The sequence below is a fragment of the Acidovorax cavernicola genome (genome assembly GCF_003581445.1).
This window is the reverse complement of sequence record NZ_QXMN01000013.1, coordinates 1-115,343: the sequence shown is the minus strand read 5'-3', so window position 1 is coordinate 115,343 and position 115,343 is coordinate 1. Positions and strand designations below refer to the sequence as shown.

The 115,343-nt window shown below is 69.4% G+C and carries 88 protein-coding genes and 3 pseudogenes (1 of these 91 running past the window's edge); 48 read left to right on the top strand and 43 right to left on the bottom strand.

What is annotated here, in order from left to right; all coding sequences use genetic code 11:
- A protein-coding gene (locus D3H34_RS13115) for a glycosyltransferase (protein WP_167481187.1) crosses the window boundary here: on the bottom strand, positions 1–819 show its 5' portion. It extends 609 nt beyond the left edge of the window; the window shows 819 of its 1,428 coding nt (coding positions 1–819); its start codon is at positions 817–819; its stop codon lies beyond the left edge, outside the window.
- A 620-nt stretch (positions 820–1,439) separates the two neighbouring features.
- On the opposite strand from D3H34_RS13115, the gene D3H34_RS13110 reads away from it, so the two are divergent.
- The 4 genes from D3H34_RS13110 to D3H34_RS13095 all read left to right on the top strand — a co-directional run bounded on the left by D3H34_RS13110 (position 1,440) and on the right by D3H34_RS13095 (position 5,249).
- Positions 1,440–1,829 (top strand): hypothetical protein, encoded by a 390-nt coding sequence (locus tag D3H34_RS13110; protein WP_286185675.1) that lies wholly within the window; start codon positions 1,440–1,442, stop codon positions 1,827–1,829.
- 221 nt (positions 1,830–2,050) lie between these two features.
- Positions 2,051–2,542 carry a cupredoxin domain-containing protein gene (locus D3H34_RS13105; protein WP_119553893.1) on the top strand — a complete coding sequence of 164 codons (492 nt, stop codon included), beginning with the start codon at positions 2,051–2,053 and terminating at the stop codon, positions 2,540–2,542.
- 78 nt (positions 2,543–2,620) lie between these two features.
- Complete coding sequence (locus tag D3H34_RS13100; protein ID WP_119553892.1) at positions 2,621–2,812, top strand: heavy-metal-associated domain-containing protein; 192 nt, start codon at positions 2,621–2,623, stop codon at positions 2,810–2,812.
- A 49-nt stretch (positions 2,813–2,861) separates the two neighbouring features.
- Positions 2,862–5,249: a heavy metal translocating P-type ATPase gene (locus tag D3H34_RS13095; RefSeq protein ID WP_119553891.1), complete on the top strand. Its 2,388-nt coding sequence runs from the start codon at positions 2,862–2,864 to the stop codon at positions 5,247–5,249.
- Here D3H34_RS13095 and D3H34_RS34940 read toward each other — a convergent pair.
- From D3H34_RS34940 to D3H34_RS13085, 4 genes and pseudogenes are all read right to left on the bottom strand, one after another.
- Positions 5,246–5,761 carry a hypothetical protein gene (locus D3H34_RS34940; RefSeq protein ID WP_350308480.1) on the bottom strand — a complete coding sequence of 172 codons (516 nt, stop codon included), beginning with the start codon at positions 5,759–5,761 and terminating at the stop codon, positions 5,246–5,248. The two genes, D3H34_RS13095 and D3H34_RS34940, sit on opposite strands and share 4 nt — an antisense overlap.
- Complete coding sequence (locus D3H34_RS34990) at positions 5,751–5,915, bottom strand: hypothetical protein (protein WP_434057685.1); 165 nt, start codon at positions 5,913–5,915, stop codon at positions 5,751–5,753. Before D3H34_RS34990 ends, D3H34_RS34940 begins: the two co-directional genes overlap by 11 nt.
- 359 nt (positions 5,916–6,274) lie before the next feature.
- A pseudogene (locus tag D3H34_RS34930) lies at positions 6,275–6,709 on the bottom strand (universal stress protein); the annotation flags it as partial.
- Between the two features lie 401 nt (positions 6,710–7,110).
- Positions 7,111–7,758 (bottom strand): TetR/AcrR family transcriptional regulator, encoded by a 648-nt coding sequence (locus D3H34_RS13085; protein WP_205736719.1) that lies wholly within the window; start codon positions 7,756–7,758, stop codon positions 7,111–7,113.
- 150 nt (positions 7,759–7,908) lie between these two features.
- Between D3H34_RS13085 and D3H34_RS13080 the strand changes: the two genes are divergently transcribed.
- Positions 7,909–8,682: a siderophore-interacting protein gene (locus tag D3H34_RS13080; protein WP_434057684.1), complete on the top strand. Its 774-nt coding sequence runs from the start codon at positions 7,909–7,911 to the stop codon at positions 8,680–8,682.
- 10 nt (positions 8,683–8,692) lie between these two features.
- Here the strand turns inward: D3H34_RS13080 and D3H34_RS13075 are convergent, their stop codons facing one another.
- Entirely contained in the window at positions 8,693–9,703 is a 1,011-nt protein-coding gene (locus D3H34_RS13075; RefSeq protein WP_119553888.1) for an AraC family transcriptional regulator, read from the bottom strand.
- 182 nt (positions 9,704–9,885) lie between these two features.
- Between D3H34_RS13075 and D3H34_RS13070 the strand changes: the two genes are divergently transcribed.
- The 5 genes and pseudogenes from D3H34_RS13070 (at position 9,886) to D3H34_RS13055 (ending at position 15,021) form a co-directional block, all read left to right on the top strand.
- Complete coding sequence (locus D3H34_RS13070) at positions 9,886–10,680, top strand: SDR family oxidoreductase (RefSeq protein ID WP_119553887.1); 795 nt, start codon at positions 9,886–9,888, stop codon at positions 10,678–10,680.
- A 55-nt stretch (positions 10,681–10,735) separates the two neighbouring features.
- Entirely contained in the window at positions 10,736–11,977 is a 1,242-nt protein-coding gene (locus tag D3H34_RS13065; protein ID WP_119553886.1) for a styrene monooxygenase/indole monooxygenase family protein, read from the top strand.
- Between the two features lie 13 nt (positions 11,978–11,990).
- Positions 11,991–12,740 (top strand): annotated as a pseudogene (locus tag D3H34_RS34985) (styrene monooxygenase/indole monooxygenase family protein); the annotation flags it as partial.
- 456 nt (positions 12,741–13,196) lie between these two features.
- Positions 13,197–13,724: a flavin reductase family protein gene (locus D3H34_RS34665; RefSeq protein WP_286185678.1), complete on the top strand. Its 528-nt coding sequence runs from the start codon at positions 13,197–13,199 to the stop codon at positions 13,722–13,724.
- Positions 13,725–13,776: 52 nt separating this feature from the next.
- Positions 13,777–15,021: a dienelactone hydrolase family protein gene (locus D3H34_RS13055; protein WP_119553884.1), complete on the top strand. Its 1,245-nt coding sequence runs from the start codon at positions 13,777–13,779 to the stop codon at positions 15,019–15,021.
- Positions 15,022–15,049: 28 nt separating this feature from the next.
- On the opposite strand, the gene D3H34_RS13050 is transcribed toward D3H34_RS13055, so the two are convergent.
- Positions 15,050–16,126, bottom strand: coding sequence for a helix-turn-helix transcriptional regulator (locus D3H34_RS13050; protein ID WP_119553883.1), 1,077 nt, complete (start codon positions 16,124–16,126; stop codon positions 15,050–15,052).
- A 59-nt stretch (positions 16,127–16,185) separates the two neighbouring features.
- Here D3H34_RS13050 and D3H34_RS13045 point away from each other — a divergent pair, with 59 nt between their 5' ends.
- Genes D3H34_RS13045 through D3H34_RS13030 form a run of 4 tightly spaced genes read left to right on the top strand, consistent with a single transcriptional unit; the run spans position 16,186 to position 20,654 of the window.
- The gene (locus D3H34_RS13045) at positions 16,186–17,181 is read left to right on the top strand and encodes a Bug family tripartite tricarboxylate transporter substrate binding protein (protein WP_119553882.1); all 996 of its coding nucleotides are present in this window, start codon (positions 16,186–16,188) and stop codon (positions 17,179–17,181) included.
- 13 nt (positions 17,182–17,194) lie between these two features.
- Positions 17,195–17,896, top strand: a complete 702-nt coding sequence (locus tag D3H34_RS13040) for an aspartate/glutamate racemase family protein (protein WP_119553881.1) — start codon at positions 17,195–17,197, stop codon at positions 17,894–17,896.
- A 32-nt stretch (positions 17,897–17,928) separates the two neighbouring features.
- A complete protein-coding gene (locus tag D3H34_RS13035; RefSeq protein WP_119553880.1) occupies positions 17,929–18,321 on the top strand; it encodes a Rid family hydrolase in 393 nt (130 codons plus the stop codon).
- A complete protein-coding gene (locus tag D3H34_RS13030) occupies positions 18,318–20,654 on the top strand; it encodes a penicillin acylase family protein (protein WP_119553879.1) in 2,337 nt (778 codons plus the stop codon). The genes D3H34_RS13035 and D3H34_RS13030 overlap by 4 nt, the downstream gene beginning before the upstream one ends.
- Positions 20,655–20,672: 18 nt before the next feature.
- Here the strand turns inward: D3H34_RS13030 and D3H34_RS13025 are convergent, their stop codons facing one another.
- The 5 genes from D3H34_RS13025 to D3H34_RS13005 form a co-directional block, all read right to left on the bottom strand.
- Entirely contained in the window at positions 20,673–21,032 is a 360-nt protein-coding gene (locus tag D3H34_RS13025; RefSeq protein WP_119553878.1) for a hypothetical protein, read from the bottom strand.
- A gap of 91 nt (positions 21,033–21,123) precedes the next feature.
- Positions 21,124–21,507 (bottom strand): roadblock/LC7 domain-containing protein, encoded by a 384-nt coding sequence (locus tag D3H34_RS13020; RefSeq protein WP_119553877.1) that lies wholly within the window; start codon positions 21,505–21,507, stop codon positions 21,124–21,126.
- A gap of 48 nt (positions 21,508–21,555) precedes the next feature.
- Positions 21,556–22,080, bottom strand: coding sequence for a GTP-binding protein (locus D3H34_RS13015; RefSeq protein WP_062469903.1), 525 nt, complete (start codon positions 22,078–22,080; stop codon positions 21,556–21,558).
- The gene (locus D3H34_RS13010; RefSeq protein WP_119553876.1) at positions 22,077–22,823 is read right to left on the bottom strand and encodes a hypothetical protein; all 747 of its coding nucleotides are present in this window, start codon (positions 22,821–22,823) and stop codon (positions 22,077–22,079) included. The genes D3H34_RS13015 and D3H34_RS13010 overlap by 4 nt, the downstream gene beginning before the upstream one ends.
- A 352-nt stretch (positions 22,824–23,175) precedes the next feature.
- Positions 23,176–24,012, bottom strand: coding sequence for a plasmid replication/partition related protein (locus D3H34_RS13005; RefSeq protein ID WP_119553875.1), 837 nt, complete (start codon positions 24,010–24,012; stop codon positions 23,176–23,178).
- Between the two features lie 174 nt (positions 24,013–24,186).
- Here D3H34_RS13005 and D3H34_RS13000 point away from each other — a divergent pair, with 174 nt between their 5' ends.
- The 10 genes from D3H34_RS13000 (at position 24,187) to D3H34_RS12955 (ending at position 57,469) form a co-directional block, all read left to right on the top strand.
- Positions 24,187–24,720 carry a sigma-70 family RNA polymerase sigma factor gene (locus D3H34_RS13000; protein WP_119553874.1) on the top strand — a complete coding sequence of 178 codons (534 nt, stop codon included), beginning with the start codon at positions 24,187–24,189 and terminating at the stop codon, positions 24,718–24,720.
- Positions 24,721–24,758: 38 nt separating this feature from the next.
- Positions 24,759–25,007: a FecR/PupR family sigma factor regulator gene (locus D3H34_RS12995; protein ID WP_119553873.1), complete on the top strand. Its 249-nt coding sequence runs from the start codon at positions 24,759–24,761 to the stop codon at positions 25,005–25,007.
- A gap of 150 nt (positions 25,008–25,157) precedes the next feature.
- Positions 25,158–25,406, top strand: coding sequence for an MbtH family protein (locus D3H34_RS12990; protein ID WP_119553872.1), 249 nt, complete (start codon positions 25,158–25,160; stop codon positions 25,404–25,406).
- Between the two features lie 5 nt (positions 25,407–25,411).
- On the top strand, positions 25,412–26,164 hold the full coding sequence (locus D3H34_RS12985; protein WP_119553871.1) for a thioesterase II family protein: 753 nt from the start codon (positions 25,412–25,414) through the stop codon (positions 26,162–26,164).
- Positions 26,142–26,843 (top strand): 4'-phosphopantetheinyl transferase family protein, encoded by a 702-nt coding sequence (locus D3H34_RS12980; RefSeq protein WP_119553870.1) that lies wholly within the window; start codon positions 26,142–26,144, stop codon positions 26,841–26,843. The genes D3H34_RS12985 and D3H34_RS12980 overlap by 23 nt, the downstream gene beginning before the upstream one ends.
- A gap of 5 nt (positions 26,844–26,848) precedes the next feature.
- The gene (locus tag D3H34_RS12975; protein WP_119553915.1) at positions 26,849–32,116 is read left to right on the top strand and encodes a non-ribosomal peptide synthetase; all 5,268 of its coding nucleotides are present in this window, start codon (positions 26,849–26,851) and stop codon (positions 32,114–32,116) included.
- Complete coding sequence (locus tag D3H34_RS34920; RefSeq protein ID WP_119553869.1) at positions 32,116–39,180, top strand: type I polyketide synthase; 7,065 nt, start codon at positions 32,116–32,118, stop codon at positions 39,178–39,180. The genes D3H34_RS12975 and D3H34_RS34920 overlap by 1 nt, the downstream gene beginning before the upstream one ends.
- A 14-nt stretch (positions 39,181–39,194) precedes the next feature.
- A complete protein-coding gene (locus D3H34_RS12965) occupies positions 39,195–42,299 on the top strand; it encodes a non-ribosomal peptide synthetase (RefSeq protein ID WP_205736718.1) in 3,105 nt (1,034 codons plus the stop codon).
- An 8-nt stretch (positions 42,300–42,307) separates the two neighbouring features.
- Positions 42,308–50,071, top strand: coding sequence for a non-ribosomal peptide synthetase (locus D3H34_RS12960; RefSeq protein ID WP_167481186.1), 7,764 nt, complete (start codon positions 42,308–42,310; stop codon positions 50,069–50,071).
- Positions 50,072–57,469: a non-ribosomal peptide synthetase gene (locus tag D3H34_RS12955; RefSeq protein ID WP_119553866.1), complete on the top strand. Its 7,398-nt coding sequence runs from the start codon at positions 50,072–50,074 to the stop codon at positions 57,467–57,469.
- 103 nt (positions 57,470–57,572) lie between these two features.
- Here D3H34_RS12955 and D3H34_RS12950 read toward each other — a convergent pair whose 3' ends face one another.
- The 6 genes from D3H34_RS12950 to fhuF form a co-directional block, all read right to left on the bottom strand.
- Positions 57,573–60,020 (bottom strand): TonB-dependent siderophore receptor, encoded by a 2,448-nt coding sequence (locus tag D3H34_RS12950; RefSeq protein ID WP_119553865.1) that lies wholly within the window; start codon positions 60,018–60,020, stop codon positions 57,573–57,575.
- 224 nt (positions 60,021–60,244) lie between these two features.
- A complete protein-coding gene (locus D3H34_RS12945; RefSeq protein ID WP_119553864.1) occupies positions 60,245–61,282 on the bottom strand; it encodes a FecR family protein in 1,038 nt (345 codons plus the stop codon).
- Entirely contained in the window at positions 61,279–61,857 is a 579-nt protein-coding gene (locus tag D3H34_RS12940) for an RNA polymerase sigma factor (RefSeq protein ID WP_119553863.1), read from the bottom strand. Before D3H34_RS12940 ends, D3H34_RS12945 begins: the two co-directional genes overlap by 4 nt.
- A gap of 160 nt (positions 61,858–62,017) precedes the next feature.
- The gene (locus D3H34_RS12935; protein ID WP_119553862.1) at positions 62,018–63,346 is read right to left on the bottom strand and encodes a lysine N(6)-hydroxylase/L-ornithine N(5)-oxygenase family protein; all 1,329 of its coding nucleotides are present in this window, start codon (positions 63,344–63,346) and stop codon (positions 62,018–62,020) included.
- A complete protein-coding gene (locus D3H34_RS12930) occupies positions 63,333–64,439 on the bottom strand; it encodes a GNAT family N-acetyltransferase (protein WP_119553861.1) in 1,107 nt (368 codons plus the stop codon). The genes D3H34_RS12935 and D3H34_RS12930 overlap by 14 nt, the downstream gene beginning before the upstream one ends.
- Positions 64,440–64,505: 66 nt before the next feature.
- Positions 64,506–65,294 carry a siderophore-iron reductase FhuF gene (fhuF, locus tag D3H34_RS12925; protein ID WP_119553860.1) on the bottom strand — a complete coding sequence of 263 codons (789 nt, stop codon included), beginning with the start codon at positions 65,292–65,294 and terminating at the stop codon, positions 64,506–64,508.
- Positions 65,295–65,473: 179 nt separating this feature from the next.
- Here fhuF and D3H34_RS12920 point away from each other — a divergent pair, with 179 nt between their 5' ends.
- From D3H34_RS12920 to D3H34_RS12910, 3 genes are all read left to right on the top strand, one after another.
- Positions 65,474–65,713: a hypothetical protein gene (locus D3H34_RS12920; RefSeq protein WP_119553859.1), complete on the top strand. Its 240-nt coding sequence runs from the start codon at positions 65,474–65,476 to the stop codon at positions 65,711–65,713.
- Between the two features lie 97 nt (positions 65,714–65,810).
- Complete coding sequence (locus D3H34_RS12915; RefSeq protein ID WP_119553913.1) at positions 65,811–67,484, top strand: cyclic peptide export ABC transporter; 1,674 nt, start codon at positions 65,811–65,813, stop codon at positions 67,482–67,484.
- A gap of 55 nt (positions 67,485–67,539) precedes the next feature.
- Positions 67,540–68,793 (top strand): glutamate carboxypeptidase, encoded by a 1,254-nt coding sequence (locus D3H34_RS12910; protein WP_119553858.1) that lies wholly within the window; start codon positions 67,540–67,542, stop codon positions 68,791–68,793.
- Positions 68,794–68,818: 25 nt separating this feature from the next.
- On the opposite strand, the gene D3H34_RS12905 is transcribed toward D3H34_RS12910, so the two are convergent.
- The 3 genes from D3H34_RS12905 to D3H34_RS12895 form a co-directional block, all read right to left on the bottom strand.
- On the bottom strand, positions 68,819–69,523 hold the full coding sequence (locus D3H34_RS12905; RefSeq protein WP_119553857.1) for a glutathione S-transferase N-terminal domain-containing protein: 705 nt from the start codon (positions 69,521–69,523) through the stop codon (positions 68,819–68,821).
- A 63-nt stretch (positions 69,524–69,586) separates the two neighbouring features.
- Positions 69,587–70,549, bottom strand: a complete 963-nt coding sequence (locus D3H34_RS12900; protein WP_119553856.1) for a TIGR03571 family LLM class oxidoreductase — start codon at positions 70,547–70,549, stop codon at positions 69,587–69,589.
- A gap of 7 nt (positions 70,550–70,556) precedes the next feature.
- Positions 70,557–71,240, bottom strand: a complete 684-nt coding sequence (locus D3H34_RS12895) for a TetR/AcrR family transcriptional regulator (RefSeq protein ID WP_119553855.1) — start codon at positions 71,238–71,240, stop codon at positions 70,557–70,559.
- A gap of 200 nt (positions 71,241–71,440) precedes the next feature.
- Here D3H34_RS12895 and D3H34_RS12890 point away from each other — a divergent pair, with 200 nt between their 5' ends.
- Genes D3H34_RS12890 through D3H34_RS12880 form a run of 3 tightly spaced genes read left to right on the top strand, consistent with a single transcriptional unit; the run spans position 71,441 to position 74,966 of the window.
- Positions 71,441–72,244 carry an SDR family NAD(P)-dependent oxidoreductase gene (locus D3H34_RS12890; RefSeq protein ID WP_119553854.1) on the top strand — a complete coding sequence of 268 codons (804 nt, stop codon included), beginning with the start codon at positions 71,441–71,443 and terminating at the stop codon, positions 72,242–72,244.
- 29 nt (positions 72,245–72,273) lie between these two features.
- Positions 72,274–73,407, top strand: a complete 1,134-nt coding sequence (locus D3H34_RS12885; RefSeq protein ID WP_119553853.1) for a DUF5938 domain-containing protein — start codon at positions 72,274–72,276, stop codon at positions 73,405–73,407.
- Positions 73,408–73,412: 5 nt separating this feature from the next.
- On the top strand, positions 73,413–74,966 hold the full coding sequence (locus tag D3H34_RS12880) for an acyl-CoA synthetase (protein WP_119553852.1): 1,554 nt from the start codon (positions 73,413–73,415) through the stop codon (positions 74,964–74,966).
- Position 74,967: 1 nt separating this feature from the next.
- Here D3H34_RS12880 and D3H34_RS12875 read toward each other — a convergent pair whose 3' ends face one another.
- Positions 74,968–76,575, bottom strand: coding sequence for a class I adenylate-forming enzyme family protein (locus D3H34_RS12875; protein ID WP_119553851.1), 1,608 nt, complete (start codon positions 76,573–76,575; stop codon positions 74,968–74,970).
- 117 nt (positions 76,576–76,692) lie between these two features.
- A complete protein-coding gene (locus tag D3H34_RS12870) occupies positions 76,693–77,541 on the bottom strand; it encodes a hypothetical protein (RefSeq protein WP_119553850.1) in 849 nt (282 codons plus the stop codon).
- A 175-nt stretch (positions 77,542–77,716) separates the two neighbouring features.
- Between D3H34_RS12870 and D3H34_RS12865 the strand changes: the two genes are divergently transcribed.
- Positions 77,717–78,370 carry a DUF1345 domain-containing protein gene (locus D3H34_RS12865; protein WP_119553849.1) on the top strand — a complete coding sequence of 218 codons (654 nt, stop codon included), beginning with the start codon at positions 77,717–77,719 and terminating at the stop codon, positions 78,368–78,370.
- A gap of 7 nt (positions 78,371–78,377) precedes the next feature.
- On the opposite strand, the gene D3H34_RS12860 is transcribed toward D3H34_RS12865, so the two are convergent.
- From D3H34_RS12860 to D3H34_RS12850, 3 genes are read right to left on the bottom strand one after another with little or no spacing between them, the layout of a single operon-like run.
- Positions 78,378–79,334 carry a DMT family transporter gene (locus D3H34_RS12860; protein WP_119553848.1) on the bottom strand — a complete coding sequence of 319 codons (957 nt, stop codon included), beginning with the start codon at positions 79,332–79,334 and terminating at the stop codon, positions 78,378–78,380.
- A 59-nt stretch (positions 79,335–79,393) separates the two neighbouring features.
- Positions 79,394–79,891 carry a methylated-DNA--[protein]-cysteine S-methyltransferase gene (locus tag D3H34_RS12855; protein WP_119553847.1) on the bottom strand — a complete coding sequence of 166 codons (498 nt, stop codon included), beginning with the start codon at positions 79,889–79,891 and terminating at the stop codon, positions 79,394–79,396.
- Positions 79,888–81,483 (bottom strand): DNA-3-methyladenine glycosylase 2 family protein, encoded by a 1,596-nt coding sequence (locus D3H34_RS12850; RefSeq protein WP_119553846.1) that lies wholly within the window; start codon positions 81,481–81,483, stop codon positions 79,888–79,890. Before D3H34_RS12850 ends, D3H34_RS12855 begins: the two co-directional genes overlap by 4 nt.
- Positions 81,484–81,596: 113 nt before the next feature.
- Here D3H34_RS12850 and D3H34_RS12845 point away from each other — a divergent pair, with 113 nt between their 5' ends.
- On the top strand, positions 81,597–82,979 hold the full coding sequence (locus D3H34_RS12845; protein WP_119553845.1) for a phosphomannomutase/phosphoglucomutase: 1,383 nt from the start codon (positions 81,597–81,599) through the stop codon (positions 82,977–82,979).
- Positions 82,980–82,986: 7 nt separating this feature from the next.
- Positions 82,987–84,381 carry a 3-deoxy-D-manno-octulosonic acid transferase gene (locus D3H34_RS12840; protein WP_119553912.1) on the top strand — a complete coding sequence of 465 codons (1,395 nt, stop codon included), beginning with the start codon at positions 82,987–82,989 and terminating at the stop codon, positions 84,379–84,381.
- Between the two features lie 138 nt (positions 84,382–84,519).
- Here the strand turns inward: D3H34_RS12840 and D3H34_RS12835 are convergent, their stop codons facing one another.
- The 4 genes from D3H34_RS12835 to D3H34_RS12820 all read right to left on the bottom strand — a co-directional run bounded on the left by D3H34_RS12835 (position 84,520) and on the right by D3H34_RS12820 (position 87,899).
- Positions 84,520–86,055, bottom strand: a complete 1,536-nt coding sequence (locus tag D3H34_RS12835; RefSeq protein ID WP_119553844.1) for a TolC family outer membrane protein — start codon at positions 86,053–86,055, stop codon at positions 84,520–84,522.
- 24 nt (positions 86,056–86,079) lie between these two features.
- Complete coding sequence (locus D3H34_RS12830; RefSeq protein WP_119553843.1) at positions 86,080–86,433, bottom strand: rhodanese-like domain-containing protein; 354 nt, start codon at positions 86,431–86,433, stop codon at positions 86,080–86,082.
- Between the two features lie 16 nt (positions 86,434–86,449).
- A complete protein-coding gene (locus D3H34_RS12825) occupies positions 86,450–87,127 on the bottom strand; it encodes a protein-L-isoaspartate O-methyltransferase family protein (RefSeq protein ID WP_119553842.1) in 678 nt (225 codons plus the stop codon).
- Between the two features lie 94 nt (positions 87,128–87,221).
- Complete coding sequence (locus D3H34_RS12820) at positions 87,222–87,899, bottom strand: TetR/AcrR family transcriptional regulator (protein ID WP_119553841.1); 678 nt, start codon at positions 87,897–87,899, stop codon at positions 87,222–87,224.
- Positions 87,900–88,000: 101 nt separating this feature from the next.
- Between D3H34_RS12820 and msrA the strand changes: the two genes are divergently transcribed.
- From msrA to D3H34_RS12790, 6 genes are all read left to right on the top strand, one after another.
- Positions 88,001–88,552 carry a peptide-methionine (S)-S-oxide reductase MsrA gene (msrA, locus tag D3H34_RS12815; RefSeq protein WP_119553840.1) on the top strand — a complete coding sequence of 184 codons (552 nt, stop codon included), beginning with the start codon at positions 88,001–88,003 and terminating at the stop codon, positions 88,550–88,552.
- A 28-nt stretch (positions 88,553–88,580) separates the two neighbouring features.
- Positions 88,581–88,976: a hypothetical protein gene (locus tag D3H34_RS12810; protein WP_119553839.1), complete on the top strand. Its 396-nt coding sequence runs from the start codon at positions 88,581–88,583 to the stop codon at positions 88,974–88,976.
- Positions 88,977–89,057: 81 nt separating this feature from the next.
- Positions 89,058–91,142 carry a TonB-dependent receptor gene (locus tag D3H34_RS12805; RefSeq protein ID WP_119553838.1) on the top strand — a complete coding sequence of 695 codons (2,085 nt, stop codon included), beginning with the start codon at positions 89,058–89,060 and terminating at the stop codon, positions 91,140–91,142.
- Between the two features lie 64 nt (positions 91,143–91,206).
- Positions 91,207–92,157 (top strand): AEC family transporter, encoded by a 951-nt coding sequence (locus D3H34_RS12800; protein WP_119553837.1) that lies wholly within the window; start codon positions 91,207–91,209, stop codon positions 92,155–92,157.
- 129 nt (positions 92,158–92,286) lie between these two features.
- On the top strand, positions 92,287–92,676 hold the full coding sequence (locus tag D3H34_RS34260; protein WP_167481185.1) for a hypothetical protein: 390 nt from the start codon (positions 92,287–92,289) through the stop codon (positions 92,674–92,676).
- Positions 92,676–93,887 (top strand): OmpA family protein, encoded by a 1,212-nt coding sequence (locus D3H34_RS12790; protein ID WP_119553835.1) that lies wholly within the window; start codon positions 92,676–92,678, stop codon positions 93,885–93,887. Before D3H34_RS34260 ends, D3H34_RS12790 begins: the two co-directional genes overlap by 1 nt.
- A gap of 7 nt (positions 93,888–93,894) precedes the next feature.
- Here D3H34_RS12790 and pdxH read toward each other — a convergent pair whose 3' ends face one another.
- Positions 93,895–94,548, bottom strand: coding sequence for a pyridoxamine 5'-phosphate oxidase (pdxH, locus tag D3H34_RS12785; RefSeq protein ID WP_119553834.1), 654 nt, complete (start codon positions 94,546–94,548; stop codon positions 93,895–93,897).
- 29 nt (positions 94,549–94,577) lie between these two features.
- Between pdxH and D3H34_RS12780 the strand changes: the two genes are divergently transcribed.
- Complete coding sequence (locus tag D3H34_RS12780; protein WP_119553833.1) at positions 94,578–95,150, top strand: nucleotidyltransferase family protein; 573 nt, start codon at positions 94,578–94,580, stop codon at positions 95,148–95,150.
- Between the two features lie 6 nt (positions 95,151–95,156).
- On the opposite strand, the gene D3H34_RS12775 is transcribed toward D3H34_RS12780, so the two are convergent.
- The gene (locus tag D3H34_RS12775) at positions 95,157–95,696 is read right to left on the bottom strand and encodes a superoxide dismutase family protein (protein WP_119553832.1); all 540 of its coding nucleotides are present in this window, start codon (positions 95,694–95,696) and stop codon (positions 95,157–95,159) included.
- The gene (locus D3H34_RS12770; protein WP_119553831.1) at positions 95,693–96,400 is read right to left on the bottom strand and encodes a gamma-glutamylcyclotransferase; all 708 of its coding nucleotides are present in this window, start codon (positions 96,398–96,400) and stop codon (positions 95,693–95,695) included. Before D3H34_RS12770 ends, D3H34_RS12775 begins: the two co-directional genes overlap by 4 nt.
- A gap of 135 nt (positions 96,401–96,535) precedes the next feature.
- Here D3H34_RS12770 and D3H34_RS12765 point away from each other — a divergent pair, with 135 nt between their 5' ends.
- The 4 genes from D3H34_RS12765 to D3H34_RS12750 all read left to right on the top strand — a co-directional run bounded on the left by D3H34_RS12765 (position 96,536) and on the right by D3H34_RS12750 (position 100,676).
- Positions 96,536–97,084 carry an OmpA family protein gene (locus tag D3H34_RS12765; protein WP_119553830.1) on the top strand — a complete coding sequence of 183 codons (549 nt, stop codon included), beginning with the start codon at positions 96,536–96,538 and terminating at the stop codon, positions 97,082–97,084.
- Between the two features lie 190 nt (positions 97,085–97,274).
- Complete coding sequence (gene edd, locus D3H34_RS12760; RefSeq protein WP_119553829.1) at positions 97,275–99,104, top strand: phosphogluconate dehydratase; 1,830 nt, start codon at positions 97,275–97,277, stop codon at positions 99,102–99,104.
- A 43-nt stretch (positions 99,105–99,147) separates the two neighbouring features.
- Positions 99,148–99,783: a bifunctional 4-hydroxy-2-oxoglutarate aldolase/2-dehydro-3-deoxy-phosphogluconate aldolase gene (gene eda / locus D3H34_RS12755; RefSeq protein WP_119553828.1), complete on the top strand. Its 636-nt coding sequence runs from the start codon at positions 99,148–99,150 to the stop codon at positions 99,781–99,783.
- A gap of 164 nt (positions 99,784–99,947) precedes the next feature.
- On the top strand, positions 99,948–100,676 hold the full coding sequence (locus tag D3H34_RS12750; protein WP_119553827.1) for a haloacid dehalogenase type II: 729 nt from the start codon (positions 99,948–99,950) through the stop codon (positions 100,674–100,676).
- Positions 100,677–100,692: 16 nt separating this feature from the next.
- Here the strand turns inward: D3H34_RS12750 and D3H34_RS12745 are convergent, their stop codons facing one another.
- The 9 genes from D3H34_RS12745 to D3H34_RS12705 all read right to left on the bottom strand — a co-directional run bounded on the left by D3H34_RS12745 (position 100,693) and on the right by D3H34_RS12705 (position 111,016).
- Positions 100,693–101,259, bottom strand: coding sequence for a DUF1697 domain-containing protein (locus tag D3H34_RS12745; RefSeq protein WP_119553826.1), 567 nt, complete (start codon positions 101,257–101,259; stop codon positions 100,693–100,695).
- Between the two features lie 28 nt (positions 101,260–101,287).
- Positions 101,288–101,701 carry a lactoylglutathione lyase gene (gene gloA / locus D3H34_RS12740; protein WP_119553825.1) on the bottom strand — a complete coding sequence of 138 codons (414 nt, stop codon included), beginning with the start codon at positions 101,699–101,701 and terminating at the stop codon, positions 101,288–101,290.
- Positions 101,702–101,757: 56 nt separating this feature from the next.
- The gene (locus D3H34_RS12735) at positions 101,758–102,438 is read right to left on the bottom strand and encodes a glutathione S-transferase family protein (protein ID WP_119553824.1); all 681 of its coding nucleotides are present in this window, start codon (positions 102,436–102,438) and stop codon (positions 101,758–101,760) included.
- A 99-nt stretch (positions 102,439–102,537) separates the two neighbouring features.
- Positions 102,538–103,818: a hypothetical protein gene (locus D3H34_RS12730; protein WP_147400419.1), complete on the bottom strand. Its 1,281-nt coding sequence runs from the start codon at positions 103,816–103,818 to the stop codon at positions 102,538–102,540.
- 41 nt (positions 103,819–103,859) lie between these two features.
- Entirely contained in the window at positions 103,860–104,543 is a 684-nt protein-coding gene (locus tag D3H34_RS12725) for an ABC transporter ATP-binding protein (protein ID WP_119553822.1), read from the bottom strand.
- A gap of 61 nt (positions 104,544–104,604) precedes the next feature.
- Positions 104,605–106,290 (bottom strand): ABC transporter permease, encoded by a 1,686-nt coding sequence (locus D3H34_RS12720; protein ID WP_119553821.1) that lies wholly within the window; start codon positions 106,288–106,290, stop codon positions 104,605–104,607.
- Positions 106,291–106,324: 34 nt separating this feature from the next.
- Positions 106,325–107,386, bottom strand: a complete 1,062-nt coding sequence (locus D3H34_RS12715; RefSeq protein ID WP_119553820.1) for a Fe(3+) ABC transporter substrate-binding protein — start codon at positions 107,384–107,386, stop codon at positions 106,325–106,327.
- A gap of 211 nt (positions 107,387–107,597) precedes the next feature.
- A complete protein-coding gene (locus D3H34_RS12710; RefSeq protein ID WP_119553819.1) occupies positions 107,598–110,150 on the bottom strand; it encodes a phage head spike fiber domain-containing protein in 2,553 nt (850 codons plus the stop codon).
- Between the two features lie 308 nt (positions 110,151–110,458).
- Positions 110,459–111,016 (bottom strand): PaaI family thioesterase, encoded by a 558-nt coding sequence (locus tag D3H34_RS12705; protein ID WP_119553818.1) that lies wholly within the window; start codon positions 111,014–111,016, stop codon positions 110,459–110,461.
- 75 nt (positions 111,017–111,091) lie between these two features.
- On the opposite strand from D3H34_RS12705, the gene D3H34_RS12700 reads away from it, so the two are divergent.
- The 4 genes from D3H34_RS12700 (at position 111,092) to D3H34_RS12685 (ending at position 115,145) form a co-directional block, all read left to right on the top strand.
- On the top strand, positions 111,092–111,547 hold the full coding sequence (locus D3H34_RS12700) for a MarR family winged helix-turn-helix transcriptional regulator (protein WP_119553817.1): 456 nt from the start codon (positions 111,092–111,094) through the stop codon (positions 111,545–111,547).
- 109 nt (positions 111,548–111,656) lie between these two features.
- Complete coding sequence (locus D3H34_RS12695) at positions 111,657–112,964, top strand: MFS transporter (protein ID WP_119553816.1); 1,308 nt, start codon at positions 111,657–111,659, stop codon at positions 112,962–112,964.
- Positions 112,965–112,979: 15 nt separating this feature from the next.
- Positions 112,980–114,401, top strand: a complete 1,422-nt coding sequence (locus tag D3H34_RS12690; RefSeq protein WP_119553815.1) for an MATE family efflux transporter — start codon at positions 112,980–112,982, stop codon at positions 114,399–114,401.
- Positions 114,402–114,437: 36 nt separating this feature from the next.
- Entirely contained in the window at positions 114,438–115,145 is a 708-nt protein-coding gene (locus tag D3H34_RS12685) for an SDR family oxidoreductase (protein ID WP_119553814.1), read from the top strand.
- A gap of 9 nt (positions 115,146–115,154) precedes the next feature.
- On the opposite strand, the pseudogene D3H34_RS12680 reads toward D3H34_RS12685, so the two are convergent.
- Positions 115,155–115,343 (bottom strand): annotated as a pseudogene (locus tag D3H34_RS12680) (hypothetical protein); the annotation flags it as partial.

Sequence of the window (115,343 nt, the reverse complement as noted above, 5' to 3'; positions counted from 1 at the left end):
GGGCACACCGGGCAACGCATGCGGAATCACATTCAGTTTTGCGGCCGGCACACCGGTCTCGAGCAGGTCCCGATGCTGCTCCTCGGTGGCAACGATCAGGCTGTCGCAGGAGTCCGCGTCTTCGAACAGATGCCGATAGCTGGTTTTCAGTTGCCCGTTGGGAAGCCGATGGGTGCTGTGCAGGAAGGCACTGACCGTGCAGTGAAGCCGGCGGCTGGTGACGCTGCGCCGGAGCTGGCGATACATCTTGTTCTTGTCGACGAGGAAGTGCCAGGTTACGTCCTTTTCAAGATTGGCGGCCATCATCGCGCAGACAAAATCGCTCTCGGTCGCGTAGGTGGTCGTGCGGCCCTGCGCATCGCGCATCTCGATGGCTTGGAGATCCGCGCCGCCTCGGCCCGGCTTGAACGTCTTTCGCATCAGGACCTGGCCGTTCGCCAATCCGAATTCCTCGCAACCGGTCTGAGTCGAATCCCAGGCTGCGGGGTGGCTCACCTTTCGCAGCGCAGGCTTGGCCGCAGTCGGCCTGGCCTTGGCAGCAGGCGAACTGCCTGCCGGACGCGATGAAGCGAGCGGGGTCAGCAAGCCCTCGTCGCTCATGTCGACCAGCCATTCGTAGACATTGAGCACCTTGGTGTCCGAAGGCAGCACCCCCTTGTCCTTCAGGCTCGCCTCGTTTTCACGCAGGCGAGGAGAGAAGTTGCTGGTCAGGATCCACGGGGTGATGCCGAGCTGACCATGAAAGAGGTGGGCGCGGCGGATGCCCGCGACCTCGATGCCGTTGCCGATCTGACGCAGGTTCTCCTGCAGGAACAGCACGCGCTCCGTGGCGGAAGGCCTCTGAACCCCCGTGGTCCCATGCGCGGGCGTTGTCGAGGCCTGGAGCGGCGCTTGCCCCGCATGGCGCGTCAACCCCCATTTCCTCCACGCGCGTGCTGCGGGGTGGGGGAGGAGGGCACCCTCCCGGGTGAGGTCTTGTTTCTCGCGGCTGTGTCCGTGCCCGGGCGCCAGTTCCTCAGGCGCCGGCCTGGCCTGCTGGGAGAGAGAGTCAGCGTGAGTCGATTTTTTTGCCTTGCCCGGGGATGAACTGGGTGCGGCCGACATGTCGACATGTTTCATCCCGGTGCTTCCTTCTCCGTTGGCAACGGTTTTGAAGATAGCTGACCAGAACCTGACTTACAACAGAATTAGGATGTGGCTGTGGTTACTCCCTAATTCAAAAGTGCTCGTTCATGAGCGAACGAGATGGCGTGCGGCGGTGATGCCGCAACCAGTGCACTCAGGGACGCAGCCGCACGGGCATGCGACGGTCCGGGGTCGCGCGTGCGCATTACTTCTTTGTAATGAAAGTGAAGGGCAATTGGCGAACTCGCGTCCTAGAGTGCCGCCACGCACAGGCGAGTCGGGCCTGGCACATCGCTTCACTTGAAATTTCTTGCATGCACCAGGTTCGCCTGTTCGTTCTGTGGATCGTGATGTTCGCCGTGCCCTTCCAGGGGTACGCAGCGGCAGCCATGGTCTTTTGCGGACCGGGACATGCGGGACCGACGGCAGCAGTTGCCGTCAAGGTGCCGGGTCATGCCCAGCATCCGCATGCGGACGGCCATGGCGATCCTTCGTATGAAGGGGCGCAGGAAGCCAAGCCGCCGGCGAAGACCGACGACGCGATGCACAAGTGCAGCATCTGCAGTGCCTGCCATGCCACGGCCCTGACCACCACGCTGGCGTGGGCCCTCTTCCACGATCTTCCCCAAGCCGACCTGGCGGAGCCCGTCATCCCGATGGCCACGCTCCCGCCGCGCGTTCTCGACAAGCCGCCTCGCACCTGACGCGTTCGTGCGCCTGTGACCCTGCGTCACGCCCTTCGGGCGGCCATGACGTGCGCCGTTCATGACTGGGCTTTCCACCGCCACAAGAGGCTCGCACGCTGAATGCGATGGGGCACGACGTGCCCACGTCGATCGGCCTTGCGCCCAAGGGCGGGCATCGATCCCTTGTCGTTCTCTCTCCCTGACTCCTCCCTATCCTCATCCACCCCAAAAGGAAACTCATGAAAGCAGCAACTCGCAACACCACCCTCGCAGCGCTGATCGTGCTGGCATCCGCGGGCGCCCTCGCGTCCGGCACGCACGCCGGCGGCCACGGCCACGATGCGAACGAAGCGGTCGGCAAGCCCGGCGTCGCCGCCAAGGTCACGCGCACGATCCACGTCGACATGACCGACACCATGCGCTTCTCGCCGGCCGACATCAGCGTCAGGCAGGGCGAGACCGTGCGCTTCGTCGTCAAGAACTCCGGTGTGCTGAGGCATGAACTCGTGCTCGGTACCGAAAAGGAGCTCAAGGCGCACTACGAAGCCATGAAGAAGAACCCCGAGATGGAGCACGCCGATCCGAACATGGTCACGCTGGCCGCAGGCAAGACCGGCGAGATCGTCTGGCAGTTCACCAAGGCCGGCAAGGTCGACTTCGGTTGCCTGCAACCGGGCCACTACGACGCGGGCATGAAAGGCGCCGTGAAGGTCTCGAAGGCCGGAAAGTAGGCGCGGCCCGCCCGCCGCTTGACCTTGACATGGTGTCAAGCCTGAAACTGGAGGCACTTTCAAGACAAGGAGCTTTCCATGGAAGAGTTTGTCATCGAGTCGATGTCCTGCGGGGGCTGCGCCGGGCGGATCGCGCGGGCGGTCAAGCAACTGGATGGCCAGGCCAGGATCGAAGTGGACCTCGCGGCCCGCACCGTGCGCATCGACAGCACCGAAGACCGCGCGGCCGTGGCTGACGCGCTGACGGAAGCGGGCTACCCGCCGAAGTGATCCGTCCCGCACGACGGGGCACCTGGCCATCTTTCGTTGGAGAAGCTGAATGAACACCACGCCTTCCAGCCCGCACGCGCACCATGCCGGGCACCACGGAGCGCATGCGCCCGAGGCGAGCCTAAAGGACCCCGTGTGCGGGATGGCCGTGACCGCCCAGTCGCCGCACGTCCTGCAGCATGCCGGCGCGCCGGTCCATTTCTGCAGCGCGGGTTGCAAGGCCAAATTCGAGGCCGACCCCGCCAGATACATCAAGCCTGATTCGCACGCACCGGAAGCGCCCACGCAGCCCGGCCCCGTGGGCACGATGTACACCTGCCCCATGCACCCGGAGATCCGGCAGGCGCACCCGGGAAACTGCCCCAAGTGCGGCATGGCGCTGGAGCCCGAGATGCCGTCCCTCGAGGAGGGCGAGGACCCCGAGCTCAAGGACTTCAAGCGGCGCTTCTTCTGGACCTTGCCGCTCACCCTCGTCGTCACGGTGCTCGCCATGGCCGGCCATCGCCTGCAGTGGTTCGCGATGGACACGCAGAGCTGGATCGAACTCGTGCTTACCGTGCCGATCGTGCTGTGGGCCGGCTGGCCGTTCTTCGAGCGCGCGGTGCAATCGGTCGCGAACCGCAGCCCGAACATGTGGACCCTGATCGGCCTGGGCACGGGCGCTGCCTTTGTCTACAGCCTCGTGGCCACGGTGGCGCCAGGCGTCTTTCCGGCATCGTTCGTTTCGATGGGGCGTGTCTCGGTCTACTTCGAGGCCGCCGCGGTGATCATTTCGCTCACGCTGCTGGGACAGATCCTCGAACTCAAGGCGCGCTCGCAAACCTCCGCCGCCATCAAGTCGCTGCTGAGCCTTGCGCCCAAGACCGCCCGCCGGATCGGCGCCGACGGCACCGAGGAAGATGTGCCGATCGGCCACGTGCACGTCGGCGACAGGCTGCGCGTGCGCCCTGGCGAGAACGTGCCCGTCGATGGCGTGGTGATCGAAGGCGTCAGCGCCGTCGACGAGTCGATGCTTACCGGAGAGCCGTTGCCCGTCACCAAACGGATCGGCGACAAGCTCATCGGCGCCACGATGAACACCAACGGTGCGCTGGTCATGCAGTCCGAGAAGGTCGGCTCCCAGACCGTGCTCGCGAGCATCGTCCAGATGGTCGCGCAGGCCCAGCGCTCCAGGGCGCCGATGCAGCGAATGGCCGATCACGTCGCCGGCTACTTCGTCATGGCGGTCATCGCCATCGCAGTGCTGACCTTCTTCGCCTGGGGTCTGTTCGGGCCTGAGCCGAGCTGGACGCACGGCCTCATCAACGCAGTGGCGGTGCTCATCATTGCCTGCCCCTGTGCGCTCGGCCTGGCCACGCCCATGTCGATCATGGTGGCCACGGGCAAGGCCGCGACGCAGGGCGTGCTGTTCCGCGATGCCGCGGCGATCGAGAACTTCCGCAAGGTCGATGCGCTCATCGTCGACAAGACCGGCACCTTGACGGAAGGCCGGCCGCAGTTCGAACGCGCGGTGCCTTCGCCGGGCTTCACGGAAGACGAGGTGCTGCGGCTCGCAGCCAGTCTGGACCAGGGCAGCGAACACCCGCTGGCCGACGCCATCGTGCGCGCGGCACGCGAGCGCAACCTTGCGCTGGCGACGCCCGACGATTTCGAATCCAGCAGCGGCATCGGCGTGAGCGGCGGCGTCGAGGGCCGGAAGCTGGCACTCGGCAACACCGCGCTCATGGATCAGTTGCGCGTCCCGGTCAACGACCTGAAGCCGAAGGCCGAGGCCCTGCGGGCGGAGGGCGCCAGCGTCATGTTCCTGGCGGTCGACGGCCGGCCCGCCGGCCTGCTCGCGGTCTCGGACCCGATCAAGGCCACCACCATGGAAGCGCTGGCCGCGCTCAAGGCCTCAGGCATGCGGGTGATCATGGCCACCGGCGACGGGCTCACCACGGCCCGGGCCGTGGCGGCGAGGCTGGGCATCGACGAGGTCCACGGCGAGGTCAAGCCCGCCGACAAGCTCGCGCTGGTCGACAGGCTGCAGCGCGAAGGCCGCGTCGTCGCGATGGCGGGCGACGGCATCAACGACGCCCCCGCGCTGGCCAAGGCCGATGTGGGCGTGGCCATGGGCACCGGCACCGACGTCGCGATGAACAGCGCCCAGGTGACGCTGGTCAAGGGCGACCTGCGTGGCATTGCACAGGCGCGCGTCATCTCCGAGCAGACCATCGCCAACATGAAGCAGAACCTGGGCTTCGCGTTCCTCTACAACGCCCTGGGCGTGCCGCTGGCCGCGGGCGTGCTGTTCCCGTTCACCGGATGGCTGTTGTCGCCGATGATCGCGGCGTTGGCGATGAGCCTGAGTTCGGCGTCGGTCATCACCAATGCCTTGCGCTTGCGGGGCGTCAAGGGCGACGCGCATGCGTCGCACGCCGGAGGGAAATCGGGCTAGGCCATCCCGTACCGCAGCAACCAGTTCCAGATCACCACCGACCCGTTGGACATGGCCAGTGCTTCCTTCGCATAGCCCATGAGGTCGGCCAGCCGCACCTCGGCGCGGATGACGACATCGTGGCGCTGCAGGTCTTCCTCCTTCACATCCGCGCGGCGCCGGTCGAGTTCGTCGCGCAGCACCGTGGCGTAGGCCCGGGGGCTCTTCAGCCGGAGGAACATGATCGGCTCGACCACCGCGTCGAGTTCGGGGTCGACGAAGGTGTGGATCTCGGGTTCGCGCGAGACGATCTGGTCGCCGTGCGCGTCCCTGATGAGCTGCTGGGCTTCTTCGAGCGAGGCCTCGTTCGACGCGTAGATCTGGCCGCCGCGTCCTTCGCAGATGAAGAGGTACTGGTCGGGGCGCGAGAGCCAGTCGACCGGTCCGCGCTGGGCAAAGACGGCCAGGCCTTCGGCGCCGGGCAGCAGCGACTGGCGCAGCGGGTACTTGATGAGCGGGTCTTCAGCGAACATCTTGCAGCTTCCTTGAAATGACCGGCGACGAACGTTCGGCGCGCCGGTCGCCGGGCACCACCAGCACGTCGCCCGTGGCCCAGCACAGCACGCGTTGCGCGACGCTGCCGAACAGGAAGTCGGCCAGCGGATGGGCGCGGCGCTTGCCGACCACCAGCAGCTCGGCGCGTGCGTGCTGCTGCTGCACCGTGGCCTGCCGTGCCGTGCCGGGTCGCCGCGGCCGATGGCCGACAGCACGCGATTGCGCCGCGCGTTCGACGAGTCGGTCAGCGAGAACAGCCGCTCGCGTGCCTGCCGCATGCTGTCGTGGCGGTAGGCCTTGATGGCATGGTCCGACACCTCGGCATAGCGCAGCTTGCTTTCGTGCATCGTGTTGAGCGCATGGAACAGCTCCAGCGAGGCGTTCGGGTCCAGCCCGTGGGCCAGGCTCACGAGTTCGCGCGATGCCGGTGTGAAGTCGACGGCCACCAGGATGCGGCCGTAGCGTAGGCGCGTGTCCAGCCGCGTCACGAGCACCGGGCAGCGCAGCTGCCGCAGCAGGCGCTCCACGGGCTGGCCGGTGAAGAAGGCGCCGGGCGAGCGGTCGCGTTCATAGCTGACCACCACGAGGTCGACGTGGCATGCCTCGTCGACGATCTGCGCGAAACCCCCGCTGGGGCCTGCGACCTGCTTGACCAGCACGTCGAAGCGCGAGGCAATGGAGCGTGCCAGCGCGGCGAGGGCGGTCGCCGCTTCGGCGTGCGCCAGCGGCGCGAGGTCCGCGGGTGCGTACACGATCTTCAGCAGCGCGCCATGTTCGGCGGCGAGCAGGGCGGCGCGTTCGGCGGCCCGGTTGCCGCGTGCCGAGAGGTCGGTGACGGCGAGGATGGATCGAAAAGACGGCGTATCGGATGCGACGCCATCGCTGCGGGGAAGGGCGTGCTCCCGCGGGCCCAGTTGATGTTGCATGACGCACTCCAGTCGAACGCGACCCCGGAGCCCGGGGGCGCAGCCGCGCGGGGCAGGTGCCCGGCGGTCGATGGTTTGCGCTGAAAGGGAAGAGAAAGAGGCGGACCGCCGGGCTCAGGAATGTGCGGGCGTCTGCTGAGCCGCCGCTGTCACCCACGCAAGCGAGGGCGTGCAACCGCCGAGGCGGGACGTCCGGGTGTGGAGGAGGAAGGGCTGGGCGGTCATGGCGGGGAGTCTAGGCCACGGGCCGCTGAATCGGGTCAGTACCCGCACGACCTTTGCCAGATTGAAAGGCCCGTGAAAGGCCGGTTCACGGGCGGCTTCCCATTTTTCCTTCTCGTTTGTCATGCAGTCATGGGAGAAAGGAGACGTGTGTCTGCGTCCCCTGCGTTCCCGGAGGTTCATGCATGAGATTCAACCTGGCGACCAGAGGGAGACGGGCCGCAGAGATAGCCCATGAGCGCATCGACGATCGAAGCTTCGAGCGCCGCGGGTGCGAACTGCGCGGGCGGCTCGATGACGGCCGCATGCACCAGCGTCTCCATGATCTGCAGCACCACCCAGGTGGCCAGGTCGAGGTTGCGCGGCGTCAGCTCGGGGCGGTGCTCGTCCAGCAGCTGGCGCACGCGGCGGAAGATGTCGTGGTCGGCGGCGCTTTCTTCGCGCGGCGCGTCGAAGAAGGGGAACTCCTTTTCGAGCACGCGGTGCAGTTCGGGGCACACCGCGTGCGCCGCGAGCAGCGCTCGCACCATCGCCTGCACGCGCCCGCGCAGGCTGCGCGCGCGCGACGCGGCCAGCACTTCGTCGATGGCCGCGTACATCTGCGTCGCATGCCGCTCGTGCAGTGCCGTGATCAGCGAGTCCTTGTTCGGGAAGTACTGGTAGACCGAGCCCACGCTCACACCGGCGCGTTCGGCCACCACGTTGGTGTTGGTGCCGGCATAGCCGCGCTCGCCCAGAACGCGAGCCGTGGCTTCCAGAATGACCTCGACCATCTGCTGGGAACGCGCCTGGCGCGGCGTCTTTCTTGGCTGGGGCGGGGATTTCATCGGATGTCTCGAATGCGAGTTTTCAATGCGAGTGATGGCTCGTATTCTAAAAGAGAGCGAGCAAATGCTCGCATTCTGGAATCCGCAAGTTCGAAGTAGATACACCACACCATGACAGCCAATGCCTTCGAGGCCCACGCGCCGCGTGCGTTGCCTCCCGCCTTTCCACTCCCCCTGCCATCGACCGCCGAGGCCCCGCCAGCACGAGGACTGCGGCGGGAAGCCTGTGTCCTGCGGTGCAGTCTCGTGACGCCGCACATGCGTCGCATCACCCTCGGTGGCCCGGACGTCGCGGCCTTCCTGCGCCATGCGGCGACCGATCAGCCCGGCGCCTGGGTGAAGGTGTTCGTGCCCGGCGGCGAAGGGCGGGCCTACACGATCCGCCGCGTCGACCGCGTTGCTGCCACGCTCGAGCTGGACTTCGTGCTGCACGGCGACAGCGGCCATGAAGGCCCGGCCTCGGCCTGGGCGGCCCGGGTGCAACCGGGCGAAAGCGTCGGCTTCGCCGGCCCGCGTGACGGCGGTTTCGCGCTCCCGCCGGACGCACGTTGGGTGATGCTGGCCGGCGACGCGACGGCGCTGCCCGCGATCCAGGCGATCGCCGCCAGCCTCGGGCCGGAGATCCGCCTCAAGACCTACGTCGAGGTGCCCACGGCCGCCGATGTGCAGGAGATCCGCTCACGGGCCGTGCTGCGCACCTGCTGGCTCACGGGCGATCCGTCGGAGCCGGGGCTGGCGCTGCAGCAGCAGCTGATGCACCGCCCGCAGCCGGCGGGGCCGGGTTACATCTGGCTGGCGGGCGAATCGGGCGTAGTGCGCACGCTGCGCGCGCATTTCCTGAACGATCAGGGTCTGGCGCGCGAGCGCCTGAGCGCCAAGGGCTACTGGAAGCACGGCGAGGCCGATCACCGCGACCGGGCCTGAACGCAGAGCGTCAGTGCTCGGCCGGTGCGTGGCGTGAGCGCGTGTCCGACGGCCGTTCGCCGAAGCGCGCGCGGTACTGCGCGGCGAAATGGCCCAGGTGGAGAAACCCGTACTTCTCGGCCACGTCGCGCACACCGGTGCGCACGGACGCGGATTGCAGCTCGGCGCGCACGCGGTCCAGCCGCAGCTCGCGCAGGAACTCCATCGGCCCCTGGCCCGCATGCTGGCGGAACGCGAGCTGCAGGGCGCGTGCGCTGCAGCCGGCCTCGCGGCACACGTCGGCCAACGACAGCGGCTGCTCGGCATGCGCGGCCATGAACTCCTGCGCCTTGCGCACCGCGCGCGGCAGCAGGTGGCGCTGGTTGTCGCCCGCGAGCGCGCGCGAGTGGTTGTGGCCCGCCGACATCAGCAGGCTCGACATCAGGTATTCCTCGGCGTGCTCCGCCAGGCGCCCGCCGGCCTGCAGGGCGTTGCCGGCGTCCAGCGTGAGCCGCAGGTAGTCGATGTAGTGCACCACCGGCGCAAGCGCCGGGTTGTCCAGCGGCACGCCGAGGTCGAACACCAGGTGCTGGCGCACGGGTGCCTGCAGCAGCGCCTCGAGCCGCGACAGCAGCGCCGCGCGCGCAATGCGCACGATCAGGTGCGGGCTGTCGTCGGCCCAGCGCATCGACAACTGCTCGGTGGGCGAGGGCAGCGAGGCCATCCGGGGCGTGGCCTCGACCTGCTGACCGCCGCAGCGGATGTCGGCGCCGCCGCGCAACGGAATCTGCAACAGGAAGAAATCCTGCAGGTAGCCGGGGTCGATCTGAACCCCGGGGCCGTACTGCACGTAGTTCAGGCTCACGTCGCGGTGCAGGCGGGCGCTGTGGTGGCAGGCGTCCAGTTCGGTGCGCGGGCGCAGCATCGTGAGGCCGTGCGGGCAGAACACGCGGGCCACGCTCTCGCGCGCCTCGTCCATGTCGTGGCTTTCGAACAAACGGTAACGCTGCAGCGGCAGCCGTGGGGCGGTGGCGGTTTCCATGGGAAGCGGGTGGACCGTAGCAAAAAGCCTTCCAGCCCACAATTCGGGCCGTCCCTTGGAACCCCCGAAAAAACCTGCGCGGCAGGGACAGCGCCTGCGTTTTCGGGATCGGCCGGCGAGGCCTTGCGTTCTACCTTTGGCCCATTCGCCAGACCGGCGATTCAACCGAGGAGACACGCTTCATGTTCAAGGGACTCGAAGGCAAGAGCGCCATCGTCACGGGTGGTTCGACATTGATAGGCGCCGGTTTGGTGCGCGCCTTCCACGCGGCGGGCGTGAAGGTGGTCATCGCCGACATCGACGCCGACAAGGGCCAGCCGCTGGCCGACTCGCTGGGTGCCGGCGTGCGTTTCGTGCGCACCGACATCACCGACGACGCGCAGGTGAAGGCCTGCGTCGACGAGGCCGCTTCCCGCCACGGCGGCGTGCACTTTCTCGTGAACCTGGCGTGCTCCTATGTGGACGACGGCTTCAAGTCGCCGCGCGCCGACTGGCTCACGTCCTTCAACGTCAACGTGGCCAGTGCGGTCGCGATGCTGCAGGCCGTGCATCCGCACATGCTGGCGGCCGGCGGCGGGGCGGTGGTGAACTTCACCAGCATCTCCTCGCGCGTGGCCCAGACCGGGCGCTGGCTCTATCCGGTCAGCAAGGCCGCGATGGCGCAACTCACGCGCAACATGGCGATGGACCTCGCGCCCGACCGCATCCGCGTCAACAGCGTCTCGCCGGGCTGGACCTGGTCGGCCGTGATGGACCAGCTCACCGGCGGCGACCGCGCGCGCACCGACCGCGTGGCCGCGCCGTACCACCTGCTCGGGCGCGTGGGCGACCCGGACGAGGTGGCGCAGGTGGTGCTGTTCCTGTGCTCCGAGCACGCGAGTTTCGTCACGGGCGCCGACTATGCGGTGGACGGTGGCTACAGCGCCATGGGCCCCGAACAGGCGGTGCCGGCCATCCCCCGACTGATGGAACCCTGATCCATTCGAGCGCAACGACAACACCACCACGAGACAACCAAAGAAGGAGACAGCCATGAAGCGAATCGCCATCGTCGGCGCAGGCCAGTCGGGCCTGCAACTGGGACTGGGCCTGCTGGATGCGGGCTACGAGGTCACGATGTACAGCAACCGCAGTGCGGACGACATCCGGCAGGGCAAGGTCATGTCCAGCCAGTGCATGTTCCACACCTCGCTGCAGGTCGAGCGTGACCTGGGGCTGGACCAGTGGGCGAAAGACTGTCCCACGGTGGACGGCATCGGTTTCGCCGTGCCGCATCCCGAGCAGAAGGGCGCCAAGGCCATCGAATGGGCGGCGCGGCTGAATTCGAGCGCGCAGTCGGTCGACCAGCGCGTGAAGGTGCCCGCGTGGATGGCGCTGTTCCAGAAAAAGGGCGGCGAGCTGGTCTTCAAGGACGCGGGCATCGACGACCTCGAAGCCTGCACCCGCAGCCACGACCTCACGCTGGTGGCCAGCGGCAAGGGCGAGATATCCAAGCTCTTCGAGCGCGACGCCGCCAAGTCGACCTACGACCAGCCGCAGCGCGCATTGGCACTCACCTACGTGAAGGGCATGCGCCCGCGCGCCGATTTCTCGGCCGTGTGCTTCAACCTGATCCCCGGCGTGGGCGAGTATTTCGTCTTCCCGGCGCTGACCACCACGGGCCCGTGCGAGATCATGGTGTTCGAAGGCGTGCCGGGCGGTCCGATGGACTGCTGGGCCGACGTGAAATCGCCGCAGGAACACCTCGCGCGCAGCCAATGGATCCTGGACACCTTCACGCCCTGGGAGGCCGAGCGCTGCAAGGACATCGAGCTCACCGACGACAACGGCATCCTCGCGGGCCGCTTCGCGCCCACCGTGCGCAAGCCGATCGCCACTCTGCCCTCGGGGCGCAAGGTGCTCGGCATGGCCGACGTGGTGGTGCTCAACGACCCGATCACGGGGCAGGGCTCGAACAACGCGGCCAAGTGCGCCGATGCGTACCTGAAGAGCATCCTGGCGCGCGGCGAAGGCGCGGCCGATGCACCGTGGATGCAGCAGACCTTCGACCGCTACTGGTTCGGCTATGCGCAATGGGTCACGCGCTGGACCAACATGCTGCTCGCACCGCCGCCGCCCCATGTGCTGAACCTGCTCGGCGGCGCCGGTGCCGTTCCGCCGCTGGCCAGCGCCATCGCCAACGGCTTCGACGATCCGCGCACCTTCTTCCCGTGGTTCGCCGAGCCCGAGGAGGCCGAGCGCTACCTGGCCACCTGCGCAGCAGTGGCGGCATAGACGGAGCGCGCACATGACACGACGCGTGGCCATCATCGGCGCGGGCCAGTCCGGCATGCAGCTCGCGCTGGGCCTGCTGGGCGGCGGGTGCGAGGTGACGGTGTATTCCAACCGCACCGCGCAGGAGATCGAGAGCGGCCCGGTGATGTCCAGCCAGTGCATGTTCGAGACCGCGCTGCAGACCGAGCGCGCGCTCGGCCTGGACTACTGGGCCGACACCTGCCCGGTGGTGGAAGGCATCGGCATGGCGGTGCGCAGCCCCGAGGGTGCGCGCGCCATCGCATGGAGCGCGCGGCTCGACGGCCCCGCGCAGTCGGTCGACCAGCGGCTGAAGATCCCGGCATGGATGCACGCCTTCGAGGCGCGCGGCGGCCGGCTCGTGCATCAGGACGCGGGCATCGACACGCTGGAAGACTGCGCCCGCACGCACGACCTCGTGGTGGTGGCCAGCGGCAAGGGCGAGATCTCTGCGCTGTTCCCGCGCGACGCGGCGCGCTCGCCGTTCGAGAGCCCGCAGCGCGCGCTGGCACTGACCTACGTCAAGGGCATGCGCCCGCGCGAAGACTTCGCGGCCGTGTGCTTCAACCTGATCCCGGGCGTGGGCGAGTACTTCGTGTTCCCCGCGCTGACCACGTCGGGCCCCTGCGAGATCATGGTGTTCGAGGGCGTGCCCGGCGGTCCGATGGACTGCTGGGACGACGTGAAGACGCCGCAGGAACACCTGGCGCGCAGCAAGCAGATCCTCGCGGACTTCCTGCCGTGGGAAGCCGAGCGTTGCGCGCACATCGAACTGACCGACGACCACGGCGTGCTGCGCGGGCGCGTCACGCCCGTGGTGCGCCAGCCGGTGGCCACGCTGCCCTCGGGCCGCTGCGTGCTGGGCCTGGCCGACGCCGTGGTGCTCAACGACCCGATCACGGGCCAGGGCTCGAACAACGCGGCCAAGGCGGCCGACATCTACCTGCAGCGCATCCTGGAGCACGGCGACGCGCCCTTCGATGCCGAGTGGATGCAGCAGACCTTCGACCGCTACTGGGAAGGCTACGCCCGCTGGGCCACCGACTGGACGAACAGCCTGCTCGCGCCCCCGAAGCCGCACCTGCAGAAACTGCTGCAAAGCGCCACGCACATGCCCGCGGTGGCGAGCGCGGTGGTCAACGGCTTCGACGACCCGCGCGATTTCGCGCCCTGGTGGTTCGACGCGGCTGAGACCGATCGGCTGCTCGAAGCCAAGGCGCGCGAAGCGGCCGTCGACCGCTTCGACCGGCGCGATTTCCGCCGCGCGCTCGGCCAGTTCAGCACCGGCGTCACGGTCATCACCACGCGCGCGCTCGACGGCCGCCGCGTGGGCATGACGGCGAACTCGTTCTCGTCGGTTTCGCTCGATCCGCCGTTGGTGCTGTGGAGCCTCGCGCGCCAGGCCCCGAGCGTGGCCGACTTCACCGGTGCCAGCCATTTCGCGATCAACATCCTGGCGTCGCAGCAGCATCACCTGTCGCGGCAGTTCTCGACACCGCAGGCCGACAAGTTCGGCGGTGTCGACTGCTGCGAGGGCACGGCCGGTGTGCCGTTGCTCAACGGCGTGCTCGCGCGCTTCGTGTGCCGCAACGTGCGGCAGTACGACGGCGGCGATCACCTGATCTTCATCGGCGAGGTCGAGGGCTACGAGCGCTTCGACGGCGAGCCGCTGGTCTTTCACTCGGGCTACTACCAGATCACGACCCGCCATCCAGAATGCGTACAGTGAGCCCCTGGTTCCCCACGTCCACCTTCCAGTTTTGAGAACGGAGTCAACCCCCATGCAGAACAACGCCCCCGCTTCCTCGTCGCAAGACATCCGCATCCAGGCCTCCGATGGCAGCGGCAGCTTCGGCGCCTACCTGGCCGTGCCGCGCAGCGGCACTGGCCCGGGTCTGGTGCTCGCGCAGGAGATCTTCGGCGTCAACAAGACCATGCGCGACGTCGCCGACTACTACGCCGAGGAAGGCTACGTGGTGCTCGTGCCCGACCTGTTCTGGCGCCAGGAGCCCGGCGTGCAGCTCGGCTATGCCCCCGACGACTGGCAGCGCGCCTTCGCGCTCTACCAGGGCTTTGACGAGGCGCTGGGCATGCAGGACATGCAGGCCGCGATCACCGCGCTGCGCCAGCGCCCCGAGGTGACCGGCGGCAAGGTCGGCGTGCTGGGCTTCTGCCTGGGCGGCAAGCTCGCCTACCTCGCGGCCTGCCGCACCGACGTCGATGTGGCGGTGGGTTACTACGGCGTGGGCATCGACGCCGCGCTGGACGAAGCCGACCGCATCCGCTGCCGGCTGGCGCTGCACGTGGCCGAGCTCGACGGCTTCTGTCCGCCCGAGGCGCGCGACCGCATCGTGCAGACACTGCGCGGCCGCCCGAACGTGGAGGTGCATGTGTACTCCGGCGTCGACCACGCCTTCGCGCGCATCGGCGGCGACCACTACCACCGCGCCTCGGCGCTGATGGCGCACGAGCGCAGCATCGCGGCGCTGAAGTCGGTCATGGGTCCGCACTACGACCTCGCGGCGCTGTGGGACAAGCATTGCGAGTACGAGTTCGGCACCCGCAACGTCGACGACACCATGGGCACGATGGTGGCCGAGCCTTACGTGAATCACATCCCGACCATGACCGGCGGCGTGGGCTACAAGAACCTGCACGCGTTCTATACGAACCACTTCGTCAACAGCAACCCGCCCGACACCTCGCTGGTGCCGATCTCGCGCACCATCGGCGCGACGCAGGTGGTGGACGAGATGCTGTTCTGCTTCACCCACACCACCGAGATCCCGTGGATGCTGCCGGGCGTGAAGCCTACGGGCAAGCGCGTGGAGATTCCTCTGCTGGCGGTCATCAAGTTCCGCGGCGACAAGCTCTACCACGAGCACATCTACTGGGACCAGGCGAGCGTGCTGGTGCAGGTGGGCCTGCTCGATCCGGCGCTGCTGCCGGTGGCGGGCGTGGAAACCGGGCGCAAGCTGCTCGACGAGACGCTGCCGTCGAACACGCTGATGGCACCGCGCGGCTGAGCCGCCGCCCGATCGTTCTTCAGACGCTTCAGGCGCCGCGGTTGGCCGGCGGCGCCTGCTGCAGGCGGTAGGCGCGCGGCGCCACGCCGTGCTGCTTGCGGAATGCCGCGGTGAAGCGGCCGTGGCACTCCCATCCCGCCTCGGCCGCGATGGCCTGCACGCTGAGCTGCGTGTCGCGCAGCAGCCGGGCGGCCAGCGCCAGCCGCTCGGCCACGAGCAGGCCGTAGACCGTCGTGCCCTCGGCCTCCTTCACGTGCGCCTGCAGCCGCGCGACGCGCAGGTCGAGCCGCTGTGCAAGCGCATCGACCGTCCAGGCCTGCGCTGGTGCTTCGCCGAGCAGTGCACGCAGCCTGCGCACCGTCTGCGCCGCCGCACCGCCATGGCTCTCTTCGGAACGCGCCGGGCGCAGCAGTTGACCCAGGTCGAGCAGCACGCAGGTCAGCAGCTCGGTCGCGCGCGCATGGAACAGCGGCACGAAGGCCGGGCGATCGGAGGGTTCGTCGCCGATGCGCGCCAGGCAGTCGCGCACGCGCGGTGTGAGCGCTGCGTTGCACAGCACCCGCCCATCGTCGCGCTCGACCAGCTCGCTCATCTGCCGCGCGGGCAGCCGCACGCCGAGCGCCTGCAGCCAGCGCGGCAGCAGGTCGCGCCGCAGACGAAACTGGACGAAGTTGTTGCGGCAGGCGCCGGGAATGTGGATGAGGTAGCCGCCGTCGCGGTTCGGCGTGCGCAGCAGCGCGCGGTCGACGCGGAAATCCAGCGGCCGTCCCTGCGCGCTGCCGATCTCGCCCGTGACGTGGCCCGAGAGAAAGAAGGTCAGCAGCAGTTCGTTGCCGGGCGCCAGCTGCACGTGCAGGTCGTCGTTGAGCCTGAAATCGAAGTACAGCGCGCTCGCGCCTTCCCAGGGCGTGGTTCGCAGGCGCAGGATGCGGCCACCGTCGTCGGGCCAGCGCACCTCGCGGCTGGCGCCGTCGTGCAGCGCCGGCAGCGCGAGCGGTCGGTCGGCGGGCAGGCGGATCAGCGCGGCATTGAAATCGTCCTCGCGCAGCGCGGCGGACGCGAACGGCGACGGCTGGATCGGCACAGTCTGCGATGGGATCGGCATAGAAAACCCTGCCCTGCGGCGTTAGCGTTGGAACACTTTGGTTCGAACGGAGTTTATGGATGAATGCTCGACGTGTCTGCCGGTTTCTGGGGCTCCTGGCGGCCTTCGCCGCGGGGCTGGTGCCGGCGCTTGCCAGCGCGCAGGGCGCCGCTTCGGCGTGGCCCGCGCGGCCGATCCGGCTGGTCGTTCCCTTCGTGGCGGGCGGCGGCGCCGACGTGGCGGCGCGGCTCATCGCGGCCAAGCTGCAGATGCAGCTGGGCCAGCAGGTGGTGGTCGACAACAAGCCCGGCGGCAACACGCTGATCGGCGCGCAGGAGCTCATGAAGGCCCCGCCCGACGGCTACACGCTGCTGTGGTCCATCGACCAGACCTTCGTGCTCAACCCCTCGCTGTACAACCGGCTGCCCTACGACCCGCGCAAGGACTTCACGCCGGTGGCGCTGGCCATTACCTCGCCCACGGCCGTCATCGCGCGCACCCAGGCAGGCAGCGTGGGCGACGTGCATGAGCTGGTGAAGCGCGCCAGGGCCGAGCCCGGCAAGATCAACATCGGCGCGGCCGCGATCTTGTCGCAGATGGCGCTGGAGGAGTTCAACCGCAGCGCCGGCATCGAGATCACGCGCGTGCCCTACAAGGGCAGCGCCGAAGTAGCACAGGCCACCATCGCGGGCGACATCGACGCGGCCTTCGACGGCATGGCGCCCTATGTGCAGTTCGTGAAGGCGGGGCGCGCGAAGATCCTGGCCGTCACCTCGGCCAGGCGCTTCTCGGGCCTGCCCGACGTGCCCACGCTCGACGAACTGGGCTACAAGGGCGTCGACTTCTCCGTGTGGTTTGGCGTCGTCGGCCCGGCCGGCCTGCCGCCCGAGATCGCCAAGCGCGTGAGCGACGGCGTCGACTGGGCCATCCGCCAGCCCGACGTGGTCGAGAAGTTGCTCGTGTTCGGCTTCGAGCCGGCCGCACAGACCAGCGTGAGCGCACTCAAGGGCCGCATCGACAGCGACCTGGTGCGCTACAGCCCGGTGATCAAGAAGCTCGGCTTCAAGCTCGACTGAGAGGGAATGCGTCATGAAAACCGCGGGCCTGATCGGAGGCGTCGCGTGGCCTTCCACGCTCAGCTACTACCGCTTGTTGAACGAGCACATCCAGCGCGAACTCGGCGGCCTGCACTCGGCCCGCTGCGTGATCGTGAGCCTGGACTTCGCCGATGTCATCGCCGCCATGACGGCCGGACGCCCGGACGACGCGCGCGCCCAGATGGAAACCGCCGCGCGACAGGTTCGCGCAAGCGGCGCGGACCTCGTCGCGATCCTGGCGAACACCGGGCACTTCGCGGCCGATGCCGTGCAGGCCGCGGCGGGCGTGCCGCTGGTGCATGTGGCGCGGGAAACTGGCGACCACGTGGCCGCCCTGTACCCGTCGATGCGCCGCCTCGGCCTGCTGGCCACCAGCTTCGCGCTCGACGCGCCGTTCTTCGGCCAGATGCTGGGGGAGGGCGCGGGCTTCGAGCTGGTGCTGCCCGACGCGGCGCAGCGACGCACGCTGGACGCGGCGATCTTCGGCCCGCTGGCGCTTGGAGAAGCCGGCGAGGCCGACGCGGCAGTCATCTCGACGCTGTGCGACGACCTCGTGGCGCGTGGCGCCCAGGGCATCGTGCTGGGCTGCACCGAGCTGAGCGTCGTCAAGCCCTGGATCGCGTGCTCCGTGCCGCTGTTCGATTCCACCGACATCCACGCCCGCGCCATCGCGCGCGAGATGACACGGGCCTGAACCCACTTCATCAACGAAAGAGAGACCACCGCATGCAGACCGCCGACTTCCCCTTGCCCTTCGTCAACGCGCCCTACAGCCGCGCGATGTTCGACGACGAATGGATCTTCGTCTCCGGCACCATCGGCATGGACTACGACACGCAGACGCTCGCGGTCAGCGCCGAGGACCAGACGCGGCTCATGGTGCGCAACATCGAAAAATACCTGGCGGCCTGCGGCGGCCGGCTGGAGCAGGTCGTCAACTACACGCTGATCGTGGCCGGGGCCGAGCACCTGGGCGCGGTGGTGCAGACGCTGTCCGAGGTGCTGCCCTGCAAGCCGACCGGCACCGCGATGCTGGCCGGCATCGCCGTGCCCAAGGCGTGGGTGGAGATGCAGGTGATTGCGCGCAAGAGCCAGCCGGTGGGCGGGAGCAGGACATGACGCGCGGCGGCATCGGTGCCCTGCGCGCGGGTTTGTGCGCGGTCGCGTGCATCGCGGCGGGCTGTGGCGGGAGCAACGGCGGCGGCGGGATCGGATGGCCGTCGCCCGCCACACCTGCGCCCACGCCCACCCCCACGTCGAAATACGAGGCCCAGGTGCGTTGGACCGAATACGGCGTGCCGCACATCTCGGCCAAGGATTACGCCGGCCTGGGCTACGGCTACGGTTACAGCATGGGGCGCGACCACCTGTGCCTGCTGGCCGACCGCATGGTCACGCTGCGCGGCCTTCGCGCCGGGCTGTTCGGCGCGGAGGGCAAGGCGCTGGTGGGCTTCCAGCAGCTGCCGAACCTCGCCAGCGATGTCTTCTATCGCGTGCAGCTCTCCGACGAGATCCTGGACGGCGCGTGGCGTGAGCTGTCAGCCAATGCGCGCGGGCTTGCCGAGGGCTATGCCGCCGGTTTCAACCGCCATCTGCGCGACATGACGCCCGAGGCACGCGCCACCGCCTGCGGCGGCGTGGCCCCGCCGCAGATGACCGCGCACGATGTGCTGCGCGCCACGCTGCAGATCGGCCTGATCTGGAGCGGGAGGAAGGTCGCCGCTGCTGCCGCCGACTCCTCGTGGGAACAGATCGGCGTGAGCAGTGCGCCGGCCGCCCAGGTAGCGCCGACCAGCCAGATGGCCAGCAACATGTGGGCCTTCGGCGCCGACGCCACCGGGAGCGATGGCGCCCTCATGATTGCCAACCCGCACACCAACTGGGACAGGCACTGGCTGCTGATGCACCAGATGCACCTCACGATCCCCGGCGAGATCGACGTGATGGGCGCCGACTTCCTGGGCATTCCACTGCCGCTCGCGGGCTACACGCGCGACATGGCCTGGAGCATCAAGTCGCCCGCGGGCATCACCTTTCCGCTGCTGCTCGCGCTCGACGTGCGCGCGACGCCCAAGCCTGCGCACGTGGTCGACGGCGTGGCACACGAACTCATGGAGAAGAAGGTCGTGGTCGACGTGCGCCAGAGCGACGGGCGCGTCGTCTCGCGCACCTTCCGCGTGCCCTATTCGAAGTTCGGTCCGCTCTACCGGTTGCCGGCGGAGCCGGGCCAACCGGCGGGCCGGTACGCGGTGGCGGACCCGAACGCAGGCAATGCGCGCGCGCTTGACCAGATGCTGGCGGTTGCGAAGGCGCGCAACGCCGAGGAGTTCAAGGCCGCCGTGGCGGCCAACCGCGGCATCACGGCGCACCTGATCGCGGGCGATCGCCATGGACAGGCGGTGTACACCGAGTCGGGGCCGTTGCTCGACATCGACGATGCGACCCTGCTGGCCTGCGCGGTCGTGAAACCGCCCGAAGGCGTGGTGCCCGCCGCGCTCGATGGCAGCCGCAGCGCATGCACGCTGCGCGCCGGCGATGGCACGCTCAGGAAGGCCGGCGCCGACAGCTTCCCGATGCTGTCCACGCGCGGCATTGTCCAGAGCACGGCGGACAGCTACACCAATGCGGTCTTCGGCCGGCAGTTGGGGGGCTATTCGTTGTTGCTGGGCAGCAGGTTGAGCGAGCCGAGCATGCGGATGCGCATGTCGCAGCGGCAGATCGCGCAAAGCATGAAGGACGGAAACTTCAGCCTGGACGAGGCCGGCGACCTGATCTTTTCCAACCGCAGCTACGTGGCCGAGACGCTGATGGACGGCATCGCCTTCGCGTGCGACAGCCCGGACGGCAAGGCGAGCGTCGCGTCGGCCTGCGCAATGCTCGAGGCATGGGACCGTCACTACAACGCCGACAGCCGCGGCGCGTTGCTCTTCAATGTGCTGTGGCCCGAGATCAGGTCCATTCCCGGCCTGTACGCGCAGCCCTTCGAGCCGGCGGAGCCGTTTCGCGTGCGCGAGGTCGCACGCACCCCGCAGGTGTCGACGGCCGTCGTCGCGGCAATCGGCAAGGCGGTCCGGCAGCTGGATGCCGTGGGCCTGCGCGGCGACGAGCCCTGGGGCGCGATGCTGGCGCGCAAGACCGACAAGGGCCGCGTGCCGCTGCACGGCGGGGCCGACGCCCAGGGCGTGCTCAATACCGTGGAAGGCACCGTGCTGACCGGGCAGGGCTACGACGACATCTTCTACGGCTCGTCGTACATCCAGATCGTGCGCTGGGACAAGGGCCGCCCCGACGCGCGCGTGCTGCTGGCGCCGGGTCAATCGTCGGACCCCGCGTCGCCGCATCGCAACGATCAACTGGCGCTCTTCGCGCGCAAGCAGCTGACGAAGCCGCCGTTCACCGACGCGGAGATCGCCGCCGACCCGAAGCTCACGCAGCGCATGCTGCGCGAGTGACGGGCGCGGCCGGCAGGCTCAGACCACCAGGTTCTGCTCGACGTCCAGCGTCTTGCGGCGGGCCAGCGCCAGGTTCGACTTGGCCTTGTCCAGCACCAGGTAGACGAACAGGCCTTCCTGCTTCTGCATCGGGCGGATGATGTGGTACTGCTTGCCCAGCGTGATCAGGATGTCCTCGATGACGTCGTTCAGGCCCAGGTCGCGCATGGTGCGCATCTTGGCGCGCACGACTTCGGTGTTGCCCGCGGCGGCCACTTCGAGGTCCACGCCGGAGCCGATCTGGCCGAGGATCATGCCGCTGCCCGAATCGACCAGCGCCGCGCACAGAGCGCCGTCGCAGGTCATCAGGTCGTCCATGGATTGCTTGATATTTGCCATCGAAATCTTTCCTAGTCCTCGCCCCTGAAAGTCGGCCAGCGCCCGGGCGAAGGGGTGGGCGGCGGCCGGAGTGGATCGGTGCGCGCCTTCTTCAGGCGTGCTGCAGCAGCTGCGTCGCCTGCTTCGCGTAGTAGAGGACCTGGCCGATGATGGCTTCGCGGCCCGTGACCACGCTCACGATCAGCGTCATCTCCGGGTGGCGCGCCTGCAGCATCAGGATGTGGCCGTTCGCGGCCTCGATGGTCACGTTGTCGCAGTGGCCGAGCTGGCTTTCCTCGCCCGCCACGGCGCCCAGCGCGGCCAGCGAACTGGCGATGGCCGACAGGCGCGCGACCTGTGCGGTGTTCTCGACGCGCGCGGCCAGCTCCAGGCCATCCTCGGTCGAGATCACCACGGCCTTCACGCCCTTGATTTCCCGCATCAGGGTGTCGATGGCCGATTCCGCTGCAAGCCTGATTCTTGGTGTGATGTTCATTGCTGCCTGAATGGAATGAGAAGAAGAGAAAGAGAGAGCGGTGTGCCGTCAGACCTCGAGCTGGAGCAGGAGCAGTTCCAGCAACTGCACGACCTGCTGCGCATCGGTGACGTTGGCCGGCAGCACCGGGCACACGACGCCCTTGGCCTCCATGCGCCGGGCGTAGGCGTCGATGCCGGGGCTCGGATGCGTTTCCATGCGCCCCACGGCCACCACGCAGGCGGTCTGCGCGATCAGTTCGGCAAAGCCGTCGAGGTAGATGTCCAGGTCGGCCAGCGGATCGGGGCGGCTGTTGTCCACCAGGATCACCACGCCGAGCGCGCCGCGCCCCAGGATGCGCCACATGAAATCGAAGCGCATCTGCCCGGGCGTGCCGTACAGGCGCAGCTTCTCACCGTTGTCGAGCGTGAGTTCGCCGTAGTCCAGGCCGACCGTGGTGGTGGCCTTGGCGACCGAGGTGTCGCTGTTGCGCACGTCGGTGCTGACGGGCGGGATCTCGCTCACGCCGGCGATGGCCGTGGTTTTGCCGGCGCCCATGGTGCCGGTGAAGAGGATCTTGTGTTCTACGGTCATTGAGGGCCTGACGGCTGCAAGCCGAGTCGGTTCCGGATGCGTGCAAGCAGGCCGGGTTGCACGTTGTCGCGTGTCGTTGCCGGGAAGCGGCTGTCGGGAAAGACGCTGTCGGGGGCCGAGGCGGCCACCAAGGCGCCGGGGACACCGGGAGCACCCGGGCTGGCCGGCGCGGCGCCGGGGCGTTCGAGCAGGCCCGCGCGCCGCAGGTCGGCCAGGAAGTCCGCGCACTCCTGGCGCGTGGCGGGCGAGCGCTGCTGCAGCGACAGCACCGACGCCGGCCGGTTGGACATCAGCGTGGCCAGCCGCAGGCGGATCGGCGCTTCGAGCACGGCGGCCGGCGGCCAGCGCAGCATGCGGAATTCCTCGTGCTCGCCGATCGGGATTTCGGTCGCGGCCAGCCCCAGGCCGCGCGCGTGGACCACCATCGCGCCGAGACGGTTGAGCACCACTTCCAGTGCATCGGTGTGCAGCGGCAGCGCCAGAAAAGGGCCGCGCTGCGGATCGGCATGGGCGACCGTGAGCGTGGGCACCGGCGGCTGCAGCGGGGCGGCCGCGATGGCGACCTGCTCGCCGACGACCCGCAGGTCGGCCTGTTCGGCCTTCCACGACCAGTTCTGGTGCGTCCGGTGGTCGAGCAGCCGGATCAGCGACTTGAGCAGCACTTCTTCCCGGTGAGGCAGCCCCTCGACGCTGTAGCTCAGCAAGGCGCGTTGACCTTTGGGAACAGTGTTAGTGCCGGTCATGGTCCCTCCGGACGGGACAACCCGGCAGCAGGTCGCGGGAGCGAAGCGTGCTCAACCGCGTCGAAAGCACCAGTATGAATCGGCATCGCCGTTCTTTTTGCAACTTGAGAACTCACTGTAAGAAGTTGGACGGTGATGCCGATCGCAACGCTGGCTTGGAGAACTAAAGTGTTTGTTTGAGGGTGGTGCTAAAAATATAACACTTGTTGCAAATAAAAACACAAGATTACGAACAACTGTTTTCAGTGGGTCGCGGACGCGACAAAACCTCGCGTGCCGGAGCGCGGCGCGCGAGGTTTCTGGGCGATTGTTGAAAGAGGCGGGCGCGAGAGAAAAGGCGCCCGCTGGGGCGTTAGTGCCCCAGTTGTGCCTGAAGTTTGGCCACTTGCAGGCGCAGATTCGCGTTCTCGGCCGTGAGTTCGGCCACGCGCCGTTCCAGTTGCTGGACAGCGTCGAGTGCCGGTTCGGCGCCGTCTTCGGTCTCGGGCGCGGCCTCGCGCGGCTTGCGCTTGGCTTCGCGCACGCGCTTGGCGGCCTGCTTGAGCTCGTCCTTGCCGGCGTTGGCCGCCGACACCTGCTCTTCGGCGGGCAGGGTGGCGACGGCCGCGGCCGTGTTGATCGAGATCACGCCCGACTTCACGGCCGCCACCAGCTCGGGTGCGGCCTGCTTCTGGATCTTCTCGATCATCACGACCTGGCTGCTGCTCAGGCGCGCGGCGCGGGCGATGGCCTCGCGGCTGTTCAGCGGCACGGGCGGGGGCAGGGCTTCTTCAGGTGCGGCGGAAGCGGTCGAGGCGGGCGCGTCGTCGACGTCGAAGGGCGGGTCGTCTGCTGTCGTCGGGGTGGTGGCGATGCTGCGGGCGCGGCGCTCGTCCACGATGTCCTTCTTGCGCAGCGCCAGCACGCCGCGCAGGTAGTCCGAGATGCTGCGGCGGCCCAGGTGCTGGTCGATCATCCACAGGTGCACGTCCTGCAGCGTCTTGAAGCGCGTGTTCTGCACGGTCTGGAAGGGCAGTCCGTGCTTCTGGCAGATGCCGTAGCGGTTGTGGCCGTCCACCAGCACGTCGCCCCACAGCACCAGCGCGTCGCGGCAGCCTTCGGTGAGGATGCTGCGTTCGAGGGCTTCGTACTCCTCCGGCGTCAAGGGATCGATATAGGCTTTGAGTTCTTCGTTGACGACGATATTCATGGGTACGGGTGCGATGTAAGGGGCGGAATTTTAGGTGTCTCGGTTTCGGCGGCTCGAACGTCTAGACAGGGAGAGCCACGCTGAGGCGGCACTGGGAAAACCGGGCCGTTTCACGTCATCAAATGGTAATAATTCTCATTTGCAACTTAGCGCTTGAATACTTCAGGAGTACCCATGGATCTGTCGCTTTCCCCGTCCGCGCCCACGCTGGGGGAGGTCTTCATCGCGAACCGTGCCCAGCTCCAGCGCGTCGCGCAAAAGATTGTCCGAACCGCCGACCTGGCCGATGAAGTCTTGCAGGACGCTTATCTGAAGCTCGCCGACGGCGCTTCGGTGCGCGATGTCCGCAAGCCGCTCGGCTATTGTTGCCAGGTGGTGCGCAACGTGGCGGTCGACTATCACCGCCACCATTCCGTCGAAGCCAGCTATCGCACCTACTGCGAAGACGTCGAACTCGTGAGCCCGCCCAGCAGCAGCGAGGCGCCCGATCGCGTGCTCGGCGGCCGGCAGGCACTGGTGGCGATCGACCGCGTGCTCGAAGCGCTGCCGCCGCGCACCCGCCTGGCCTTCGAACTCAACCGCCTCGGCGGCCTGACCCAGCGCGAGATCGCCACGCGCCTGGGCTGCTCCGCCACCCTCGTGAACTTCATGATCAAGGACGCCGACGCCGCGCTGGAAAGCTGCCGCTACCTCGTTCAAGGCAACTGAGCTTGCCGCAGCCGCCATCGGCGCTACGATGGCCGCCGATGAGCAGCAGCAGCAACGACACGCAAAGCGACCCCGCCTGGCAGACCGCCTGGACCTGGGTCCGCCGCCAGCACGCCGGCGAGGGCGCCCTGGACGCCGCCGCGAGCGCCGAACTCGCGCAATGGCTCGCCGCCGATCCCGCACATCGCCAGACCTACGCCGAGGCGGCCCGCCTCTGGCTGCTCGTGGGCCTGGTGCCGTCGGCGCACGACGTCCCCTCGCCGGACGCCGAAGACGCGGCGCGTTAGCCAGCCTCCTCTTTTTCGCAGTTCTTGGCGCAATCGCGCCGCGGCGCAGCCGTGCGCGGCTTTCATGCATGTGTGACTAAACAGCCGGCCTCGCGGCGCGTCTTGTATCGCAAGGGCAAACCCTGCCCGCACCTACAAGGAGGACCGCTCATGTCTACCAGCTGTTTCGATCGCGAAGACGAGACCTTCGTCGTGCTCGTCAACCACGAAGCGCAATATTCCATCTGGCCGCACTGGAAGGCCGTGCCCGGCGGCTGGACTGCCGTCGACGGCGTCAAGGGCGACAAGAAGACCGTGCTTGCGTACGTCGAGGCGCAGTGGACCGACATGCGCCCGAAGTCGTTGCGCGACTGGATGGCCGCGCAGCCCTCGCAGCAACCCGACAACGCCGCCGCCTGACGCGCATGCAGGCGTCGCTGCCCCTGCTGTGCCTGCCGTGCGCGGGCGCCAGCGCCACCATGTACCTGCGTTGGCGGCGTGCGCTGCCGCGCTGGATCGAGGTCGTGCCGGTCGAGCTGCCGGGCCGCGGCGGGCGCCTGGGTGAGAGCTTCGTCGACCACTTCGATCGCATGGTCGCGCAGCTGTGCGCCGAGCACGAAGGCGTGCTGCGCGGCCGCTACGCGCTCTTCGGCCACAGCATGGGCGCCCTGCTGGCCTGGGGCATGGCGCAGCGCCAGCAGCAACTGGGGCGGCCGTTGCCGGGCGCGCTGATCGTCTCCGGCAGCGCAGCACCTTCACAGCGCGACCCCGACCGCTTTCTCGACAAGACGGACGACGCGGCCCTCATCGCCGACCTGCGCAAGCAGGGCGGCACGCCCGACGAACTGTTCGACAGCCCCGAGCTGCTGCGCATGACGCTCGACACCCTCGGCGCCGACTACCGCCTGTGCCGCAGTTTCGTGCCCGGCCACGCCGCGCCATTGCCCGTGCCGCTGCATGTGCTGGCCGGCCGCCAGGACGACATCGCCCCGTGGCGCATGCAGGCCTGGGCCGAAGAGACCGCGCACGCGCGCTTCACGCTCGACTGGTTCGAGGGCGGCCATTTCTTCATCCGTCAGCACGAGACCCAGGTGCTGGCCGCACTGGCGCGGCACCTCGCGCCGGCGATGGTGGCGGAAGTGGCGGGAGGTGTCGATGCGGCTCGTGCCCTGGCATGACCCGTTGCCGCCGGGCATCGCGTTGCACCGCCTGGACCTGGACCTTGCGGCGGATGACGGCGACGCGTGGGCCGACCTCACATCCGACGAGCATGCACGTGCTCAACGTTTCGCCCGCCGCGCCGACCGCGTGCGCTTCGCCCACACGCGCGCCGTCGTGCGCCGCCTGATTGCGCGGCACCTCGCCTGCCGTCCGGCGGACGTGCCGCTGCGCACCGACGTGCACGGCAAGCCTTTCGTCGAAGCGCGGGGTGACAACACCGCGCCGCTCTTCAACATCTCGCACGCCGGCGATCACGCGCTCATCGCGCTGGCCGATCCGGCACGCGTGCATTGCGTGGGCGTCGACATCGAAGCCTGCGCGCGCGATGTCATGACCGACACCGACGCGCTGCTCGCCATGGCCTTCACCGCGCGCGAGCAGCGCGAAATCCGCAGCGACGCCGACCTGCCGCGCGCCTTCTACCGACGCTGGGTCGGCAAGGAAGCCGTGCTCAAGGCCGCCGGTGTCGGCGTGGCCGAGCACCTGCAAAGCGTCGGCATCCACCCGAGCGCCCACGGCGCGCTCGCCGTCGACTGCGCCGTGCCCGCGTGGGCCGGCATCGAAGCGATGGCGCTGTCCGCGCCGCCGGGCTACGCCGCCGCGCTGGCCTGGCACACCAAGGAAGAACTTCTGTGAACCCGATGCATCCCGTGGACTTCGTGACCCATCTGCGTGGCCTCGCCGCGCAGCGACCCGACGACATTGCGCTGATCGCCATCACTGATCGTGAAGGCAGCGCGCTCGACACCCCCATCAGCTACCGCACGCTCGATGCGCGCGTGCGCGGCCTCGCGGCGCATCTGCAGCAAGCCTTCGCGCCGGGCGGCCGCGCGCTCATCATGCTGGACAACAGCGACGACTACGTCGTGAGCTTCTTCGCCTGCCTTTATGCAGGCCTCGTCGCCGTGCCGGTGTTCCCGCCCGAGTCCACGCGCAAGCGCCACCTGGGCAAGCTCGAAGGCATCGCCGCCGATGCGGGCGCCTGCTGCGTATTGACCCATGCCGCCATCCGCGACGCGATGGCGAGTGTGGCTGACGCTTTCGCGCAGACAGTGCTCATCGCCGTGGACGAGATCGACGCCACCGGCGCCGACGCCTGGCGCCCGCACACGCCGGCCGCCACCGACATCGCCTTCCTGCAATACACCTCCGGCTCCACCTCGGCGCCCAAGGGCGTCATGGTCACGCATGCCAACCTGATGGCCAACATGCGCGCCATCGAGGAAGGCCTCTCGGTCAGCACGAGCGACACCTTCGTCACCTGGCTGCCGCTGAACCACGACATGGGCCTCATTGGCGGCCTGCTGCAGCCGATGCACCGCGGCGCCGTGGTGGCGCTCATGTCGCCGCGCTTCTTCCTCGAGCGGCCCGTGCGCTGGCTCGAGGCCGTGTCGCGGCTGCGCGCCACGGTCAGCGGCGGGCCCGACTTTGCCTACCGCCTGTGCCTGGACCGTGTGTCCGATGCGCAGCTGGCCAGGCTCGACCTGTCGTGCTGGCGCCTCGCGTTCTCGGGCGCCGAGCCGGTGCGCGCCGACACGCTGCGTTCGTTTCAGCAACGCTTTGCGCCCGCGGGCTTTCCGGCCGAAGCGGTCTACCCCTGCTATGGCCTGGCCGAATCGACGCTGTTCGTCACGGGCGGGCATCGCGGCACCGGCATGGTCGCGCACGCTTTCGACAAGGCGCGCCTGGCGCAAGGCTCGGTGGTACGCGACGACGACGGTGTCATGCTCGTCGGCTGCGGCCGCAGCGTCACGCACCACGCGGTGCGCATCGTCGATCCGGCCACGCTGGCCGCGTGCGCGGACGGCAACGTCGGCGAAATCTGGGCCTCGGGCCCGAGCCTGGGCAGCGGCTACTGGAACAAGCCCGAGGTGTCGCAGAAGACCTTCGTCGTGCAGGACGGCACCCGCTGGCTGCGCACCGGCGACCTGGGCTTCGTGCACGACGGGCAGCTGTATGTGGCGGGCCGCATCAAGGACATGATCATCGTGCGCGGCCACAACCTGTACCCGCAGGACATCGAGCGCGAAGTGGAGCGCGAGGTCGAGGCTGTGCGCAAGGGCCGCGTCGCGGCCTTCGCCGTCGAGGGACCGGAAGGCGAGGGCATCGGCCTGGCGGCCGAGGTGTCGCGCAGCATCCAGAAGATGGTGCGGCCCGAGGTGCTGGTCGAGGCGCTGAGCGCGGCCGTGAGCGAACAGTGCGGCGAGCCGCTGTCGGTCGTCATGCTGCTCAACCCGGGCGGCATGCCCAAGACCACGAGCGGCAAGCTGCAGCGCGGCGCCTGCCGCCAGGGCTGGATCGATCGCAGGGCGGATGCCTATGCCATCTACGCACACGGCGCGTTCGTGCTCGGCGGCAGCGCGCCTGCAGTCGACACATCCGACACCGCACTCGATGACGTCGAGCAGGTCCTCGCCACGATCTGGCACGAGGTGCTGCGCCGTCCCGCCGAGCGGCCGTTGGTGCGCGACGCGCACTTCTTCACGCACGGCGGCAACTCGCTCGCCGCCACGCAGGTGGCCGCGCGCATCGGCGAGCGCTGGGACATCGACTTCCCGCTGCGCGCGCTGTTCGAGCAGCCGCGCCTGGGCGATCTGGCCCGCGAGTTGCGGCGCGTGCTGGCGCTCGGCCAGCGCCGCGTGCACCAGCCGATTCCGGCGCTGCCGGTCGAACGCCGCATGGGTCTGCTCGCGCTGTCGCATGCGCAGGCGCGCCAGTGGTTCCTGTGGCAGCTCGATCCGAAGAACAGCGCCTACCACGTGGGCGTGGCGCTGCGCCTGTCGGGTGCGTTGAATGCCGACGCATTGAAGGCGGCCCTCGAAGGTCTGCTGGTGCGCCACGAGAGCCTGCGCACCGTGTTCCGCACGGCGGCCGATGGCACTGTGGGCCAGCAGGTGCTGCCGGCCGCGTCGCTGGCGCTGTCGCACATCGATCTGCGCGCGCTGCCGGCGGATGACCGCGAAGGCGCAGCCGCTGCCCAGGCGCGCAAGCTGCAGGCCGAGCCCTTCGATCTCGTGGCTGGCCCCGTGCTGCGCGCCGCGTGGCTCCAGCTCGGCGATGAGCGCCACATCCTCGCGATCGTCACGCACCACATCGTGTCCGATGGCGCGTCACTGCAGGTGCTGCTTGACGAGTTCGGTGCCGCCTACGCCGCGCATGCGAAGGGCGAGACGCTGTCGCTCGCCGCACCGGCCATCCAATACGCCGACTACGCCGCCTGGCAGCGCGACTGGCTCGCGGCGGGCGAGGCCGAGCGCCAATTGGCCTACTGGCGCACCCAGCTCGGCGACACGCATCCGGTGCTGGCCTTGCCCACGGACCGGCTCCGCCACGCGGTCGCCAACTACCGAGCCGCTTCGCATGCCTTCGATCTTGACGCAGCCCTCGTTGCCCGCCTGCACACGACCGCGCAGGCGCACGGCGCCACGCTGTTCATGGTGCTGCTCGCAGGCTTCCAGGCGCTGCTCCACCGCTACACGGGCCAGCGTGATGTGCGCGTGGGCGTGCCGGTCGCCAACCGCCACCGCCCCGAGACTGCGGGCCTGATCGGCTTCTTCGTCAACACGCAGGTGCTGCGCGCCACGCTGCACGGTCGCACCTCGTTCACGCAGCTGCTCGCGCAGACCCGCGAGGCCGCGCTCGGCGCGCAGGCCCACCAGGACCTGCCGTTCGAACAGCTCGTGGACGCCCTGCAGCCGCAACGCAGCCTGAGCCACAACCCGCTGTTCCAGGTGATGTTCAACCTGCTGCGCGAAGACACGGCGGTGCTGAGCGGCCTGCCGGGCCTGGCGGTCGACGAATACCGCATCGACGACAGCGCCGCGCAGTGCGAACTCGCGCTCGACATCCGCGAGCGTGCCGACGGCCAGGTGCACGCGGTCTTCACGACGGCGGTCGAGCTGTTCGATGGCGCGACTGTCGGACGCATGGCCGCGCACTACCGCGCGCTGCTCGAAGCACTGACGACCGACCCAGAGCGTGCCGTGGGTGATGCACCATGGCTCGCCGCCGATGAGCAGGCGCAACTGCGCGCCTGGGGTACGGGCACGTCGCACGCATTCGCGGCGACACCCGCCCACCGCCTGTTCGAAGCGCACGTCCGCCGCGCGCCCGAGGCCGTTGCGTTGATCGCAGGCGACACCGAAATTTCCTACGCCGCGCTCGATCGCCGCGCCAACCGCCTCGCGCACCGCCTGCTGCGCCACGGCGTGCGGCCCGACACGCCGGTCGCCGTGGCCGTCGAGGCCCCGATCGACCGCGTCGTCAGCCTGCTCGCTGTGATGAAAGCCGGCGGCACTTATCTGCCGATGGACCCGTCGCACCCGCCGCAGCGGCTGTCGCAGCTGCTGGCCGACAGCGGCGCTGCGCTGCTGCTGACCGGCAGCGGCAGTACGGTGGGCGAGGGAGGCACCGTCGCCCGCGTTGCGGTCGATGACGCATCGCTCGACGACGAACCGGCCGAGGCGCCGCAGCTCGCGCTGCACGACAGCCACCTGGCCTACGTGATCCACACCTCGGGCACCACCGGCCGCCCCAAGGGTGTGGCGGTGGCGCACGGCGCGCTGTCGATGCACCTGCAGGCCATGGCCGAAGCCTGCAGCTTCACGGCGGACGATCGTTCGCTGCAGTTCGCGCTGCCGCATGTCGATGCGGCCATCGAACAGTGCCTGCTGCCGCTGACCACCGGCGCCGCGCTGGTGCTGCAGTCGCAGTGGTGCTCGCTCGCCGGCGAGCTCGATGCCATGCTGCAGCGCCACCGCGTCAGCGTGGTCGACCTGCCGCCGGCCTACGCGCGCCAGCTGCTGCAAGACCAGCCGCCGCTGCATCACGCCGTGCGCCTCGCGCTCTTCGGCGGCGAGGCCTGGACCGGCGAAGACCTCGCGTTGATCCGCCGCGTGCTGCGGCCCGTACAGGTCGTGAACGCCTACGGCCCGACCGAAGCGGTGATCACGCCGACGCTCTGGTCCGCGCAGGCCGATGCCTCGATGCAGGGCTACGCCCCCATCGGCTGTCCGGTCGGGCGCCGCACCGCGCATGTGCTCGATGCCGACTTGCAGCCGGTGCCGCAAGGCGTGCCCGGCGAGCTGTACCTCGGCGGCGACGGCCTTGCGCGCGGCTACCTCGGCCGCGCGGCGCTGACCGCCGATCGCTTCGTCGCCGACCCTTTCGACGCCCCGGGCGGTCGCCTGTACCGCACCGGCGACCTGGTGCGCTGGCGCGCCGACGGCCAGCTCGAATACCTGGAGCGGCTCGACCACCAGGTGAAGGTGCGGGGCTTCCGCATCGAGTTGGGCGAGGTCGAGGCGCGGCTGCGCGAGCAGCCCGGCGTGCGCGAGGCGCTGGTGTGCCTGCACGACGGCGCGACCGGCCCGTCGCTCGTCGGCTATGTCGCACCGGCCGCGGGCGCATCGCTCGACGCGACCACGCTCAAGACACAACTGGCGCAGGCGCTGCCCGACTACATGGTGCCGTCCGCGCTCATGGTGCTCGACAGCTTCCCGCTCGGCGCCAACGGCAAGGTCGATCGCCGCGCACTGCCCGCGCCCGCCGCTGCGGGTGCGCAGGGCTACGAGGCGCCGAGCGGCGACGTCGCGCAGACGCTGGCCGCAATCTGGGCCGAGCTGCTCAAGGTCGCGCAGGTCGGCCTGCACGACAACTTCTTCGACCTCGGCGGCAACTCGCTGCTCGTGATCCGCATGCACCGGCTGGTGGAAGACCGCCTGCAGCCGGGCCTCGCGGTGGTCGATCTCTTCAAGTACCCGACCGTCGGCGCGCTCGCCCGGCATATCGAGCAGCTGGGGCGCGGCTCCGCCGCTGCGACCGATGACGCCCAGCTGGCGAAGCAGCGCGCGCAGCAACAGCGCGCGGCCCTGCTGCAACGCCGCCGGCCCACGGAAAGAACCCTCTGATGCACGCGCAAGACGACACCCAGCCTTCCCCCGACACCACGGGCCTCGAGATCGCCATCGTCGGCATGGCCGGCCGCTTTCCCGGCGCGCCAGATGTCGACGCCTTCTGGCGCAACATCCGCGACGGCGTTGAGTCCGTCACCGCCTTCAGCGACGACGAGCTGCGCGCGCGCGGCGTGCCCGAGCGCGCGTTGGCCGACCCCGACTACGTGAAGGCCGGCGTGCTGTTCGACGGTTTCGACCGCTTCGACGCCGGCTTCTTCGGCTACTCGCCGCGCGAGGCCGAGCACCTCGATCCGCAGCAGCGCATCTTTCTCGAATGCGCCTGGGAAGCGATGGACCACGCCGGCTGGCCGACGGGGCCGAAGGGCGGGGCGCCCGTGGGCGTCTACGCGGGCGACGGGCCCAACCTCTATCTCATGAAGCACCTGCTGCCCGCCTTCGGCGTGGACGCCGGCACCGGCATCGCCGACATGCTGGGCCTCATGAGCGGCAATTCCGCCGGGTCGCTGTGCACCCGCGTGTCGTACAAGCTCGACCTGCGCGGTCCGGCCGTGAGCGTGCAGACCGAATGCTCGACCTCGCTGGTGGCCGTGCACATGGCCTGCCAGGGGCTGCTGAGCCACGACTGCGACATGGCGCTGGCCGGCGGCGTGTGGCTCAACCTGCTGCAGGAGGGCGGCTACCGCTACCAGAACGGCGCCATCCTCTCGCCCGACGGCCACTGCCGCGCCTTCGACGCCAAGGCCGCGGGCACCGTGATCGGCAGCGGCGCGGGCATCGTCGTGCTGCGGCGGCTGGCCGACGCGCTGCGCGACGGCGACACCATCCACGCCGTGATCAAGGGCACGGCCGCCAACAACGACGGCGCCGACAAGATCGGCTTCACTGCACCGAGCGTGCAGGGCCAGGCCGGCGCGATCCGCGCGGCACAGCTGATGGCCGACGTGCCCGCGCACACGGTCGGCTACGTCGAGGCGCACGGCACCGGCACCACGCTGGGCGACCCGATCGAGCTGGCCGCGCTCACGCAGGCCTTCCGTGCGGATGGCGATGACGGCGGGCGCTGCGGCTACTGCGCCATCGGCTCGGTCAAGACCAACATCGGCCACCTCGATGCGGCAGCCGGCGTGGCCGGGCTCATCAAGGCGACGCTGGCGCTGCGGCACCGCACGCTGCCGCCGAGCCTGCACTTCGAGCAACCGAACCCGCAGATCGATTTCGCGAACAGCCCGTTCCGTGTGAACACCGAGGCGCAGCCCTGGCCCGAGGGCGACACGCCGCGCCGCGCGGGCGTCAGTTCCTTCGGCATCGGCGGGACCAATGTGCATGTGGTGCTGGAAGAAGCACCGCCTGTGGCCGCGGTCACCGCGGCGACCGGCTGGCAGGTGCTGCCGCTGTCGACCCGCAGCGCGCCCGCGACGCGCCAGGCCGCGCAACAACTGGCCGACCACCTGCGTGCGAATCCGGCGCTGCCGCTCACCGATGTCGCGCACACCCTGCAATCGGGCCGTCGCGCCTTCGAGCACCGCAGCGCGGTCGTGGCCGACCATGCCGACGGCGCGGTGCAGATGCTGTCGGCCGGCGAAGGCCTGGCTGTGCGCGCAGCGCCCGCGCACGCGCCCGAAGTGGCTTTCCTCTTTCCCGGCGGCGGCACGCAGCACGCCCAGATGGGCCGCGCGCTGTACCAGGACGATGCGGCCTTCCGCGACGACATCGACCGCTGCTGCGCGCTGCTGGAGCCCGAGCTGGGCTTCGACCTGCGCACCGTGCTGTTCCCCGCGCCCGGCAGCGAAGCCGAAGCCGATGCGCGACTGTTCGACATCGCGCTCGCGCAACCCGCGCTCTTCGTCGTCGAGTACGCGATGGCGCAGTGGTGGATGCGCCGCGGCGTGCGCCCTGCGGTGATGATGGGCCACAGCCTCGGCGAGTACGTCGCGGCCTGCCTCGCGGGCGTGTTCCGCCTCGAGGACGCGCTGCGCGTCGCGGCCCTGCGCGGGCGCCTGCTGCAGTCGATGCCGCCGGGTGCGATGACCGCCGTGCCGCTGTCGCAAGCCGCGCTCTCGCCATTCCTGGCGCCGGGCTGCGACCTGGCCGCGGCCAATGCCGAGCAGCTGTGCGTGATCTCCGGTCCTCTCGAAGCGGTCGAGGCCGCCGAGGCGCGGCTGCGCGCGGCGGGCCACCTGCCGCGCCGGCTGCATGTGTCGATCGCCTCGCATTCGGCGATGACCGAACCGCTGTGCGCGCCGCTCGAAGGGCTCATCGCCTCGGTGCCGCGTCGGCCGCCGACGATTCCCTTCGTCTCGAACGTCACGGGCCAGCTCATCACGCCCGAAGAAGCCATGAGCCCCGCCTACTGGGCGCGGCATTTGCGCGGCACCGTGCAGTACGTCGATGGCGTGCGCACGCTGCTGCAGACACCGGGCCGCGTGCTGCTCGAAGTCGGTCCCGGCGAAACGCTGGCGGGCCTGGCGCGCCAGCATCCGCTGGCCGACACGGCGGCCGGCGTGTTCGCCAGCCAGGCGCATCCGCAGCAACAGGCGCGCAACGCGCAGCAGATCGCGCAGACGCTGGCGCAGCTGTGGGTCGCGGGCGTGGACATCGACTGGACCGCCTGCCGCGCCGGCGCCGCGCGTCGGCGCGTGCCGCTGCCGGCGTATCCGTTCCAGCGCCGCCGCTACTGGGTCGAAGCACCCGGTGCGGTGAAGGCGGTGCAACGCCCCGCCGGCGACGCGTTCTACGTGCCGTCCTGGCAGCGCACGGAGCCGCTGGCCGCTGTGGCTTTGTCCAAAGCGGAAGGCTGCCTGCTCGTGCTGGGCGATAGTCGCAGCCTCACGGGCCACCTCGTGCGGCAGCTGCGTGCGCAAGGCCGCACCGTGGTGCTCGGCGAGCGCGGCGGTGCCTTCGCTCGCGTGGGCCACGGCCACTGGACGCTGCGCCCCGGCGCGCGCGACGACCATGCCCGCCTGCAGGCGGAGGTCGCGGCCGACTTCGGCGCCGTGGCCGGCATCTACCACCTCTGGAGCCTCGACGAGGCGCCGTCCGCGCAGCAGCCGCAGGCCGACCTGCTCGAACGCAGTTTCTTCAGCGTGCTCGCGCTGGTGCAGTCGCTGGACGCCGGCAATCACACGCTGCCGCTGGCCGTTGTCGCGAACCAGCTCGAAGACGTCACCGGCACCGAACCGCTGTGCCCCGAGAAGGCCACGCTGCGCGGCATCGGCAAGGTGATCGGCCAGGAATACCCGCGCGTGCATTGCCGCGTGATCGACGTGGTGCTGCCCGCGCCCGAGAGCGATGCCGAGGGCCGGCTGGTCGCGCAGATCGTGGCCGAGGCCACGGCGCTGCAGGTCGAGCCCGGCGAGCCGCTGGTGGCCTGCCGTGGCCCGCACCGCTGGGTGAAGACCTACGAACCCGCCACGCTCCCTGCGGCCGCGCAGCCCCGGCTGCGTCGCGAGGGGGTCTACCTTGTCACCGGTGGCCTCGGTGGTGTCGGCCTGGCGCTGGCGAAGCATCTGGCCGCGCAGTGGCAGGCGCGGCTGGTGCTGCTCGGCCGCACGGCGCTGCCGGCGCGCGCGGAGTGGCCCGCGCTGGTCGCGGCCGAGGGCACGCCCGCCGATCTGAAGATGCGGCTGCATCAGCTGCTCGAACTCGAAGCGCTGGGCGCGCAGGTGCTCACCGTGTCGGCCGACGTGTCCGACGCGGACGCGATGCGCGCCGCCTTCGCGCAGGCGCAGGAGCGCTTCGGCGCGCTGCACGGCGTCGTGCATGCGGCGGGCGATGCGGGCGGCGGCATGATGGCCAGCCGCACGCGCGCGCAGGTCGACACCGTCTTCGCGACCAAGGTGCGCGGCACCCGCGTGCTGTTCGACGCGCTGCGCGGCCAGCCGCTGGATTTCGTGCTGCTGTGCTCTTCCATCTCCAGCGTGGCTGGCGGCCTGGGCATGAGCGACTACGCCGCGGCCAACGCCTACCTCGACGCCGTGGCCGTCACACACGAACGGCTCGGCGCGTTCCCGGTGTTCTCGGTCAACTGGGACGCCTGGCGCGGCCTGGGCATGGCCGCGCACATGGACGTGCCCGACGACATCGGCATGGACGGCCCCGAGGGCGCGCGCGTGTTCGAGCGCATCGTCAATGGCCCGGCGCGCGCGCAGACCGTCATCTCGACCACCGACCTGGCCACGCGCCTGGGCCCGCTGGACAACGGCATGCTCGATCTGCTCGGCGACGAAGCGCCCGCCGTTGCCGCAGGCTCGGCGCACCCGCGCCCCGCGCTGCAGACCCCGTTCGTCGCGCCGCAGGGCGAGGTCGAGACGGCGCTGGCCGCGCTGTGGACCGAGCGCCTGGGCATCGCGCCCATCGGCGTGGACGACAACCTGTTCGAACTCGGCGGCGATTCGCTCGTGGCCATCCAGTTGCTGTCGCGCGTGCGCAAGCTCTACGCGACCGAGCTGCATCCGAGCGAGTTCTTCAAGGCACCGACCATCGCCGGCCTGGCCGCGCGGCTCGGTGCTTCGACCGCCACCACACCGCAGCGCGGCGCGATGGAGATCACGCCTGTCGCGCGCGGCGGGGCCTTGCCGCTGTCGCCGATGCAGCATCGCCTCTGGCTGGTCGACCGCCTCACCGACGTGGCCAACCGCAGCGGCCGTGCGGCCTACAACATGTCGGCCGGCCTCGCCTTGCACGGCGAGCTCGACATCGACGCACTGCGCGCGGCCATCGACGCGATCGTCGCGCGCCACGAGGTGCTGCGAACCGTATTCACCGAGGACGACGACGGCGAGCCGATGGCCGTCGTGCGCCCCGGTGCGCCGCTCGACATTCCGGTGATCGCACTCGACGACGGCGAGCCCGCCGCGCGCGGGGCGCGCTACGGCCGGCTGTTCGACGAGCTGGTGCGCGCACCGCTCGCCTTGGCCGAAGGGCCGCTCATCAAGGCGACCGTGGTGCGCATGACCGCGCGCGAGCATGTGCTGGTGCTCGTGGTGCATCACATCGTGTTCGACGGCTGGTCGATCGCCGTGTTCGCGCGCGAACTGGCCGCTTTCTACGAGCGCGCACGGCGCGGCCAGCCGCTGCAGCTGGCGCCGCTGCCCGTGCAGTACGCCGACTACGCCGCCTGGTATGCGCGCGCGCTGGCGTCGGACGGCTTCGCGCCGAAGGCCGCGTTCTGGCGCGAGCGCCTGGCGGGTGCGCCGCAGGGCTCGGGCATCCGTCCCGACCTGCAGCGCCCGGCCGTGCCCACGCATGCCGGCGATTCGGTGCGGCTCACGCTGACGCCCGCGCTGTCGCAGTCGCTGGCCGCGCTCGCGCGCGCGTCGGACACGTCGCTCTTCACGCTGCTGCTGTCGTCGTTCTTCCTGTTCTTCCACCAGGCCTCGGGTGCGGACGACATCGTGATCGGCACCGACGTGGCGGGCCGCGGGCATCCGGACCTCGAAGGGCTGCTCGGCTTCTTCGTCAACGTGGTGCCGCTGCGTTCGCGCCGTGCGAACGGGGCCACCGATTTCGCGCAATGGCTGAGCGCCACCAAGGCCGACACGCTGGCCGCGATGGACCACCAGGACGTGCCCTTCGACCGCATCGTCGAGCTGTCGGGCGTGCCGCGCGCGCGTGACCGCAACCCGCTCGTGCAGGTGCTTTTCGTGCTCCAGAACACACCCGAGATCCGGTTCGCCATCGAAGGCGCCGAGGTCGAGGTGCTGCCCCAGCAGATGAACGAGTCCAAGTTCGACCTGGCGGTCTTCGCCAGCGAACAGGACGGCGCGCTCACCGCCGAGTGGGTGTTCGCCACCGACCTCTACCGACGGGAGACCGTCGAAACCTTCACCGCTTCATGGCATGCGCTGCTGGAGCGGATCGTCGCCACACCGGGCCAGCCCATCGACGCGCTGGCCCCCATGCCCAAGCAGGAATCCATTGCCATGAACAACGCTCCCAACGTCCGCCCGGCCTCGAAACTGGACAAGCTCGGCAAACTCGGAAAGCTCGACGCCCTGGGCGCCGGCCGCGCACCCGCGCGCGCCGCCGCGCGGCCCGCGGTCCAGACCTCGTTCCTGAAGCCCGGCGCCGAATTCCCCATCGTGCTGCAGGCCACCAGCCCCGACCTGGACACCGTGGCATGGGCCAAGGGCCAGGCCGACTACATCGAGATGCTGGTCGCCAAGCACGGCGGCATCCTGTTCCGCGACTTCGGCCTGAAGACCCCGCAGGACTTCGAGGCCTTCGCCGAGGCCATCGAGCCCGAGCTGTACGGCAGCTATGGCGACCTGCCGAAGAAGGAGGGCGGCAAGAAGACCTACCGCTCCACGCCGTACCCCGAGCGCCAGATGATCCTGTACCACAACGAGAGCGCGCACCTGGACCGCTGGCCGCGCAAGCAGTGGTTCTTCTGCGAGCTGCCCTCGCCCGTGGGCGGTGCCACGCCCATCGTCGATTGCCGCGAGATGCTGCGCCGCCTGCCGGCCGACGTGGTCGCCGGCTTCGAGCGCAAGGGCCTGCAGTACGTGCGCACCTTCACGCCGGGTCTGGACGTGAGCTGGCAGGACTTCTACAAGACCGATCGCCGCGAAGACGTCGAGGCGCGCCTGGCCGCCGCCGGCATCGAATGGCGCTGGTTCGACGGCGACACGCTGCAGACGCGCACGAGCTGCCCGGCCGTGATCCGCCATCCGCTGACCGGCGAGCGCGTTTTCTTCAACCAGGTGCAGCTGCACCATGTCGCTTGCCTCGAAGCGCAGGTGCGCGAAGACCTGCTGGCCATGGGCGGCGTCGAGCGACTGCCGCGCCACGTGACCTACGGCGACGGCTCGCCCATCGCCGACGAGACCATGGCCATCGTCGGCGAAGCCTACGAGGCCTGCGCCGTGCGCTTCGACTGGCGCCAGGGCGACGTCGTGATGCTCGACAACATGCTCGCCGCGCACGCCCGCGACCCGTTCGAAGGCCCGCGAAAGATCGTGGTGGCGATGGGCGCGATGTTCGACCGCGCCGCACTCGACGACGGCGCTCAGGGCGCAAACGGTGCGCAGACCCGCCTGGCCGACGAGCAGGGCGCATGAACGGAATGACGACCATGACCGAGCACTTTGACGAAACGACCTTCCCGCTGAGCCCCGAACAACGCGCGGTGCCGGCCGATGCGCCGAACCTGCTGCTGCGCGCCGACATCGAAGGCGCGCTCGACACGGACCGCCTGCGCGACGTGGTGACGCGCGTGCTGTCCGCCCACGGCGCGCTGTGCAGCGCCATCCGCGCGGTGCCGGGCTACCGCGGCCTTCGCCAGCAATACACCGACGGCATGGCGCCCCTGGCCTGGGCGAATGCGGACCTGCGCGATGCGCCCGAATCCGGCTTGGCCGAATGGCTGGCTAACACGCAGGCGGCGCCCTTGGACATCGCGCGCGGCGAGATGGTCCGCGCCGGGCTTGCGCGCGCCGGCGAGGCACGCCACTCGCTGGCCCTCGTCGTCCATGCCCGGGTGGGTGACCGGGGCAGCCTGCAGCATCTGTTCGATCAGATCGCCACGGCATTCGCGGATGCGGACAGCTTCGACGCGGCCGAGGTGTTCCCGTACGCACGCTTCGTGACGTGGCGCCAGGACCTGCTCGACGGCGAAGACGCCGCCGAGGGCCGCGCCTACTGGCAGCGCTACCTGGCACAGGCCGCTTCGCTCACGCCGCCACGTCTGGTCGGGCGGCAGGCGGGTGTCGCGCAACAGGCTGCGCGCGTGCATGCCGATGACGCGTTCGACGCCGGCTTTGCAGGCCGCATCGCCGCTTGCGCCGACGCATTGGGCGCGCAGCCTGACACCCTGCTGCAGGCCGTCTGGTGGCTCCTGCTCGCGCGGCTGGACGGCATCGGCCGTTTCGCCGCCGGCTGGCAGCACGACTGCCGCCGCGACTACCCGCCGATGCAGGGCGCGGTCGGCGTGTTCGACAAGGTGCTGCCGCTCATCGTCGAGACCGCACCCGAGACGCGCTTTGCCGACTGGTTCGACAACCTCGACGGCACCTTGGCCGCGCATGTCGAAGCGCAGGAGTACTGGGCCGTCGAGGCGCCGCCCATCGCCGCACACCTTGCGGTCGGCTTTGCGTGCCACGAACGGCCGCTTGGGCATGGCGTCGATCTGCAATGGCAACTGGCCACGCTGCCGGCGCCGCTGCCGAATTTCGAACTGGCCTTGCAGGTCGCATGGGACGTCGACGGTGCCGCGCTGTCGGTGCATGCCGATGCAGCGCGTCACAGCGAAGCTGCGGCGCAGCGCCTGCTGATGCAGTACCGCTGCCTGCTGGAGGCCGTGGTCGAACGCCCCGACACCGCGCTCGGTGCGCTGCCGCTGGTCGGCGCACGCGAGCGCGACCTGCTGCTGCAATCGCAGGAAGCCGTCGCCGATGTGGGAACGCAGACCGTCACGCAGCGCATCGCGCACTGGGCCGCCGAAACGCCCGACGCGCCCGCGCTCGAAGCCGGTGGGCAGCGCCTGAGCTACCGCGAACTCGACCAGCGCATCGGCTGCGTCGCCCATTGGCTGCAAGGGCAGGGCGTGACGGCCGGCGCGATCGTCGCGCTCAACCTGCCGCGCGCGTTCGACCTGCCGGTGGCGATCCTCGCAGTCTGGCGCGCGGGTGCCGCCTACCTGCCGCTCGACCCCGACTGGCCCGAGGCGCGCCGCGCGGCGGTGCTGGCCGATGCAATGCCGGTGTTCACCATCGACGCGGCATTGCCCGATGCAGCCGCGCTGCCTGAAACGCTGGCCGCACCGCACGCTGCCGCGCCCAGCGACCTCGCCTACGTGCTCTACACCTCCGGTTCCACCGGCACGCCCAAGGGCGTGGCCGTGGAGCAAGGCCAGCTGCAGAACTATGTGGCGGCTGCTTCGGCGGCGATGAAGCTCGAAACCTGCCGCCGCTGGGCGCTCACCAGCTCGGTGGCGGCCGACCTGGGCAACACCGCGCTGTTCGGCGCGTTCTACAACGGCGCCTGCCTCGTCGTGGCGGCGCCGCACGAGGCGAAGGATGCCGAGGCCTTCGCGCGCTTCATGAGCGCGCATGCCATCGACGCGTTGAAGATCGTGCCCTCGCACCTCGAAGCGCTGCTCGAAGGCGCCGCGCCCAGCCTGCCGCGCACGCTGGTGCTGGGCGGCGAGGCCGCGCCGCGCGCGCTGGTCGAGCGCATCGCGAAGCTGGCGCCGCAGTGCGCCATCTACAACCACTACGGGCCGACCGAGGCCACGGTCGGAGTCATGGTGCATGCGGTCGAAGCCGGCGCGCCGGTGCCGGAGCAACTGCCGCTGACACGCGTGCTCGCGAACAACCGTGTGCGTGTGCTCGACGCGTCGCGCGGGCTCGTGCCGGCCGGTGGCCTGGGAGAGGTCTACATCGGCGGTGCGCAACTGTGCCGTGGCTACCTGAACCGCGCGAATGCCGATGCGGGCGATGTCTTCGTTGCCGATCCGTTCCGCGCCGGCGAGCGGCTCTACCGCACCGGCGACCTCGCGTGGGTGCTGCCCGAAGGCGGCTTGCGGCTGGCGGGGCGTGCCGACCACCAGGTGAAGGTCCACGGCTACCGCGTCGAGCCGGCCGAGATCGAAGCGGCGCTGCTGGCGCGGCCCGGCGTGCGCCAGGCCGTGGTGCTGGCCGTGCCCGATGCGGCTGGCGCGACCACGCTGGCCGCCTTCTTCGTCGGCGACAGCGAAGCGGCCGACGGCCGCGCGCTGCGCGAACAGCTCGGCGCGCTGCTGCCCGCGCACATGGTGCCCGCGAGCTGCACGGCCGTGAGCGCCTTCGCACGCCTGCCGAACGGCAAGATCGACCGGCTCGCGCTGGCGGCCTCGGCGCCGACCGATGCGCCGCAGCGCGCCATCGCGCCGCCGCGCGACGCGCTCGAAGCGCTGCTCGCGGACGGCATGGCCACCTTGCTGGGCAGCGGCCCGGTCGGCGTGGAAGACGATTTCTTCGAACTCGGCGGCCACTCGCTGCAGGTCATCAAGCTGGTGGCGCGCATCCGCAAGCTGCTGCAGGTCGAAGTGGCGGCCGGCGTGGTGTTCGACCACCCGACGCCCGCGGCGCTCGCCGCCGTGCTGCGCGAGGCCAGCGCCGATGCGGCCGCGCTCGAACAGCTGGCGCAGGCGCACCGGCAGCGCGACCTGGCCGACGAATCCGTGGGCGAGGCCGCATGAGCATGACCATGCACGAGATCACCCGCACGGTGCAGGATGGCCAGGCGGTGCCGCTGTCGTACGCGCAGGAGCAGTTGTGCTTCCTGCAGAAGCTCGAACCCGGGCTCACGGCCTACAACCTGCCGCGCGTGTTCCGGCTGACCGGGGCGCTGGATGCCGATGCACTGGAGCGCGCGTTCCAGGCGGTCATCGCGCGCCACGCCATCCTGCGCACGCACTTCGTCGAGCGCGACGGCGTGCCGATGCAGGTGGTGCAGGCTGAAGCGCCGTTCGCGCTGGAGCGCATCGATCTCTCGGACCAGGACGACGACTCGCAACAGGCCGCCGTTGCCGCGCTCGTGCGCCGTACCGCGACGCATGTGTTCGATCTGGGCCATGCGCCCGCACTGGTCGCACGGCTCGCGAAGCTCGCGGGCGACCGGCATGTGCTCACTGTCTGCCTGCACCACATCGTGTCCGACGCCTGGTCGAACCCGATCCTGGCGCGCGATCTCGGTGCGGCCTACGCGTTGGCACTGCGCAGCCCGGGCCAGGTGCAGCTGCCGCCGCTGCCCGTGCAGTACGCCGACTTCGCCGTGTGGCAACGCGCCCGCGTGCAGGGCGGGGCGCTGGCGCCCCAGCTCGCGCACTGGAACCATCACCTCGGCGACGAGGTGCCGTCGCTCGACTTGCCGACCGACCGCGCGCGCCCCGCGCAACAGACTTTCGCCGGCACGGCGCTCGGCTTCGAACTGCCGCCGGCCCTGGCGGCGGCGCTGCAGAAGTTCTGCCGCGCCGAACGCTGCACGCCCTTCGTCGTGCTGCTCGCAGCCTGGCAGGTGCTGCTGTCGCGCTGCAGCGGGCAGGACGACTTCGCCATCGGCGTGCCCAACGCGGGGCGCCACCGCGAGGAGGTGCAGGACCTGCTGGGCTTCTTCATCACCACCCAGGTGTTCCGCGCGCGGCTCGCGCCCAGCCGCACGCTGCGCGAGGTGTGCCGGCAGGTGCGCGCCGATGCGCTGGCTGCACTCGACCATGCCGACCTGCCCTTCGAAGTGCTGCTGGCCAGCCGCAAGGATCGCCGCGACCCCGCGCGCAGCCCACTGTTCCAGGCCATGTTCGGCGTGCAGATGGCCGGCGAGGCCGTGGCGCTCGACTTCGCGGGCGTGCGCGCCGAGCTGGAAGAATTCGACGACGCGGGCGCCAAGTTCGACCTGTCGCTGGACTTCTACATCGACTCGCGCGGCGTGCGCGGACGGCTCGAATACAACACCGACCTCTTCGACGCCGCGACCGCGCAGCGCATGGTGCGCGCCTACCAGCGCGTGCTGCAGGCCATGTCGGACGACCCTGATCGCGTGCTCGCGAACCTCGTGCTCACCGACGCGGACGACGAGGCGCGGCTGCGCGCATGGAGCGAGAACCTGCCGCACCGCCCGTATACACAGCCCGTGCATCGGCTGATCGAGGCGCAGGTGCGTCAGCGGCCCGATGCGGTGGCGCTGGTGTTCGGCGATGCCGTGCTGCGCTATGGCGAACTCGACGCGCGCGCCAATGCACTGGCCCATCACCTGATCGGCCTGGGCGTGCGGCCCGACATGCCCGTGGGAATTTCCGCCGAGCGCAGCGTCGAGATGGTGGTGGGACTGCTGGCGATCATGAAGGCTGGCGGCGCGTACGTGCCCCTGGACCCTGAGCTGCCGCGCGAGCGCATCGCCTGCATGCTGGAAGACAGCGGCGTGACGCTGCTGCTCACGCAGTCGCACTTGCGAGAAGCGTTGCCGGTGGCGGCAGGCGTGCGGATGCTGGCGTTGGATACGCTCGACCTGTCGGCCGAATCCACTGAATGCCCGCAGGTCGCGCTGCACGGCGAGAACCTCGCCTATGTGATCTTCACCTCGGGTTCCACGGGCCGCCCCAAGGGCGCGGCCAACCGCCACAACGCCTTCTTCAACCGCCTGGCCTGGATGCAGGACGCCTACGCGCTGGGCGACACCGACACCGTGCTGCAGAAGACCCCGTTCGGCTTCGACGTGTCGGTGTGGGAGTTCTTCTGGCCGCTGATGCAGGGCGCACGCCTTGTCGTCGCTGCGCCCGGCGACCACCGCGAGCCGGGACGGCTCGTCGAGCTGATCCGCACGCACGGCGTGACCACGTTGCACTTCGTGCCGTCGATGCTGCAGGCCTTTCTCGCGCACGAAGGCATCGAGGCCTGCACCAGCCTGCGTCGCATCGTCTGCAGCGGCGAGGCGCTGCCCGCCGAGGCGCAGGCGAAGGTGTTCGAGCGCCTGCCGGGCGCGGGGCTCTACAACCTCTACGGCCCGACCGAAGCGGCCATCGACATCACGCACTGGACCTGCCGTGCCGACGGGCTGGGCCACGTCGCCATCGGCCGCCCCATCGCCGGTTGCAAGACCTACGTGCTCGATGCGGGCCTGAACCCGGTGCCGCCGGGCGTGGGCGGCGAGCTGTACTTGGGCGGCGTCGGCCTGGCGCGCGGCTACCTGCAGCGGACTGGGCTCACGGCCGACCGCTTCGTGGCCGATCCGTTCAGCGGCACCGGCGAGCGCCTGTACCGCACGGGCGACCTCGTGCGCTGGCGCGACGACGGCCAACTGGCCTACCTGGGCCGCATCGACCACCAGGTGAAGGTGCGGGGCTTCCGCATCGAGCTGGGCGAGATCGAGGCGCAACTGCTGGCGCAGCCGCAGGTGCGCGAGGCGGTGGTGGTGGCCGACGAAGGCCCCGGCGGCACGCGGCTGGTCGGCTATGTATCGCCGCAGTCCGGTGCGGCGGTGGACGTCGCCGCGCTCAAGGCCCGCCTGGCCGATGTGCTGCCCGAGTACATGGTGCCGTCGGTGCTGTGCGTGCTGCAGACCCTGCCGCTCAATGCCAACGGCAAGATCGACCGCAAGGCGCTGCCGAAGCCCGAGCGCGGCGGTGCGCAGGCCTACGAAGCGCCCGAGGGCGTGGTCGAGCAGGCGCTGGCCGCCGTCTGGGCCGAGGTGCTGAGCCTGCCGCGTGTCGGCCGGCAGGACAACTTCTTCGAACTCGGCGGCGACTCGATCCTGAGCCTGCAGATCGTCTCGCGCCTGCGCACGGCGGGCTGGAAGCTCACGCCGCGCCAGATGTTCGAGCGGCAGACCGTCGCGGGACAGGCGGCGGTGGCCGAGCCCGTGGGCGCTGCGGTGCAGGCCGAACAGGCGGCTGCCGAAGGCGAGGTGCCGCTGCTGCCGTTCCAGGCTGCGTTCTTCGAGGCCGACATGCCCGAGCGCCACCACTGGAACCAGTCGCTGCTGCTGCAAAGCCGCGAGCCGTTGGTGCTGCCCGCGCTCGAAGCCGCACTGGCCGCCGTGGTGCAGCACCACGATGCGTTCCGCCTGCGCTTCCACCGGGCAGCCGATGGACGCTGGCAGCAGGCCTATGAGGCACTGCCGGCGCACTGGCGCGAGGAATGGCTCTGGGTGCGCGATGCAGCGAACCCTTCGCAGATTGCCGCGCTGTGCGACGAGGCCCAACACAGCCTCGACCTCGCGCACGGGCCGCTGTTGCGCCCGCTGGTCATCCGCCTGCCCGGTGGCGACTGGCGCCTGCTGCTGGCCGCACATCACCTCGTGGTCGACGGCGTGTCGTGGCGCATCCTGCTCGACGACCTGACCTCCGCGTATGCGCAGTGCCGCGAGAGCCGGTCCGTCGCGCTGCCGCCGAAGAGCGCCAGCCTGCAGGCCTGGGCACGTGCGCTGCAGGCGCAAGCCGTCGCGATGGAGGGCGAACTCCCGCACTGGCAGGCCTTCGCCGACGTGCCGGTCGCGCTGCCCTGCGCGCGGCCCGACGGCGCGAACACGGTGGCGCGGCGCACCAGCATCGCATGGCAGCTCGACCGTGAGCGTACCCAGGCGCTGCTCAAGTCCGCGCCGGTCGCCTACCGCACGCAGGTGAACGACCTGCTGCTCACGGCGCTCGGGCGCGCGCTGTGCGGCTGGAGTGGGCATGCGCAGCTGGCGATCCTGCTCGAAGGCCACGGCCGCGAAGACATCCTGCCGGCAGAGAAGTCGCTGGACCTGTCGCGTACCACGGGCTGGTTCACGAGCTTGTTCCCCGTGCGGCTCGATCCGCTGGGTGCGTGGGGCGATGCGATCCCGCGCGTGAAGGAAGACCTTCGCCGTGTGCCACAACGCGGCCTGGGTCACGGCGTGCTGATGCACCTGGGCACGGACGAACAACAGCGTGCCCTGCGCGCTTTGCCGCGCCCGCAGCTGGTCTTCAACTACCTGGGGCAGGTCGATGGCGCGGCCGGTGCCGAGGCCGCGTGGTCGCTCGCGTCCGAAGACGCGGGCGAGCCCGTCGCGGCGAGCGCACCGCTGCTGCACGAGTTCAGCGTCAACGCGCAGGTGCGCGACGGTGCACTTCAGCTGACGGTGGACTTCAGCGCCGCGCGGCATTCGGCCGACGACGTGCAAGGCTGGGTGGACCGCTTCGGCGTTGAACTCGAAGCGCTCATCGCGCACTGCACCTCCGGCGCCTGCGGCGTCACCCCATCGGACTTTCCGCTGGCCGGGCTCGACGCCACGCAACTCGCTGCGCTGCCGCTGCCCATGCCGGTGGCGCAGCTCGAAGACCTCTATCCGCTGTCGCCGATGCAGTCGGGCATGCTGTTCCACAGCCTGGTCGATGCGCAGGGCGGGGCCTATATCAACCAGCTGTGCATGGATATCGACGGCCTCGATGCCGACCGTTTTCGCGCCGCATGGCAGCGCGTGCTGGCGCGCCACGAGATCCTGCGCAGCGGCTTCCTGGCCGACAGCGCCACGCCGCTGCAATGGGTGGCGCGTGCCGCCGAGATGCCGTGGGTGGTGCAGGACCTGCGTGAGAGCGCCGATGTGCAAGGCGCACTGGCGCGGCTGGCCGCATCGCAGCGCGCGAGCGGTTTCGACCTCGCGCGCCCGCCGCTCATGCGCATCGCGCTGGCCCGCACGCAGGCGCAGCGTCATCACCTCGTCTGGACCTACCACCACCTGCTGCTCGACGGCTGGAGCGTGGCGCAGCTGCTGGCCGAGGTGCTGCGCAGCTATGCGGGGCAGACGGGCGAGTCCGCGCCGGGGCGTTTCCGCGACCACATCGCGTGGCTCGCGGCGCGCGACGCGCAGGCCGGCGAGACGCACTGGCGCCGCGTGCTGGCCGACGTCGAAGAGCCGACGCGCCTGGCGACCGCGCTGGTGCCGCCGGTGGTGGCGCGCCCGGGCAAGGCCCGCCAGCGGCTGGCCTTCGACGCCGAGGCCACGCGCCGGCTGCGCGAAGCCGCGCGCGGCGCGCACGTCACGCTCAACACCTTCGTGCAGGCGGCCTGGGCGCTGCTGCTGGGCCAGCGAACGCGCACCGACACCGTCGTGTTCGGCGCCACCGTCGCCGGCCGCAGCGCCGAGATGCCGGGCGCTGAGCGCATGCTGGGCCTGTTCATCAACACGCTGCCCGTGGTCGCGCGCCTGCGGCCCGGCCAGCCTGTGGGCGATTGGCTGCGCGAACTGCAGGCCGCGCAGGTCGCGTCGCGCGAACACGAGCACACGCCGCTGCACGAGATCCAGGCCTGGGCCGGCCTGGGTGGGCAGGGGCTGTTCGACACGCTCGTGGTGTTCGAGAACTACCCCGTCGATGCGGCCTTGCGCAGCGACGCGGCGGCAGGCCTCACTTTCGGTGCCGTGCGCACGCAGGAAGAAACCTCTTACCCGCTGACGTTGATGGTGCACGACGATGCGGCACTGCACATCGACCTCGTGCATGCGCTCGACGTGTGCGACGACACGCAGGCCGCCGGCCTCGTGGACCAGTTGCGCGCGACGCTGCTGGCGCTGGCCGGCGACGCGGCGCAGGCCGTGGGCCGGCTGACGCTGGTCGATGCGGCCGGGCGCGAGCGCCTGGCGTCGTGGGCAAAGGGCGCGTTCACGCCGGAAGCGGTCGTGCCCGTCCATCGCCTCATCGAACAGCAGGCGAGGGCGAACCCCGACGCACTGGCGTTGGTCACGGCCGAGCATCGCCTTACCTACGGCGCACTCAACCGCCTCGCGAACCGCTGGGCCCACCGACTGATCGCGCAGGGCGTGCGGCCCGACATGCCGGTCGCGATCGCTGTCGACCGCTCGGCCGAGACCGTGGTGGGCCTGCTTGCCGTGCTCAAGGCCGGCGGCGCGTACGTGCCGCTCGATCCGGCATTCCCGACGGAGCGGCTGGCCTACATGGTGGAAGACAGCGGCGCCTCGCTGCTGCTCACGCGCCGCGCGCTGATGCCGCGCCTGCCCGAAGCGGCCACCGTGCAGCGGCTGGCGTTCGATCTCGATGCGACGGACGACGACATCGCCGGGTGGCCCGATCACGACCCCGCAGTGCCGGTGCATGGCGAGCAGCTGGCCTACGTGCTCTACACCTCGGGCTCCACCGGCCGTCCCAAGGGCGTGGCCATGCGCCACGACGCGGTCGCACGCCTCATCGCGTGGCAATTGCAACGCCTGCCTGGCGCGAGTCGCACGCTGCTCTTCGCATCGCCGTGCTTCGACGTGGCGTTTCAGGAAATGGTCAGCGGGCTGGCCGGCGGCGGGTGCCTCGTGCAGACCACCGAGGCACAGCGGCTGGACCTGGATGCGCTGGAAGACCTGGTGCATCGCGAAGGCGTCGAGCGCATGTTCGTGACCTTCTCGGTACTGCAGCATTTCGCCGAGCAATCGCTGGCCTCGGGCCGGCGGCTGCCGGCGCTGCGACAGATCGTGACGGCGGGTGAGCAACTCAAGCGAACGCCTGCGTTGATCGAGTGGCTGGCGCGCGAATCGCAATGCCGGCTCATCAACCAGTACGGGCCGACCGAGACGCACGTCGTGAGCGAGTTCGTGCTCGACGGCGCGGGCCCCGACGACCTGCCGCCCATCGGCACGCCCGCGTCGAGCGCGCGCCTGCATGTGCTCGATGCCCATCTGCAGCCGGTGCCTGTCGGCGTGGCGGGTGAACTTTGCGTGGGCGCCGAGGTGCTGGCGCGTGGTTACCTGCACCGCGCCGGCCTGACGGTGCAGCGCTTCGTTGCCGACCCGTTCGATGCGAACGGGGGGCGGCTCTACCGCACCGGCGACCTCGTGCGCTGGCGCGCCGACGGCCAGCTCGAGTACCTCGGCCGGCTCGACCACCAGGTGAAGGTGCGGGGCTTCCGCATCGAACTCGGCGAGGTCGAGGCGCAACTGCTCGCGCAGCCCGGTGTGCGGCAGGCGCTGGTGCTGGCGCAGGAAGGGCCGGGCGGCGCGCGGCTGGTGGCCTATGCGGCCGGTGCCGATGGTCAGCCGCTTCGTCCTGCGGCGCTGCGTGCAGGACTGGCGGCGGCGTTGCCCGACTACATGGTGCCCAGCGTCATCGTCGCGATGCCGCAGGGGCTGCCGCTGAACGCCAACGGCAAGGTTGACCGGCAGGCGCTGCCGCCGCCCGAGGCGACGGAAGACCGCACGCATGTGCCGCCGCAGGGCGCCACCGAAGAGGCGCTGGCCGGCCTCTGGGCGCAGGTGCTGGGGCTGTCGCGCGTGGGTCGCGGCGACAACTTCTTCGAGCTCGGCGGGCACTCGCTCGCGGTGCTCAAGCTGCGCCAGCAGGTCAAGGCGCAGATGGGCATCGACCTGCCGCTGCAGCGCTACTTCGAGCTGCCCGACCTGGCGTCGTGCGCGCAGGCGCTCGACGCGCAAGGGCCGGCGCAGGCGCAGCAGGCCGCACAGGCCGAGAGCGATCTCGATCACATGGATGCATTGTTGGAAAGTCTGGGGGGTTGAGTGAGCAGTAGCAGCAACGAACGCAGCAGGGCGATCGCGCAACGGCTGGCAGGTCTGCCGCCGGCGCGGCAGAAGGAGTTCATCGCCGCGCTGCGTGCGCAGGGCATCGATTTCGGTCGACTGCCGATCGTGCCCGACCCGGCCGCGCTGCCGGGCGCGCCGCGGCCCGCGTCGTACGCGCAGGCGCGCCAGTGGTTCCTCTGGCAGATGGACCCCGAGAGCACGGCGCAGCACATCACGGCCGCGCTCACGCTGCACGGCGCGCTCGACCTGGCGGCGCTGCGCGCGAGCCTGCGGGCGCTGGTGGCGCGGCATCCGTCGCTGCGCACGCGCTTCGGCGTGAGCGACGACGGCGTGCCGCAGCAGACGGTGTCGCCCGAGGCGGTGCTCGATCTGCGGGAAGCCGATCTGCGCGCCAGCCCGGCGCAGGTTCGCGAGGAGGCCGCGCGCCTCGTGCGCACGCCTTTCGACCTCGCGCGCGGTCCGCTGCTGCGCGTGGGCCTGCTGCGCACCGGCGAGACGGCGCACCTGCTGGTGCTGGTGATGCATCACATCGTGTCCGACGGGTGGTCGATGCAGCTGCTGGTCGACGACTTCGGTGCGCTGTACCAGGCGCACCGCCAGGGGAACGACGCGGCCGTGCCGGCGGCGCCCGCGCTGCAATACGCCGACTACGCGGCCTGGCAGCGCAACTGGCTCGAAGCGGGCGAGGGCGAACGCCAGCTCGCCTACTGGACCGGGCGTCTCGGCGGCGAGCAGCCGCTGCTGCAATTGCCCGCCGACCGCGCGCGTCCGCCGCAGGGGCCCTATCAGGCCGCGCGCCACCAGCTCGACCTGCCGGGCGAGCTGGCACAGGCGCTGCGCCGCCGGGCGAGCGCCGAAGGCGCGACGCTCTTCATGGTGCTGCTGGCCGGCTTCCAGGCGCTGCTGCACCGCTACACCGGGCAAGGCGACATCCGCCTGGGCGTGCCCGTGGCCAACCGCGACCGGCCCGAGACGGCCGGCATCCTCGGCCTGTTCGTCAACACGCAGGTGCTGCGAGCCGAGCTGGCCGGCCACACCACGCTGGCCCAGGCCCTGGCGCAGGCGCGCGAGGCGGCGCTGGGCGCGCAGGCGCACCAGGACCTGCCGTTCGAACAGCTGGTCGAGGCGCTGCAGCCCGAGCGCAGCCTGAGCCACCCGCCGCTGTTCCAGGTGATCTTCAACCACCGGCAGCAGGACCTGGGCGCGCTCGACCGGCTCGAAGGCCTGCGCATCGAACCCTGCGAACTCGACGAGCAGGCGGCGCCTTTCGAACTCGCGCTCGACACGCTGGAGCAGGCCGACGGCACGCTCGGCCTGAGCTTCACCTACGCCCGTGCGATCTTCGAGCCCGCGACCATCGAACGCATGGCGGCGCACTACGTCGCGGTGCTGCGCCAGCTGGCCGACGACCCCACGCGCCCGCTGCGCGAGGTGGCGCTGCTCGGTCCGCAGGAGCATGCCCAATTGCGCCAGTGGGGCGAGGGCCAGGACACCGCCTGGGACGAGGTGCCCGTACACCGCCTCGTCGAGCGGCAGGCCGCGCTGCGGCCCGAGGCCACGGCGCTGATCGTCGACGGCGCGGCGATGAGCTTCCGCGAATTCGACTTGCGCGCCAACCGGCTCGCGCACGCACTCATCGCGCAGGGCGTGCAGCCCGAGGACCGCATCGGCCTCGCGGTGGAGCGCTCGCCCGAGATGGTGGTGGCGCTGCTCGGCGTGCTGAAAGCAGGTGCGGCCTACGTGCCGCTCGACCCCGACTACCCGAGCGACCGGCTCGACTTCATGGCGGTCGACAGCGGCGTGCGGCTGCTGCTCACGCAGGCGCGCGTGCGCGAACGGCTCGGCGCATCGATGCAGGCGCTGCCCGCGTTGCTGCTCGACGGCGGCGTGCTCGACAGCGGCCCCGACGCCGCACCCGATGTCGCGGTGCATCCCGAGCACCTGGCCTATGTGATCTACACCTCGGGCTCCACCGGCCAGCCCAAGGGCGTGGCCGTGGCGCACGGCCCGTTGAGCATGCACATCCAGACCATCGGCCGCGCCTACGGCATGACGCCGGAAGACCGCGAGCTGCAGTTCGCGTCGATCAATTTCGACGGGGCGCACGAGCGCATCTGGACGCCGCTGGCCTTCGGCGCCACGCTGATGCCGCGCAGCCAGGAGCTGTGGACCGTGCACCGAAGCCGCGAGGAAATGCGGCGCCACGGCATCACCGTCGCCTGCTTCACGCCGGGCTACCTGCAGCAGATGGCCGACGAGCTGGGCGAGGAAGGGCGCGTGCCCACGCTGCGCTCGTACACCGTCGGCGGCGAGGCCATGGGCCGCGTGGCCTGCGAGCGCGTGATGCAGACCCTGCAGCCGCCGCGCCTCATCAACGGCTACGGCCCGACCGAGACGGTGATCACGCCGACCATCGCCAAGGCCTATGCCGGTACCGCCTTCGACGCGGCCTACCTGCCCATCGGCGCGCCCGTGGGCGACCGCCGCGCCGTGGTGCTCGACACCGACATGAACCTGGTGCCGCCCGGCATGGCCGGCGAGTTGTACCTGGGCGGCTCGGGGCTGGCGCGCGGCTACCTGAATCGCGCGGGCCTGAGCGCTGAGCGCTTCGTGGCCGACCCCTTCGACACTGCGGGCGGACGCCTGTACCGCACCGGCGACCTCGTGCGCTGGCGTGCCGACGGGCAGCTCGAATACCTCGGGCGCCTGGACCACCAGGTGAAGGTGCGCGGCTTTCGCATCGAGCTCGGCGAGGTCGAGGCGCGACTGCGCGCGCAGCCCGGCGTGCGCGAGGCCGTCGTGGTCGCGCGCCAGCGCGCGGGCGGTGCGTTGCTGCTGGCCTACGCGTCGAGCCTCGATGCGCAACAGCCGGTCGAGGCCTTCACGCTGCGCGAAGGGCTGGCGCAGGTGCTGCCCGAGTACATGGTGCCGTCGGCCATCACCGTGCTTGCGGCATTGCCGCTGAACGCCAACGGAAAGGTCGACCGCGGCGCGCTGCCCGAGCCCGTGTTTGCTGCCGCTGCCGACACCTGGGAAGCGCCGCAGGGCGCGGCCGAGGAGGCGATGGCCGCCGTGTGGGCCGAGGTGCTCGGTGCGCCGCGCGTGGGCCGTAACGACAACTTCTTCGAACTCGGCGGCCATTCGCTGCTGGCGATGCAACTGCTCGAACGGCTGCGCCGGCAGGGCTTCGGCGCGCAGGTGCGCACGCTGTTCCAGAACCCGCGCTTCGTCGATTTCGCGCGCGCGACGCTGGAGGCCGGTGCGTCGTCGCGCCCGGCGCCGGTGGTGCCCGACAACGCGATTCCCGACGGCTGCACCTGGCTCACGCCGCAGATGTTGCCGCTGGTGACGCTGGACGACGCGCAGCTGCGCCGCATCGAGGCTGCCGTGCCCGGCGGCGCGGCCAACATCCAGGACATCTACCCGCTCGCGCCGCTGCAGGAAGGGCTGCTGTTCCATCACCTGATGCAGACCGAGGGCGACGTCTACGTGCAGTCGCTGCAGATGCGTTTCGACAGCCAGGCGCGCCTCGATGCCTTCATGGACTGCCTGAATCAGGTCATCGCGCGTCATGACATGCTGCGCACCGCCGTGCTGTGGGAAGGGCTGGCGGAGCCGGTGCAGGTGGTGCACCGCCATGCGCCGGCCGAGATCGAATGGCTGGCGATCGACGACGCGGCGGGCGATGTCGCCGCGCAGCTCGAAGCCCATGTGCGGCCCGGCCACTACCGCCTCGACGTGCGCCGCGCGCCCATGCTGCGCGCCATCGCCGCGCACGACGCGACGAGCGGCGGCTGGTTGCTGCAGCTGCCGAGCCACCACCTGGCGCTCGATCACGTGTCGCGCGACTTGCTGGTCGAGGAGATCACGCTGCTGCTGCAGGGCCGCGCCGATGCACTGCCCGCACCCGTGCCGTTCCGCAGCTTCGTCGCGCAGGCGCGGCTCGGTGCCGACGTGGCGGAGCAGGAGGTGTTCTTCCGCCGCATGCTCGGCGACGTGCGCGAGCCGACCGCGCCTTTCGACCTGTTCGATGCGCGCGGCGACGGCACGGCCGTGGAAGAAGCGCACCTCGAACTCGACGCGGCCTTGGCGCAGGCCGTGCGCACGCAGGCGCAGCGCAGCGGCGTCAGTGCGGCCACGCTGTTTCACCTGGCGTGGGCGCTGGTGCTGGCCAAGACCACGGGCAAGGACGACGTGGTGTTCGGCACCGTGCTGTTCGGCCGGCTCGCGGGCGGCGAGGGTGCGGGGCGCGCGCTCGGCATGATGATCAACACGCTGCCGCTGCGCGTGACGCTGGGCCGCAGCCATGCGCTGGCCTGCGTGCGGCAGACCCACGCCGCGCTGGCCGGCCTGCTGCACCACGAGCACGCGAGCCTGTCGCTGGCGCAGCGCTGCAGCGCGGTGCCCAAGGGCACACCGCTGTTCTCGACGCTGCTGAACTACCGCTATGTGGCGCAGGCGCCCGAAGCGGACACCGGCGCGGGGGGCTGGGAAGGCATCGAGACCCTCGGTGCGCAGGAACGCTCCAACTACGCCTTCGCGCTCTCGGTGAATGAACGCGCCGACGGCTTCGCGTTGACCGCGCAGGTCGATGCGGCGGTCGGCGCCGCGCGCGTGTGCCAGTACATGCACGACGCGGTGCGCCGCGTGGCCGACGACCTCGCGCAAGCCGCCACGCACCCGGTCGCGGCCTTCGACCTGCACACCGCCGACGAGGCGCGGCGCCTGCAGGCCTGGGGCGTGAACACGCCGGCCTACCAGCACACCGCGCCGGTGCATGTGCTGGTCACGCGCCAGGCCGCGTTGCGGCCCGACGCGACGGCGCTGATCTTCGGCGACCACACGCTGAGCTACGCGGCGCTGGAGGCGCGCGCCAACCGGCTGGCGCACCACCTCATGCGCGCGGGCGTGCGGCCCGAAGTGCGCGTGGGCCTCGCGGTGCGGCGCTCGGCCGACATGGTCGTGGCGCTGCTCGCGATCCTCAAGGCGGGCGGTGCCTATGTGCCGCTCGATCCGGCCTATCCGCCGCAGCGGCTGGCGTACATGGTGGAAGACAGTGGCGTCGCGCTGCTGTTGGCCGACGACGCCGTCGTGCTGGGTCGCATCGGCCTGCCCGATGTGAAGGCCTTGACGCTCGACGCGCTCGACCTGTCGAACGGCCCCTCGCACGACCCCGGCGTGGCGGTGCACCGCGACCACCTGGCCTATGTGATCTACACCTCGGGTTCCACCGGCAAGCCCAAGGGCGTGGCCGTGGCGCACGGCCCGCTGGCCATGCACGTGCAGTCGATCGGCGAGGCCTACGGCATGACGCCCGACGACCGCGAGCTGCAATTCGCGTCGATCAACTTCGACGGCGCGCACGAGCGCACCTGGGTGCCGCTGGCTTTCGGCGCGGCGCTGATGCCGCGCGACGAGGAGGTCTGGCCGGTGGAGCGCACCTGCGCCGAGATCGAGCGCCACGGCATCACCATCGCCTGCTTCACGCCCGGCTACCTGCACCAGATGGCCGAGCTGATGGGCGAGACCGCGAGCCGGCTGCCGATCCGCTCCTACACGGTGGGCGGCGAGGCGATGCCGCGTACCAGTTTCGAGCTGGTGCAGTCGGTGCTGAAGCCACCGCGCATCGTCAACGGCTACGGGCCGACCGAAACGGTGATCACGCCGATGATCGCCAAGGCCGCGCCGGGCGAGGGCTTCGATGCGGCCTACATGCCCATCGGCCGTCTCGTGGGCGATCGCACGGCCTACGTGCTCGATGGCGCCATGAACCAGGTGCCGCCCGGCGTGGCCGGCGAGCTGTACCTGGGCGGCGACGGGCTGGCGCGCGGCTATCTGCAGCGTGCGGGCCTGAGCGCGGAACGCTTCGTGGCCGACCCGTTCGGCGCGCCGGGCGGCCGGCTCTACCGCACGGGCGACCTCGTGCGCTGGGAGTCCGACGGGCAGATGGCCTACCTGGGGCGCATCGATCACCAGGTGAAGATCCGCGGCTTTCGCATCGAACTCGGCGAGATCGAGGCGCAACTGCTGGCGCTGCCGCAGGTGCGCGAAGCGGTGGTCGTCGCCAGCCAGGGCGCGGGCAGTGCACGGCTGGTGGCGTACGTCTCGCCGCTGGCGGGCGAGCACATCGAGCCCGCGCGCCTGCGCGCCAGCCTCGCGGCGCTGTTGCCCGAACACATGGTGCCGGCCGCCATCGTGGTGCTCGACACGCTGCCGCTCAACATGAGCGGCAAGGTCGATCGCCATGCGCTGCCGGCGCCGGTGTTCGCCGCCGGCGACGGCTACGACGCACCGCGCGGCACGGCCGAGCAGGCGCTCGCGCGCATCTGGTCCGAGGTGCTCGGCGTGGCGCGCGTGGGCCGCGACGACAACTTCTTCGAACTCGGCGGCGACTCGTTGCTGAGCCTGAAGGTGATGGCGCAGGCCCGCCGCCTCGGGTTGCCGGCGCTCGATCTGAAGCTGCACGACTTCCTGCGCGCGCCGACCATCGCCGGCCTGCTGAAGCAGACCGAAGCGGCAGCGCAGCCGCTCGTGGCGATGAATGCCGTGGTGCCCGGTGCGGCGCCGCTGTTCTGCATGCACGCCGCGCTGGGCACGGTGTACGACTACGCCCCGCTGGCGCGCCGCCTGCAGGGCGTGCGCACCGTGTACGGCCTGCCGTGCCGGATGCTCACCGACCCGTCGCACCGTGATGTGTCGCTGGCGCGCATGGCCGACGACTACGCGCGCATGGTCCGCGACGTGCAGCCGCAGGGGCCGTACCACCTGCTGGGCTGGTCGCTCGGCGGCGCGCTCGCGGCGGCCGTGGCGGCGCGGCTCGAAGCGCAAGGGCAGGCTGTGGCCTTTCTCGGTCTGGTCGATCCCTACGTGCCCGAACCCGACGCGCCTCTGCAGACGGTGGACGACGACGGCCGCCGCGACTTCGCCGACTTCGTCGCCTCGGCCTGGCCGGCGGCGCGCCTGGAAGGGCTGCTGGACATCGACGACTTCGTCTGCGACGAGGCGACGGTGGCCGCGCTGATCGCACAAGCGCGCGCGACGGCGCAGGCCCGCGGCGACACGCTGGAGATGCCGGCGCACGCGAACCTGCCCGATGACGAACTGACCCGCATCTTTCTCGCGAACCAGCAGTTGAAGGCGGTCGAGATCGACACCCTGGTGCCGCTGCGCTGCCGCGCCGAGTGCTGGTGGATCGCGCAGCGCCCGGCGGCGGACCGCGCCGCGCTCGCGCTGCAGCTCGGCCGGCCGGATCTGGCAGGCGCTACAGCGCTCGACGAGACGCACCATGCCATCCTGCGCAGCCCGGTGTTACTGGCCCAGCTGGGTGAGCGCCTGGGCGAGCGACGGGGCGAGGTCGAAGCCCTCGCGGCCTGACGTCCGGGCATAAAAAAACGCACGACCCGGAAGCCGGGTCGTGCGTCAAGGGCACCCTTCTGCTGGTGTGCCGCCCTAATTCAATTCATTGAAGCTGTGGGTCTCAGAGCTTGTAGCTGAGCTTCAACCAGGCATTGCGCGGGTTGCCCTGCGTGTAGCCGTTGTAGCCGCCCAGGCCGTTGTAGTAGCGCTTGTCGCCCAGGTTCTCGATGTGCAGCGAGGCGCTCAGGCGGTTGTTGATGTCGTAGCGCGCCATCAGGCCGAACAGCGTCAGGCCGCCTTGCGAGGCGCGGCCGAGTTCGTTGAACTCGTCGTAGTAGATGCCGCTCTGGTAGCTCACGCTGCCGCCCACGGTGAGCTTGCTCCACTCGCCCGGCAGGCGGTAGCTCGTGCTCACGCGCAGCAGGCGGCGCGGGTATTGCGGGTTGAGCAGCACGCCGTCGGCGTCGCGCTTGGCGTGGTAGGTGTAGCCGGCGAGCATCTGCAGGCCCGGCAGCACTTCGCCGGCGGCGGTGAGCTCGAAGCCCTTGCTCTTGGCGCCTTGCACCGCGCGGTACGGGATGCCGCCATCGGGCAGCAGCGAGCCGGCGCCGGTGTCGACCACGGCCAGGTTGGTCTCGCGCGTCTTGAAGATCGCGGCGCTGGTGTTCAGCTTGCCGCCGAAGTGTTCGCCCTTCAGGCCGAACTCGATGTTCTTGCCGCGCTGCGGCGCGATGAGCGAGTTGTTGCGGTCGCGCTGGGTGTTCGGCTGGAAGATGTCGGTGTAGCTGCCGTACAGCGAGAGTTCCTTGCTCACGTCGAACACCACGCCCAGGTAGGGCGTGACCACGCCATTCTCGCGCGTGCTGCTCACGCCGGTGCGCCGCCACGTGGTCCAGTCGAGCGTGGACGTGTCGGACTTGTACCAGGTGCCGCGCGCGCCGATGATGATCGACAGCGGCTCGGCCAGCTTCAGGCGGGTCGAGGCGTAGATGGCTTTCTCGGTGGTGCTCAGCGGCGCCGTGTACAGCGGGTACGAGAACGAGGTCGGCTGGGGGAAGCTCTGCAGCTGGTAGAAGTTCAGCGGGCGGCGGTCGATCACGCGCGGCAGGGCGCCGCGTGTGTAGACCGTGGCGTCGTAGGTGTTGTAGCTCATGCCGAACACGGCTTCGTGCGTCTGGCCGAAGGCCTCGAACGGTCCCTTCAGGTGCACGTCCAGGGCCTTGTTGGCGCCGTCGGCCGGGCCTTCGCGCATGTCGATGGTGGAGGCGCCGGTGCGCTCGTTGATCGCGCGGTAGATGCTCAGGTCACCCGAGGCGCGTTCGCGCTTGCTCTTGAGGTAGCTCGCATCGACCTTGAGCTGCCAGCCCGCGCCCAGGCGCTGGTCGAGGTTGGCGAACAGCTTGTCGGTGTACATGTCCCAGTAGCTCCACGGCGTGCTGGAGTTGAACGAGCGCGGCAGGTTGGTGCGGTTGCCGTTGCTGAAGAACAGCGGGCTCTGGCCGAAGTTGGCGCCGTCGATGGCGGTCTTCTGGTGCTCGAGGCCCACCGAGAGGCGGGAGCCCGCGGCGAGGTCGATTTCCAGAATGCCGTACAGCGCGTCTTCGGTGCGGGCCTTGTTCTCGACAAAGCTCTTGCCGTCGGTGCGCGAGGCCATGAAGCGACCGCGCACGGTGCCGGCTTCGTTGAGCGGGCCGCCCACGTCGATCTCGGCGTTGTAGCGGCTCCAGGAGCCGATGCCACCGGAGATGTGGCCCGCGAACTCGGTGCCGGGGCGCTTGCGCACGAGGTTGATGGCGCCGCCCGGCGAGCCCACGCCGTTGAGCAGGCCGGCCGCGCCACGGATGACTTCGACGCGGTCGTAGAAGGCGGTGCTGATCATGCTCGACTCGCCGGCCACGCTGTTGAAGCCCAGCGTGGGCACGCCGTCGATCATGGTGCTCAGGGCGAAGCCGCGCGACGAGAAGGTCACGCGCTCGTCGTTGCGGTCGGCCACGATGCCGGGCGTCTGGCGCAGCACGTCTTCGAGGGTGACGAGGTTCTGGTCCTCGATCTGCTGGCGGCCGATGACGCTGATCGACTGCGGCGTTTCGCGCAGCGACAGGTCCATGCGCGTGGCACCGCCGGCCGCGCGCGTGGTGTACGAGCCCGTGCCTTCGGTGGTGCCGTCGGTGGAGGCTTGCGCGGCCACGGTCACGGCGGGCAGCGTCGAGGCGCCGGCCGTGCTCTGGCGCTGGATGGTGACGCGCGTGGGGCCGTTGCGCACCGCCACGAGGCCGCTGCCGGCCAGCAGCCGGTCCAGCGCCTGCTGGAAGCTCAGACGGCCAGACACCGCCGGGGCGGCCAGGCCCGAGACCACGTCACCCGCGGCGAGCACCTGCACGCCAGTCTGGCGCGACAGTTCGTTGAGCGCGGCGCCCAGCGGCTGGGCCGGGACGTTGATGTCGCGCGCTTGCGCGGCGGCCTGGTCGGCGCCCTGGGCGGCGGCGAGGCCGCTCCAGCTGGCAAAGGCGGTTCCGAAGGCAGCGACAAGCGCGGCGCTCAGGAGTCGGTGGCGAGGCGAGAAACCCATGGGTGAAAGCTCCAGACAAGTAAATCGGTGCGATGTGAAACGGGGGCGCGCTGCATCCGTCGATCGGATGCAGGGTGCTTCTGGATGTAAGACGTTTGAACTCGAAAAACAGAGACAGGCCCGTGACAGGCCATCGGCTGCCGCGCCGATGCGGGTCGAAAAACGAGGGGAAAACGAGGAGGGAAGAAGGGAAGCGGGGCGATGCGCCGGACAGGCGCACCGGGTCAGCGCGCCTGCAGACGCACGCTGCCGTCGGGGCGGGCGATCGCCACCAGCGGCAGGATGGTGGGCAGTGCGTCGAGCAGGCCGGCCGAGTCGTTGGTGCGGAAGCGCCCCGACAGCCGCATCGCGTCGATGCGGTCGTCGGCGCCCACGATGGGGGCGTTGCGGTAGCTGTTGACGGCGGCCAGCGCATCGCCCAGGGGGGTGTTGTCGAACACCAGCCAGCCGTCGCGCCAGGCCGAGAGGGCGGCGGTGTCGGCGTGGCGCACGGGGTCGGCGTGGCCGTCGCGCACTTCGAGCATCTCGCCGGCGCGCAGGTCGACGATCTCGCCGCTGCGCTCGGTGCCGGCACGGCCGAGCACCTGCACGCGCACATGGCCGTGCTCGACGCCCACGGTGATCGGGCCGCCGCGGTCGCGCACGGTGAAGGCGGTGCCCACGACTTCGATCAGGGCTTCACGCGTGCGCACCACGAAGGGCCGGCCGGCATCGGGGGCTACCTCGAAGCGGACTTCTCCGCGGGCCATGTCCACCACGCGGCGGCGGCGGTACAGCGTGACGTCGACGGCGCTTTGCGGGGCGAGGTCGAGACGGCTGCCGGCGCCCCTGTCGGACGTGGACGCGGCATCCGCCAGCATGACCTTGAGCATCTGCGCGTTGGGCGTGCGGTAGGACGCCTGGAACACGGGTTGCTGCCAGTACCACTGCACGCCGCGCCCGGCGACCACGCCGGCGCCGAGCAGTCCGGCGACCGACAGCAGCAGCTTGCGCCGCGAGGGACCGCGCGGCGCCGCTGCCGGCGTGGGCTCGTCGAAGTGGGCGCGCAGGTCGTCGGCCATGCCGCCCAGGGCGTTCCAGCGCTCGCGCGCCTCGCGCACGGCGGCGGCGTGTTCGGGCGAGCGGGTGCGCCACTGGTCGAGCGCGAGCCGGGCGTTGTTGGCGGCCGGGCTCGGCGGCGCGATCTCGTCCTCGACGATGAGCGCGAGCGCGCGTTCGATCAGCCGTTCACGCGGAACGACCGCGGCAGCCGCAGTGCTCATGAAAAATCTTCAGCCAGTGCAGCGTCGAAGCCGGCGCGGCTGTTCACCGTCTGCGGCTCGATCAGTTCATGGCGCAGCTCGGCGAACACGCGCGAGCAGTCGATGGTGGCGCGCAAGAGGTGCTTGGCGACCGCCATCTCGGTGATGTTCAGGCGCTGCGCGATCTCGGCGCGCGAGTGGCCGTAGGCGCGGAACAGCAGGAACACCTCGCGTCGGCGCGGCGGCAGCTGTTCCATGGTTTCCACCACGCGGCGCAGCACGCGGTGCTGGGCCACGACGTATTCGGACGATGGGGCCGTCAGGTGCGTGCCCACGACGGCATGCGAGACGGCCCATTCCTGCGTCACCTTGCGGTGGCGGGCCTCGTCGATGCACAGGTTGCGCGCCACGCGAAACAGCAGGGCGCGCGGCGACTCGATGGCGGCGCCGTCACGCAGGCCGAGGGTGTGCGTGTAGACGCGCTCGAAGCTCGACTGCGCGATGTCGGCCGCATGGTGCGGGTCGCGCAGGTCGCGGGTGAGCTGCCGGCGCAAGTCCGCGTAGTGAGACACAAGTTCCTGGACGAGGTCGCGCATCCGGTCGCCTTCTCGCAAGCATCGACAAAAGACCCCTGGGCCGATGGCTGGAGCGCGCCGGTGAAGAGGAGGCGAGGGCGCTGGCTTCGGTGTCCCCGGGGATGGGGTGAATAAGAACTATTCTTATTGAGTGTAGCACCGAAGCGTGCTGTTTCCGTGGCTAAACCACGGGAGCGGCGTGGGCAGGGCGCTCGGCGGCGGGCGTCTGAGGGGCTTGTTGGGCCTGCGACGTGTGCCGTGGCGTGGCATCCAGCAGCGCCTGGCCGATCTCGTCGGAGCGGATGGCGGTGACCGACAGCAGCGTGTCGCTCAGGCCGTGGCTGTTCTCGCAGGCGCCCTGCAGGAAGATGCCCGGGCGCAGCGCCGGCGTGCTCTGCACGCGGTAGTCGCGGTCGACCGAGAAATCGCCCAGGTACGGCGCCAGCGGTGCCAGCAATGTGCGGTGCGCATCGCGGGCGTAGCCGGTGGCGAGCACCACGGCGTCGTAGGCCTTGTCGCGGCGCGCGCCGGTGTTCATGTCGTGCAGCGACAGGTGGATGCCGTCCTGCGCGGCGCGCACGGCCGACACCTCGTGCCGCCGCAGGAAGCTGTGGCGCGTCGAGCCGGCCACGCGCTGGCGGTAGAACACGTTGAAGATCTGCTGGATCAGCTCCAGGTCCGGCGCGGCGTAGTTGGTGTGCCAGAACTCCTCGAGCAGTTCGGCGCGCTCGTTCACCGAGCGGTTGAACACGAAGTCGGTGAAGTCGGTGTTGAAGATCTCGTTCACGAACGGGCTGTCGTCCGAGGGCTTGATGGAGCGCGCACGCATGATCAGGTCGACCTGCGGCTTCGCGGGGTGCGACTGCAGGTCCATGAAGATCTCGGCCGCGCTCTGGCCCGCGCCCACGATGGCGATGCGGTCGGCGCCGGGGTGGCGGGCGATGGCTTCCAGGTAGGTGCTCGAATGAAACACGCGCCCGTCGTCGCGCAGCGGCTGGAAGCGCGCCGGCACATTGGCCACGCCGCCCACGCTCACCACCAGGTTGCGTGCCAGGCGCTCGCGCACTGCGCCGTTGGCGTCGCGCGAGCGCACGCGCAGCAGCGACACCTCGTCGCCCTTCATCTCGGGCACGACCTCGAACACGGCCTCGCCATAGGCACAGCGGTCTTCGAACTGCGCCGCGGCCCAGCCGAGGTAGTCGTTGAACTCGTGGCGGCTCGGGAAGAAGGTCTTGAGGTTGATGAAGTCCTGCAGGCGGTCCTTCTCGTGCAGGTAGTTCAGGAAGGTGAAGCGGCTGGACGGGTTGCGCAGCGTGGCCAGGTCCTTCAGGAACGAGATCTGCATGTGCGCGTTGTCCAGCAGCATGTTGCGGTGCCAGACGAAGCCCGGTTGCTTCTCGATGAACAGCGCATCGACGAAGTGGCCCTTCTGGCGTTTCTCGTCGAGCGCGATGGCCAGTGCGATGTTGGACGGGCCGAAGCCGACGCCGATCAGGTCATGGATTTGCATGGATGTCCTCCAGGGATGGCTCGTGTCGACGAGCCGGGGCCGGCGAAGCGGCGGTGGGTTCGGCGCGCGGAATCCACAGCGCCTCGCCGAAGAAACGCTCGCGCCACAGCACGCCCAACATGGCGCGCTTGTGCGGAAAGTCGAACTCCTTCACATGGGCGTAGCCGCAACGGCCCAGGCTCCGGATCATTTTTTCGTTGTCGGCACGCGGCTCGATCACCAGGCGCTGCGTGCGCGGATCGTCCAGGAAGAGATAGTGCGACACCGACGGCATCCATGCCGTGAGAAAAGGCTTGCCGCGAAAGCGGGCCTCGCCCACCAGTGCGTGCCAGCCGCGGTCGTGGTCGGCGGCGTCGTAGAACGGCGCGATGCGGTCTTCCTTGGCCCAGTAGGCCTCGAAGTAGCCGAAAGCTTCGCCGTCGAAGCGGCCGACGAGGCCGGTCACGCGCGGGTCGGCCGCGATGCCTTCGAGATACTGGCGATGGCGCGCGAGGTCGCCTTCCTCTTCCCAGAAATGGGCGACGACGGGGTCGTTCATCCAGCGGTTGAAGGCGGGCAGGTCGCGCTCGATGTCGACCGTGTCGAGTGTGAGCGTCTTGCCGAGCCACGGGATGTGGCGGCGGTACACCGTGCCTTGCGGCTTGGCGGGGCGCAGCGGATGGCGCTTGCCCTGCGTGACGACGAAGCGCTGGGCGAAGGGCTCGCGCGGCTGCGGCAGCCAGGCGCGCGGCCATTGCCAGAAGGCCTCGCGCGCGACGGTGGGCAGCACGCCCTCGGCCGGCGTGACGATGCCTGCGTCCACGAGCCGCGTGCCGGTCGGCAGTGGCGATTGCAAGGTCAGGTGGCGCGCCGACGGATGGCGCTGGAAGGCCGCCTCGATCGCTGCCAGCAGGTGAGCCTCGTCAGGCTCGCCCGCGCACGAGCCCAGCCATTCGAGGCGAGGCTTGCCGGGCTGCTCGCGCAGGGCCCAGGTGCTGCTGTGCCGGTCGCCGTCGTGTGGCGTCACCTTCAGTGCGGTGTCTTCCAGCCGGACGTCCAGCAACCGGCCTTCGGGGTGCGCGTGAAAGCGCCATGCAGTGTCGTGGGCGGCCAAGCAGAACCTCCGTGGTGTGGTCGATGTGTGGGATGTAGATGGAAGACGCGGGCTGGGGCCGGATGTTTAGTCGGCGGCGCTTGTTGCGCAGCGCTCCCGCTCGAACTCCGGCGAGAGCGGGCAGGCGCCGCAGTAGCCCAGCCGCGGCACGAGGTAGTACAGGCAGCACTGCCGGTGCAGCGTGACGGGCGGCGCGCTGCGGTCGTTCACGCGCACGCCACGACGCAGAGGTGTGAACATGGGGTTGTCGCGCGGCTCGCCACCCGGTTGCGGCCAGCTCGGGCGGTGCAGCAGGTGGTCGAGGTCCGCCGCCACGGCGGGCGATTGGCCGCTCATGCGCAGGCCTTCTTCGAGCACCGGCTCGAGGTAGCGCGCAGCGTTGCCCCAGAGGATCTTGGGTGCCAGCCGCGTGAGCTGCGTCAGCAGCGCGAACAGCGGCGCGAGGTGCTCCCACAGCAGCACGTCGTAGCGCGCCGCCGTGTCGGTGCCCGGGCGCGGCGCGCCGAGGTCGGTGATGTGAAAGCACTCCGGGTCGCCGTCTTCGTCGTCGAGCGACACCCAGACCCGGTCGGGCGTGACGGGCAGGCTGTGCTGCAGCAGGCTCGCGGCGGCGGCTACGGGCGGCAGCAGCGCGTGCAGGTAGTTCATGCTCCACGCGGATGCGACCGCGCGCAGGTCGCGCTCCGGCATGTTCAGCGTGCGCGCCTTGAGGCGCAGCAGCGCCAGCAGGCGCGGCGGTTCGGCCAGCAGGTCGGCCACGCGCACGGCATCCGCCGGCGGGCGCGCGGCGCAGGCCAGCGTTTCGCCGTACGGCGCCCACTCGCCCTGGAAGATCGGCGCGAGCAGGGGGATCACGGGGCGAGGCCGAAGCGGGCGTGAAAGGCGGAAAGAAGGCGCGGGTGCATGAAGCAGAAGACGCGCCGCCGGCCCGGAAATTTAGTCCGAGTGAGTCCGCATGGGCCTCGCGCCTAAACAGGCCGACCCACGGAGCGTCTACTCACTCATCGACAGCAGTGCAGGCGTGCGAATCCAAAATGAGCTTCCCGAGACACCGTCCCTCCGATCCGGCCTTCAGCATGGCCTGGCGGCTCTTTCGCGAGCTGCACGATGCACCGTCGCCCGAACGCGCCGAACAGCTCGTGACCTGGCTGGGGCAGGACCCGAGCCACGTGCGCGCGCTCGACGAGGCCCTGACCCTGTGGGCACTGGCCGGCGCCTCGGTGGTGGAGGCCGCACGCGAAGCCGGGGCGGACGCACAGCCGCTGCTGCAATAGGCAAGCAATAGGCAGCAAGGCCCTAAACAAGCGGCTGCGCCGGACGTCATTGCAGGGAGCCCGTCTCCTTTTGCAACGAACCGTCCGCCGCATGAACATGAAACCCGCCAGCGCTCCCGCGTCCGAAATCGTCCGGCTGTTGCGGCCCTACTTCCCGTGGATCGCGCTGTCGACCGTGACCGGCATCGGCGCGGGCGTCGCGACCGTCGCGCTGCTGGCCACCATCAACCAGGTGCTCCACCGCCCCGGTGGCTTGGCCGGCGGCCTGCTGCTGACCTTCATCGGCCTGTGCGTGGTGGCGCTGGTCGGGCGTGCCACGTCCGACATGTCGAACAACGTGGTCGGCCAGCGGCTCGTGGCGCAGGTGCGCAAGAGCCTGGCGCTGAAGATTCTTGCGGCGCCGATCGACGCGCTCGAGCGCTACCGCATGCACCGCCTGATGCCGGTGCTCACGCAGGACGTCGACATGATCAGCGACGTCGCCTTCATGCTGGCCTCGACCATGATCGCGCTCGCCGTCTCCCTCGGTTGCCTGGGCTACCTCGCCTGGCTCTCGCCGCCGCTGTTTGGCCTGCTGCTGGCGGCGCTGCTCGTGGGCATCACCGTGCAGAGCCTGGCGCATGCGCGCGGCATCTCGGGCTTCTTCAAGGCGCGCGAGCAGGAAGAGGCGCTGCACAAGGCCTACCGCGGCATCAGCGAAGGCGCGAAGGAACTGCGCATGCACCGCGCGCGCCGTGCCAAGGTGTACGAAGGGCAGGTGGCGCACACGGTGGAGCGCATCCATGACATCAACCGGCGCGCCATCAACATCTTCGTGCTGGCCTCGTCCTTCGGCTCGGCGCTGTTCTTCCTGCTGATCGCACTGATCCTCGGCTGGGCCGCGTTTCGCGACACCGCGCCGGTCGTGCTCAGCGGCTTCGTGCTGGTGCTGCTGTTCCTGAAGGGGCCGCTCGACCAGGTGGTGGCCGCCTTGCCGCACCTGGGGCGCGCGAAGGTGGCCTTCGAACGCATCGGCGACCTGTCGGCCCGCTTCGCCACGCCCGAACCGCACCTGGACCTGCACGCGCCGCCCGCCACGCCGGTGCTGCAGGATGCCATCGAGCTGCGCGGCGCACGCTATGCGTTCCCGGCCGTCGAAGGCGCGGAGCCCTTCGTGCTCGGCCCTGTGGACCTGCGCATCGGCCGTCGCGAGATCGTCTTCGTCGTCGGCGACAACGGCTCGGGCAAGACCACGCTCATCAAGCTGCTGCTCGGCCTCTACGCGCCGGTGTCGGGCGAACTGCTGCTCGACGGCAAGGCCGTGACGCCCGAGACGCGCGACGACTACCGCCAGCTCTTCACCACCGTGTTCTCGGACTTCTACCTGTTCGAAGACCTCGTGGCCGGCGAAGAGGGCGGCCACCAGGCGCTGCCCGAAACTGCCTTGCCCTACCTGCAACGGCTGGAGATCGCACACAAGGTCTCGGTCAAGGATGGCGCCTTCAGCACCACCGACCTCTCGACCGGCCAGCGCAAGCGGCTGGCGCTGGTGCATGCGTACCTCGAAGGCCGGCCGGTGCTGGTGTTCGACGAATGGGCGGCTGACCAGGACCCGGCCTTCCGCCATCTGTTCTACACCGAGCTGCTGCCTGAGCTGCGCGCCAAGGGGCACTCGCTGGTGGTCATCTCGCACGACGACCGTTACTTCCATGTGGCCGATCGCATCGTCCACATGAAGGCCGGGCGCATCGCGCAGGCCACAGAGGCGCCGGCGCCGAGCCTCGCGGCTTGACCCGTTCGCGAAGCGGGTGATAGCGTGATGTCCCGCAAATAGAACAGGCTCCCTCATGCACATCCGCTCCACCCCGCGTTCATGGACGCGCGCCGCCTGCCAGGGCGCGTTGTTCGCCTCGGCCTTGCTTGTCGCCGGCCATGCCATGGCCCAGAAGCCGCATCAGGGCGTGCTGGACGCGGCCACGCAGCAGAAAGATGAAACGCTGAAGCTGCTGGAACGCATGGTCAACGTCGATTCCGGGTCGACGAATACCGAGGGGTTGGCCAAGGTGCGCGAGATGGTCGCGGATGAATTGCGCAAGCTCGATGCACGCATCGAGAGCTTTCCCGCCGAGCCGCACCCGGGCACCAACCTGGTCGCGACGCTGACTGGTCAGGGCAAGAAGAAGATCCTGATCCTGGCCCACATCGACACCGTGTTCAAGAACGGAACCGCCGCGGCCAAGCCCTTTTACATCAAGGACGGTCGTGCCTACGGCCCCGGCGTGATGGACAACAAGGGCGGTGTCGTGGCCGGCCTGCAGGCACTGAAGATCCTGCAGAAGATCGGCTTCAAGGACTATGGCCAGATCACCTTCCTGATTGACACCAATGAGGAGACCGGCTCCGTCGGCACCAGCGCGCTCATCGAGCGCGTGGCCAAGCAGCATGACGTGGCGCTGAACCTCGAACCGGGCCGTCCGGCGGACGGCCTGGTGGTCGAGCGCAAGGGCTCGGCCACGGCGCTCGTCGAGGTCAAGGGGCTCGCATCGCACGCGGGCGTCGCACCCGAAGCCGGCCGCAATGCTGCGATGGAGGTTGCGCATCAGGTCCTGCAACTCTCGAAGGTGGCCGATGCCGCGAAGAAGACCACGGTCAACTTCACGGTGCTCACGGCCAACGGCCCGACCAACGTGATTCCCGCCTCCGCCAGCGCCAAGGGCGACGTGCGCGCGGCCACACCCGAGGAACTTGATCGCGTCGAGAAAGACCTGACGCGCATCTCGCAGAACAAGCTGATCCCAGAGACCGAGGTGCGCGTTCGCCTCGTGCGCGGCCTGCCGCCGATGCCGCGCTCGCCCGCATCGGACAAGCTCGTGCGGATGGCCGAAGGCATCTACGGCGAGATCGGCAAGAAGCTCACCATCGAGAGCAGCGGCGGCGCCGCGGACGCGAGCCTCGTGGCCGGCGTCGGCGTGCCGGTGCTCGACGGCTTCGGCATCGTGGGCGGTGGCATCCACACGCCGGAGGAGTACGCCGAGGTCGAGAGCGTGGTGCCGCGGCTTTACCTGTTGTCGCGGATGCTCATGGACCTGAGCGCGAACTGATCGCGCCCGGCGTGCTGTCGGGGCCTCAGCCCCGCTTCGGAATCCCCAGCCCCTTCACTACCGCGGGCCGCGCCACGAAGGCTTCGAGCACGCGCGCGACGTTCTTGAAGTCGCTGAAGCCCACGAGGTCGCCGGCCTCGTAGAAGCCGATCAGGTTGCGCACCCAGGGGAAGGTGGCGATGTCGGCGATGGTGTAGGTGTCGCCCATGATCCATGCGCGGTTGGCCAGGTGCTTGTCGAGCACGCCGAGCAGGCGCTTCGATTCGGCCACGTAGCGGTCGCGCGGGCGCTTGTCTTCGTAGTCCTTGCCGGCGAACTTGTTGAAGAAGCCGAGCTGGCCGAACATCGGGCCGATGCCGCCCATCTGGAACATCACCCACTGGATGGTTTCGTAGCGGGCCGCCGCGTCCTTGGGGATGAACTGGCCGGTCTTCTCGGCGATGTACAGCAGGATGGCGCCCGATTCGAACAGTGCCAGCGGCTGGCCGCCCGGGCCGTTCGGATCGAGGATGGCGGGGATCTTGTTGTTCGGGTTGAGCGACAGGAACTCCGGCGACATCTGGTCGTTGGTTTCGAAGCTCACGAGGTGCGGCTCGTAGGGCAGGCCGGTTTCCTCCAGCAGGATTGACGCCTTCACGCCATTCGGCGTGGGCAGCGAATACAGCTGCAGGCGGTCGGGGTGCTGCGCGGGCCACTTCTTGGTGATGGGGAAGTTCGAGAGGTCGGTCATGGGCGGGTCCTTGGAAGTCCTTGGGAGAGGGGCAACAACGGCGAGCGCCGGATTCTGCCCGGCTCAGCGTATCGGTGCGCGCGCGTGGCCTTGCAGGCGAGGCAGCACCTCGCGGCCGAGCTCGTCGACGACATCGAGCGCGGGCCGCCGGCTGCCGCGCGTGAGGTTCAGCAGCACATGGGCGACACCGGCGTCTTCCATGCGGTCGAGGTAGTCGACGAGCGCATGGCGTCCCGCGCGCAGGCCGAGTTCGATGGGTTCGGCGGGGGCGTCGGCATCGTCCAGCAGGTCGAGCTGCAACGACTGGACGAAGGGCTTGGCTTCGCCGCCCGCGCGCTCGCGCAGCGCGGTCTGCCACAGGCCGATGCGCCCCTGCTGGCGCGCCTCGTCGCGGTGGTAGGTGGCCCAGCCGTCGGCATGGGCGGCGGTCCATTGCAGCGACTGTCGGGCCGATCCCACCACCAGCATGCCGATGCGCGCGTCGGGCGGTGCCATGAGGTCGTGGCCGCCGGTGGCTTCGTGCAGCGTGGCGCGCTCGGCCGCATCGGGCGAGAGTGCCGAGCGCACGAGGTTCCAGCGCTCGCGAAAGACGTCGCCGCGCAGTGCGATGTCCTGCTGGAAGATGGCGAACTCGGCCTCGCGGTCGCCTGAGCCCAGCCCGAGGATGAAGCGGTCGTTCGACAGGCGATTGAGCGAGAGCGCGGCCTTGGCCACGTGCAGTGGATGGCGCAGCGGCAGCACGGCGGCCGCGGTGCCGAGCGCGATGCGCTGCGTGGCCGCGGCCAGCGCGGTGAGCCAGACGAAGGGCTCGTCGAGTACCGCAGTCTCCTCACCCTGCGGCACCATCACCGGCACGTCGCGTGTCCACAGCGCGGCAAAGCCGTGCGTGTCGGCGAGCCGGGCCAGGCGAAGTTCGAGCGCGGGGTCGGCCATCGCGCCGTGCGGGCGCGCCAGCGGCGTCATCAGGCCCAGGGTGAGGTGCCCGGCGAGCAGCGTCTGCCGGTAGGCAGCATTGAAGGGCGCCATCGTGGCGTCAGGCGCGTCGCTTGCGGGGAGCGGTCGTGGAGGGGGTGGCCTTGGGGGCAGCAAAGAGTCGCTCAATCGACTGCCGCACATCGGCCTGCATGTCGGCGATGGCCTTCGTGTCGCCCGAGAGGTGCTTGAGCAGCGCCTGCAGGAAGAGGCCGTCGAAGAGCGCATAGCAGGCCGAAGGCGGCAGGCCGGGGGCCTGGCCGGAGAGTTCGGCGAAGCGGCTCATGATGCGCCAGATCATGTCTTCGAGGCTCTTGTCGATCTGCACCACGTCGTCGTGGAAGGCTTTCTCGAACAGCGCCTGCGAACGCAGGTCGTACCAGAGCCGGTGCACATGGCCTTCGCCCTGCAGCGTGTCGCCCAGGCTCTGCAGGAAGCCTTCCATGAGCTCGTCGTAGGTGGTGGCGGTGTCGACCGCATGGTCGTAGCGCGTGACGCAGCGCGCCTTGTACTGCTTGACGCTGCACACGATCAGGTCGACCTTGTCGCTGAAGTAGTAGTGCAGCACGCCGTGCGAGAACTCGGAGTTCTGCGCGATTTCTCGCAGGCTGGTGCGCGCGTAGCCGAGCGTGGCCAGCGTGGTGAGGGCGGCTTCGCCGAGCTCGGCGCGGCGTTCCGCGAACTTGTCGGCCGGTGCCTTCGGCACGCGACCGGCGTGCTTCTTTACCCGTGCATGAGTGGTCATTTCTAGCCTGGCCGCTGGGTGCCGGCCACTGTTTTCCTGGTGATTGCAAACCATAGCACGCGCGGCGGGAATCTCTCGTACGTGCGTTCCAGAGGCATTTTACGAAATTTGGTCAGTCGTCAAAAAAAATCTTGACACCCGTCAAGTCGATTCCTAGCATGGCCGCTCCATCTCACACACATATCCACAGGAGACAAGTGATGGCCAAGTTCGACTTGACGGGGCGCAAGGCCCTGGTGACGGGTGGTGCGCGCGGCATTGGCGCGGGCATCGCACAGGCGCTGGCGCAGGCGGGTGCGTCGGTGATGATCGGCGACGTGCTCGCCGACCTTGGCAAGGAGACCGCGCAGCGGCTCTCGGCCGAAGGGGCGAAGGTGGGCTTCGTCCCGCTCGACGTCACGAAGGACGGCGACTGGGCCTCTGCCACCGAAGCCACGGTGAAGGCGCTCGGCGGCTTCGACATCCTGGTCAACAACGCGGGCATCGAGATCACCTCACTGGTGGTCGACGTCGATGGCGACGACCTGCGCCGCATGCTCGACGTGAACGTGGCCGGCACGCTGCTGGGCATGAAGCACGCCTTCCGCGCCATGCGCCCCGGCGGCAGCGCGGGCGGCGGCGGGGCGGTGGTCAACATCGCCTCGGTCGCGGCCACCATCGCCTTTCCTGCCATTGCCGGCTACTCGGCCACCAAGTCGGCGGTCGATCGCGCCACGCGCGTGGCGGCCATGGAGTCCGGCAAGCTGGGCTACGGCGTGCGCGTCAACTGCATCTACCCGGGGCTCGTGCCCACCGACATGGGCATGAAGCTCGCCAACGACATCGTGGGTGCCGGGCTCGCGCCCAGTGTCGAGGCCGCCGTGGGCGACGTCATCGGCCAGACCCCGCTGGGCCGCCTCGGCGAGATCGGCGACATGGCCGACGTGGTGGTCTTCCTCTGCTCCGACGCCGCCCGGTTCATCACCGGCGCCGGCCTCGCGGTGGACGGCGGCATGGGCATGTGAGCGACATCGATCAACAAGGAGAGACCAGCATGAGCAGCAACAAGAAACCCGTCATCGTCTACGGCGCCTCCGGCTACACCGGGCGCCTGATCTGCGAGTACCTGCGCGAGTACCACATCCCCTTCATTGCCGCGGGCCGCAGCGCCGAGAAGCTCGAAGCCGCGATGAAGTCGAACGTGCCCGGCATCGAGACGGCGGACTACGAAGTGGTCGAGGTCGCGCACACGGTCGAGGCGCTCACCGAGCTCTTCACCGGCGCCGAGGTGGTGCTCAACACGGTGGGGCCGTTCGCCAAGTTCGGCCCCGAGGTGGTCGATGCCTGCCTGGCCGCCGGTTGCCACTACACCGACACCACCGGCGAGCAGGACTGGCTCATCACGCTCGACCAGAAGTACGGCGCGAAGTTCGCGGCCGCGGGTCTGCTGCTCTCGCCCGGCCTGGCGCAGATGTACACCACCGGCGAAATCGCCGCGCAGCTGTGCCTGGAAACGCCCGGCCTCGACACGCTCGACATCGCCGTGTTCTGGGGCGGCAGCCCGACCATCGCCTCGACGCAGACCATCCTGGTGAACGCGGCCACGTCCAAGGCCTACTACCTGGAGCAGAACAAATACGTCGAATGGCAACCCGACGCGGGCCTGTACCACCTGTCGATTCCCGGCCAGCACGAAGCGGCGCTGGCACTGCCCTGGGGCGGCACCTCGCACCCGGTGTGGTTCAAGCGCGATCCGCGCGTGGCCAACGTGAAGGTGCTCGGTGGCGTCTTCAACAAGCCGCTGATGCTGGGTGTGCCGCAGATCGTGGCTGCAGCGCTGAAAGCCACTGAGGGCATGAACGACGAAGACCGCTACGCGGCGCTGGCCCAGACGGCGGCGGGCGTGATGAACACCATGCCGCCGCGCGAGAACCCGCGCATCAACAAGTCCGTCGACTCGGTGCATGCCTCCGGTCCGCTGGGCCGCGTGCACTGCGTGATCTTCGGCAACTGCAACTACAAGCAGACCGGTCTTCTGCAGGCCTATGCCGCGGCCTCGCTGCTGCAACAGGCGCCGCGGCGCGCCGGTTTCGCCTCGGGCTGCCAGGCCTTCGGGCACCGCGAGTTGCTGGGCGCGCTGCGCAGCTTCGGGCTGGTGCAGGAACCCGTGCTCACGCGGATGGGCTGAGCCTCATGCGCCTCGTCGACTACCTCGACAAAGGCGCCCAGCTGGGCGCCGATTCGCCGTGCCTCACCATGGGCGATGCCGACCTGAGCTATGCGCAGGTGCAGCGCATCAGCTGGCGCGTGGCGCGCGGCCTGCAGCGCGCCGGCATCCAGCCGGGGAGCAAGGTGGCGGTGCTCTCGAGCAACGACGCCCTGGCCTTCGCCACGGTGTTCGGCATCTCGCGCGCGGGCTGCGTGTGGTGCCCGATCAACCCGCGCAACGAAGCCAGCGAGAACGCCTTCGTGCTCGATGCCTTCGATTGCGCGTGCCTGGTGTTCCACAGCAACTACGCACCCATGGTCGAGCAGATGCGCGCGCACCTGCCGCAACTGCGTGCGCTGGTGTGCCTCGACCAGCGGCAGCCCTTCGCGCCTTCCATGGACGAATGGCTCGACGGGCTCGACGGGCTCGACGATTCGCCGATCGACATCACCCCGCCCGACGACGTGGCCATGATCGCCGGCACCGGTGGCACCACCGGCCAGCCCAAGGGCGTGATGCTCACGGGCGGCAACCTCGAGGCCATGTCGGCGCTGACGCTGATGGGCTACCCCTTCGACGGCCGGCCCGTGTACCTGGCGCTCGCGCCGCTCACGCATGCGGCCGGTGTGCTGTGCCTGCCCGTGATGGCGCTGGGCGGGCGCGTGGTCATCATGCCCAAGCCCGAACTGGGCGAGTTCCTCGCGCTCATCGAGCGCCGGCACGTCACCCACACCTTCCTGCCGCCGACGCTGATCTACATGCTGCTGCAGCATCCGGAGCTGGCGCAGACGAAGCGAGATTCGCTGCAATGCTTCTGGTACGGCGCCGCGCCCATGTCGGCCGCGCGCCTGGAGGAAGCGCTCGACAGGATCGGCCCGGTCATGGCCCAACTCTTCGGTCAGACCGAGGCGCCGATGATGGTGTCGATGATGCCGCCCAAGGACCACTTCAACGCCGACGGCTCGGTCGCGCGCCAGCGCCTTGCTTCGGCCGGGCGGCCCGGGCCGCTGGTGCAGGTCGGCATCATGGACGGCGAGGGCGCCCTGGTGCCCACGGGCGAGAGCGGCGAGATCGTGGTGCGCGGCTCGCTCGTGATGCGCGGCTACTACAAGAATCCGCAGGCCACGCAGGAAGCCTCGCGCAACGGATGGCACCGCACGGGCGACATCGGCTACCTCGATGCCGACGGTTTTCTGTACATCGTCGACCGCGCGAAGGACATGATCATCTCGGGCGGCTTCAACGTCTACTCCGCCGAGGTGGAGCAGGTGCTGATGCAGCACCCCGACGTGCAGGACAGTGCCGTGGTGGGCCTGCCCGACGAGAAGTGGGGCGAGCGCGTGGTGGCCGTGCTGCAGCTGCATGCGGGCCGCAGCGTGGATGCCGAGGCGATCAAGGCCTTCGTCAAGTCGCGCATCGGCAGCGTGAAGGCGCCCAAGCAGGTCGAGGTGTGGGCCGACCTGCCGCGCTCCAAGGTCGGCAAGGTGCTCAAGAAGGACGTGCGCGCGTCGCTGCTGCAGAAGCTGTCAGCGGAGTGAATCAGTCGCGCTGGTAGTGCCCCTGGTGCGCCTGGCGCAACTCGAACTTCTGGATCTTGCCCGTCGAGGTCATCGGCAGCGCGGGCAGGAAGACGATGTCCTTCGGCACCTCGAAGCCGCCGAGGTGTTCCTTGCAGTGCGCCGTCAGCGCGGCCTCCGAGAACTCCGCCGGCGCATCGGGCCGGCGGGTGACGAAGGCCGTGATGGCCTCGCCCCAGCGCTCGTGCGGCAGGCCGACCACCGCCGCATTGAGCACGGCCGGGTGGCGCAGCAGCACCTCCTCGACCTTGAGCGAGGGCACGTTCTCGCCGCCCGACTTGACCATGTCCTTGAGGCGGTCGAGAAAGATCAGCTGCCCGTCGTCGTCGAGCTTGCCCAGGTCGCCCGAGTGGTGCCAGCCGAAGCGCTGCGCGTTCGCCGTGGCCTGCGGGTCCTTGTAGTAGCCGAGCATCACGTTCGGCCCGCGAAAGACGATCTCGCCGATCTGGTTCGGTGCGAGCAGGTCGCCGTCGTCGCCCATCACCGCGACCTCGTTCACCAGCGTGCCCACGCCCCAGTACGAACCGAAGCGCTCGCGCTGCTGGTGGGTCTCGAAGATGGTGGCGCCGGGGTACATCTCGGTCTGCCCCGAGGCCAGCGCGAAGTTCGGGCAGAAGGTGTCGAGCAGGCGCAGCAGCAGCGTGCGCGACATCGGCGCCATCGCATACACGCACAGCCGCAGGCTCGACAGGTCGCGCGATTCGCGCTGCGGGTGGGCCAGCAGCGCGCCGTACATCATCGGCAGCCCGACCGTCACGGTGATCTTGTGGCGCTCGATGGCGGCGAGCATCGCACCGGGGTCGAAGCCGCGCAGGATGACGTTCGTGCCACCCACCGCGAGTGCCGACATCAGCACCGTGTGCTGCCCGCAATGGAAGAGCGGCAGCACGTTGCTCCACACATCGTGGTGCCCGGGGCCGCCGCCCCATTCGAGCATGTTGCTCTGGAGCACCGAGTGCACGGAGGCGTGCGAATGCATCACCCCTTTCTGCCGGCCGGTGGTGCCGCTGGTGTACATGATGAGCGCGAGCTGGTCGCTGTCGATGGCCACGTCGGGCAGCGTGGCCGGGCCCTGTGCGATGGCCTGCGCCACGGTGGGCACACCGGGCGGTGGCGTGTCGCCGTCGAGCACGCACAGCATCGGCGCGACGGCCGCTTTCTCCAGCAATTGGCGCAGCTCGGGCCGGGCGTGCAGCGCAGTGTCGATCACGAGGTGCCGCACCTCGGCGTGCTCGAGGATGTAGCCGATGGCCTCGACCGCGAGCGCCGTGTTGATCGGCACCCACACCAGTCCGGCCTTCTGGATGCCCAGCAGCGCGACCACCATCTCGATCGAGTTGTTGCACAGCATGCCCACGCGCTCGCCGCTCGCCAGGCCGAGGCCCAGCAGGTGGTGCGCGAAGCGGTTCGATGCGGCGTCGAGCTCGGTGTAGCTCATGCGGTGCTCGCCCTCGATCAGCGCGGTGCGCGCGCCGAAGCGCCGCGCGCTGCGGTGGATCACGTCGCCCAGCGCAATGCGGGCGATGCGCTGGAAAGAGGAGGGCGTGGGCTCTGGGCGTGCGGCGGGCATGTCGTCGTGTCTCCGGTCGTTGTGGATGTCGATCGGAGCGCAGACTAAGACCGGCACCGCCTGCCGGTCTTGCGAAGAGTGGCTATGCGGTGCTTGCCGATGCCCGCCCGGGCGATGTCAGAAGCGTGCCTTGAGGAAGGCCGAGGGCCCCTGCAGCCGCACCTTGAGCCGCGAATCGGCCACGCTGCCGTCGCGCGTCAGGTCGATGTTGGTCACGCCATAGGACAGCACCAGGCCCACGTTCTTCACCGGGAACCACTCCACGCCGGCGGACGCGTTGTAGATGTTGCCGTGGAAGCGGCCGCTGCTCTTCCACACGCCCGAAGCATCGGCAAACAGGCGCAGGTCGGGCGTGATGGCGTGTCGCACGCCGATCTCGAGCAGGGGGGCGATGGCGTTGTCGCTCGAGCGCTCGCTGACCGAACGCACCTGCCCGTTCACGCCGACCAGCGCGCTGGCGCCGAGCGTGGCGCGGTAGTAGGCCGCGCCGGCGCCCAGGCCGAAGACGGTGTTGCCCGAACCGAGCCACCATTTGTACGAGAGCTTGGCGAAGTCGAGCTGGGCCGAGAGGTTCGCGTTGCCGATGGCGCTCAGCGAGCCGAAGCCGCCGAGCGAGGTGTTGCCCGCTGCCTGCCCTTCGTAGTCGCGCTTGTAGCGGTAGTAGTCGAAGGAGATGCCCTGGCTGTCGCCGATCAGCACGTCGGCCGAGATGCGCGGCATGGTGACGCGGCCCGGCTTGAGTTCGTTCGAGCGCAGCGCGCCGTACGGGGTGCTGACCGAGGCGTTGAACTTGGGGTCGGCACTGAAGGCTCCCACCGAGAAGCTGAAACGGTCCAGTGCCGGCGAAGGCTCGGCCGTGGCAGAAGGAGCGAAGCAGAGAAGGGCGAGGGCGCCAGTTCCGGTCAGGGCGCCCAGGGCGCCGAATCTCGCGGTCCGGTCGAGCGGGCGCGAACGAAGCAACAGCATGAAAGAAATCCTTCGGACGAAAGATGCCTTGGGCATGGGCTTGACGCGATGCCTCCGGGCTGAGGCTCCCTGGAACCGGCCCACCTTAGCGGTGCGTGGTGGCGCACCGCATGCGCCGATGGCGGGTGTGCCTGTAGGAGATCGCCGATGCACCCGGCGGCGCTACAGTCCGCCCATGCGTGCACATCTTTCCACCACCACCGGTCCCCAACGTCTTCTCTACGGCGCCGCGGCGGCCGTCGCGGTGGCGTTGCTGCCGTGGCCGATGGGTTTCACGGCGCGCGGGCTGGCCGGCTGGTGCGCAGGCGTGGCGGTGTACCAGGTGCTCAGCTGGTGGCTGGCCGAGACCTTCGATGCGCGCCGCACGCGCGAGCGCGCGCAGCAGCTGGACCAGCCCAACGTCGTGATCCTGGTGTCGATGCTGGTGGCGGTGGGGGTGAGCGTGGTCGCCATCGCGATGCTGCTGCAGCAGGTGCGCCAGCTCAGCGGCTGGGCGCGCGGCGCCCATGTGGCGCTGGGGCTGGTGGCGCTGGCGGGTTCGTGGCTGATGATGCACACGATCTACGCCTTTCACTACGCGCACCGCTACTACATCGACCGCAAGGGCGGCGCGTCCGATGGAGGGCTCGATTTTCCGGGCAAGGAGGCGCCGGACTATTTCGACTTCATGTACTACGCCTACGTGATCGGCATGACCTCGCAGGTGTCGGACGTGCAAGCCACTTCGCACGAGATGCGGCGCATCACGCTGGTCCACAGCGTGCTGGCCTTTGCCTTCAACATGCTGGTGCTGGCCCTGTCGGTGAACGTGGTGGCCGGCGTGGTTTGAGCCCCACTCAGCTCGCAGCCTTGCGCAGCGACGGCAGCTTGACGATGCCTGTCGACAGCGCCACGCCGCACACGATCACGAAGGCGCAGATCAGCATCCACTGCGTGATTTGCTCGCCGAGGAACACGGCGCCGTAGAACAGCGCGAACACCGGCACGAGGAAGGTCACGGTGAGCGCACGCGCCGGGCCGGCGCGTTCGATGAGCCGGAAGAACAGGATGTAGGCCACGCCCGTGCAGGCGATGCCCAGTGCCAGCAGCGCGAGCCATGCGCGCAGGCTGGGCATCTGCGCGGGCCAGAGCCAGATGGCGGGCAGCACGAGGAACAGGCTGGCGCCGATCTGGCTGCCGGTGGCCGTGGTCAGTGCGGGCACGCCGGCCAGGTAGCGGCGCGTGGCGCTGGCTGAGATGCCGTAGCACAGGCACGCCGCGAGGCAGGCGAGCACGGCCCACAGCGCTGCGTGATTGCTGGCGCCCGCATGCAGGCCGGCGCTGCGGCTGGCGAGCATCGCGACGCCCGCGAAGCCGATCACCAGGCCGACGAGCCGTGAGCCGTTCGGCCGTTCGCGGAACCAGGCCCAGGCCACCAGTGCGCCGAACATCGGCGTGGTCGCGTTGAGCACCGCTGCCAGGCCGGTGTTGATGGTCAGCAGCGCAAAGCAGAACAGCGCGAACGGCATGCCCGAGTTGAAGATGCCGACCGTGAGGCTGGCCTTCCAGTGCTGGGCGATCGACGGTCCCTGGCCACGCAGCAGCGCGATCGGCAACAGGAACAGCGCCGCGATGGCCACACGCACGGCGGCGGTCGGGAGCGCGCCGAACTCCGCCGCGCCGATGCGCATGAAGAGGAAGGAGGCGCCCCACAGCGCGCCCAGCAGCACAAGATCGATGAGCCACGCCTTGGGCGCGAGCGCGGCGGGGGCAGGCGAGGGAGCGACGTGGGTGTTGTTGTTCGTTGTGGTCATGCGTCTCTTTGTGGAATGGCGCAAGGCAGACAGCGCCATCGGCGGTGTGTTCTTCTGTCTTACTTGCCGGTCTCGAGTTCGAGCAAGGCGGTCTTGCGCTCGAGGCCGCCAGCGTAACCGGTCAGCGAGCCGTCTGCACCGAGCACGCGGTGGCAGGGCACGATCACGCTGATCGGGTTGCGCCCGACGGCCGCGCCGACCGCGCGCACCGCGGCCGGGTTGCCCACGCGCGCACTCAGCGCGCCATAGGTCGTGGTCTCGCCCGCCGGGATGGCGAGCAGCGCCTGCCACACGCCCTGCTGGAAGGCCGTGCCGTGCGACAGGTCGAGCTGCATGTCGAAGTGGGTGCGGCGGCCCGCGAAGTAGTCGCGCAGCTGCGCGGCTGCTTCAACCAGCGCGGGATGGTCGTCCTTCGTCTGCCAGCCCGTGGTGTCGGGCCAGTGGCGCTGCTGGTCGAACCAGACGCCGGCCAGTCCCTGGTCGGTGGCGGCCATGGTGATACCGCCCAGCGGCGTGTCGATGTGCGAGGTGTAAATGACTGTGCGTTTGAATTTCATGATCTTTCAGGCGCGGGGCCTGCCGTTGCGAGGTCGGAAGAAGAGTCGGTCGGCGCGGGGGGCGACGGTTGCGAAGGCGGGGAGTGCCACGCCCGCAGCACCGCGTAGCTGCGCCAGGGGCGCCAGGCCTGCGAGGCTTCGCCCGCAGCGCGCGCGGTGGTCACGCCCAGTGCCTTCTGCAGGGCCACGTCGCCGGCGGGAAAGGCGTCGGGCCAGCGCAGGGCGCGCATCGCGATGTACTGCGCGGTCCAGGCGCCGATGCCGGGCAGCTCCTGCAGCGCCGCGAGGGTCGAGGGCACGTCGGCGCCCGCATGCAGCGCCAGCCGGCCGGAGGCCACTTCGCGCGCCACGGCCTGCAGCGCGGCCTGTCGTTGGCGCACGATGCCCAGTTGCCCGAGCGCATCGCCGCTGGCCGCTGCCAGCGCGGCAGGTGTGGGGAACAGTCGGTTCAGACCGTCGATGGGTGTGTCGATCGGGTCGCCGAAGGCCTCGACCAGCCGCGAGCCCAGCGTGCGCGCGGCGGCCACGGTGATCTGCTGGCCCAGCACCGCGCGCACCGCGAGCTCGAAACCGTCGACGGTGCCCGGCACGCGCAGCCCGTCGCCGTGAGGAAAGGCTGTGTGCAGGGCGGCGTTGATGGCCATCGGCTCCGCGTCGAGGTCGAACAGCGCGCGTGCGCGGCTGATGACGATCGGCAGCACCGCGGCCAGCGAATCGCTGACGGCGAGCAACACCTGCTCGCGTTCGAGGTCGAAGCGCAGCTGCAGCCAGCCGGCGTGCGTCTGCCCGCCTTGCTGCACGCGTAGCGTGCGTGCCAGCCGCACATAGGTCGGCGTGCTGCCCTTGGCCGGTTCCTTCCCGTCGGCGGTGTGCACGGTCTCGACGCCGCGCAGCGCCCGGCGTGCGAAGAAGCCGAGCATGGCGTTCGCGTCGTAGGGCGGGCGAAAGCCCAGCCGCACTTCGATGGCCTTGCCTTTGCCGCCCTCGGTGCTGCCCGCGCGGCGCAGCGCGCTCGGGTTGAGCCCGTAGTGCTCCACGAAGGCCGCGTTGAAGCGCCGCACGCTCGCGAAGCCGCTGGCCAGCGCCACCTGCGTCATCGGCAGGCGCGTGTCGGCGATCAGCTGCTTGGCGGCCAGCAGGCGGCGCGTCTGCAGGTACTGCAGCGGCGACACGCCGAACTGCGCCTCGAAGATGCGCCGCAGGTGGCGGTCGCTCACGCCCAGCCGTGCGGCGATCTGCGCTGCACCGGGGCCTTCTTCGGACCAGGCGTCGGGCTCGTCGATCAGCCGCGCCGCCTGCAGCGCGAGGATGCGCGACGCGTCCTCGGTCGACCAGCTGGCCGCACGCGGCGCGAGCTCGGGCCGGCAGCGCAGGCAGGGGCGAAAGCCCGCCGCCTCGGCCTGGGCCGCGTGGCGGAAGAAGCGGCAGTTCTCGCGCCGCGGCAGCTTGACGCGGCAGACCGGCCGGCAATAGATGCCGGTGGAGGTCACGGCCGTGAAGAACGAGCCATCGAAGCGCGCGTCGTGCGTCTTCATCGCCAGGTAGCAGGCGTCGCTCTCGAGCACTTCAGTGGGGGCGTGGGCGGTAGGCATGGAGAAATGATACGGTTTCGACTCGTTTCAACTGGCCGTTTTCGGACATCTGTGTGCGGGAGGCGTTGCCTACAATGCCCGACTTCGAACCAATCCCAGGGAACCCACCCTTCATGCAGCTCAGCGCATCGATCTTCAAGGCCTATGACATCCGCGGCGTCGTGCCCCTCAGTCTCGATGTCGAAGTCGCCGCGGCGCTGGGCCGTGCCTTCGGCAGCGCAGCACGCGCGGCCGGCGAGACCACGGTGGCCGTGGGGCGCGACGGCCGCCTGTCGGGCCCGGCGCTGGCGGATGCGCTGATCGACGGCCTGGTCGCCACCGGCATCGAGGTGATCGACGTGGGCGCGGTCACGACCCCGATGCTGTACTTCGCGGCCCACACGCTGTGCACCAGCGGCATCCAGGTCACGGGCAGCCACAACCCGAAGGACTACAACGGTTTCAAGATGGTGCTGGCCGGCCGCGCGATCTACGGCGACGAGATCCAGGGCCTGCGCAAGACCATGGAAGACGGCAGCGCGAAGCTCGTGCCCGGCGGCAGCGTGCGCAAGGTCGACGTGACCGAGGCCTACGTGCAGCGCATCGCCGGCGACATCAAGCTGGCGCGTCCGATGAAGATCGTGGTCGACTCCGGCAACGGCATCGCGGGCGCCACCGCGCCGGCCATCTTCCGTGCCATCGGCTGCGAAGTGACCGAGCTGTTCAGCGAGGTCGACGGCGACTTCCCCAATCACCATCCCGATCCCAGCAAGCCCGAGAACCTCCAGGACCTGATGGCCGCGCTGGCCAGCGGCGACGCCGAACTGGGTCTGGCCTTCGACGGCGACGGCGACCGCCTGGGCATCGTGACCAAGGACGGGCAGAACATCTTCCCTGACCGCCAGATGCAGCTCTTCGCGCAGGACGTGCTCTCGCGCGTGCCCGGCGGCACCATCGTCTACGACGTGAAGTGCTCGCAGCGCCTGGGCCCCGCCATCGAGGCCGCGGGCGGCACGCCGATGATCTACAAGACCGGCCATTCGCTCATCAAGGCGAAGATGAAGGAAATCGACTCCCCGCTCGGCGGCGAGATGAGCGGCCACATCTTCTTCAAGGAGCGCTGGTTCGGTTTCGACGACGGCACCTACGCAGGCTGCCGCCTGCTCGAGATCCTGAGCAAGCACCCGGACGCGAACGCCGTGCTGAACGCGCTGCCCACCAGCTTCTCGACACCTGAACTGAACGTCGCCTGCGCCGAAGGCGAGCCGCACGCGCTGGTCGCCCGGCTTGTCGACAACGCGCGCTTCGATGCGCCCGCCCAGGTCTCGACCATCGACGGCCTGCGCGTGGACTGGCCCGATGGATTCGGGCTGATCCGCGCTTCCAATACCACCCCCGTGCTGGTGCTGCGCTTCGAAGGCCAGACCGAGGCGGCGCTCCAACGCATCGAGACCGAGATGCTTGCGGTGCTGCGGACGGTCAAGCCCGATGCCACGCTGGCCGCTGCTTCCCACTGAAGAACCTGTGCGTTCCCTCCTGCTTCGCCTCTACGGCATCTTCACCACCGCCGTCCAACCGCTGGTCCGCCGCAAGCTGCGCCGCCGCGCCCAGGCCGAGCCCGGCTATGCCGTGGCCGTCGAGGAGCGCTTCGGCCACTACGACGAAGCCACCACGGGCTATGCCCAGTGCTGGGTGCACGCCGTCTCGCTCGGCGAGACGCGCGCCGCCGCCATCCTGATCGCCGAGCTGCGGCGCCAGTACCCGGGCATTCCGATCCTGCTCACGCACGGCACGGCCACGGGCCGCGAAGAGGGTGCCAAGCTGCTCGAGCCGGGCGACACGCAGGTCTGGCAGCCCTGGGACACGCCGGGCGCCGTCGCCCGCTTTCTCGACAAGTTCCAGCCGCGCATCGGCGTGCTGATGGAAACCGAGGTCTGGCCCGAGATGGCCGCCGCCTGCGCCGAGCGTCGCATTCCGCTGGTGCTGGCCAATGCGCGGCTCAACGAGAAATCGCGCGCCGCGGCCGAGCGGCTCAGCGGGCTGGCGCGGCCCGCGTACTCGGCGCTCGCTGCCGTCTGGGCGCAGACCGAGGCCGACGCGCACCGGCTGGTGTCGCTGGGCGCCAAGGTGGCCGGGATCTACGGCAACCTCAAGTTCGACGCCACGCCCGACGCGCGGCAACTGGCCACGGCCGTGTCGCTGCGCGAGCACCTGCCGCGCCCGATGGTCGTGCTGGCCAGCTCGCGCGACGGCGAAGAGCGCCTGCTGCTCGAGGTGCTCAAGCGCTTCGGTGCCACCTCGCCGGTGCCGCCCGAGCAAGGTGCGATCCGTTCGATCGCCAAGCGCGTGCACGACGTGCAATGGATGATCGTGCCGCGCCATCCGCAGCGCTTCGACGAAGTGGCGGCGCTCATCGAGGCCGAAGGCTTCGCCGTGGCGCGCCGCAGCGCGGCCGGCCAGCCGGCCGAAGCCGAGATCTGGCTCGGCGATTCGCTGGGCGAGATGGCGCTGTACTACGGCCTGGCCGACGTCGCCTTGCTCGGCGGCAGCTTCGAGCCGCTGGGCGGGCAGAACCTCATCGAGCCGGCGGCCTGCGGCTGCCCGGTGGTGATGGGCCCGTCGACCTTCAACTTCGCCGAGGCGGCACAGCTGTCGCTCGCGGCGGGCGCGTCGCTGCGCGTCGAAGGCATGGAGCAGGCCGTGACCGCCGCGCTCAAGCTGGTCGAGAACCCTGAGCGTCGCGCCGCGATGGCGCAGGCCGCGCTGGCCTTCTCGTCGTCGAACCGCGGCGCGGCCGAACGCACGGCTGCGGCGGTGCTGGCGATTGCGCAGGCGGCGGAGCCGGTGACGGCGCCGGTGTCGGGCGGCGATGGCGCGCAGCCGCCTGAAGCGACGCGGGCCGAGCCCACGCTGGACTGAATCCGCATTCGCGCCTTCCCTTTCCGGGGGGAGGTTGGGATGGGGGCAAGCGCCCAACGAGCGCTGCAATGGGTTCGAGGCCGTCGAGCCCCCACCCTGACCCTCCCCCGGAAGGGGAGGGAGAAAAACCAAGTCCGCTCAGCGCACCGGCGGATTCAGGATCACCGGCGCCGGCGGTGCCGACGGCATCGTCGGCGCGGGCGGGTTGAATGGCTGCACCGGCACCGGCGGCACCACCGGAATGGCCGGCGGCGTCACGGGCACCACGGGTGCGCCCGTCGTCGCGGCAGGCACTGCCGGCGTGGCGCTGTTGCCATTGCGCGCCAGCGTCGCGTTGATCGCGTTCATGTCGTCGGTGGTCAGCGTGCCGTTGGCCTGGCGCAGTTTCAGGTTGCCCAGCAGCACGTTGTAGCGCGCCTGCGCAAGGTCGCGCTTGGTCTGGAACAGCTGGCTCTGCGAGTTGAGCACGTCGATGTTGATGCGCACGCCGACCTGGTAGCCCAGCTTGTTGGCGTCGAGCGCGCTCTGGCTGGAGGCTTCGGCGGCTTCGAGCGCCTTCACCTGGCCGGCCCCCGACACCAGCCCGAGGTAGGCCGCGCGCGTGGCCTGTGCCACGCTGCGGCGCGTGCCCTCGAGCACGCTGCGCGACTGGTCTTCGAGCGCCAGCGTTTCCTTGATGCGGTTCTCGGTGGCAAAGCCAGCGAACAGCGGCAGGTTGAAAGTGACACCGACCGTGGCGGCGTTGACGCGCGTGCCCACGGTGCTGGTGCTGGTGCCGCTCGGGTTGCGCGTGACGTTGTAGCCCAGGTTGGCATCCAGCGTGGGCTTGTGGCCGGCCTGCGCCTTCTGCACCTCGAGCCCGGCCACGTCCAGGCCCAGGCGTGCCTGGCGGATCGCGGGATGTGTTTCGTCGGCCTGCGTCACCCAGGCGTTGATGTCGGCGGGCTGGGCGGTCGGCAGCACGACCGGCGCGGCCAGCGGTACGGGCACGCTGCCCGGGCGGCCGACCAGCTGGTCGAGCACCACCTTCTTGACCTGCAGGTCGTTCTCGGCCGCGATTTCCTGCGCGATCACGAGGTCGTAGCGGGCCTGGGCCTCGCGCGAGTCGGTGATGGTGGACGTGCCCACCTCGAAGTTGCGCTTGGCCGACGCCAGCTGCTCGGCCACGGCGACCTTCTGCGCGCGCACCAGGGCCAGGCTGTCCTGGCTGGCGAGCACGTCGAAGTACGCCTGGCTCACGCGCACGATCAGGTCCTGCTCGGCGATGGTGAGCACCGCCTGCGCGATGTCGGCCTGGCGCTTGCCCTGCTCATAGGTGGCCCAGTTGGCGGGGCGGTACAGCGGCTGCGTGGCGTTGATGCCGACGTTCTGCGTGGTGAAGTCGCGCGAGGCGCTGGTGCCACGGCCGGTGCCGGTCAGGGTGTCGATGTCGAGGTCGCTGCGGGTCACGCCCGCGGTGAGCCCGACGGCCGGCAGGATGCCGGCCTTGGCCTGGGCGGCACGCGCCAGATTGGCTTCGTACTGCGCCCGCGCACCCTGGTAGGTGGCGTCGAAGCCGCGCGCGGAGTCATAGAGTTCGTTCAGTGTCTGGCCCTGGGCCGGCAGTGCGAGCAGGCTCGCAATGACGCTTGCGAGGGCTGCGGAAAGAGGCAGAAGCCGGGGCCTGGGAGGCATTGAACGTCCTTGGGAGGGAAAAAATCAGTAGCGCGGCACGCTCGGGTCGTGTTGCGCGGACCAGGCGTCGATGCCCCCCGCCACATTGGCGAGCGAGTCAAAGCCGTTCTGGTGCAGAAAAGCGGCCACGCGCTGGCTGCGGGCGCCGTGGTGGCACAGGCAGGCAATGCGCGGCGCGGGCTGTCCGTCGCCGGGGGCGAGTTCGGCGAGCCGGCCGGGAATCTCGTTCATCGGGATCGCGACCAGCGCGAAACCCTGCGGCGCGACGCTCGCCGTCTGCAGCTCCCAGGGCTCGCGCACGTCGAGCAGCACGGGGGCCGCGTCGGCGTCCTGTGCGAACCAGGCGGCCAGGTCGGCGGGGCGGACTTGATCGATCATGCGATGGGCCGCCCGCTCAGAACGAAAAGCGCGAGGGCTCGGGGAAGTTCAGCAGGCGCGGCGCCACGGTGTCCCAAGGCTGGATCGTGTCCCACTTGCTCTCGCTGACGCGGGTGACGAAGTGGGCGCGCATCATGGGCTCGTCGCCGACGATGGCCGACAGGCGGCCGCCGACCTTGAGCGAACCGAGCAGGTTCTGCGGAATGCGGGCCACGGAGCCGCTGAGCACGATCACGTCGAAGCTCGGGCCGCTGGGCAGCGGCACGGCGCCGTCGGCGTGGCGCACTTCGACGTTGGTCACGCCGTTGCGGCGCAGCGTCTCGGCGGCGCGGGCGGCCAGCACGGGGTTGATCTCGAGCGACAGCACCTGTGCGGCGCGGGCGCCGAGCAGGGCGGCCATGAAGCCGGAGCCGGTGCCGATCTCGAGCACCGATTCGTGCTTCTGGATGTGCAGGTCCTGCAGGGTTCGGGCCTCGACCTTGGGCGACAGCATGATCTCGCCGGGCACGGAACCGTCCAGCAGCGGCAGTTCCATGTCGAAGAACGACATCGTGATGTGTTCCTCGGGGACGTAGTCCTCGCGGTGAATCTCGGCCAGCAGCTCGAGGATGTCCGACTCCAGCACGTCCCAGGGACGGATCTGCTGTTCGATCATGTTGAAGCGCAAGCGCTCGAGGGTGGGCGTGGGGTTCATGGCGTGGCTTTCCTTGAAGGCTCGGTACGGGACAAACCTTCAATTTTAGGTCGCACGGATGACGCCACCGCGCCAGTCGGCCATCCGGCGGCTGTCATGCGGGGCTCCCGGGGCGCACGCACAGGCCGTGCAGCACGGTGTCGCACTGGGTGGCGATGAATTTTTCGGGGTCGAGCGTGCTCACGCCGTCGACGCAGACCATGGCCGAATGCTTCCAGAGCATCAGGAACACCATGGGCGCGACCACCGAGTAGATGGCGTGGTCGATGTCCACGGGGGCGAACTCGCCGCGGTCGATGCCGCGCTGCAGGATGCGGCGCAGCAGGTCGTGGCCGGGGCGCACCACCTGCTCGCGGTAGAACTCCGCCAGCTCGGGAAAATTGCCGCCCTCGCTCATCATCAGCTTGGTCAGGCCCGAGGCCTTGGTCAGGCCGACGCGCTCCCACCAGACGTTCATGCAGTAGCGCAGCATCTCGGGAGTCGTGCCCTCGAAGGCCTCGAATTCGGCGTTCCACTCTGTGAAACGGCCACCGAGATTCTCGATCACCACGGCCTTGAACAGCTCTTCCTTGCTCGGAAAGTAGAGAAAGAGGGTGCCCTTGGACACGCCGGCCCGGACCGCCACTTCTTCCGAGCGGGTGGCGGCAAAGCCCTTTTCGACGAACAGGTCGAGCGCCGCCGCCAGCAGCTCGCCCGGACGCGCCTCTTTGCGCCGCTCGCGCTTGGAGGGCAGCGGGCAGAACTTGTCGACGAGGGAACGGGGGGAGGCCATGGTGTTAATGACTGACGGGTTAGTAATGTAGTGACCGGCATCCGGCCCGTCAAGCCGCGACAATACCGGTCCCGCTTTTTCCAACCCACCGGAGCCGCGCCATGTCTTCCTCACCGTCGCCTACCGAAACCATCGTGCTCGGCGGAGGCTGCTTCTGGTGCACCGAGGCGGTGTTCGACCGGGTGCAGGGCGTGCTGGACGTCGAATCGGGCTACAGCAACGGCGAAACCCTGAACCCCAGCTACGAGCAGATCTGCACCGGCCGCACCGGCCATGCCGAGGTCGTGAAGCTCGAATTCGATCCGGCGCAGATCAGTCTGCGCGAGCTGCTCGAGATCTTCTTCGTGGTGCACGACCCCACCACGCTCAACCGCCAGGGCAACGACGTCGGCACGCAGTACCGCAGCGGCATCTACACCGTGAACGACGCCCAGAAGGAAGTGGCCGAATCCGTCATCCGCGAGATCGAGGCCAGCAAGACCTACAGCTCGCCCGTGGTGACCGAAGTGGCGCCGCTGGACAATTATTCGACGGCCGAGGCCTACCACCAGGACTACTTCCTGAACCACCCGAACCAGGGCTACTGCGCGTTCGTGGTCGGCCCGAAGGTCGAGAAGTTCCAGAAGACCTTCGCATCGCGCGTGAAGGCCTGAATCTCCTAAGTCTCCTTTTTCACGCCCCGTGTCCGCCACCCTTCGCCAGACCCCGCCCCGCACGACGCGCGCCACGCGCGCGCTCGTCGTCGCGCTGGCGTTCGCGCTCTGGTTCGCGGGCACGATGGGGTTGATGCACCGTTCGCTGCATGTGCCGGGCCTGCCCGCCGCTGCAGCCGTGGCGACAACGCAGGCTGAGCACCGGCACGACACCGGCCACACGCTGGCCAGCCTGTTCGGCGTGCACGACGACGCCGACTGCCGCCTGTACGACCAGCTCGCGCACGGCGCGGGCATGCCCGGCGTGCCGCTGGTGGTGCTGCCGATGCTGCTGCCATCGGCCACCTTCGCTTATCTGCAGGGCGAGGCCATCGCCCGCTGGGTCGCGCTCTTCGACGCGCGCGGCCCGCCTTCCACTCGCTGAATCCCCCGTGTTCCGGTGGCCGCACCCGCTTTCGGCGGGTGAGGGCGGCCGGTCGTTCTCCGATTCAACGAGTGTTTCTTCATGACCCCCCTTTTCCGTCGCAACGCCATCGGCGCTGCTGTTCTTTCGCTCGCCTCCGTGGCGAGCCTGGCCCAGACCGCCGACACCGCCGCTGACACTTCCAGCTTGCGCGAGGTCACCGTCACCGGCAACCCGCTGGGCGCGAGCGACCTGATCGCGCCGACCACCTCGCTGTCGGGCGACCCCTTGCTGCTGCGCTCCCAATCGACGCTCGGTGAAACGCTGAACAACCTGCCCGGTGTGAGCAGCAGCTACTTCGGCCCCAACGCGAGCCGGCCCAGCATCCGCGGGCAGGACGGCGACCGCATCCGCATCCTGCAGAACGGCGGCGGCGCGCCCGACGCTTCGGCGCTGAGCTACGACCACGCCGTGCCTGTCGATGCGCTGGTGACCGAGCGCATCGAGGTGCTGCGCGGCCCGTCGGCGCTGCAGTACGGCGGCAGCGCCGTGGGCGGCGTGGTCAACGTGATCGACAACCGCATCCCGACCGAGCCGATCAACGGCTTCGGCGGCCGCGCCGAGCTGGGCTACGCCAGCGGCAACAAGGAAAAGAGCGGCGGCGTGCTGCTCGAGGGCGGCAACGACCGCTTCGCCCTGCACGTCGACGCCTTCAACCGCGATTCGAAAGACGTCTCGGTGCCCATCGATCTGGACTGCAGCAAGCCCGGCTCGCCGTGGCGCGCCCGCAAGATCTGCAACTCGGCCAACGAGGCGCACGGCGGCGCGGTCGGCGGCACACTGTTCTTCAGCCAGGGCTGGATCGGCGCCTCGGCCAGCACCTACCGCAGCAACTACGGCACCGTGGCCGAGGACGACGTGACCATCGGCATGAAGTCCGACCGCTACGCGCTGGAAGGCGAATGGCGTCCGGGCGGCTTCATCCGCAGCATCCACGCCAAGGTGAGCCGCACCGACTACCGCCACACCGAGTACGAGGGCCGCGAGGCCGGCACCACTTTCTCGAACTTGAGCAACGACCTGCGCATCGAGGCGCGGCACGAAAAGATCGGCAACCTCGAAGGCCTGGTCGGCTTCAGTCGCGAGACCAACCGCTTCGCCGCCGATGGCTCGGAAGCCTTCGCACCGCACAGCCGCACGCGCTCCAACGCGATGTTCCTGCACGAAGAACTCGGCACCTCGTGGGGCCGCCTGAGCTTCGGCGCGCGCACCGAGAAGGTCACGGTGCGGTCGCTGGGCTATCCCGACGACCTGTCGGTGACACGCTTCGCCATCGGCGAGCGCACCTTCAACCCGCACAGCGCGGCGTTCGGCGCGCTGGTCAACCTGACGCCGCAGTGGCAGCTGACCTCGAACCTGGCCTACACCGAGCGCGCCCCGAAGGACTACGAGCTGCTCGCCAATGGCCCGCACGTGGCCACCGCCGCCTGGGAACTGGGTGACCCGAACCTGCGCAAGGAGAAATCCACCGGCTTCGACCTGGGCGCGCAGTGGAAGTCGGGCCCGAACACGGCCCGCGTGAACGCGTACGTCACGCGCTTTCGCAACTACATCGGCCTGACCGCGACGGGCCGCACGCTCGACGAGGAAGGGCAGGTCGTGACCGACCCCGAGGCCACCGACACGATGGCCGAGTACCGCTATGGCGGCATGCGGGCGCGCTTCACCGGTATCGAGGCCAATGGCAATCTGCGGCTGCTGGGCACCGACGGCTTCGCGCGCATGGCCGATGCGGGCACGCTCGATCTCGAATGGCGCGGCGACATCGTGCGCGCGAAGAACCTCGACACCGGCGAGCCGCTGCCGCGCATCGCACCGCTGCGCCTGGGCGCCACGCTGGCCTACGGCAACGGGCCCTGGAGTGCGCGCGTCGGCTTCGACTACAACGCGGCGCAGCGCCGGGTGCCCGACGTGGGCGCGCGCGAGACGGATGCGTACACGCTGTGGAACGCGTCCATCAGCTACCGCATGAAGGTGCAGCGCGCCAACCTCACCTGGTATGCGCGCATGGACAACATCGGGAACAAGCTGGCCTATACGCCCACCTCGATCCTGACGACCACGGTGTTCCCGAAGGCGCCGCTGCCGGGGCGGTCGCTGAAGGTGGGGTTGCGCGTCACCTTCTGATCGCGATGTGCTGTGGCTCTCCCTCCTTCTCCGAGGGGAGGGGCCAGGCGGCTATCCTCGCCGGGTGAATTCCTTCGTCATCTCCTCGCTGCTCCCCGTCGTTCTTCTCATCGCCGCGGGCTATCTCGCCGGACGGCGCCGATGGATCGGAGGCAATGCAGTGAAGGACCTGTCGAACCTCATCTTCCTGCTGCTCGCGCCCGCGCTGCTGTTCCGCGCCATGAGCACGGTGCACGTGCAGCAGCTGAGCCTGAAGCCCGTGGCCGCGTACTTCATCGCCTCGGGCCTGCTGTTCGCGGCCACGCTGGCGTGGCGCGGCTTCAACCGCACGGGCGCGGTGCTCGCGCTGGCCAACACCTACAGCAACACCGTGATGATCGGCATCGCGCTGATCGGCCTGGCCTACGGCGAGCCCGGCATGGTGGTGCTGCTCACGCTGATCTCGCTGCATTCGCTGGTGCTCATGACCAGCGCCACCGTGGTGCTCGAGCTGGCCGTGGCGCGCGAGCATGCGGCGGTGGACGGCGCGCAGCGGCGCTCCATGGCGCGCACCGTGGGGCGCGCGCTGCGCAACGCCATCATCCATCCGGTGCCGCTGCCCATCATCGCGGGCCTGCTGTTCGCACAGACGGGGCTCGTGATGCCCGAGGTGATCGACAAGCCGATCCAGCTGCTCGGCCAGGCCTTCGGGCCGGTCGCGCTGGTGATGGTGGGCATCACGCTCGCGCTCACGCCCATCGGGCGGCATTGGCGGGGCGCGCTGGTGCAGGCGCTGGTGAAGAACCTGGTGCATCCGCTGCTGGTGGCGCTCATCGGCTGGCTGCTGGGCGTGCGCGGCATTCCGCTCACCGTGATGGTGGTGGCGGCGGCGTTGCCTATCGGCGCCAACGTGTTCCTGTTCTCGCAGCGCTATCGCAGCGCCGAGGACCTGGTCACGGCCAGCGTTGCCGTGTCGACCGTCCTGGCCCTTGGCACGCTGACGCTCGTGATGGTCTGGGTCCAATGGTTGCCTTGAGCCGCTGAATCCAGCCGCATTCGCGAACTTTTGCCTGTCCGCCTGAAGGCAGGCGCCCTATGCCGTTCGGCAGGGGTGGCCGTTTGGTGGGCTGGCGAGCGGCGTTCGCCCCCCTACATTTGCCGGCTGATGACGATCTACCCGGCGCGCGTTTCGCCCCTTGCCCTTGCAGTGATGGCGGTGGTCGCGACGGTGATCGCGCTGCACGGTGCGCGCGCCCGTGCGGCGGACGAGGCCAAGCCGTGCCGCACGCCGTGTCTGTCGGTTCCCAAGCCTGCTGAGGCACCGCAGGCGAAGGAGCCGGAGCCCAAGCCCGCCGCTGTCACCGCACGACCGGCGCCGAAGCCGCGACCGCAGATCACCGCCACCGCAGCCCCGGTGCCGGCGCCCGAGGTGCATCGCGAACCCGTCGAGCGACGCCCCGCGCCTTCGAAACGCTGCAGCGAGATCAACATGCGCGCCGCCGTCGGCGAGCCGCTGTCGGACCAGGACATGAAGATTTTGAGGAGCCAGTGCTGATGTCGAACCCTGCCTTTTCCGCGAGCCGTCGCCGCCTGCGCGTGCTCATCGCGCTGTGCGCCGCCGCGCTGCTGGCTGCTGCCTGCGCGCACCGTCCCGCGCCCAGCAGCGCCATGCCCTTCGACCAGGCGGTCAACCAGGCGGTCGACGACCTCATGGTGCAGACCCAGAAACTGCCGGCCTTCCTGGCCAAGGTGGAGTCGAGCCTGTCGCAGCGCCGCATCGTGATCGACCCGTTGCTCGAAGGCGCCAGCGGCCAGCAGACCGAGGTGACGCGCGTGGCCGAGCAGCGCATCGTGCAGCGCATGCAGGCGCAGTTCAAGCAGTTCACCGTCACGCCATTCAATGCGAACGAGATCGGCAATGCGCAGTACGTGCTCAACGGCACGCTGGTGCGCGACAAGGACGCCTCGGGCGCGCCGTACCGGCTGAACCTCGCGATGACCGAGATCAAGAGCGGCATGGTGATCGCGCAGTCGGTCACGCGCATCAGCGACGCCTCGCTCGACACGCGGCCCACCGCCTTCTTCCGCGACAGCCCCGTGAACGGCAAGGACCGCGGCGTCGAGGGCTACATCCGCACCGCCGAGACCCCGGCAGGGCAAGCCGCCGACGCGCTGTACCTGGAGCGCCTGCCGACCGCGACCGTGCTGCAGGAAGCCACCGCCGCCTACGAGGCCGGCCGCATGAGCGAGGCCCTGAGCCGCTACGAGGCCGCCTCGAAGCGCGCCGACGGCCAGCAGCTGCGCATCTACAGCGGGCTGTACCTCACGCAGTCGCAGCTGGGCCGCACGGCCGATGCCGAGCGCACCTTCGGCACGTTGGCGCGGCTGGGGCTCGAGAGCAACAACCTGAGCGTCAAGTTCCTGTTCAAGCCGGGTTCGACCGACTTCCTGGCCGACCCGAAGATCAGCGCGGCCTACCCGATGTGGCTGCGCCAGATCGCGCGGCAGGCGGCGCAGATCGATTCATGCGTGGTGGTCACGGGCCACACGAGCCGCACGGGCTCGGAGGCGGTGAATGAGCGGCTGTCGCTTCAGCGTGCGACCAGCGTCAAGACGCGGCTGGTGAGCGAGGCACCGCCGCTGTCGAAGAAGCTGCGCGAAGCCGGCATGGGCTTTCGCGAGAACATCGTCGGCACGGGGGCCGACGATGCGAGCGACGCGCTGGACCGGCGGGTCGAGTTCAAAGTTGCTGCGTGTGAGGCTTGAGGCGGGTTCAGGGGGCGAGGCGTTCGCGCAACCAGTCGGCACCTTCGAGCCGGTAGCGCAGCCGGTCGTGCAGCCGGCTCTTGCGACCCTGCCAGAACTCCCAGCGATCGGGCACCAGCCGGAAGCCGCCCCAATGCGGTGGTCGCGGCGGCGAGAGCAGGTGCTTGGCGGCATACACGGCGGCGTTCTTCACCAGCACGTCGCGCCCGCTGATCACTTCGCTCTGCGGGCTGGCCCAGGCGCCGATGCGTGAATCGAGCGGACGGCTGGCGTAGTAGGCGTCGCTCTCCTCGGCACTGACGCGTTCCACGCGACCCTCGATGCGCACCACGCGCTCCAGTTCGACCCAGTGGAACTGCAGCGAGGCGTACGGATTGCCCGACAGCTCGCGGCCCTTGCGGCTGTCGTAGTTGGTGTACCAGACGATGCCGCGCGCGTCGTAGCCCTTGATGAGCACGATGCGGCTCGACGGCCGCAGGTCGCTGCCCACGGTGCACAGCGTCATCGCGTTGGGCTCGGGCACCTGGGCCCCGACGGCTTCGTTGAGCCAGCGCTCGAACTGCTGCAACGGGTCGGCGGCGCTGCGGGTCTCGTCGAGCTCGGTGCGCTCGTAGCTCTTGCGCAGCGCGGCCAGGGCGTCTTGGGAAAGAGGAGAAGTCATGCCGGGATTGTTGCGCACATACTCGGCCCATGACGACGACAGAGGCGAACTCCCCCACCGTGATCGTGTTGGCCTCGGGCCGCGGCGAGCGTTTCGTCGCGGCCGGCGGCACGGGCTCGAAGCTGAAGGCGCTGCTCGCGGGCCGGCCGGTGCTCGAACGCACGCTCGACGCGGTGCGCGCCAGCGGCTTGCCGTGGCGGCTGGAAGACGCGGGCCATCCCGGCATGGGCGATTCGATCGCCGCCGCCGTGCGCGCCACGCCCGACGCGGCAGGCTGGCTGATCCTGCCGGGCGACCTGCCGCTGGTGCTGCCCGCGACCCTGAGGGCGGTCGCCGCCGCGCTCAGCGGGCAGGTGAACGCCGTGCAGCCGCAGTACCAGGGCGAGCGCGGGCATCCGGTGGGCTTTGCGGCGGGCTGCGGGGCCCAACTGGCGGCGTTGGAGGGGAGTGTGGGCGCATCGCCCGTCCTGCGGGCGATGCGTGCGATCGATTCGGTCGTCGATCTGGCGGTGGACGATGCCGGCGTCGTGACCGATATCGACACGCCTGAGGCCCTGGCGCGCGCCGAGGCGCTGTGGCAGGCGCGCGAGGGCAGTAGCTGACGGACGTCAGCCCTTGGGAATCACCGCGCAGAGCACGCGCGGGCCGGAGTTGCCGGCGGGTTGCGTCGTGAAGTCGTCGCGGTCGCGGTGCACCACCAGCGCGCGACCGCGCACGTTGTTGGCGGCGCCGTCGGTCAGCGAGATCGCGTGGTTCTCGACGCTGAAACGCGCCACGCCGCCGGCGTCGGCCACGAGGCTGGGCAGCTCGCCGGCGTGGCTGCCGGGCGCGGAGAACTTGCCGTGCGTGCCGCCGGCCGGGTTGAAGTGGCCGCCCGAGGCGTTGCCGTTGTCGCCGCAGTCGCCCTTTTCATGGATGTGGAAGCCGTGCTCGCTGCCCGGTGCCAGACCGCGCACTTCGCCGGACACGCGCACGCCGTGGTCGAGGGCGGTGAGCGTCACCGAGCCGCGCGCGGGGTTGGGCGTGACGGCGGCGGTCGGCGTCAGCTCGACCGTGGTGCTCGGCTTGCCGCCCATGCTGCCGCAGGCGGCAAGCACGGCGGTGGCGAGGAGGGCGGTGCTGGTGGCGAGGAGACGACGATGGTTCATGGTTTTTCCTTGTCGAACGGAACGGAAGAGGAAGAGGGTGAATTGTCGGAAGACCCCGGAACGTATACCGGAGCCGCCGGTGCGCCGCAATCGGCGGGCGCCTCAAAAGAGGCATGGGCCGGCGACTCTGCGCCGGCCAGCGCCACCAGCCGGGCCAGTGCCGCGTCGTGGATCGCGTGGCGCTGCAGCTCGAGCAGGGTCTGGCGGGCGTAGTCGAGCGAGCTGCCATAGCGGCCCACGGCGTTGGCGAAGATGTGGCGGTAGCGCTCGTCGCTGAGCTCGCCCGTGAAGTTGGGGCTGCGCCGCGAGAGCGTGAAGGCCAGTGCGCGCACCGGCCCTTCGGCCGTGCCGCACTGCAGCCACTTGGGGTCGTACACGCCGGTCGGCATCTCGCGCAGCCAGAGGCGCTGCAGCGTTTCCAGGCCTTCGGCCTTCGGCACGCGGAACACCACGCCCCTGCAACTGCCACCCGAGAGCAGTCCGAACACCAGGCCCGGCGTCTGCACGCTGCCGCGGTTGACCCGGCTCCACATCTTGAGCGCGCGGTGCCAGCCGTGCACCGAGGCTGCGCGCCGTTCCGCAAAGCCGAACTCGGGCCGCCAGATCAGCGAGCCGTAGCCGAACAGCCAGAGATCGTCGCGGCCGCCCCAGTCGGCGATCGCGCGTTCCAGCATCGGCTGCGGGTCGCGCAGCGGACGGGGCATCGGGTCGAGCCCCGGCGGACCGGGGTCCGGCGCGCCGGCTGACACGGAGGTGTCGGGGGCGGCGCCTACAATTTCGTGATCATGGTTCACCGCACCATTATTTACCGACCCCTTTCCTACGGAGATCGCGCTTCCATGAATAACGACGACAGCCAGCAGAATTTCGCCCTCGGCTTCCTGATCGCGCTGATCGCGCTCGTGATCATGTTCGTCATCGGTATCGCGTTCTGGCACAAGGGCCTGATGGCGGCGGCCGGACAGGCCAAGCCTGCCGTGGCGGCGTCCGCGGCTGCGCCGGGCGGCGCGGTGCAGGTGAGCGTGGTCACCGAGACGGTCACCGTGGTGATCCCCGACGGTGCCAGCATCCGCGTGGCCGGCGACGTGGTGAACTTCTACTTCGCGACCGGCAGCGCCGACATCGCACCGGGCGCCGCCGAGGCGCTGGCCGTGGTCATCAAGGGCATCGAGGGCGGCCGCAAGGCGGTGGTCTCGGGCTTCCACGACACCACCGGCGACGCCGCCATCAACGAGGAACTCGCCAAGAACCGCGCCCAGATGGTGCGCGACGTGCTCACCGGCCTCGGTGTGGCGGCCGACAAGATCGACCTGCAGAAGCCCGCCGTCACCGCCGGTTCGGGCAACAACGCCGAGGCGCGGCGCGTCGAGGTCAAGCTGATCGACTGAGTTCAGATCCGCCTCCCAGGAAACCCGGCATGACCGGGTTTTTTTGCGCCTGCATGCCGCCGGCTGCATGTCCGAGTGTTTTCGTATCGTTCTGCAGCCTGATTTCATCGGGGCGACGCGCTCGAATTGGTACGATGGGCCTCCAGGCCCCCAGTCGCGCCGGCGACACGCAGCAAGAGCCAATTTCCCCATGAGCAGCACACACCCCACCGTTCGCGACGTCACCGATCGCATTCGCGCGCGCAGCCGCGACCTGCGCAGCACCTACCTCTCGCGCCTGGCCGAGATCCGCGCCCGCGACCGCGGCTCCGACCGCATGGGCTGCGCCAACGTGGCGCACGCCGTGGCCGGCATCCCGGCCAACGACAAGTTCAAGGTGGTGGCCGAGCGCGCGCCCAACCTGGGCATCGTCACCGCCTACAACGACATGCTCTCGGCCCATGCGCCGTACCAGGGCTATCCGGACATCATCAAGCACGAGGCCCGCCGCCACGGCGCCACCGCCCAGGTGGCCGGCGGCGTGCCCGCCATGTGCGACGGCGTCACGCAGGGCACGCCCGGCATGGAGCTGAGCCTGTTCAGCCGCGACCTCATCGCCATGAGCACCGCCGTCGCGCTCACGCACGACATGTTCGACGGCGCGCTGATGCTCGGCGTGTGCGACAAGATCGTGCCGGGCTTGCTGATCGGCGCGCTGCACTTCGGCCACCTGCCCACCGTGTTCGTGCCCGCCGGGCCGATGCCCTCGGGCCTGTCGAACAACGCCAAGTCGAAGGTGCGCGAGCAGGCGGCGCAGGGTCTCGTGGGCCGCCAGGGCCTGCTCGAGGCCGAGATGGCCGCCTATCACACGGTCGGCACCTGCACCTTCTACGGCACCGCCAACAGCAACCAGATGCTGCTGGAGGCCATGGGCCTGCACGTGCCCGGCACGGCCTTCGTCCAGCCCGGCGATGCGATGCGCGAAACGCTCACACGCGAGGCGGTGCGCTCGGTGCTCGGCAAGGCGAGCGACGTTGCATTCAACTGCCCGCCCATCGGCGAGATGGTCGACGAGCGCTGCATCGTCAACGCCATGGTCGCGCTGCTGGCCACGGGCGGCTCGACCAACCACCTGATCCACTGGGTGGCCGTGGCACGTGCCGCCGGCATCCTGATCGACTGGGACGACTTCTCCCGGCTGTCCGACGTGGTGCCGCTGCTCACGCGCGTGTACCCCAACGGCAGCGCTGATGTGAACGAGTTCCAGGCGTCGGGCGGCCCGGGCTTCGTGATCGGCGAGCTGGTCGAGGCCGGCCTGATGCATGCCGACGTGCTCACGGTGCGTGCCGGCGGCATCCGCGAATTCGCGAACATCCCGTCGCTGGTCGGTGAGAACACACTGCAATGGACCCCGGCCGCACCGCTGCAGAAAGAAGCCGTCACGCGCCCGGTCGCGAGCCCCTTCAGCGCCACCGGCGGCCTCAAGCTGCTCGGCGGCAACCTGGGGCGCAGCGTGATCAAGGTGTCGTCGGTGCCCGACGACCGCCACGTCATCGAAGCGCCGGCGCGCGTGTTCGACTCGCAGGCTGCGTTGCAGAAGGCGTTCACGGCCGGCGAGCTGGAGCGTGACGTGGTCTGCGTGGTGCGCTGGCAGGGCCCGCAGGCCAACGGCATGCCCGAGCTGCACAAGCTCACGCCGCCGCTGTCGGTGCTGCAGGGCAAGGGCTTCCGCGTGGCGCTGGTCACCGACGGCCGCATGAGCGGCGCCTCGGGCAAGATCCCGGCCGCCATTCACGTGTCGCCCGAGGCGGCGGCGGGCGGCCCGCTCGCCAAGGTGCGTGACGGCGATCTGATCCGTCTCGACGCGGTAGCGGGTACGCTCGCCGTGTTGCTGCCCGAGGACGAATGGGCCGTACGCGAGATCGCGACACAACCCGAAGCGCAGCGCATCGCCGACGGTCACGGCCTGGGCCGCGAACTGTTCGCCGGCATGCGTCGCAATGCGCTGACGGCCGAAGAAGGCGCCTGCACCTGGATGTGACCGCGCCCGGCAGCGGGCCGCAAAAGATTTTTGGAGCCATGAGATGACAGACAAACTCACCCCCCTCGACGTGATGCGCGACGCACCCGTCATTCCAGTCATCGTGCTGAACGACGTGAAGCACGCCGTGCCGCTGGCGCGTGCACTGGTGGCCGGCGGCATCCGCATGCTCGAAGTCACGCTGCGCACGCCGCAGGCGCTGCAATGCATCGAGGCCATCGCCAAGGAAGTGCCTGAGGCCGTCGCCGGCGCCGGCACCATCCGCAGCGCGGCCGATGCGCAGGCCTCGGCGCTGGCCGGCGCGAAGTTCGGCGTGAGCCCGGGCTACACGCGTGCCGTCGGCAAGGCTTGCCACGACCTCGGCCTGCCGCTGCTGCCCGGCGTGGCCACCGGCAGCGAGATCATGACGGCGCAGGAAGACGGCTACACCCAGCTCAAGTTCTTCCCCGCGCTGCAGGCCGGCGGCCTGCCGATGCTCAAGGCCTGGCAGGGCCCGTTCGGCGACGTCACCTTCTGCCCCACGGGCGGCATCCATGCCGGCAACGCGGCCGAGTTCCTCGCGCTGTCGAACGTGGCCTGCGTGGGCGGTTCGTGGATCGTGCCGACCGACGCGATCCGCGACGGCGACTGGACCCGCATCGAGCAACTGGCGCGCGCCGCGAGCCAGCTGCCACGCTAGGATGAAACTGACCCCCAGTCTTCGCGCATTTCGTGTCGCTTCGCCAACCCCCTTTCAGGGGGGCGACACCAGCGGCCCGGCAAAGCCGGTTCCGCGGTGTCTCCCGGCTGGATCGCGACAGTTTCAAGTGTCACGGGCCGCGCAAGGCGTGATGGAGAGCTGACATGGATGCAGGGTTCGAGGTAAACGACCTGAAGGTCATCGCGTTCGACGTGTTCGGCACAGTGGTCGATTGGCACAGCGGCATCGCGGCCGAGGTCGAGCGTGTGCTGCCCGGTGTGGACGGCGCGACCTTCGCGCTCGCATGGCGCGCCGGCTACCAGCCTGCCATGAAGGCCGTGATGGAGCGAATCGCAGCCGGCGAGGGTGGCTTCACGCTGCTCGATGAGCTGCACTTGAGCATGCTCGAGCAGGTGCTCCACGACTTCAGCCTGACCGACCGCCTTGATTCCAGCGCCAAGCGCGACCTGAGCCGCGCGTGGCACCGCCTGCCGGCCTGGCCCGATGCGGTCGAGGGGCTCACGCGCCTGAAGAAGAAGTTCACGATCTGCACGCTCTCCAACGGCAACATCGGCCTGCTCACCGAGATGGCCAAGCGCGCCGGCCTGCCCTGGGATTGCGTGCTGTCGGCCGAGGTGTTCAAGGCCTACAAGCCCGACCCGCGCACCTACCTCGGCGTGGCGGGCGTGTTCGACGCGACGCCCGGGCAGGTCATGCTGGCCGCGGCGCACCACGACGACCTGGCGGCCGCGCGCGTGTGCGGCCTCAAGACGGCGTACATCGAGCGGCCCCACGAGTTCGGCCGTGCGCAGCCGAAGGATGTGTCGCCGCAGCCGGACAACAGCCTGCATGTGCGAGACATCGTCGCGCTGGCCGACCGGCTGGGCTGCTGATTTGTCGATTGGTTGATCAGTCGGTGATCAGCTTCTCCACCGTGCGCAGGTTGCGCGTGGTGGTGCTCGACTTGTAGCGGGTCTTCGCAAGCAGCTTGGCCACCGGTGTCTCCAGGCTCTCGCCGCGCGGGCATTGCCAGTACAGCACGCCCTGGCCTCGCACCAGTTGCTCGACCTTCGCATCGACTGTGCCGGCTTTCTCGATGATCTCGTCGAGCATCGCGTCGTCGGAGCCGAACACGATGTACGGATGGCGCTCGTCATCGATGCGCGCGAAGGGATAGCCCGTCGCCATGTCGGCCACCTGCTTCTGCGTGAGCAGCACGATCCACGCCTCGTAGCCGAAGCGTTGGCGCAGGGCCTGCTCGATGCGCGTGCGCAGCGCGGCGGCATCGGGGGCATCGGTGTCGAACAGCACGTTGCCGCTGGCGAGCACGGTGCGCACCGCGCCGAAGCCGAGTTCGTCGGCGAACAGCGCCTTCAGGTCGACGCTCTTGATCGTGATGCCGTTGACGTTCACGCCGCGCAGCAGGGCGACGTAGCGGGTCAACGGTGCATCCTTTTTCTTCTTCGGGCTTGCCATGGTGAATGTGCCTGTCGCCCGCGAAGACTCAGCGCAGGCCGCCGCCCGCCGCGTTCTCGTTGCGCTGGATGAGCTCGATCTTGTACCCGTCAGGGTCCGTCACGAAGGCGATCACCGTCGTGCCGCCCTTCACCGGACCGGCCTCGCGCGTCACGTTGCCGCCCGCCGCCTTGATCTTGTCGCAGGCCGCGTACGCGTCGGGCACGCCGAGCGCGATGTGGCCGTAAGCGGAGCCTAGTTCGTAGCTCTCGGTGCCCCAGTTGTAGGTCAGTTCGATCTCGGCCTGGTCGGGGTTGCCATTGCCATAGCCGACGAAGGCGAGGCTGTACTTGTACTCGGGGTTTTCCGACGTGCGCAGCAGCGTCATGCCGAGCACCTGCGTGTAGAAGTCGATGGAGCGCTGGAGATTGCCAACGCGCAGCATGGTGTGGAGAAGTCGCATCTCGTGGGTCGTGTCGTTAGGGGGAGGGCGCTATTGTCGCCCTCTGCTTCAGGCGATCAAGCCGCCAGTGTCAGCAGGTGCGCCTGGTGCTGCTTCAGGAAGTCCATCAGGTGCTGCGGGTACTCGGGCACCACCGCGGCCCGTACGCTCGGACGTGCCGCCAACGCATGGCGCCACGCATTCACCTTGGGCAGCGCGTCGAACAGGTGCGAGTCGCTGATCGCGTCGAACACCTCGAAGTAGCGGAATACCGGTGCGAACACCGCATCGACGAGGCTGAAGGACTCACCCGCAAAGTACGGGCCTTGCCCCAGCGCGGCTTCGACGCGTTCGAACTTGGCAGCCAGTGCCTCGCGCTTCTGCGCGAACACGGCGGCGTCCTGCGTGGTCTCGTAGCCCCACAGGTCGACGAGGATGGCCGAACCGAATTCCATCCATGCACGATGCTGGGCACGTGCGAGCGGGTCTTCGGGGTGCAGGCGCGCACCGGGTTGTGTCTCCTCGAGGTACTCGCAGATCACGTTGCTCTCGAACAGCACGGCCTCGGTGTTGTCGGGGCGCTGCACTTTCAGCAGGGGAACCTTGCCGAGCGGCGAAATGTCGAGGAACCACTGGGGCTTGTTCGCGAGGTCGATCACCACGCGCTCGAAGGGCACGTGCTTCTCGTGCAGCGCGATCGCGGCGCGTTGCACATAGGGGCAGAGCAGATGGCTGACCAGGGTGAGGGCTTGCGTCATGGGGCGTTCCGTTCTCGAAGTCGTGGGGGCTGGATCGCCGCGATTCTTCCGAGACTGAACAACCTTTTCTGAAAAAGCCCATTGGGGCATTCGGTCGGTCTAGTCTTTCGTGGTGCCCGGCTTCCCTGTCTCGGGGAAAAGGTACGCGTCGGCGGACGGCTTGAGGATGGGCTTGAGCGCTGGGAACGGCAGCGCCAGCGTGGCTCCAAGGCAGACCCCCATCACATGCGGCACGCCGCTGACGGCGACGACCAGTGCATCCCGCCCGCGATTGCGATCGAAATGCAACGCCAGGTATTGAGGCCAAAGATCGTCGCAACGCGTGTCTTGCGCTTCTGCCGAGGCTGCGGATCGAGCCCCGCGGGCCTGGGCCTTCAGCTTCTTTCCGATCAGCGCCATGAGCGCATCGCTGGGCTCGAACCCCTCTGGCGTCTTGGCGAAGGCCCGGAACAGGCGGTTGAAGTCGAGGTACTCGCCGCGGATCAGGTCGAGCGTGTAAGGCTCGTAGTGGTTGTGGGGATGAGCACCGCCGCAGTCGGCGCTGCCCGATTCGACGACGCTCATCAGCGTCGGGCTGAGAAACGTGACGCGTACGGATTCCTCGTCGTAATTTCCCAGTGAGCCGGCTGCGGGGTGCGTCTCGGTATAGAGGGTGGCCCTGCATTCGAGCGCGGCCAGGTTGAGCTGCCAGTGCCTGCGTTCGAGGATGGCGTTGACCTTCTCGACAACGCGTGCATCCGGGTGCCGGGTGAGCCGCGGATAGGACAGGCGCGTGCGCGGATCGACGACCATGCGCCATCCCACCGCTGCGCTGACGTGCTCCGTGCCTCGTTTGAGCGGGGTCTGCAGCTTCAGGTAGTCGTAGGGCGCCGTCTCGATGGAGACCGTCTCGTCCGAAGCCACGCCGGTGGTGTTGCCTGGCGAAATGCGACGCGTCACCGACTCGGCCGTGCCGGAGCGGGTCTTTTCCGGGTCGTACTGGCGGACTTGCCGAAGCTCGAACGGAACGTCCTTGCTGCCCGGTCCCTGGCTCCAGCGTCCGGCAAAGGTGCCGTTGACCACCTGGCCGCGCCACGTCGGGCCCGGCTGCCGCGTCTGTGCATCTTCAAACAGCGGCGTGTTGCCGCCTTGCGCCTTGCGGTACATCGCCTCCCCCTGGATCGGGAGGGCTTCCACGAGCGCCGACACCGGTCCTGAAAGCGGGATGTCCACGCCGTGGCGGCGATAGAAGTACCTCCCGGCGCCAGAAGCATTCACTTCGAGCACGACCTCGTTGGTGCCGAGGGTGCCTTGATAGACCGTGCGGAGCTCCGCCATGGCCGGTGTCGTCGCCCAGAGCAATGGGGCCAAGGCCATGATGAATCGGAACGCTTTGCGCATCTGATGTCTCGCTTTACCTGGCTATTCTTAAGTGAGCCGAATCAGGCCGCCGTCTCCAGCCAGTGCGTGACCCGCCCGCCATGCATCACCCCGATGCGATCGGCCATCGCATGCGCTTCGGCGTCGTTGTGTGTGACCAGGATGGCAGTCTGCCCGGCCTTCTTCAGGATGCCGCGCACCTCGGCGGTCAGGCGTTCGCGGGTGCCGCCGTCGAGGTTGGAGAACGGTTCGTCCAGCAACAGCAAGGCGGGCGAGGGCGCCAGCGCGCGGGCCAGCGCGATGCGCTGTTGCTGACCGCCCGACAGCTCGTGCGGGTAGCGCTCGCCAGCTTCGGCCAGGCCGACCAGCGCGAGCATCTCGGCCACGCGCGTCTGCTGCGCCGCGCGGCCCAGGCGGCGCAGGCCGAAGGCCACGTTCTTCGCGGCCGACAGGTGCGGGAACAGCGCGTACTCCTGGAACATCATGCCCACGCGCCGCTGTTCGGGCGGCAGGTGTTTCTGGGGCGACGACAGCAGCGCGTCGCCGAGGCGGATGGTGCCGGCGCGCACGGGCTCGAAGCCGGCGATGGCGCGCAGCACCGTGGTCTTGCCGCAGCCCGACGGGCCGAACAGGCAGGCGATTTCGCCTGCGGCCAGGTCCAGAGAGAAACCGTCGACCACGGTGTGCGGCCCGCGCGGCGTGTCGTACGCGAGCTGGAGCGAGTCGAGATGAAGCGGGGAACTCATTGGAAAACCTTCGTGCTTCGCACTTCGGTGCGAGCTTGCTTGGGGCGGCCCGGCGCGGCGCTCATACAGGGTCCGTGTCGGGAGGCGTCGCCGCCTGTGTCGTACCGAGCTGGTTGCGCGCCAGCAGCACCACCGGCAACAGGCCTGCGACCACGATGGCCAGGGCGGCGATCGCGCCTTCCTCGTAGGTGCCGCGTGCGGCCTCGGCGTAGAGCCAGGTGGCGAGGGTGTCGAAGTTGGCCGGACGCAGCAGCAGGGTGGCCGGCAATTCCTTCATGGCGTCGACGAAGACCAGCAACGCGCCCGCCGCGATGGCGGGCTGCAGCAAGGGAAGATGCACGCGGCGCAGTGTGCCGCCGGTGGTTTCGCCGAGCAGGCGCGAGGCCTGCTCGATGGCGGGCGGAATGCGCGCCAGCCCGGACTCGATGCCGCCCACGGGCATGGCGAGAAAACGGATCGCGCAGGCCATGACCAGCACGACGCCCGCGCCCATCAGTGGCAGTCCCTGCCAGCCCATCGCACCGGCCAGCGCCGCGTCGAAGGCCAGGGCCGGCGTCAGCAGGCCGATGGCGAGCACCGTGCCCGGCACCGCATAGCCCAGCGTGGCCACACGCGCCTGCCAGCGTGCACGATTGGGGCTGGTGCCCTGGCTGCGCGAGGCCCAGGCCACGACCAGCCCTGCCGCGACGGCCACCACCGTCACACCGGCTGCCAACGCCAAGGTGTTGCCGAGGCTGGCGACGAGGCCCTGCGAAATGCCGCCGCCCTGGTGCAGCCGCTTGCCGCTTTCCCAGACCAGGTACAGCGCAGGTGCGACGAAACCGATCAGCACCGGCAACGTCGCCGTCGCGGTCGCTGCCCAGGCCGCGCCGCCGTGCAGGCGCCGGGGCTGCACCGCACGCATGCGCTGCGCCGAACCGAAACGCTGGTGCTGGCGGCCGTTGCGTTCGAGCCAGACCAGCGCCACCACCACGAACAGCATCGCGCAGGCGATCTGCGCGGCGCCGGCCAGGTCGGAGCGTGTGATCCAGGTGGTGTAGACCGCCACCGTGAGCGTGTTTACGCCGAGGAATTCGGAGGCGCCGATGTCGTTGAGCGTCTCGAGCAGCGCGAGGCTCAGGCCGACGGCGAGCGCCGGTCGCGCGAGCGGCAGCGCCACGCGGAAGAAGGCGCCGAGCCGGTTCTCACCCAGCGTGCGCGCGGCTTCGAGCAGGTGCGCTGGCTGGGTCATGAACATCGCGCGCGCCGTCATGTAGACATACGGATAGAGCACGAAGCCCAGCACGAAGATCGCGCCCGGCATCGAGCGCAGGTCGGGCAGCCGGAACTGGCGCGGGCTGTCGAAGCCCAGCATCCAGCGGATCGCGCCTTGCACCGGGCCGATGGGGTGCAGCAGGTCGAGGTAGGCGAAGGCGACGATGTAGGTCGGCATCGCCAGCGGAAGCAGCAATGCCCAGTTCAGCACACTGCGCCCGGGGAAGTCATGCGCCGTGACCAGCCAGGCGCAGCCGGTGCCGATCAGGAGAACAAGGGTGCCGACGCCCGCGAGCAGCAGTGCCGTATTGAGCGCCGCCTGCGGCAGCACGTGCGCGAACAGCGGCCCCCAGTGACCGACGCCCGATCCGAAGGCGAGCCATGCCAGCGTGAGCACCGGCGCAAGCACGCCGAGGGCGATCAGGAACGACGCGCAGCGCCAAGCCGGGCCCGCTGCGCGCAGGCCCGGCGGTTGGCGCCGCAGGGGAATCATTCAGTCGCCGGCGGGCATGCCCGGCCGTTCAAGATCACTGGTCGAAGCCGACCTTGTCGACGAGGGCGCTGGCCTGCTTGCGGTGCTTCGCGATCTCGGTCAGCGGCAGCGGATCGACCTTCAGTTCGCCGATGGTCTTGCCGATGATCGGGTCGAGAGCCACGCCCTTGCGCACCGGGTACTCGTAGTTGGCGTCGGCGTAGAGCGACTGGGCCGGCTCCGACACCAGGAACTCGAGCAGCTTGACCGCGTTGGCGCGCTGCGGGGCGTTCTTGGCAACCGCCGCACCGCTGATGTTGACGTGCGTACCACCGCTCTTGGCGTTGGCGAAGGTCGGGCGGATCACCTTGATGGCGTCGCCCCACTTGCGTGCGTCGGTGCCTTCCTTGGCGCTCTTCATCTGGCCCACGTAGTACGAGTTGGCCACGCCGATGTCGCAGATGCCGCCGAGGATGTCGCGTGCCACGTCGCGGTCGCCACCGGTGGCCTTGCGTGCCAGGTTGCTCTTGACGCCACGCAGCCATTGCTCGGTCTTGGCTTCGCCGTCGTGCGCGATCATCGCGGCCACCAGGGCCGTGTTGTAGGGATGCTGGCCGGCGCGGATGCAGACCTTGCCCTTGTACTTCGGGTTGGCCAGGTCTTCGTAGCGGAAGCTGGTGAGCGGCTGGTTCTTGTCGGCGTACAGCACGCGTGCACGCAGCGAGAGTGCGAACCACTGGCCGTCGGCGCCGCGCAGGTTGGCCGGAATGGCCGATTCGAGCGCGGCCGACTTCACCGGCTGCGTCACGCCGCCTTCGACGAGGTCGACGAGGTTGCCGATGTCCACGGTCATCAGCACGTCGGCCGGCGAGCGCGCGCCTTCGGCCTTCACGCGTTCCAGCAGGCCGTCCTTCACGAACACCGTGTTCACCTTGATGTTGCTCTGCGCGCTGAACGCCGAGATCAGCGGCTGGATCAGCGCCGGCTCGCGCGTCGTATAGAGCGTGAGTTCGTCGTTGGCGGCGTGCGCGGGCAGGGCGGTGAGGGCGAGCCAGGCGGCGGAAACGCCGAGGAGGGCGTGCGCGGCGCGGCCTTGGGTGCCGAAGCGGTCGGTCATGAAGGATCCTCCAGGTGCGGTGAGGTGTTCTGGGAAAGGCATCGGCGACGACAAAGCGTCGCTGATGCGAACAATTATCACTGGCGTGGAGGAGTGGGTCTTTTCTTTGGCCTACAGCTTGAGGGTTTACTGCGGAGAGCGGCGGGCCTTTGGAGCGCGCTTGGGTGGAGGCGGATGCTGCCGCACCCACTTCACTTTTCTTGCGGGGCTCCTAGGCCGTAAGCGCCACCACCTCAGCATCAGTGAGCTTCTGGGGCCGGTAGCGCACGGCGCGCACGTGGAAATAGGGCTGACTAGCGCCATGCACCTGCGTTGTTCCGATTCCCACGAATTTCATGAGGGACGGGAGCGCGACTGCGGCTACTTTTGCAAGAGCCGTTCCACCGAGGCCGAGGCGAATCCCGTCAACACCGTAGCTCAGGGACGCCTTGACGACGCTGCCAACAGCGACGCCGTAGGACTTCGCTGCCGTCGACGGTCCCTGTGGGCCATTCGCATACTGATACGCGACAAGGTTCGTGGCGCCGGCAGAAATGCCGACCCGGTTTGCAGGCGTGTTGTCCCCGATTTCGAGAAGCGCTTGGAATCCGGCGTTCGGCCCCTGGGGCACATCGAATTCCAGGTGAAATGTGCCCTCAGCGGAGTTGCACCAGCCCTTGGTGGCGTCGATACGGACGATATCCCCCGCTCGCGTCGTGGCGGCCGATGAAGCGGTGTCAGCCTGGCGCGTGGTAGCTGTCGAGATCACTGTGTCCGCGAGGCGGGTCACTGTCGCAGTCGTTGTCGTGATGTAGCTCGATTCAAACGGGGCTTGCTCAAGCTGAATCGCGGTAACTTTGAATGCGCGTGAATCGTTGGTGTTGTACTTCCAGATTCCAACGTAGCCCTGAGCAATCGACGCAGGAGTAGTTTTTGTTCCAGATACTCTCCAGCGAGATGCGCCGAGCGGCTGCACCCGGTAGGTCAGCGGGCCAATCTGTGAGTTGGCGATGACGAGGTGGAAGGTATTGGCTCCATTGGGGGTTGGATTGTCAGAGCCGAAAGAGGGGGCGATGCCATCTTCCATCTCGACAATTACCGACAGCGTGTAAGTGGTCGATACCTGCAGTGCTGGCAGCTTGTAGGCATACGCGGTCGACGCGTTGGCTTGGAACCGCAGCGCCCCTGAAAAGGGGGCCATCGTAGACGCGCTAACCCCTGGACCGACGTTCTCGCCTGTCACCCCATTGCGATACTCGCTTTCCAGCAGCATGTTCGTGCTCTGTCCCTCCTGCATCAGCCACGGAGCGATGCTCAGATCTGCCGGGTTGTAGGTCATCCGGGCGGCGCCGGAGGCCGCGACCTTCATTGCCCCCGTGGAGTCGAAGTAGGTGCCGATGGACGCGCGGCCCGTGAACGTCTCGGTGCTCGGGATGTAGCTAGTCGCGTAGGCGCCGGCTTCGAGCTGCGCGCCCCAGGTGAGGCATGCCCCGGCGTCAGCGCGCGCACCTGCAACCACTGCGTACACCGTAAGGATGTCGCCGATCGCGATCGGAATAGCCGATGTGTGAATGCATCGGAACCACCCGCCGCCCACGTCACGCATTTCCCACCCTGCTCCACTGATCGACGGCGTGCTCCCGTGCAGGGTCACGATGCCGTAGAGCCCATTGACCGCCGTCGTGCTGTTCCGAAGAAGCAGTTCAATATTTCCGGTCCTTGACACGTTCTTGACGTAGATCGAGTAGGTCATGACGGTCGCGGTCGCCGTGGCAGTCTGAGTGAACGGCCCAGTGGACGCGCCCGAAAACTCAACCGCTCGCAACGTCCCGTCCGGCGCGAGCCTTCCCGGCGTACGGATGATGCCTGCCGACGTGGTCCATGGCGCCAGGTGCATGTCGTTGCTCTTGAGCAGGATGTTTGCACGCTGTTCCTCCGCTATCAGCACAGGTGGCAACGGCAGATTCGAGGGCTCGTAGCTGTTGCGTGCCACGCCGGCGGCGGCATAGCGCAGGATGCCCTTCGAGTCGTAGTAGCTGCCGATGGACGCGCGGGCAGTGACAGCGTCGGCGCTGGGAATGTAGGAACTGGCGAATGCGCCAACTTCCAGCTGCGCCCCCCAGATGTAGAGGCCAGCAGCACCGTCACCAGGTCCGGAGCCGGACGCGGTGCCAGGGAAAATTTGCGCAAAGACGCTGGTGGATGCATCGCTCGTGAAAACAATCTCAACCCTGCGCCAGCCATTGCCAATGTCGTTGACGCTCTTTGATATCAACGCGAAGTCGCCAACGCCGTTGTTTCCCCCGGTGGCCATCGACGCAAGGTTGAATGAAATACTGACGCTGGATGTCTGCGCCGCATTTCTTGCGTAGATCCATCCGTTCGATGCCCCAGCGGCCTTGGCGTAGAAGGTGTATGCAAACGTGGTGGCCGCGGCTGTCTTTGTGATCGTCTGGCTGAGATACGAATTGCCGGAGGGTGCGCCGTTGTTCAAGGTGAGCTTGCATGCGTCCCACCGGCCATTGGGTGCTTGGGCGGCCCCAGGCATGACGCTGACCCCCGCTTTGCCCCAGACGGGATTCTCAAACCGCGACGAAAACGCCAACTGATTGATCCGCGCGTTCTCGATCAACAACCCCTTCGCCACCTTCGTGATCGGATCGAAATCAAAGCGCGGCGTCGCGCAGGGCTCGATGAAGCCCTGCGGATTCACGCGGCTGCCGTTGGTGCCGCCGGCGTAGGTGAAAAGCTCGTCGAAGGTTTTCTCGGTGAGTGTGGTCGTCATCGGGTGGAGTCCTCTGCAATGGGCCGGTGCGTGGCGCGGGGCCGTTCGGGTTCGGCGGCGGAGGGTTCCGGCGCCGGCCAGTCCATGGCGGCCATGGCGCGGTGGCGCATGGCGCAACCGACGTGGCACAGGCGGATGCGACGCAGACGCGACGTCCCGGAATGTCGGGCGTGAGCGTGGGGTCTGGGCAAGGCTGTGGGCACTCGGTCGTTCCTGGGTGGGCAGGGACAACTGTCGCGGCGGGCACCCCAAAAAATAAGGCCGACATATGTCGGCCTTCGGGTGACGGGTGGTGTCGCGGTTCGGTGTCAGCGCGCCGCGGGCACCTCGAACACCAGGCACGTCGTCGTCGCATGCGCATACAGCGTGCCGTCCGGCCCAACCAGCCGTGCTTCGGCGGTGGCGAGCTGTTTGCCGCAGTGGATCACCTTGCCTTCGGCGCGCACGCGCTGGACCTTCGGCGTGAGGCCCTTGACGTAGTTCACGCTCAGCTCGGCCGTCGTGTAGGCGCGACCGGGCGGCATCATGGTGTGGACCGAGCAGCCCAGGGCCGAGTCGAGCATGGTGGCGACCCAGCCGCCGTGGATGGTGCCCAGCGGGTTCAGGTGTTGCGGCAGCGGCGTGCCCTGGAAGATGGCGACGCCCTTGCTGACGGTCACGATGGTGAAGTCCAGCGTCTTGGCGATGGCGGCAAAGGGGATCTCGCCGGCGAGCATCGCCTGCATGACCTCCAGGCCGGTCTTGCCCGCGACCTGCTCGGGGCGCGCCAGTCCGGGGCCGGGGCCGCCTTCGAGGCGGTCGGTGATCTGGCGCTCTTCGGCGATCCATGCGTCAAGCAGGTTGATGGGGGGCGTCTGCGTCGTCATGCCTGTGTTCCTCCTGGGGGCTTTGGCAAAGGTAGTTGATTGCATATGCAATAGTTGCACATACAATAATACCCCATGGACACACCGACCCAACCCCGCGGCTGCACCAGCTTCAAGACGCGCCAGCTGATGCGCCGCCTGTCGCAGCACTATGACGCCGAGGTGTCGCAAAGCGGCCTCAAGACCACGCAGTACTCGCTGCTGTCGCACCTCAAGCGCCTGGGCCCGATGCGCCCGGTCGACCTGGCGGGGGAGCTGAAGATGACAGCGTCCACGCTGAGCCGCAACCTGCAGCCGCTGATCGTCGCGGGCTGGGTGGCGCAGAACGCGGGCGCCGATGCGCGCAGCCGGCTGGTGTCGCTCACGGACGCCGGCGACGCCAAGTGGCGCGAAGCGCAGCAGCACTGGAAGACCGCGCAGCAGAAGCTGAACGCACTGCTGGGCGTGGAGCGCGTGCTCGCGCTGCATGCGCTCATCGATGAATCGCTCGAGCTTATGGGCACGGGCGAGCCGGTCGACGTGCAGGACTGACGCTTCCACCACCTTTCAACGAACACTTTCCGCGCCCATGCAGCCGCGCGGCCGGATTTCCTGTCTCTTCGTTTCTCCCTCGACCCATTCCAACAGCTCCAGAGGTCCCATGTTCGCCACCCACGTCTCCGCCTGGCTGCAACGCCGCGGCATCCATTACGGCTGGATCGTCGCGGCCGTCACCTTCCTGACCATGCTCACCATGTCGGCCGCGCTCGGCCTGCCGGGCGCGATGATGAAGCCGCTGGGCGAGGAGTTCGGCTGGAGCACCGAGCAGATCTCGTCCGCGCTCGCGCTGCGCTTTGCGCTGTTCGGCCTCATGGGCCCGTTCGCCGCGGTGCTGATGGAGCGCTACGGCCTGCGCGCGGTGATGTGCGCCGGCCTCACGCTGGTCGGCCTGGGCATGGCGCTGGTCACCACGGCCTCGCAGCTGTGGCAACTCTTTGTGCTGTGGAGCCTGATGCTCGGCCTGGGCACCGGCATGACGGCGCTGGTGCTGGGCGCGGTGGTGGCCAACCGCTGGTTCGTCGCGCGACGCGGCCTGGTAGTGGGCATGCTCACGGCCAGCGCGGCCACCGGGCAGCTGGCCTTCCTGCCGCTGGCGGCCTGGATGATCGAGCACTGGGGCTGGCGCTCGGCCATCGTGCCGATCGTGGTCGGCAGCGTGGTGATCGCGCTGCTCGCGTTGTGCCTGGTGCGCAATCGGCCGTCGGACGTCGGCCTGCTGCCCTACGGTGAAGCCCCCGGCACGCAGCCTGCGCCGGCCCCCGCCTTCACGATGAACTTCGCCACGCCGTTTCGCGTGCTGCGCGAGGTGGCGACCAACCGCACCTTCCTGATCCTGGCCGGTACCTTCTTCATCTGCGGCCTGAGCACCAACGGCCTGGTGCAGACGCACTTCATCTCGCTGTGCGGCGACTACGGCATGAGCGCCGTGCCCGCCGCCTCGGTGCTCGCGATGATGGGCGCCTTCGACTTCGTCGGCACCATCCTGTCGGGCTGGCTCTCGGACCGCTACGACAACCGCAAGCTGCTCTTCTGGTACTACGGCCTGCGTGGGCTCTCGCTGTTCTGGCTGCCGCATTCGGAGTTCACGATCTATGGCCTGGGCCTGTTCGCGATGTTCTACGGCCTCGACTGGATCGCCACCGTGCCGCCGACCGTCAAGCTCGCGGGTGCCGCCTTCGGCCCCGCGAAGGTCGGGCTGGTGTTCGGCTGGATCTTCGCGGCGCACCAGCTGGGCGCGGCCACCGCGGCCTACGGCGCGGGCTTTGCGCGCACGCTGCTGTTGACCTACACGCCCGCGCTGTACACGGCCGGCGCGGCCTGCCTGTTCGCGGCGGTGATCGTGATGGCGATCCGCCGTCCCGCCAAGGCGAGCGCACCGGGCGCCACCGCCGCCGCCGCACGTGCCTGAGCTTCGGAGATCCGCATGACCACCTCCCACGCCACCGGCGACCTCGACCCGCGCACGCGCCGCCTGCTCGAAGCGCCCATCATCCCCACGCTGCTGCGGCTCGCGGCGCCCAATGTGCTCGTGATGCTGGCGCAGGCCTCCGTCGGGCTCATCGAGACCTACTTCGTCGGCAAGCTCGGCACCGACGCGCTGGCCGGCATGGCGCTGGTGTTTCCCATCGTCATGCTGATGCAGATGACGTCCAGCGGCGCGATGGGCGGCGGCATCGCCTCGTCGATCGCGCGTGCGCTGGGCGCGCGCCGCCGCGGCGACGCCGACGCGCTCGTCTGGCACGCGGTGGTCATCGCGATCGGCTTCGGGCTGTGCTTCACGCTGGCGCTGCTGCTGGGCGGACGCTGGCTCTACGGCGTGATGGGCGGCACCGGCGCAGCGCTCGATGCCGCGCTCACGTATTCGAACTGGGTGTTCGCGGGTGCGGTGCTGGTGTGGCTCTTCAACTCGCTCTCCGCGATCATCCGCGGCACCGGCAACATGGCGGTGCCGGCCAACGTGACGGTGGTGGGCGTGGTCTTCCTCATTCCGGCGTCGCCGCTCCTGATCTTCGGCATCGGGCCGTGGGGCGGCATGGGCATCGCGGGCGGGGCGCTGGCGCTGCTGCTGTACTACCTGCTCGGCTCGCTTGCGCTCATCGCCTACCTGCGCTCGCCGCGCAGCCTGCTGCGGCCCACGCTGGCGGCGTTCCAGATGCGCTGGCCGCTGTTCCGCGACATCCTGCGCATCGGGCTGGTGGGCACGGTGTCGACCGTGGCCACCAACCTGTCGATCGGCATCGCCACCGCACTCACCGGCCACTTCGGCGCGGGCGCGCTGGCCGGCTACGGCACCGCGTCACGGCTCGAGTACCTGCTGGTGCCGCTGGTGTTCGGCCTCGGCGCGCCGCTGGTGGCGATGGTCGGCACCTGCATGGGGGCGGGGCTGCGCGAGCGCGCGCTACGCGCCACCTGGGCCGGCGCGGCGCTGGCCTTCGGCATGGCCGAGGTCATCGGGCTGGCTGCCGCGCTGTTCCCGCGTCCGTGGCTGATGCTGTTCGGCCACGACCCCGTGATGCTCGAGACCGGCGCACACTACCTGCGCGTGGTGGGGCCGCTCTACGGCTTCTTCGGCGTCGGGCTGGTGCTGTATTTCGCCTCGCAGGGTGCGGGCCGGCTGCTGTGGCCGGTGCTGGGCAACATCGCGCGGCTCGCCGTGGCGGGCACCGGTGGCTGGCTGGCGCTGCAATGGGGTGGCGGGCTCACCGGCGTGTTCGCGGCGCAGGGCGTAGCGCTGGTGGTGTACGGCATCGTCATCGCCTCGGCCATCGCGGGTGGCGCCTGGTTCGGCCGTGTCGGCTGGCCGCGCACGACGCAGGGTTTGCTGCGCCGCGTGGCGCAGGCCTGAACCGACTCTGTTTTCTTTTTCAACGAAAGGCTCGTCATGCAGATCAAGGATTCCGTCGTCTTCATCACTGGTGCCAACCGGGGGCTCGGCCTGGCGTTCGCCAAGGCGGCGCTTGCGGCCGGTGCGCGCAAGGTCTATGGCGCCGCGCGCGACCCGAAGAGCATCACGCTGGCGGGCGTCGTGCCCGTGGCGCTCGACGTCACGCAGCCCGCGCAGATCGAGGCCGCGGTGCGTGCCTGCGGCGATGTGACGCTGCTGATCAACAACGCGGGCATCTCGCGCGGATCGAGCTTCCTGGGGTCACCCGATGCCGTGGCCGCGGTGCGCGCCGAGTTCGAGACCAACTTCTTCGGCCCCTGGGCGCTCACGCAAGCGTTTGCGCCGGTGCTCGCGTCAAATGGCGGCGGCGCGGTCCTCAACGTGCTGTCGGCCTTGAGCTGGGCCACGTTCCCGAGCGTGGCGACCTACAGCGCCACCAAGTCGGCGGCTTGGTCGCTGAGCAACGGCTTGCGCAATGAACTGGCGGGGCAGGGCACGCAGGTCACGAGCCTGCACGTGGCGCTCATGGACACCGACATGGCGGCGCACATGCCCGGCCCCAAGACCTCCCCCGACGATGCGGCGCGCCAGGCGCTGGCGGGTGTGGAGGCGGGGCTGCCCGAGGTGCTGGCCGACGAGGTCACGCGCCAGCTCAAGAAGAGCCTGTCGACCGAGCAGCCCGCGTATGCGAGCGTGCCGGTCTGACGGAATGCCTCAGTAGCGGTAAGGGTTGTTGGGGCGGCGGTCGTAACGGTTGGGTACACCGTCGCCGTCGTTGTCCCGGCGGCCATAGCGACGACCTTCCCAGTCGCGGTGGCCATGGCCGTAGTAGCCGTGGCGGCGCGGACCGTCGTAGTAGTCCCGGTGGTAGTGGCGCGGGGGCGGCGGCGGTGCGTAGTAGCG

What these genes read in the sequence shown, in the direction of transcription:
- D3H34_RS12690 (WP_119553815.1), top strand. Translation starts at nt 112,980, where the DNA reads ATGACCACCTCCCACGCCACCGGCGACCTCGACCCGCGCACGCGCCGC.
- D3H34_RS13035 (WP_119553880.1), top strand. Translation starts at nt 17,929, where the DNA reads ATGCAGACCGCCGACTTCCCCTTGCCCTTCGTCAACGCGCCCTACAGC.
- D3H34_RS13000 (WP_119553874.1), top strand. Translation starts at nt 24,187, where the DNA reads ATGGATCTGTCGCTTTCCCCGTCCGCGCCCACGCTGGGGGAGGTCTTC.
- D3H34_RS12920 (WP_119553859.1), top strand. Translation starts at nt 65,474, where the DNA reads ATGAGCTTCCCGAGACACCGTCCCTCCGATCCGGCCTTCAGCATGGCC.
- D3H34_RS12805 (WP_119553838.1), top strand. Translation starts at nt 89,058, where the DNA reads ATGACCCCCCTTTTCCGTCGCAACGCCATCGGCGCTGCTGTTCTTTCG.
- D3H34_RS12875 (WP_119553851.1), bottom strand. Translation starts at nt 76,575, where the DNA reads ATGCCCGCCGCACGCCCAGAGCCCACGCCCTCCTCTTTCCAGCGCATC.
- D3H34_RS12750 (WP_119553827.1), top strand. Translation starts at nt 99,948, where the DNA reads ATGGATGCAGGGTTCGAGGTAAACGACCTGAAGGTCATCGCGTTCGAC.
- D3H34_RS12960 (WP_167481186.1), top strand. Translation starts at nt 42,308, where the DNA reads ATGCACGAGATCACCCGCACGGTGCAGGATGGCCAGGCGGTGCCGCTG.
- D3H34_RS12710 (WP_119553819.1), bottom strand. Translation starts at nt 110,150, where the DNA reads ATGACGACCACACTCACCGAGAAAACCTTCGACGAGCTTTTCACCTAC.
- D3H34_RS12745 (WP_119553826.1), bottom strand. Translation starts at nt 101,259, where the DNA reads ATGGCAAGCCCGAAGAAGAAAAAGGATGCACCGTTGACCCGCTACGTC.
- D3H34_RS12990 (WP_119553872.1), top strand. Translation starts at nt 25,158, where the DNA reads ATGTCTACCAGCTGTTTCGATCGCGAAGACGAGACCTTCGTCGTGCTC.
- D3H34_RS12880 (WP_119553852.1), top strand. Translation starts at nt 73,413, where the DNA reads ATGCGCCTCGTCGACTACCTCGACAAAGGCGCCCAGCTGGGCGCCGAT.
- D3H34_RS13030 (WP_119553879.1), top strand. Translation starts at nt 18,318, where the DNA reads ATGACGCGCGGCGGCATCGGTGCCCTGCGCGCGGGTTTGTGCGCGGTC.
- D3H34_RS13010 (WP_119553876.1), bottom strand. Translation starts at nt 22,823, where the DNA reads ATGACCGGCACTAACACTGTTCCCAAAGGTCAACGCGCCTTGCTGAGC.
- D3H34_RS13015 (WP_062469903.1), bottom strand. Translation starts at nt 22,080, where the DNA reads ATGACCGTAGAACACAAGATCCTCTTCACCGGCACCATGGGCGCCGGC.
- D3H34_RS12855 (WP_119553847.1), bottom strand. Translation starts at nt 79,891, where the DNA reads ATGAAATTCAAACGCACAGTCATTTACACCTCGCACATCGACACGCCG.
- D3H34_RS12850 (WP_119553846.1), bottom strand. Translation starts at nt 81,483, where the DNA reads ATGCCTACCGCCCACGCCCCCACTGAAGTGCTCGAGAGCGACGCCTGC.
- D3H34_RS12770 (WP_119553831.1), bottom strand. Translation starts at nt 96,400, where the DNA reads ATGCCCCGTCCGCTGCGCGACCCGCAGCCGATGCTGGAACGCGCGATC.
- D3H34_RS13040 (WP_119553881.1), top strand. Translation starts at nt 17,195, where the DNA reads ATGAAAACCGCGGGCCTGATCGGAGGCGTCGCGTGGCCTTCCACGCTC.
- pdxH (WP_119553834.1), bottom strand. Translation starts at nt 94,548, where the DNA reads ATGACTTCTCCTCTTTCCCAAGACGCCCTGGCCGCGCTGCGCAAGAGC.
- eda (WP_119553828.1), top strand. Translation starts at nt 99,148, where the DNA reads ATGACAGACAAACTCACCCCCCTCGACGTGATGCGCGACGCACCCGTC.
- D3H34_RS13075 (WP_119553888.1), bottom strand. Translation starts at nt 9,703, where the DNA reads ATGGAAACCGCCACCGCCCCACGGCTGCCGCTGCAGCGTTACCGTTTG.
- D3H34_RS13020 (WP_119553877.1), bottom strand. Translation starts at nt 21,507, where the DNA reads ATGAACATCACACCAAGAATCAGGCTTGCAGCGGAATCGGCCATCGAC.
- D3H34_RS12940 (WP_119553863.1), bottom strand. Translation starts at nt 61,857, where the DNA reads ATGCGCGACCTCGTCCAGGAACTTGTGTCTCACTACGCGGACTTGCGC.
- D3H34_RS12975 (WP_119553915.1), top strand. Translation starts at nt 26,849, where the DNA reads ATGCATCCCGTGGACTTCGTGACCCATCTGCGTGGCCTCGCCGCGCAG.
- D3H34_RS12780 (WP_119553833.1), top strand. Translation starts at nt 94,578, where the DNA reads ATGACGACGACAGAGGCGAACTCCCCCACCGTGATCGTGTTGGCCTCG.
- edd (WP_119553829.1), top strand. Translation starts at nt 97,275, where the DNA reads ATGAGCAGCACACACCCCACCGTTCGCGACGTCACCGATCGCATTCGC.
- D3H34_RS12865 (WP_119553849.1), top strand. Translation starts at nt 77,717, where the DNA reads ATGCGTGCACATCTTTCCACCACCACCGGTCCCCAACGTCTTCTCTAC.
- D3H34_RS12825 (WP_119553842.1), bottom strand. Translation starts at nt 87,127, where the DNA reads ATGAACCCCACGCCCACCCTCGAGCGCTTGCGCTTCAACATGATCGAA.
- D3H34_RS12985 (WP_119553871.1), top strand. Translation starts at nt 25,412, where the DNA reads ATGCAGGCGTCGCTGCCCCTGCTGTGCCTGCCGTGCGCGGGCGCCAGC.
- D3H34_RS13105 (WP_119553893.1), top strand. Translation starts at nt 2,051, where the DNA reads ATGAAAGCAGCAACTCGCAACACCACCCTCGCAGCGCTGATCGTGCTG.
- D3H34_RS12860 (WP_119553848.1), bottom strand. Translation starts at nt 79,334, where the DNA reads ATGACCACAACGAACAACAACACCCACGTCGCTCCCTCGCCTGCCCCC.
- D3H34_RS13110 (WP_286185675.1), top strand. Translation starts at nt 1,440, where the DNA reads ATGCACCAGGTTCGCCTGTTCGTTCTGTGGATCGTGATGTTCGCCGTG.
- D3H34_RS12830 (WP_119553843.1), bottom strand. Translation starts at nt 86,433, where the DNA reads ATGATCGATCAAGTCCGCCCCGCCGACCTGGCCGCCTGGTTCGCACAG.
- msrA (WP_119553840.1), top strand. Translation starts at nt 88,001, where the DNA reads ATGTCTTCCTCACCGTCGCCTACCGAAACCATCGTGCTCGGCGGAGGC.
- D3H34_RS13005 (WP_119553875.1), bottom strand. Translation starts at nt 24,012, where the DNA reads ATGAATATCGTCGTCAACGAAGAACTCAAAGCCTATATCGATCCCTTG.
- D3H34_RS13085 (WP_205736719.1), bottom strand. Translation starts at nt 7,758, where the DNA reads ATGAAATCCCCGCCCCAGCCAAGAAAGACGCCGCGCCAGGCGCGTTCC.
- D3H34_RS12685 (WP_119553814.1), top strand. Translation starts at nt 114,438, where the DNA reads ATGCAGATCAAGGATTCCGTCGTCTTCATCACTGGTGCCAACCGGGGG.
- D3H34_RS13055 (WP_119553884.1), top strand. Translation starts at nt 13,777, where the DNA reads ATGCAGAACAACGCCCCCGCTTCCTCGTCGCAAGACATCCGCATCCAG.
- D3H34_RS13100 (WP_119553892.1), top strand. Translation starts at nt 2,621, where the DNA reads ATGGAAGAGTTTGTCATCGAGTCGATGTCCTGCGGGGGCTGCGCCGGG.
- D3H34_RS12870 (WP_119553850.1), bottom strand. Translation starts at nt 77,541, where the DNA reads ATGCTGTTGCTTCGTTCGCGCCCGCTCGACCGGACCGCGAGATTCGGC.
- D3H34_RS12965 (WP_205736718.1), top strand. Translation starts at nt 39,195, where the DNA reads ATGACCGAGCACTTTGACGAAACGACCTTCCCGCTGAGCCCCGAACAA.
- D3H34_RS12715 (WP_119553820.1), bottom strand. Translation starts at nt 107,386, where the DNA reads ATGACCGACCGCTTCGGCACCCAAGGCCGCGCCGCGCACGCCCTCCTC.
- D3H34_RS12995 (WP_119553873.1), top strand. Translation starts at nt 24,759, where the DNA reads ATGAGCAGCAGCAGCAACGACACGCAAAGCGACCCCGCCTGGCAGACC.
- D3H34_RS34920 (WP_119553869.1), top strand. Translation starts at nt 32,116, where the DNA reads ATGCACGCGCAAGACGACACCCAGCCTTCCCCCGACACCACGGGCCTC.
- D3H34_RS12950 (WP_119553865.1), bottom strand. Translation starts at nt 60,020, where the DNA reads ATGGGTTTCTCGCCTCGCCACCGACTCCTGAGCGCCGCGCTTGTCGCT.
- D3H34_RS12845 (WP_119553845.1), top strand. Translation starts at nt 81,597, where the DNA reads ATGCAGCTCAGCGCATCGATCTTCAAGGCCTATGACATCCGCGGCGTC.
- D3H34_RS12720 (WP_119553821.1), bottom strand. Translation starts at nt 106,290, where the DNA reads ATGATTCCCCTGCGGCGCCAACCGCCGGGCCTGCGCGCAGCGGGCCCG.
- D3H34_RS12915 (WP_119553913.1), top strand. Translation starts at nt 65,811, where the DNA reads ATGAAACCCGCCAGCGCTCCCGCGTCCGAAATCGTCCGGCTGTTGCGG.
- D3H34_RS12890 (WP_119553854.1), top strand. Translation starts at nt 71,441, where the DNA reads ATGGCCAAGTTCGACTTGACGGGGCGCAAGGCCCTGGTGACGGGTGGT.
- D3H34_RS12735 (WP_119553824.1), bottom strand. Translation starts at nt 102,438, where the DNA reads ATGACGCAAGCCCTCACCCTGGTCAGCCATCTGCTCTGCCCCTATGTG.
- D3H34_RS12900 (WP_119553856.1), bottom strand. Translation starts at nt 70,549, where the DNA reads ATGGCGCCCTTCAATGCTGCCTACCGGCAGACGCTGCTCGCCGGGCAC.
- D3H34_RS13065 (WP_119553886.1), top strand. Translation starts at nt 10,736, where the DNA reads ATGAAGCGAATCGCCATCGTCGGCGCAGGCCAGTCGGGCCTGCAACTG.
- D3H34_RS34260 (WP_167481185.1), top strand. Translation starts at nt 92,287, where the DNA reads ATGACGATCTACCCGGCGCGCGTTTCGCCCCTTGCCCTTGCAGTGATG.
- D3H34_RS12820 (WP_119553841.1), bottom strand. Translation starts at nt 87,899, where the DNA reads ATGGCCTCCCCCCGTTCCCTCGTCGACAAGTTCTGCCCGCTGCCCTCC.
- D3H34_RS12730 (WP_147400419.1), bottom strand. Translation starts at nt 103,818, where the DNA reads ATGCGCAAAGCGTTCCGATTCATCATGGCCTTGGCCCCATTGCTCTGG.
- D3H34_RS13025 (WP_119553878.1), bottom strand. Translation starts at nt 21,032, where the DNA reads ATGGCAAATATCAAGCAATCCATGGACGACCTGATGACCTGCGACGGC.
- D3H34_RS12885 (WP_119553853.1), top strand. Translation starts at nt 72,274, where the DNA reads ATGAGCAGCAACAAGAAACCCGTCATCGTCTACGGCGCCTCCGGCTAC.
- D3H34_RS12935 (WP_119553862.1), bottom strand. Translation starts at nt 63,346, where the DNA reads ATGCAAATCCATGACCTGATCGGCGTCGGCTTCGGCCCGTCCAACATC.
- D3H34_RS12765 (WP_119553830.1), top strand. Translation starts at nt 96,536, where the DNA reads ATGAATAACGACGACAGCCAGCAGAATTTCGCCCTCGGCTTCCTGATC.
- D3H34_RS13045 (WP_119553882.1), top strand. Translation starts at nt 16,186, where the DNA reads ATGAATGCTCGACGTGTCTGCCGGTTTCTGGGGCTCCTGGCGGCCTTC.
- D3H34_RS12705 (WP_119553818.1), bottom strand. Translation starts at nt 111,016, where the DNA reads ATGACGACGCAGACGCCCCCCATCAACCTGCTTGACGCATGGATCGCC.
- D3H34_RS13050 (WP_119553883.1), bottom strand. Translation starts at nt 16,126, where the DNA reads ATGCCGATCCCATCGCAGACTGTGCCGATCCAGCCGTCGCCGTTCGCG.
- D3H34_RS12695 (WP_119553816.1), top strand. Translation starts at nt 111,657, where the DNA reads ATGTTCGCCACCCACGTCTCCGCCTGGCTGCAACGCCGCGGCATCCAT.
- D3H34_RS12775 (WP_119553832.1), bottom strand. Translation starts at nt 95,696, where the DNA reads ATGAACCATCGTCGTCTCCTCGCCACCAGCACCGCCCTCCTCGCCACC.
- gloA (WP_119553825.1), bottom strand. Translation starts at nt 101,701, where the DNA reads ATGCGACTTCTCCACACCATGCTGCGCGTTGGCAATCTCCAGCGCTCC.
- D3H34_RS12910 (WP_119553858.1), top strand. Translation starts at nt 67,540, where the DNA reads ATGCACATCCGCTCCACCCCGCGTTCATGGACGCGCGCCGCCTGCCAG.
- D3H34_RS13070 (WP_119553887.1), top strand. Translation starts at nt 9,886, where the DNA reads ATGTTCAAGGGACTCGAAGGCAAGAGCGCCATCGTCACGGGTGGTTCG.
- D3H34_RS12700 (WP_119553817.1), top strand. Translation starts at nt 111,092, where the DNA reads ATGGACACACCGACCCAACCCCGCGGCTGCACCAGCTTCAAGACGCGC.
- D3H34_RS12725 (WP_119553822.1), bottom strand. Translation starts at nt 104,543, where the DNA reads ATGAGTTCCCCGCTTCATCTCGACTCGCTCCAGCTCGCGTACGACACG.
- D3H34_RS12790 (WP_119553835.1), top strand. Translation starts at nt 92,676, where the DNA reads ATGTCGAACCCTGCCTTTTCCGCGAGCCGTCGCCGCCTGCGCGTGCTC.
- D3H34_RS12835 (WP_119553844.1), bottom strand. Translation starts at nt 86,055, where the DNA reads ATGCCTCCCAGGCCCCGGCTTCTGCCTCTTTCCGCAGCCCTCGCAAGC.
- D3H34_RS13095 (WP_119553891.1), top strand. Translation starts at nt 2,862, where the DNA reads ATGAACACCACGCCTTCCAGCCCGCACGCGCACCATGCCGGGCACCAC.
- D3H34_RS12945 (WP_119553864.1), bottom strand. Translation starts at nt 61,282, where the DNA reads ATGAGCACTGCGGCTGCCGCGGTCGTTCCGCGTGAACGGCTGATCGAA.
- D3H34_RS34940 (WP_350308480.1), bottom strand. Translation starts at nt 5,761, where the DNA reads ATGTTCGCTGAAGACCCGCTCATCAAGTACCCGCTGCGCCAGTCGCTG.
- D3H34_RS12895 (WP_119553855.1), bottom strand. Translation starts at nt 71,240, where the DNA reads ATGACCACTCATGCACGGGTAAAGAAGCACGCCGGTCGCGTGCCGAAG.
- D3H34_RS12980 (WP_119553870.1), top strand. Translation starts at nt 26,142, where the DNA reads ATGCGGCTCGTGCCCTGGCATGACCCGTTGCCGCCGGGCATCGCGTTG.
- D3H34_RS12905 (WP_119553857.1), bottom strand. Translation starts at nt 69,523, where the DNA reads ATGACCGACCTCTCGAACTTCCCCATCACCAAGAAGTGGCCCGCGCAG.